This window comes from Paenarthrobacter sp. NPDC090520, assembly GCF_044769205.1.
Classification (GTDB): Bacteria; Actinomycetota; Actinomycetes; order Actinomycetales; family Micrococcaceae; genus Arthrobacter.
On record NZ_JBIVXM010000013.1, the window covers coordinates 56,386 to 140,698 of the forward strand.

Here is an 84,313-nt window from a genome sequence, read left to right on the forward strand (position 1 = left end):
AGGACGGGACTGACGCCCAGCGCCATGAGCTACCACCTCCGTGCCCTCCAGAAGTGGGGAATCGTGGCTCCCGCGGAGAACGCCGGCGACGCCAGGGAGCGTCGCTGGAAGGCCGCCGGTACGGACTTCACCATCTCGGGTGGCAGCGTGGCAAGCCCCGAGATCGCCGTCGTCGACCTGGAGCTGGATGCCTTCCGGCGCAGGGCTTCCGCGTTCGCCAAAGCACGGGGTGAACGGAGGCAGCGGGGAGACACCGCGGAGGAACCGGCGGCGGTGGTCCTGGCAAGCAACCTTCTGTACCTGACCAATCCGCAGCGCAAGGAGCTCTCCGACAGGATCCGGGAGGTCATCAGGGAGTACGAACTGGACGATCCCACCCGGATTCCGGACGGCGCGGAGCGCGTGGCCACGCTCTGGTCGATGATCCCGGACGACCGTCTGGCGCCCGGCCAGTAACCGTCCCAAACCGGCCGGGGTTCCCGGCCAAAAACGCAGAATTCTGCAATTTATGGTGAACTAGGCCAATATGGGCACCAGCCCAATGACACATTTTTTCTGTAGGAGCACCGTGCCCAGCAAGGCAAAAACCGGCAAGAAACTCGTGATCGTGGAGTCTCCGGCCAAGAGTAAGACCATCGCCAAATACCTGGGCGAGGGCTTCATCGTCGAGGCTTCGATCGGCCATATCCGGGACCTCCCGCAACCGTCGGACCTCCCTGCAGAACTGAAGAAGACGTCCCTCGGCAAGTTCGCCGTCGATGTCGAGAACGACTTCAAGCCTTACTACGTTGTCTCGCCGGACAAGAAGAAAAAGGTTGCCGAGCTCAAGGCCCAGCTGAAAGACGCTGACGCGCTGTACCTCGCAACCGATGGGGACCGCGAAGGCGAAGCCATCGCGTGGCACCTCCTTGAAGTCCTGAAGCCCAAAGTCCCCGTGTACCGCATGACCTTCGGTGAAATCACCAAGGAAGCCATCCACCGTGCCATGGACAACCTCCGCGACGTGGACACAGCCCTGGTGGATGCCCAGGAAACGCGCCGTATCCTGGACCGCCTGTACGGCTACGAAATTTCTCCGGTCCTGTGGCGGAAGGTGGCCCGCGGGCTTTCCGCAGGCCGCGTGCAGTCCGTGGTCACCCGCATGGTGGTTGATCGTGAACGGGAGCGCATGGCTTTCCGTGCAGCCTCCTACTGGGATCTGACGGGCCAGTTCGGCGCGGACTCGGGTTCCTTCAAAGCCAAGCTCGCCGCCGTGGACGGTTCCAAGGTGGCCACGGGGCGCGACTTCAACGACAACGGTGAGCTCACGTCGTCCAGCGTGGTGCACCTCAATGAGGAACTTGCCACGTCCTTGGCTGAAGGGCTGGAGAACGCCGATTTCCGCGTCCGCTCGGTGGACACCAAGCCGTACACCCGGCGTCCGGCCGCGCCGTTCACCACGTCCACGCTGCAGCAGGAAGCCGGCCGTAAGCTCCGGTTCTCCTCCAAGAGCACCATGCAGGTGGCACAGCGCTTGTACGAGAACGGTTACATCACCTATATGCGTACCGACTCGTCCGCATTGAGCGATGAGGCTGTTACGGCTGCCCGCCGCCAGGCCGCCGAACTTTACGGCCCCGAGTATGTTCCGCAGGGTCCGCGCGTCTACGCCAACAAGGCCGCCAACGCCCAGGAAGCCCACGAGGCCATTCGTCCCGCAGGAGACTCTTTCCGCACTCCTGCCCAGGTAGCGCAGCAGCTGAGCGGCGACGAGTTCCGCTTGTACGAGCTCATTTGGAAGCGCACGGTCGCCTCGCAGATGGCCGACGCCAAGGGTTCCACTGCCACCATCCGATTGGGCGCCGTGGCAGCCGATGGCCGGGACGCTGAGTTCTCGGCATCCGGTACGGTCATCACCTTCCCCGGCTTCCTGGCTGCGTACGAGGAAGGCAAAGACGCCAGCCGCGAAGATGACGACTCGGACGAGGCCCGCCGCCTCCCCAACGTCGCCAAGGACGACTCCCTGACGGCTTCGGACATTGTTGCTGTTGGCCACGAAACCTCTCCGCCGCCGCGCTACACGGAAGCCTCGCTCACGGCTGAACTGGAAAAGAAGGGCATCGGCCGCCCGTCCACGTACGCGTCCACGATTTCCACCATCCAGGACCGTGGCTATGTGCGGAAGCAAGGCTCGGCCTTGGTCCCCAGCTGGATCGCATTTTCCGTGATCCGGCTGTTGGAGCAGCACTTCACGGACTATGTCGACTACGAGTTCACTGCTGACATGGAAGGCGACCTGGACAAGATCGCCAACGGCCAAGCCATTGGCGCCGCGTGGCTCAAGCACTTCTATTACGGTGAAGACGCTGATCCCGGGTTGTTGAGCATCGTGAACAACCTGGGTGAGATCGACGCCCGCGAGATCAACTCCGTGCCGATCGCCGACGGCATCATGCTGCGCGTGGGCAAGTTCGGTCCGTACCTGGAGAGCACCATTCCAACGGTGGACCAGAAAACCGGTGAGGTTGTTGAGTCTGCCCGCGCCAACGTCCCGGAGGAACTTGCTCCCGACGAGCTGACGGCCGCCAAGGCCATCGAGCTCATGGAAACTGCCGCGCCGGAGGAACGCGTCCTTGGCGCCGACCCGCACACCGGCCACACGGTGGTGGCCAAGAACGGCCGCTACGGAGCATACGTCACCGAGATCATCCCTGAGCTGACCGAGGAACAACTGGCCAACCTGCCGGTGGAGTATTACAAGAACGGCAAGACCAAGCCACCGAAGAAGCCCGTAAAGGCAAAACCGCGCACGGGTTCGCTTTTCAAGTCCATGACCGTTGACACTGTCACCCTCGACGAGGCCCTGCAGCTCATGAGCCTTCCCCGTGTCCTGGGCGAGGACGCCGAGGGGAACCCCATCACGGTGCAGAACGGCCGCTTCGGTCCGTACTTGAAGAAGGGCACGGATTCGCGTTCCATCGGCTCCGAAGAGGAAATCTTCACCATCACGCTGGAACAGGCCTTGGAAATCTACTCCCAGCCCAAGCAGCGGGGCGCGCGTGCTGCCGTGCCGCCGCTGGCTGAGTTCGGTCCGGACCCGGTCTCCGAGAAGAACATCGTGGTGAAGGAAGGCCGCTTTGGCCCCTACATCACCGATGGCGTCACCAACATTACGGTGCCGCGGTCCACGTCCCTCGAAGAGCTCACCAGGGAACGGGCCATTGAGCTCCTGGCTGAAAAGCGCGCCAAGGGACCGGTTAAGCGGACCGCCACCCGGAAAGCTCCCGCGCGAAAGGCTGCGGCAAAGAAGTAACCCAGGTACATCTGCCTGCCGTGACGTACCGCGAATTGCGTCCCGGCAGGCATCATGGTCGAGTAGAAGCATGACTGAACAGACAGTTTCACCCGACAACGCCCCCTTGAACGACCTGGAAGCCAAGCTTGCCCTGGCCGAAAAGCCGGACGCGAACCCGGTGGACGTCATCCTGGCTTTCCTGAACAACGAGGTGTACCTCGTCAGCTCGGAATCCGTGGACGGCCCTGACTCGTCGGTGGAGCCGCTGGTCCTCTCCAACGCGGACGGACAGCCCGTCCTGGCGGTCTTCAGCCACCCCAGCCGCGTCGACGCACGCTTCCTGGAAGCGGCACCGCATGTCCTGGGCACCTTGGGTTCGGCCATCCTTGGCAACATCGGCGATGAGCTCGGCCTGGTCATCAACCCGGGAAGCGAGCACGGCTTCGAAATCGATCCCGAGGGAATCGCCAACATCCGCAGGGACTTCAAGCGCGCTGACGAAGTGGACGGTTCCGCTGACCAGCAGGCAACGGCACCATAGGACACCGCCGCGTCAGCGAAACGTCGCCGCGAAGTTGCTTCACGGGGTTCGAATCGGTGAATAATGGCAGAATGCGTCTTGGCGTTCTCGACATCGGTTCCAACACCGTCCACCTGTTGCTCGTGGATGCCCACCCTGGCGCGCGTCCGGTAGCTTTCGCGTCCCACAAACGCCCGTTGAGCCTGGTCCAGTACCTCGACGAAGACGGCAACATCAATGACGCCGGACAGCATGAACTGGTGGAGTTCGTCCTTGAAGCGTGGGAGTTCGCCGCGCGCCACAAAGCGGAAGACCTGCTGGCGTTCTGTACGTCGGCCATCCGTGAGGCCACCAACGGGGCCGAGGTCCTGGCCAGGGTGAAGCACGAAACCACCGTTACCCTGCAGGAACTGACCGGCAGCGAAGAAGCATCAATGACGTTCTTCGCGGTCCGCCGTTGGTATGGGTGGGGCGCAGGTCCCATCCTGGACTTGGACATCGGTGGTGGCTCCTTCGAAATGGCCTACGGAACCGATGAATTGCCGGAATTCGCCACCTCGGTTCCTTTGGGAGCCAGCCGCCTCACCCGGGACTGGCTCCACGAGGATCCGCCGACGGCCAAGAGCGTCAAGGAACTGCGCCGCTACATCCGATCCACGCTCAAGCCGGTGGTCCGCGAATTCCATCAACTGGGCCGGGCCAACCTTGTGGCGGGCACGTCCAAGACCTTCAGGTCGCTGGCCCGCATTGCCGGCGCCGCTCCGAGCGCTGCGGGGCCCTACGTGAAGCGCGAGTTCCATGCCGCGGATCTTGGTTTGTGGGCCCAGCGGATTTCCGCGATGACCGTTGCCGACCGCCTCTACCTGCCCGGCGTTTCGGACGCGAGGGCACGCCAGCTTCTGGCCGGCGCCTTGGTGGCGGAGGCGGCCCTGGAACTGTTTGAGTTCCCAAAGATGGAGATTTGTCCTTGGGCCCTCCGTGAAGGCCTGATCCTGCGCCGCCTCGACCAACTGGTCTTTGAGGAAGCCCTGGACCCGGCACCGCACGTTGGCAAGCGCAAGAAGGACAAGTCCAAGAAAAAGGCCAAGGAAGACGGGAAAGACCAACAGGACCACCCCATCAAGGAATTTCCGGTCCCGGTGAACGATCCCGCCCCAGCACCCATCCCAGCCCCCGCAGCAGGCGGGCTGGCCTCCTGAGATGAGTACCGACGTCGAACCTGTTGCCAACAATCGCCAGATACCGGTGGCGCTGTCCAGCGCATCGGTCTATCCACTGAGCGTCCATGACGCGTTCGCCGTCGCGCAGGACCTGGGCTACGAAGGCGTGGAGGTCATGGTGACCAATAACGCCGTCAGCCAGAACCCGGATGCCCTTGTCCAGTTGAGCCACCGGTACAAGCAGCCGATTGTCTCGATCCACGCGCCTACCTTGCTCCTGACGCAGCAGGTGTGGGGATCCGCATGGAACAAGATCGAGCGGTCCTGCCAGATGGCCAAGGAAGTGGGCTGCGACACTGTGGTGGTCCACCCGCCGTTCCGTTGGCAGTCGAATTATGCAGAGAATTTCGCCGAGGGTGTCCGCGAGATCGCGGCCATGTACCAAGTACACATTGCCGTGGAGAACATGTATCCGTGGCGCGTGCGTGGACGTGAGGCCGTTGCTTACCTGCCGCATTGGGACCCGTTGGGGCAGGATTACGACGACGTCACGTGGGATTTCTCGCATGCGGCAACTGCCGGGGCCAACAGTCTGGAAGCGGTCCAGGCCTTGGGCAGCAAGCTCCGGCACGTGCACCTGACGGATGGTTCGGGTTCGGGGAAGGACGAGCACCTGGTGCCCGGAACCGGTACCCAGCAGTGCGCCGACGTCCTCCAGCACTTGGCATCCAACGGATTCGACGGCGTGGTGGTGGCCGAGATCTCCACCCGCAAGGCAAAAGTTGCCGGGGAGCGTGAAGAAATGCTTGCCGAAACATTGCGCTTCGCGCGGCAGCATCTGAGTGTTCCCCTGGTCCGGAGCCTGGACAGCTAGCTGAGCAAGAGCACGGAAAGCCCGGGCCCCGTTGGCCTGGGCTTTCCCACGCGCGTGCCGTGGCCTCCTGCCCCGGCCCCAAGGCCCGGCCCACCTGCCTTAAACTCGGCCCACCTGCCTTAAAAGCGAAAGCACCGGCGGCCGAATCGGGAAATGGGGGAAAACCCGCCCCGGCCACCGGTGCTGCTGGCGGACATCCCCATGCCCGCCTCATCACTCGCACCCTCAATGAGGTAACTACTAAGTTACGGACCAACCATGGGCGCCGCCTGCAATAACCTTGTGAACTAGCTGGGAATCCTGGACTGGTGCGGCCCGGACCCGCGCCGGCGTTCGACCCGCCCAAGGGCCAACTGCCATGATGGAGCCATGAGCAACCGAATCGCATTCCTTGGCTGTGGATCCATGAACGAGGCAATTCTTGGCGGTCTTCTCGCCGCGGGTGCCAACCCGTCCGATGTTGTCGCCACGGTGCGTCGCGCCGAGCGGGCGGAGGAGCTGGCCCAGCGCCACGGCGTCATGGCGATCGCCGGCGAAGAGGACCCGGACAACAACAAGCTGGCGACCAAGGGCGCCGGAATGGTCATCCTGGGCGTCAAGCCGGTTGGCATTGCGGACCTGGCCCGGGAGATCAGTCCCGCACTGGGCAAGGACACCATCGTGGTCAGTGTGGCTGCCGCCGTTTCCCTTGCCCAACTCGAAGCAGCGCTGCCGGAGGGGCAGCCGGTGATCCGCACCATGCCCAACACGCCCGCCAAGCTGGGCCGCGGCGTGGTTTCCGTATCGCCCGGAACGCACTGCAGCCCTGAGCAGCTCCAGCGTGCCAAGACGGCGCTGGCAGGTGCCGGCACCGTCGTGGAGGTGCCCGAGGACCAAGTGGACGCCTTGTCCGCGATCAGCGGCTCCGGACCCGCCTATGCGTTCTACCTTGCGGAGGCCATGGCCGCTGCCGGCGTCGAACTCGGGTTGGATGAGGAGCTGTCGCTCATGCTGGCGCGCGAAACGGTGGCAGGTGCGGGCTTCATGCTCGCCGAGCCCGGCGCGAACCCCACAGACCTGCGCGTGGCGGTGACCAGCCCCAACGGCACCACCGAGCGCGCCATCGCGGCGTTCAACGACGGCGGGATCCCCAGGATCATCGCGGACGGCGCCCGCGCAGCGGCTGCGAGGGCGGCGGAGATCACCAAGCAACTCGGCTAGGCGCCAAGCAAGCCAAGCTACGGGCGGGCCGCGAAGCGTTCCAGCAGGTCCACGTGTCCGGACACGATCAGCATGTCGTGTCCGGACACTTTGGTTTCCGGACGCGCGTAGGTGAAGTCCTCACCCGGCGTCTTCACGCCCACAATGGTGACGCCGTACTTCGAACGGACCTTGGATTCCTCCAAGGTGAAGCCCACGGTTTCCTTGGGCGGGTACATCTTGACGATCGCGTAGTCGTCGTCGAATTCGATGAAGTCAAGCATGCGCCCGGACACGAGGTGCGCGGCACGGACACCGGCGTCGGCTTCGGGGTAGATGACGTGGTTGGCGCCGATCCTGCTGAGGATCTTGCCGTGGGACGGCGTGATCGCCTTTACCCAGAGGTGCTGGATGCCCAGGTCAACCAGGTTCACGGTAATCAGCACTGACGATTCGATCGAGGTGCCCACGCCCACGACGGCGGAGCTGAACTCCTGCGCACCGAGCTGGCGCAGGGCGTCGATGTTGGTGGCATCCGCTTCCACGACGTGGGTGAGCACCGGAGCCCATTTCTGGACCAGGCTGCGGTCGCGCTCGATCGCCAGGACCTCTCGGCCCTGCTTCACCAATTGCTCAGCCGTGGCCGAACCAAAGCGGCCAAGGCCGATCACCAGGACCGGTGCGTTGTGGGCGGGACGGTTGGCCGCCCCCTGGGTGCTAGCCAATGATTGGCCTCTCTTCCGGGTAGTGGAACAGCTGGCTGCGTTGGCGCAGGGCCAGGCCCGCAGCGAGGGTAACGGTGCCGACGCGGCCGGCGAACATGAGGGCCGTCAGGACATAAACGCCCGACGGCGGCAGCTCGGCACTGAGGTTGGTGCTCAGCCCTACAGTGGCGAAGGCGGAAATGGTTTCGAAGAGCACCCGGTCCAGCGAGGCTCCGCTGATGGACAGCAGCAGGAAGGCCGCGACGGACACCAGGGTTGCACCGGCTACGATCACGGAAATGGCAACGCGCATGGTGCCTTGCGGGATGGTGCGGCCGTACACCTTGACGTCAGCGTCGCCGCGGGCTTCGGCGATGATTGCCAGGAACATGACCGCGATGGTGGTCACCTTGATGCCGCCGGCCGTTGATGCCGAGCCGCCACCGGCGAACATGAGCGCGTCGGTGAGCAGCATGGTGGTGGATTCCATGTGGTTCTGGTCCACCAGGTTAAAGCCGCCGGACCGGGTCATGACAGAGGCGAAGAGCGAATGGATGATCTTGTCGCCCAGGTCCATGTGCGCGATGGTGCGCACATTGTCCCACTCCATCAGTGCCCACAGCACGGTTCCGGCCAGCAGGAGGATGAAGGAGACCTGGATGGTGAGCTTGGTGTGGAGGTTCCACTTCTTCCAGTTCAGGCCATTCTGTTGGAGCACCATCACCACGGGGAAGCCGAGGCTGCCCAGGAACACCCCGAGCATCAGGGGGATGAGGATCCACAGGTCGGTTTCGTACGGGACGATCCCGTCCGAGTGGGGCGTGAAGCCGGCGTTGTTGAAGGACGAGATCGAGTAGAAGACGCCATGCCACACGGATTGCCAGAACGGCTCACCCAGAAGCATGAAGCGCGGAATCAAGGCCAGGGCCAAGGCGGCTTCGATCACCACGGAGGTGGTGATGACGATCCGGAGCAGCGTGCCCACTTCGCCGAGCCGGCCTGCGTTGTTCATGGCTTCCTGGGCAATGAGCTTTCCACGGACGCCAAGCCTCTTACTGACCATGAGCGCCAGCAAGGATGCCAGTGTCAACGTGCCCAAGCCACCGACGAAGATGCCCACCAGGATCACCAATTGTCCGAAGAAGGACCAGTGGGTTGCCGTGGAGACCACCGTCAGCCCGGTGACGCAGACGCTGGACACTGCTGTGAACATCGCTTGGTGAAGAGGAGTGGCTTCGCCCGAAGCCGAGGAGGCAGGCAGGGACAGGAGCCCGGTAAAGAGCAGGATGACCAGGCCGAACGCCACGAGTGCCAGACGGGCCGGGGAAGTATTGGCTATGTTGTCGATGAAGTCGCGGGCACGTGTGAAGATCCACAAGCCTTCACGTTCCGGCTGGCCTGGTTGCCAGTTGGCCGAGGCGGTGGACCGCGACTGGCTTTGAGACATGGCGCTCTTCCTCAAGTGAACATACTTTCCTGAGTAGTAAACCACTATTCGGCTGCCGTAACCGGGCGGGGAGGCGCTACGGCCTCAGGTAGCCTGTTCTGGATGAACTCCACGCTTGGAACGGCGGCTTCCAGCATCACGCGTTCCGCACTGCCAACGACGGTGGTGTGGGATCCTGCCATGACCGCCTACAACTTCGGGCCCGGCCATCCCATGGCACCCCAGCGCCTGGAACTGACGGCAAAACTGGCCGAATCCCTGGGTCTTTTCAACCACAACCATGTGGCCGTCGAGGCACCCACGGTGGCTACCGACGTCGAACTTTGCTCGGTCCACAGCCCCGACTACGTGGCGGCGGTCCGCCGGGTCAGTGCGGACCCCTTCTGGCCTGACGAAGAGCGGGGGCTGGGCACCGAGGACGATCCCGCGTTTGCGGGCATGCACGAAGCCAGTGCCCGGCTGGCCGGGGGGTCACTACTGGCGGCGGATTCGATCCTGGACGGTAAGGCCATCCGGGCGGTCAACTTCAGCGGTGGCATGCACCATGCTTCGCGGGAGCGCGCGAGCGGTTTTTGCGTGTACAACGATGTTGCCATGGCTATCCAGCGGTTGCTCGACGGCGGTGTGCAGCGGATCGTCTGCATCGACGTTGACGCCCATCATGGCGATGGGACGCAAGGCATCTTCTGGAACGATCCCCGGGTGATGACCATTTCCCTGCACGAATCCGGGCTGACGTTGTTTCCCGGTACGGGTTTCGCCAATGAAACGGGCGGTCCGGACGCTCCCGGCACGGCGGTGAACGTTGCGCTGCCGGCGTTCACGGGCGACGCCGCGTGGCTGCGGGCGTTCCATGCTGTTGTGCCGCAACTCGTCGGGGCTTTCCTGCCCGAGGTGATCCTCAGCCAGCACGGCTGTGATTCCCATCGCCTGGATCCGCTCACGCACCTCAACCTGAGCGTCGATGCCCAGCGTGAGGCCGCCAGCGCCGTCGGGAGCCTCGCAGCCCGGTACTGCGGTAACCGGTGGATTGCCACGGGCGGTGGCGGCTATGACGTCACGGGTGTGGTCCCGCGGGCCTGGAGCCACCTGATCGGGATGGTGACGCAGCGCGCGGTCCCCCTCGCAACCCCCGTGCCCGAAGAGTGGCGCACGTACGTCAAGGAGAAGTACGGAGTGTGGGCTCCTGAGTCCATGGGTGACGATGTGGACATCTGGTGGCGTTCCTGGGAGGTGGGTTACGACCCCGCGGACCAAGTGGACCGGACGGTCATCGCCACGCGCAAGGAGATCTTCCCCTTGTACGGCTTGGATCCCTGGTTCGACTGAGCGCTTGCCAGCAAACTAAGCGTCAGTCTTCTCCGTTTGGAACACCACCCCCGCCGCTCCGACAAGCCAGCCCAGCAGCGACAACGCGAACGCGCCAATAAGGTCGGTGGATGCCTGTCCCTTGAACAACCACAGCACCAGGACCAGCATCCCCATGGTCATGTAGACCATGATGGCGAAGATCACCCGGCCCGAGAGTCGGGTGGCCACCTGGGCGGGGTTGATCAGCGGGCCCTGCTCTCCGGCCGCGGCGTTGTCCCGCTTGACCTCGGAAATGGTGAAACCCAAGGCCGAGGCCGTGAGGGAACTCAGCGAAGTGGCCAGGACGCCGGCCGCGGTGACCAGGGCTCCGTTCAACTCGGGTGCTTGGGCTTCGCCGGTGGGAACCCACGTGCCAACGCGGAACAGGACGGCGGCCCACACCAGGACGAACAGGGCCAGGAACACTGCGGCGATGATGTTGAACATGTGCCGCCGGAAGAAGTCAGTCATTGCCCTGCACCCCGTGGTGTTGGCGGCCGGGGCCTGGGAGCCCGGACGGACCGTGACAAAAGTTGTAGCACCGGCCCACCCGGCGGTCAACGATCCGCCGCTGCGGCGGACGGAAACGAGGGATGCCATTTGGCGTATATGTCGCTAGGGTGGGTGTCATGGTGACTGACGACGTATTTGCCGTCATTGCTGAGGCAACCAGGCGCGACATCCTGGTTTCCCTCCGCTCTGGGGATAAAGCAGTAGGGGAACTGGTAGAAGAGTTGGCCGCAAGCCAGCCCACCATCTCCAAGCATTTGAAGGTTTTACGCGAAGCTGACCTCGTCAGCATGCGTGCTCAGGGTCAGAAGCGCTTCTATACCCTGAATCCCAAACCGCTCGCGGGCGTCGCCTCGTGGCTGGAAACGTTCGACGTCGGACCGGCGGCGGCCGCCGTCGTCGTACCTTCCGCGGGGGAGCCCGCCGCTGAAGCCGCCACGGCTACCGTTGCGGAGGATGTTGCGCCGCGCACGGAGACCCTCAGCCAGGCCGTCACAGCGCACGCAACGGATGCGCCCGTGTCTGTAGACCTGCAGACGGACGATACTGTGCCGCAGCAGATCGGACGCACCGTGGGCCGGGCGGCCACCAAGGCCGCTGACCTCCTGGCGAACCTTCCCAACCTGCCGAAGTTCGGGCGCAAGCGCTAGACCTAACGTGATACTCCTCACATTGTGAGGTTTTGTTAACCTTCGGTTTCCCGTCTTTCCGAGGCTTTTCTGCCCTTGTGTTAAGTCGCGCCCCGGCGGTCACATCCGGCTCGGATGGAGATCCTACCTTCTGTGATGCAACCATGAGCGGGACTTTGATTGTCTCGCCGCGGGCTCGTGGCAACTGAGGGATAGGAAGACGCATGGACTCAAGGCTCGAAGCCGTCCGGGACACCGTGTTGGCGCGGAACCCTGGAGAGAAGGAATTCCACCAGGCCGTAACCGAGGTTTTCGAAAGCCTGGGCCCGGTCCACGACCGTCATCCGGAGTTCCTCGAAGGCGCTGTCCTGGAACGCCTCTGCGAGCCGGAGCGCCAGATCATCTTCCGCGTCCCGTGGACCGACGACGCCGGACGCGTGCATGTGAACCGCGGCTTCCGCGTGGAGTTCAACTCGGCGCTGGGCCCCTACAAGGGTGGACTGCGTTTCCATCCCTCGGTTTACCTGGGCATCGTGAAGTTCCTCGGCTTCGAGCAGATCTTCAAGAACGCGCTGACGGGCATGCCCATTGGCGGCGGCAAGGGTGGCTCGGACTTCGATCCGCGCGGCCGTTCCGATGCCGAGATCATGCGCTTCTGCCAGTCCTTCATGACCGAGCTCTACCGCCACATTGGTGAATACACGGACGTTCCGGCCGGCGACATTGGAGTGGGCGGACGGGAGATCGGCTACCTGTTCGGCCAGTACAAGCGCATCACCAACCGCTACGAATCCGGCGTGCTGACCGGCAAGGGGATCTCCTGGGGTGGCTCGCTGGTGCGGCCCGAGGCAACCGGCTATGGAACGGTCATCTTCGCCCAGGAGATGCTGAAGACACGTGGAACGTCCTTCGACGGCCAGCGCGTCGTCGTGTCGGGTTCCGGCAACGTGGCCATCCACGCGATCGCCAAGGCACAGGCGCTTGGCGCCACCGTGGTGGCGTGTTCCGACTCCGCCGGCTACATCGTGGATGAGGCGGGCATCGATGTTGCCCTGCTCAGCCAGGTCAAGGAAGTAGAACGCGCCCGCCTGACCGAATACGCTGCGCGCCGCCCGGGCGCCAGCCACGTCGAGGGCGGTTCGGTGTGGGACGTCAACGGTACCGTTGCGCTGCCTTGCGCCACCCAGAACGAGCTCGACGGCGATGCTGCGGCCAAGTTGGTCAGCAACGGCTTGATCGCCGTGGCCGAGGGGGCCAACATGCCCTCCACCCGGAAAGCCGTGTCCGTGTTCCAGGAGGCAGGCATCCTCTTCGGGCCGGGCAAGGCCGCCAACGCAGGTGGCGTTGCTACCTCTGCCTTGGAAATGCAGCAGAACGCCAGCCGCGACTCGTGGACGTTCGAGCACACTGAGGCCCGGCTTACGGAAATCATGGTGGGTATCCACGATCGCTGCGCCGAGACCGCCGAAGAGTATGGCGCGCCGGGCAACTACGTGGTGGGTGCCAACATCGGTGGCTTCGTGAAGGTAGCCGACGCCATGCTGGCCCAGGGCCTCATCTAGCCTCCTCGCCCAACTGGGTAGCAGTAGAGCGCGTTTTGAAGCTTCAAAACGCGCTCTACTGCTACCTACATGGGTTAGTGCTGCAGCAGGTGGACGTGGTCCGGGTTGAGGTCCGCCACCTTGCTGACTCCGAGCAGTGCCATGGTCCGGATCATGTCCTTTTCCAGGATCTGGATGGTCCGGTCCACGCCTTCGCGTCCGCCGGCCATCAGTCCGTAGAGGTAGGCGCGGCCGATCAGGGCGAAGTCTGCGCCGAGGGCGAGGGCGGCAACGATGTCGGCGCCGCTCATGATGCCGGTATCCAGCATCACCGCCGCCTTGCTGTTGTCACCCTTCAGCGCAGCTGAGACCTCAGGCAGCAGGTGGAACGGGATGGGTGCACGGTCCAGCTGGCGTCCGCCATGGTTGGACAGGACAATGCCGTCAGCCCCATGGTCGACAACGCGCCGGGCGTCCTCGACAGTCTGGATGCCCTTGACCACGAGCTTGCCCTTCCACGTCTCGCGCAGCCAGTCCAGGTCCTCGTAGGTCAAGGTGGGATCGAACATTGAGTTGATCAGGTCTGCCACCGTGCCCGTATACCGGGACAGCGAAGCGAAGGTCAGGGGCTCGTGGGTCAGGAAGTTGAACCACCAAGCGGGCCGGTACGACGCATCAAGGACGGTCTTCAGTGTCAACGCCGGGGGAATGGTCATGCCGTTCCGGACGTCGCGCAACCGGGCGCCGGCCACTGCCGTGTCCACGGTGACCATGAGGGTGTCGTTGCCAGCCTTCGCAGCCCGCTCGATCAACTCCAGCGAGCGGTCGCGGTCCGTCCACAGGTAGAGCTGGAACCAATTGCGGCCATTCGGCGCCGCCGTGGCAACGTCCTCAATGGAGGCGGTACCCATGGTGGAGAGCGTGTAGGGGATGCCGGCGGCCTCGGCGGCCTGCGAGCCTGCGTATTCACCCTCGGACTGCATCATGCGGGTGAAGCCGGTGGGTGCGATGCCGAACGGAAGCTTGGATTCCTGGCCGAGGATATCCGTGCGGAGATCGATCTTCGAGACGTCGCGCAGGATGCCGGGACGGAATTCGATGTCCTGGAACGCCTGGCGGGCACGGCGCAGGGTGATTTCGGCTTCCGCGGCGCCGTCGGTGTAGTCGAAGGGTGCTTGCGGGGTGCGCCGCTTGGCGATGTCCCGCAGGTCCCAGATGGTGCTGGCCCGCTTGAGCCGCGCGGTTTTGCTGAACTCGGGCTTCTTGAACTGCATGAGCGGCGCCAGGTCGGAGACCTTGGGCACGCGCCGCTTCAGTGCTGCGGGGAGTACGACGGCGGGCCGCGGCTGAGGCGGGCGGCTCACGTTTTGGTCGCTGCCGGCATCGGCGGGCGCGGCAGTGAGCTTGGGATCGAGGGTGTCGGTCATGCGGTTCTCCCTTGAAGTGTGTGGTCTAACCACACTGTAAGGCATGTGGTTGGACCACATCAACTAGTATTCCGTTATGCGAACGCACGAACTTGTCCTGGGGTGGATCGAACAGCAGTTGTCCAGCGGCGAACTGGTCCTGGGGGGACGCCTGCCCGGTGAACGGACCATGGCCGAACAATTGCAGGTCTCCCGCACTTCGGTGCGCGAGGCCGTCCGGATCCTGGAAGCCATGGGCGTTGTCCGTGCTGGGGTAGGTTCCGGCAAGGATGCGGGGACCATCGTCATCGCCGAGCCGGGATCCGCCTTGGGGTCGACGCTCCGCCTCCATGTGGCAACGCGGCACCTGCCCGTGGCGGACATTGTGGAGACGCGCGTGCTCCTTGAGTCCTGGGCGGCGGCGCGCGCACAGCCAGGCGTGCCCGAGCTCTACGAAGCTGCGGAGCTGCTGGACCAAATGGACGCTGCCCCGGACGTTGACACGTTCCTGGGCCTCGACGCCCGCTTCCATGTCGCCCTGGCGCAAGCTGCGGGCAACGCCGTGGTGAGCGCCATGATGGCCTCGCTCCGTGGGGCGATCGAGAATTACGCCAGCGAACTCACCGGAAACCTGCCCGACTGGAACGCCACGTCGGGGCGGCTTCGGGCCGAACACCGCGCCATCCTTGCCGCCGTCAACGCGAACGACGGCGGCAAGGCGGCAGATCTCGTGGCGGCGCACATCCGCGGCTTCTACACGGAGGCCGGAGTGGGCTCGGCTTCCACCCAGGATTAAGAGCAACGCGGAGCCACTTACGGCCCATGTTGCCCCCCTGAAAGGGCCGTTGGTGACTCCGCGTTGCCTTCCTAGGCGGGCTTGAAGGCTGGGGCAGCGGTGCTCTTGCGGATCTCCATGCGGGGAGCGAACTCGTCCTGCTGATGGACGGGTGCTTCGTCCGCCTGCTGGATCTGTTCCCGCATCCTGCGCCACGCCAGGCTGCCGAGCTCATTGATGGGCACGGCGGCCGTGGTGAGCGGGGGAGTGGTGTATTTGGCGAACGGAATATCGTCGAAACCGGTCACGGAGATGTCTTCCGGAACCTTGATGCCGCGCTCGTGCAGGCCGCTCAAGAGGCCCATGGCAACGAGGTCGTTGAAGGCCAGGATGCCCGTTGCTCCGCTGGCAATGATGGCCTCGGTGGAGTCGTGGCCCGAGTCGAAGTTGGAGCCGCCGTGCAGCATCTGGAGTTCGATGTCCGGGTGCTCCTTGCGGAATTCCGCCAAGCCGACCAGGCGCTGGCGGTTTGAGGCGCTGTGTTCCGGGCCGGAGAGGTAAACGAGCCGCTGGTGGCCCAGGGAAACCAAGTGCCGGGCGAGCTCCTGGATGCCCTGCCCGTAATCGACGCTGAGGCTCGGTGTGTTGGTGGTGATGGTGGTCCGGTTGATCAGGACCAGCGGGTGCAGGGTGGGGGCCAGTTCCTCCAGCTCTGCATCGGGCATGCGGGGTGCACAGAGCACCACGCCGTCGCAGCGTCGCCGCGCTTCACCTGCCAGGATGGCTTCCTCGCTGGTCACTTCGGAGGAATCCGCGATCAATACGCGGTAGCCGTCCTGGGCGGCAGCAATGCTCAGGCCGCGGAGGATGGCCTGGAACGTGGGGTTGGCCAGGTCCGGCACAACGATCCCAATGGTGTCCGTCTTTCCCAAGGCCAAACTCCGGCCCACGGGGTTGGGCTGGTACTTCAGTTCAGCTGCGGCGGCACGTACGCGTGCGGCAATGCCGGGGTCCACTGCCGCGTTGCCGTTCATGACGCGCGACACTGTGGCGTGGGAAACGCCTGCCTTCTCCGCGACGTCGGCAATGCCAACGCGCCTGTTGGTATTCCTGCGTGCCATCTTGCCCCTTCCGATTGGCTTGCCCCGTGCTGCCCCGTCGTTGGGGCGATGGTTGACGCGACCGCCAGAGTCTTGATACAAAGCTTATAACGCTCTGAGAAAACGCTTTCTCATGATTCTTCCCAGAACAAGCCGGGCCGTCAAGCGGTTCACTCCTGCCTTTGGAAAGGGGCATTCTCCATGGTCAACGTCGACACCGCCGAGACCCATCCAGCCACCACCCCGTCCACATCGGGCACCGCCGGCCAACGCACAAGAATCGCCCTCATTGGCACTGGTGGCCGCTCCGAGATGTACATCCGCGCCATCTTCGGCCAGCACGCCGATGTTGCCGAGCTCGTGGCCCTGTCCGACGTCAACCCCGGCCGTGTGGAGTTCTACCAGGAGCTCATCAAGGAACTCGGCGGATCCGGACCGGTCGGGTCCTTCGAACCGGGCGAGCTCACCAGTTTCATCCAGGCACATGGCATCGAACGCGTCATCGTGACCACCCCGGACTACACGCACGCCGACTACATCGTCGAAGCGCTTGAGGCGGGCGCCGACGTCGTGGTTGAAAAGCCGCTGACCATCGATGTGGAGGGTTGCCGCCGCATCACCACTGCCGTGGCAGAAACGGGCCGCAACGTGGTGGTCACGTTCAACTACCGCTACTCGCCGCGCAACTCCGCCCTCAAGGAAGTCATCCAGAACGGCGTCATCGGCAAGGTGACCTCGATCGACTTCAGCTGGGTCCTGGACACCGTCCACGGAGCCGACTACTTCCGCCGCTGGCACCGCGACAAGAAGAACTCCGGCGGCCTGCTGATCCACAAGGCTTCCCACCACTTCGACCTGGTCAACTGGTGGATCAACGACGTTCCCGAGCGCGTCTTCGCTTCCGGCGGATTGCGCTTCTACGGTGACAAGAACGCCAGCGAACGCGGCCTGGGCGCACGTCCGGAGCGCGGTACCGTGGATGGACTTGAGCGCGATCCGTTCCGTCTGGACCTCCGCGACGACGAGCGGCTCAAGGCCCTGTACTACGACAACGAGAAGTTCGATGGCTACCGCCGCGACCAGGATGTGTTCACCGATGGGATCACCATCGAGGACAACCTGGCCCTCGTGGTGGACTACCAGGGGGGACCCACCCTGAGCTACTCCTTGAACGCGCACAGCCCGTGGGAGGGTTACCGCGTCACCGTCAACGGCACGGAAGGCCGCGCCGAACTCGAGGTGGTGGAACGTGCCGCCGTCGAGTTCAGCACGGACAAGAAGACCGTCGTGGACCCGAGTGCCACACCCATTGAGGAAGAGGACGCCGTGCGACGTAACGGTGAGCGCCTGATCGTCCAGCGCCACTGGGAGGCAGCCTACGAGGTGCCGATCATCAATGGCGAAGGTGGTCATGGCGGTGGCGACAACCTGCTGCTTTCGGACCTCTTCAACGGCCCCGGAGTGGACCCGCTGGGACGTCCGTCCGGCTACATCGACGGGCTCCGGTCCGTCTCGGTGGGCATCGCCGGAAACCAGTCCCTCGACACCAACCTGCCTGTCCACATCAGCGAACTTGGCCTCGGCGCCGACCTCAGCCGCGACCAGGCCTGACCCCCAAGAGACGCAAGGAACTTCAGATGAGCAGGATTTTCGTCACCGGCGGCTCGGGCCGGCTCGGCCGCAGCGTGGTGGCCGGACTCGCAGGGGCGGGCCACGACGTGGTTTCCGTGGACCGCGACGCCATCCCCGCCGGGCAGTTGCCGGCAGGCGCCACGCAATTAACCGCAGACCTCCTGGCGCCCGGTGAGGCGGAGCGCCTCATCAGGGAAACAAAGCCCGACGCCGTCATTCACCTCGCTGCTATTGCGGTACCTTTCAGCGCACCCGAGGACGTCATTTTCAGCACGAACACCCGGCTCGCCTACGCGGTGGTGAGTGCCGCCACCGACGCAGGCGTTCCGAAGATCGTCACGGCAAGCAGCCCCACTGCCCTCGGTTACGGTTCGCCGGCAGGCTGGCTGCCGCCGTCGTTCCCTTTGAACGAAGAGACCCCACCCAAGCCGTGGAACGCCTATGCGTTGTCCAAGCTGATCGCCGAGCAGACGGTCCAGATGTTCGCTGCAGCGCAAGGGGAAAAGATCCGGTACGCGGCCTTCCGCCCCTGCTACGTCATCTCACCCGAGGAATGGGAGGGAGCGCTGACGCAGCAGGGCCATACGGTCAGGGAACGGTTGGATGATCCCGCCTTGTCCGCACCGGCTTTGTTCAACTACGTCGATGCCCGTGACGTGGCTGACTTCCTGGATGTCCTCTTGGCGAAGATGGACTCCATTCCCAACGGGCAGGTGTTCTTCGTGGGCGCCAAGGATGCCCTGGCCACCGCGCCCTTGGCTGAATTGTTCCCGCGGTTCCTGCCCGGCAGCGGTCCACTGACGGAGCACCTCACCGGTACCAGTCCCGCATTCTCCGTGGATAAGGCCCGCGAGCTTTTGGGGTGGGAGCCGCGGCGCAGCTGGCGAACCGAACTCACCCCTGCCTACGAAGGCGCAGATACAGCACTACTCAATGACGAGAACCACCGCGGCCTGGTGCCTGCGGGAGCAACCAGCAAGGAGACAGCATGAAATTCGACGGCGTCCTTTTCTTCCCCGTCACGCCCTTCACCGAGGACGGAGCGGTGGATGTGGCCCTCCTGAAGGAACACATCGCCTCGCGCCTTCCGTTCGGTCCCGGCGGCGTGTTCCCGGCATGCGGCACGGGTGAATTCCATGCCCTGTCCCTCGACGAAATCCGCACCGTAGTCGCAGCCGCCGTCGAGGTCGTGGCAGGAGCTGTTCCGGTGGTGGCAGGTGCCGGTGGGCCGCTGGGCCACGCGATTGCCGCCGCCAAGGCAGCCGAAGAAGCCGGCGCCGACGCGCTGCTGGTTCTTCCCCCGTACCTGGTCACGGGTCCCACGGACGGTGTGGTTGCCTACGTCGAGGCCGTGGCGGACGCCAGCAGCCTCCCCGTCATTGTCTACCACCGTGGAACGGCAAAGTTCACCGCCGCGGCGATGACCCGCTTGACGGCGAACCCCAAGGTGGTGGGCTTCAAGGACGGGATTGGCGATGTTGGCCTCGCGCAGGAAATCGTCTCCGCCATCAACGCAAGCGGCCGTGAAGACTTCGCGCTGTTCAATGGCCTCCTGACGGCCGAACTCACGCAGGGCGCCTACCGCGGGCTCGGTATTCCGTTGTACTCCTCGGCGGCCTTCGCCATGGCCCCGGAGATCGCCAAGGCCTACTACGACGCCTACGTCTCCGGCGACGAAGAGCGCCGCAACGCGTTGCTGGAAGGCTTCTACGGACCGCTCGTCCGGCTTCGTGACCAGACACCGGGCTTCGGCGTCTCCCTGATCAAGGCCGGCCTGCGTTTGGCCGGCCTGCCCGTTGGTCCGGTCCGTCCGCCACTGGTGGATCCCACCGAGGAGCAGCTGTTGGAGCTCAAGGCAATCCTCGCCAAGGGCCACGAGCTGGCCGGCAACTGATGCCGGCCCGCATCACCGGGCTCTCCACCCGCCTGATCACCGTTCCGCTGCTGCGCAGCTGGGGCGTGGAGGCACCGGAGAACCACGTGATTGTCACCGAACTGGCAACGGACGACGGCGGAACGGGCCACGGTTTTTCGTGGACGCCTACCATCGGCCCCCAGGCAGTGAAGGCCCTCCTGGACCACGACATCGCACCATTCATCGTTGGGCTCGAAGCCAACGCGGAGATCGTGTGGGACGCGTTGTGGAAGAGGCTGCACGAAGCGGGCGGTGGAGGGCTCACCACCATTGCCATGGCCGGCGTGGACCTTGCGCTCTGGGACCTCGCAGCGCGGAAGGCCGGCCAGTCCGTCACCGGACTCCTGGGGCAGCGGCAGGAATCCGTGGAAGTCTACGGTTCCGGCGTCAACCTGCACTACTCCCTGGATGAGCTCGTGGAACAGGCCAAGCGCTGGGTGGCTGCGGGTCACAACGCCGTCAAGATCAAGGTGGGCAAACCGGAGCTGCGCGAGGACGCCGAACGGGTGGCCGCGGTCCGGGAGGTCCTCGGACCGGACCGCTTGCTGATGATCGACGCCAACCAGCGCTGGGACCTGGCACATACCTTCCGTGCGTTGGATGTCCTGGCCGGCTATGGCCTGGAATGGCTGGAAGAACCGATCCGTGCGGACGATCTGTGGGCCTACCGGAGGTTGCGCAAGCACTCGCCGGTGCCCATTGCATTGGGGGAGAACGTCCACACCATCTACCGGTTCCGCGACTTCATCGAAGCGGAAGCGGTGGACATCATCCAGCCCAACATTGTTCGGGTTGGCGGTATCACCCCGTTCAGGCGGATCGTCGAGTTGGCGCGGGCAAACAGCATCCGGGTTGCCCCGCACTTGCTGCCCGAACTGTCCGGTCAGCTGGCCCTGACCCTGGCCGAGGCTGTCAGTGTGGAAGACGTGGAGGACGCCTCCTTCCAACAGTTGGGGATCCTTGGCGGCCCGTCCCCTATCAGCATCCGTAACAGCAGGCTCAGTTCCGCAGGCAGGCCCGGACTCGGATTCGATTTCTCCACACAGGCCTCCGCTACCGACGCTATCGAGAGCAAAGGAAACCACATTGAGTACAGCAACTCTTGACCTGACAGCAGTGACGGCCGCAGCGGCTGTCGCGGCGAAAGTGACCGCAGCAGCGTCCGACGCCGAGCGCGCGAAGTGGCTGACCGCCGTCGCCGACGCGTTGGACGCCAACGTGACGGAGCTCGTGGCCATCGCCGACTCCGAGACCAGCCTTGGTACGGTCAGGCTCACCGGAGAAGTGGCCAGGACCAGCGGCCAGCTGCGGTTGTTCGCGCAAGTCATCACCGAGGGTTCGTACCTCGAAGCCGTGATCGACCACGCCGACCCCGGAGCAACTCCGCCCAAGCCCGACCTGCGCCGCATCCTCAGGCCGGTTGGCCCGGTAGCCGTGTTCTCGGCGTCGAACTTTCCGTTCGCGTTCTCCGTGGCCGGCGGCGATACTGCGTCTGCGCTTGCTGTTGGCTGCCCGGTGATCGTCAAGGCCCATTCAGGCCACCTGCGGCTGTCCGAGCGCACGGCGGAGATCGTCACGGAAGCCTTGGCCCAGGCCGGCGCCCCCGAGGGCATCTTCGCGTTGGTGAGTGGCCGCGAAGCCGGAACCGCGTTGGTCCAGGATCCTGCCATCAAGGCTGTTGGTTTCACCGGTTCCATTCCGGGTGGCCGCGCCCTGTTCGATCTTGCGGTTTCACGTCCGGAGCCCATTCCGTTCTACGGCGAGCTGGGCAGCCTGAACCCGGTGGTCATCACGGCGGCTGCCCTTGCGGAACGGGGAGAGGAACTCGCCGCTGGCCTGGCAGCCTCGTTCACCATGGGCGCGGGCCAGTTCTGCACCAAGCCCGGCCTCATCTTCATCCCCGCAGGGACGGACTTTGCAGCGCACGTGGCTGAAGCCAGCAAGGACAAGCCAGCAGCGGCCATGCTCACTGAACGCATCGCCGAGGCGTACCCGTACGGCCTGCGCAGCGTCGCAGAGCAGCCTGGGGTGACGTTGGTCAGCGGCACCGCAGACCAGGACGCCTTGGCCGATGGCGCTGCACCGGTGGTCTTCTCCACCACGGCAGCCAACGTCCTGGCACGGCCCGGGGAACTTCTGGAGGAATGCTTCGGGCCCACCACGCTTTTGATCGAGTACGCCAATCAGGATGAGTTGTCCGAGGCCCTGGGCAAGGTTCCCGGCAGCCTCACGGCAACCCTCCACGCCCGGCCTGGCGAGGACATCGATGCGCTCGTGGAACAGCTCAGCGGGCTGGCCGGGCGGGTCCTGTTCGCCGGCTGGCCCACGGGCGTGGCAGTGAACTGGGCCCAGCAACACGGAGGTCCCTACCCGGCCACCACGTCCCTGTTCACGTCCGTGGGGGCAACGGCGGTCCGCAGGTTCCAACGTCCGGTGGCGTACCAGGACGCGCCGGAGAGCATCCTGCACCCGGCCCTGCACGAGTCCAACCCGCTGGGCATCCCGCGCCGCGTGGACGGCGCACTGAACCTCAGCTAGCGCACCCAACTGGGTCGCAGTTAAGCGCGTTTTGAGCGGTCAAAACGCGCTTAATTGCGACCTACTTGGGTAGCCACGCGCGAAAGGGGCGGGTCACCTTGATGGTGACCCGCCCCTTTCGTGTGGGGGACGACGGGTTATGGACGCAGCGTCACCGGACGACGGCGGCCGTCGACTTCCGCTGTGGGCCAGCGTTCGTCGAAGGTCAGGATCTCCAGCCCGCCCTCGGCGAGCAGCACTGTGTCCTCGATCTTCACGGCGGGACCGGAAGGGTTCCACGTGAAGGGCTGGTTGACGACAATCCAGTCAGTGACCTCTGCGGTGACCCGGGGATCCCGTCCGGCATATCCTGCAGGGCCGCCCTGGTGGTGCAGCTTCCACTGGTCAGCGCCGAAGCCGTGCCTCTCGTAGGCCGACTGGATCTCGGTGAAGACATCATTGAGGCGGGCACCCGGCACCGTCGCACGGAAGATGTCCGCTTCCACCGCCGCGATGCGGGCCTCGGCGTCGAGCTCCTGGGGAGTGCCGGCGTCGAACGCCACCCAGCGGGTCACGTTGGCAACCAGGCCGTCACGGCGGGCACACACCACGGCCATGGCGCGGCGGCCAATCGGCGAGTGCGTAGCCAACGGGTGCCGGAAGTCGCTGCGGCCCGTGCCGTTGCAGAGCAGGACCAGCGGTTCGGCCCCGACGGCGACGATCCGGGCAGCAAGATCGGAGACCAGCTCGAACTCGGTGGTACCGGGTGTTGCCTGCGACAGGACGTCGGTCATGGCTGTTGCGGCATCGGCCGAGAGCCTGGCGTAGCGGGCGGCCTCGGCGGGAAGGAGTTGCTGCCGCGCGGCACGGAGTTCGGTTGCCACGGCGGCTTCCAGCAGGGGATCGCCATCGCCGGCGAGCCCAGCGGCCGTAGCGTGCAGCGGGCCGTGCCAGGGAACCGTGTGAAGGCTGACGCCCTGGGGGAGTTCCTCGGCGGCAATCCGTCCGGCCTCGTTGTTGAACGTCACCAGGTGGTCGCCGTCCCGGTCCACCAGCAGGGCAGCGATGGGATCCCCGGCGAGGCTGATGTGCACGCGGCTCCCGTCCAAGTACCAGGTGAGCGCCGTATGCGTTGTCAGGAGCAGTGAATCGCGGCCCGCGGCATCGAGGATATCCAGGACGCGCCGGCGCTTGACGGCGCGATCGGCTGCGTTGCCGGGTGCGGTCCGTGGCGCTGTGACGGTCACGGTTGTGGACTGAGCTGGAGCGGTCATGCCGATTCCCCCAAGGTTGAGATGAGTTGTTTAATGTCGTTGGTGGCCAGGAATCCGTCGGCGATGAGGACCGTGACGGTGCGGTGGACAGGATTGCCGGGTTCTGCCCGGACCGGGGTGTCCCACGCGAGGGAAAGCCCGACGCCCGGGTAGCCCGATTGCCTCACGAACCACGGATCCGGTGCCTGCGGCGAGGCGAGGAACACCAGCGTTGCAGGGTGGCCCAGTCCGCCGGTGCCGTGCCCGCCGGGTGACGTTCCGGCGTCGAACGTTCCAGACCAAGCCAGCCACGGCGCCACGCTCCCATGGACCGCGTCCTCGCCGCGGGCATCCGCGGTCCAGATGGTGGCATCGCCCACTTTCGGCAGACGCCAGAAGAAGCCGCCGTAGCCGCCCTGCGGCCGGCCGTTCGACCCGGGGCTGCCCAGCATCACGGAGCCACCAGTGGCCGGCTCAAGGCTGAAGTCCAGCGTCAACGCCCATGCGGACTGCCCGACGGCGGCCCAACTCCATTCGCGTTGTTCGCGGAGCATCCGTGTTCCGTCGGGACCGACCCAGCCAAGCAGTTCCACCCGCTTCCCCTCCGTGTGTTCAGCGGATTCGGTGACGATGTGCCCGTGGTCTTTGCGCCACACGTACGCTCCCGCGTCCCGGGTGTAGGTACGGCCACCCCAGAAATTGATGCCGTCCACGTCCTGCAAAGCCACGCCGGCCCCCAGATGCCACACATGGTCCTCGGGCACATGGTCCGTCACGACGGTTCCGGCCAAGGTCCGGACGGGGTGCAGGTAGGGCCGGGGCGACGACGTTGGCCTGGTGCCGGTTCCATCCTGGATGGTGGCCACGACTGTCCCGCCGAGTTCCATCACGGGCTTGCTGGAGCCGGAGGCCCAAGGCGCTCCGAGCTCGGCGAACGTGGCCTGCCCCAGGGCGGCCCGCTGGATCCAGGTCCCGATGCCCTCCACCACGGCGTGTGCCGCATTCCCTTCTCCCGCCCAGGTCACGAAGGCCGGATCGATGAGGGCCGGATCCTCGGCAGTGCGGATCGCTTCGAGGACGGCAACGTAGGCTCCAGTGCCGCCGAGGGGGCTCAGGAGGTCCGCTTCGGACCGGGCCGCGAGCAGATTCTCCAAGAGGTCGGTCCGGCCATGGCTTTCCGATCGGGTTCCCCGCGGAGTGGTGATGTCCAGCCGGTCTTCGGTATAGGAGAAGGCCACCTGCCCCAGGGTGCCGTAGACGGTGACCACCGGGGCCGACTGCACGGGGGCGCACAGTGTCAGTGCGCAGGTCAGGACAGTGCCGTGGACGGTAGCGATTCGGACAACGGAGGTATCGTCGCTTTCGGTGTCGTTGGCCCGGTAGAGATCCGTATCCACCTGCCGGACATCGGTGACTTTCGCCGCACCGGCCAGGCGCAGCCCTGTTGCGACGGCATGGGCCAAGGCATTCGTCGCCACCCCGTCCACTACATCGGTTCCGTTGATGCTTCGCTTTCCTGCCCACCGGGAGCGGGTGAAGTAGCCCTTGGTGCGCAGCCACTGCCCGGTGGCGCTGATCCCGCGGAGTTCGCCGAGTTCGCCGGAGGCCAGCAACCCTTGGATGGCGTCAATGGCATGCGATCCCAGGCTTTGGAAGCCCACCTGAACCAGTTTTCCGGCCTCCCGCGCAGCTGCCATCACGTCGGAGTACTGCGCCATGGAGGCCACGGGTGGTTTTTCCAGGTACACGTTGGCGCCTGCCGCGAGTGCTGCGAGGGCCAAAGGTGCGTGGGTCTGGATGGGCGTGGAGATGATGACCACGTCAGGGGTTTGCCCCACGGCCAGGAGTTCGTCGAGGGAGGCGAACACGGCAACGTCGTCAGGCAGTTGACCGTCCGCGGGTGGCTGGGGATCTGCGACAGCCACCAGGCGGAGCCTTCCCTCGGACCCGAGGCGCCGGAGGTTGTCCAGATGCCGTTCGCCGAAGCCGTGGACGCCTACCAGTGCGACGCGGGGCACGGGCACGGGCGGTGTTGGGCTGGTGACGGTTGCGGGCTGGGTCATGGGGTGGTCCTCGCTGAAGCTTGGGTGGGTGGTTCTGCCTGGAGCCGGGCGGCGAGGAAAGCGGCAGCCTCTTCCTGCATCGCCGTCGTGAAGACGTGGGGTTCGTCCCAGAAGCTGCCCGTGTACCGGCCCGGTGCCATGGCGCGCCTGAGGTGGGAATCGGCGTCGCGCATTCCGGCTTCGGGAAAAAGTTCGTCGCGCAGCCCGTATTGCACCAGGACAGATTCCGCACTGGAACGCGCCACGACGTCCGGCCATTCGCCCAAGCCAGAGAGTCCGGGGGAATGGAGGAGCCAAGAGTGCGCGTCGAGGTACGCGGGTAGCAGCGATTCAAAGGTGGTCATCATGCACGTCACCACGCAACTGCGGATCTTCGGGCTCAGGCCGGCGAGGACCATGGCCCGGCCGCCGCCACCGGAAAACCCGACGCAACCAAGCCGTCCGGCATCAACGCCGGGGAGAGAGGCCAGGATGTCCAAGGCCACGAGGTCATCGTGGGCCACCGTCCCGGCCACAGTGGAGCCAAGCAACGTGGCGGCCTTTGCCACGGTTTCTTCGTGGGCAGCTGCCGCGGCGTTGTACCGTTCCGCGTCGGAAGGTACGACGCCGGCCTCCCGCCAGAGTGCCTCCTGCCCGGCCAGCGTGTGGGCGGTCCGGTAGGGCAGTGGGTCCAGGGTGAACCGGCGGCTGCCCCACATGAAAGCGTCGTGGGCCAGGACCGCGAACCCATGGCGGGCCAACCACGTGGCCCAGGGCCTGCCGTCGTAGAGCCGTGACCGTAAGCCGGGTGGCAGGGGGCCGAGGCTGTTGCCGGAGGCGGTGCCGTCGTCGTGCGTGGACTGTTCCGCTACGCCGGGAGGCATTCCCACCAGGCGCTCGGCGCCGTGCGACTTGATGCCGCCATGGCAGTGCAAGGCGAGGATCCCGGGGAGTGGTCCCGTGGCATCGGCGGGCTTGACCAGCCAAGCCGATGTCCGGGGACCGAAGCCGGTTTGCCACGTCAGCTTGGACGTAACCACATTGTTGTCTTCCACTTCCCACTCCACCGAGTACCCGGGATTCGGTGCGAGGGCAGGAACGCCGAGTGTTTCGGCGAGCAGCTTCGCAGCGGGGGAGTCGGGCACGTGGGGATTGTTGGCTGCATGGTCCGGCCAGTCCTCGTAGCCGGCAATCGCACTGGGGCGTGCCTGTATCCCGGCCAGTACAGCGGTGTCCGTGGCTTTTTTCGGGAACAAGTGAGTCCTGCTTTGCTGGGGCGGATGGGTGTGCGGAACCGCACGCCGGGCTGCTTCGGCGAGCGGGAAATCCTGTGGAGCGCATTCATCAGAAAACGCTTTCTCAAAAATTAGCAAAAGGCTGTACATGGGTCAAGAAAACGTTTACTTTGGTACGGAGCCGCTGAACGCCGGGATCGGAATCCTGGAAAACCAGGGGGCTGCGCCGGAGCCCCCGGCGGACCCGGAGGCAGCATTTCCCAGCACGAATTCCGTGGAAGGCCACGATGACCAAAGGAGACCACATGGCCGCACAGCACCACCCCGCAACGCCGCAGGGCGTCCGGGGTCACGCAGGGAGGACGCAATGAGCGCTATTGGCGAACTCTCCACGATGACCCGCCGCAAGGGCCCCATGACCAAGGAGGAGAAGAAGGCGAACGGCCGCGACAACAAGGCCGCCTACGTCTTCCTCCTGCCATGGTTGATCGGCCTGGTGGTCATCACCGTGGGACCCATGTTGATGTCCCTGTACCTGTCCTTCACCGACTACAACCTCCTGCAGCCGCCGGAGTGGGTTGGCCTGGACAACTTTGTCCGGATGTTCAGCGATGCCCGCCTGCACAACTCCTTGCGCGTGACGTTCACGTACGTCCTGGTGGGCGTGCCCCTGCAGCTGGCCGTGGCGCTCCTCATTGCACTGGTCCTGGACAAAGGCCTCCGCGGACTCCCGTTCTACCGTTCCATCTTCTACTTGCCCTCGCTGCTCGGTGGCTCGGTTGCCGTTGCCATCCTGTGGAAGCAGATCTTCGGCACCACGGGCCTGGTCAACCAGGTGCTGGCCATGATCGGCATCGAAGGCCCGGGCTGGATCTCGGATCCGAACACTGCGCTGGGCTCCATCATCCTGCTGCACGTGTGGACCTTCGGCAGCCCCATGATCATCTTCCTGGCCGGTCTGCGCCAGATCCCGAACATGTACTACGAGGCAGCCGAAGTTGACGGCGCCACCACCTTGCAGAAGTTCTGGCGGATCACCATCCCCATGCTGAGCCCCATCATCTTCTTCAACCTGGTGCTGCAGATCATCGGCTCGTTCCAGTCGTTCACGCAGGCGTTCATCGTCTCGGGCGGCAACGGCGGTCCGTCGGACTCCACCATGTTCTTCACGCTGTACCTGTACCAGAAGGGCTTCGGCCAGTTCGACATGGGTTACGCCTCAGCGATGGCCTGGTTCCTGCTGGTCATCATCGGTGCCTTCACGGCCATCAACTTCATCGCTTCAAAGTATTGGGTGTTCTACGATGACTAAAACTCAGACCATGCCCGCCACTTCCGGCTCCACGTCACAGCAGCCGGGCAAGACCCCCCGCCGCCGCGAATCCCGGGGAACCCTGGCCTTCAGCCGCAGCGCCCGCATCAAGGGACTGATCAAGCACGCCATCCTGATCCTGGTAGGCGGGGTCATGATCTACCCGCTCCTGTGGATGGTTGTCTCCTCCCTGCGACCGAACGACCTCATCTTCCGCGAACCCGGCCTGTGGCTGCAGAACCTGGAAATGAGCAACTACACCGACGGCTGGTCCGCGCTGACCCATCCGTTCGGGCATTACATGATCAACTCCGCGATCGTGGTCCTTGGCTCCATCCTGGGTAACCTGATCTCCTGCTCCATGGCCGCCTACGCGTTCGCGAGGCTCCAGTTCACCGGCAAGAAGCTCTTCTTCGGGATCATGCTGCTGACCATCATGTTGCCCTTCCATGTGGTGATCGTGCCGCAGTACATCCTGTTCTCGCAGATCGGCTGGGTGAACACCTTCTGGCCGTTGATCGTGCCCAAGCTCCTGGCCACGGATGCGTTCTTCGTGTTCCTCATGGTCCAGTTCATCCGCGGTATCCCGAAGGAACTCGATGAGGCCGCCCGCATCGACGGCGCAGGCCACACCCGGATCTTCCTGCGCGTCATCCTTCCGTTGATGGTTCCGGCCCTCGCCACCACCACCATCTTCACGTTCATCTGGACCTGGAACGATTTCTTCGGCGCCCTGATCTACCTCACGGACCCGGACATGTTCACCGTCCCGGTCGCGCTGCGGGCCTTTGTCGACTCACAATCGGCCACCAGCTGGGGATCACTCTTCGCCATGTCCATCGTGTCCCTGTTCCCGGTGTTCCTGGTGTTCCTGTTTGGCCAGCGGTTCCTCATCAAGGGCATCGCCACCACCGGCATCAAATAAGCCTGAAGGCGCCCCGCCGAGGGGAAGGGGCCGGTGCAAGCCGGCCCCTTCCCGTCAGTAAACCCAGACAGAAATGGTACTTGTCACACAAGATAGTGACTTGTATCATAATTCCAATGAGAAAACGCTTTCTCACACTTCCACGGATCAAAGAAGATCGGAGACTACAGTGCCGGTATTTCCCAAGGGTGAAGCAGTCGCCCACGCAGCCGCGTCGGAGGCGCGCTCGTCGGAACCCAAGGCCAAGCGGTCCAAGCGCAAGTTTCGCGCTTCGGCCATTATTGCAGCAACCGCGGCAGCCGTCCTGGCCTTGAGTGCCTGTGGGGGAGGCTCAGAGGCCAAGAGTGCCGATGGCAAGGTTGAACTCCGCTTCTCCTGGTGGGGCGGCGACAAGCGGGCACAACTGACGCAGGAAGCCATCAAGGCCTTCGAGGCCGAGAATCCGAACATCACCATCAAGGCCGAATACGGCGACTGGTCCGGTTACTGGGACAAACTGGCCACCCAAGTGGCAGCCAACGATGCTCCGGACATCATCCAGATGGACGAAAAGTACATCACCGAGTACTCCAGCCGCGGCGCCCTCCTGGACCTCTCCAAGTACCAGATCGATACCTCCAAGTTGGACGAGGCTGCACTGAATGCAGGCAAGGGTCCCAAGGGCCTCACCGGCATCGCCGCGGGCATCAACGCAGCCACCATCCTGGCAAACCCCGCAGTCTTCAAGGCTGCCGGCGTTGCCCTCCCGGACGACAAGACCTGGACCTGGGACGACTTCGAGCGGATCTCGGCCGAAGTCACGGCCAAGTCCCCGAAGGGCACGTATGGTGCCGCCGCCTATGGAACGGACGAGGCGTCCCTCGGCGTGTGGCTCCGCCAGAACGGCAAGTCGCTGTACACCGACGATGGCAAGCTCGGGTTCGAGCCCTCGGACATCGCCGGCTACTGGGACTTCCTGAAGGAACTGAGCGAGAAGAAGGCTGTCCCGTCGGCCTCGGAAATCGTTGAAGCAGAAGCCGCGCCCCTTGACCAGAGCGGCCTGGCCACCGGCAAGAACGGCCTGGCCTTCTGGTGGTCCAACCAGCTGCCCGCCCTGGAAAAGGCCGCGGGTGGTGAGCTGCAGATCCTGCGCTTCCCGTCCAAGACCGGCAAGGCGTCGGACACCCAGCTTTGGTACAAGGCCTCCCAGTTCTGGTCCGCCTCTTCGCGGACCAAGCACCCTGAAGAGACCGCCAAGTTCATCAACTTCCTGACCAACAACGTCAAGGCCGGCGAAATCCTGCTTGCTGACCGCGGCGTCTACCCCAACTCGGATGTCCGCGAAGCGATCCAGTCCAAGTTGGCTCCGGCGGACACCAAGGTGGTCAACTTCATCAGCGACATCCAGGGCGAACTGGGCAAGGCTCCGGCAGCTCCGCCGAAGGGTGCTGGTGCCATCCAGGAAATCGTCAAGCGCTACAGCTCCGAAGTCCTGTTCAACAGGCTCTCCACCGAAGAAGCAGGCAAGAAGGCCGTGGACGAAATGAAGTCCGCGATCGGCGCCTAGCCTTTCAGCACCGAACAGCGCCCCGGGTTGGTCAACGCGATCAATCCGGGGCGCTTTTCCGTGCGCGGGCACCCAACTGGGTCGCAGTTGTGCGCGTTTTGAGCGTTCAAAACGCGCACAATTGCGACTTAGTTGGGTGGGTCTTCGGCGATCACGGCCACGGCTCCGGCGGGCACCACTCCACTGAAGCGTTCGCCGCTCAGCAGCTCCTCGCCGTCGGACTTCACCGTTACGTCCTCCCGGCCGTGGTTGATGGCGAACAGGAAACTGCGGCCGTCAGCCGCCCGGCGGCGGGAAAGTTCGACGCCGGCACCCGCCTCGGCCGCGGACGTCACCTTGGCTTCGTCCAGGAGACGCGCGGTCAGTGCGTCGATGCCGTCGGCGTCGGGAAGCGTAGCGAGGTACCACGCTGACCCGGCTCCGGTGGCCCGCCGGGTGAGGGCGGGGACGCCGTCCAGCGGATAGTGGGTGAAGGTGGCCAGGACCTCGGTGGAACCGGTTGCCCGCACGTGTTCGCTCCACACTGAACCCACGGTGCCGTCATTCAGGGTGGTGGACGTGCCGGGGAAGAGCGGGTGGAATTCCTCGGTCCGGATGCCCAGAAGTTCGCGGAAAGCGCCGGGATAGCCGCCAAGCCGCACGTGGTCGCGTTCGTCGACGATGCCGCTGAAGTAGCTGACCAGCACAGTGGCTCCATGGTGTGCCGCGGACGCTATCGAGGCAGCCGCCTCATCCGTTACGGCGTAGAGCGTGCAGACCAGGACCAGGTCGTAGCCGGACAGGTCTCCGGTGGGATGGACAAAGTCCGCCGTTACGCCGCGCAGGTAGAGGGAACGGTGGAAGGCCCGCATGGTGTCGAGATACTTGACGCCCTGGCTCGGATGCGAGTCCAGTTCCGACGCCCACCAGGCCTCGTAATCGAACACAATGGCCACGCGGGATTCGACGCGCGAACCCTTGACGGGTTCCAGCCTGCGGAGGGCTTCACCCAGGTCCACCACGTTGCGCCACACCTGGGTATCCCGGCCGCCGTGCGGAACCATGGCCGAGTGGAATTTCTCGGAGCCCGCCTTGCTCTGGCGCCACTGGAAAAACATGACAGCGTCCGCCCCGCGGGCCACATGGGCCAGGGAATTCCGGAGCATTTCGCCGGGCATCTTGGGCTGGTTGTACGGCTGCCAGTTGACGGCCGACGTCGAGTGCTCCATCAGGATCCACGGATCTCCGCCGGCCACGCCGCGCGTCAGGTCGGCGCTGAACGCGAGTTCGATCTCGCGCTCCGGGTCGGCCGCGACCAGGTAGTGGTCGTTGGCGATGACGTCCATGTCCTTGGCCCAGTCGAAGTAGTCCAGGGTCTTCGTTGCGCTGGAGACCATAAAGTTGGTGGTGGCCGGTACGCCGGGGGTCACCTCGCGGAGCACGGCGAGCAGTTCCCGGTAGTAGTCCATGAAGGCCCAGGAGTTGAAGCGGGCAAAGTCCAACTGCTGGCCAGGGTTCAGGGTGGTGGGAGCTGCTCCCGGCGGGATGATCTCGTCGAAGGATGCGTAGTGCTGGGACCAAAAGGCGGTTCCCCAGGCGTCATTCAGCACCTCGATGGTCCCGTACCGGCGTTCGAGCCACCGGCGGAAGGCGGCTGCATCCTCTTCGCCATGGAACTCGCCCACGTGGCAGCCGAGCTCGTTGTCCACGTGCCACAAGGCCAGGGCAGGGTGGTCCTTATAGCGTTCGGCGATAACGCGCGTCATGGCGGTGGCGTACCTGCGGTACACCGATGACGACGGCGAGTAGTGCCGTCGGGAGCCACGCTCCAGTCGGACGCCTTCCGCCGTGACGGGCAGGATTTCCGGGTGCTTGCGGGCCAGCCACGCCGGTGGGGAAGCGGTGGCCGTGGCCAAGGCCACCTTGATGCCGGCGCCGTGGAGGTTGTCCAACACGTCATCGAGCCAGCCGAAATCGTAGTTTCCTTCGCTGGGTTCCAGCAGGCCCCAGGAGAAGATCGCGACGCTCAGGAAACTGACGCCGGCCTCCTTCATGAGCTCGATGTCCTCGAGCCGGATGTCTTCCGGCCATTGTTCGGGGTTGTAGTCGCCGCCGTAGGCGATGCCGGGCACGCTGTTCCAAACCGATGGACCACGGGAGGTTTCAGGGGAGGACAAGGGGACTCCTTCGTCTGGTTGGACGTTCTGGATGACTGGTGGTGCAGGACATGGTATGGCCGGAAGCTGCGAAAGCGCGTTCTTGGAAAACGCTTGCCCAGATTCCCGAATGGGGATATTGTATCGATTCAGAACGAGTGTAAGCGAGATCACTGCCACGTTGTAATGATCAAAAAATGGGGCTTGCACCAACTGAGCAAGGAGGCTCTCATGATCAACAGAAGGAATTTCCTCACCACGGTGGCCCTGGGCACGGCATCTGCGGCGTTCCTGTCCGCTTGTGGGCAGTCTTCGTCCTCCGGGCAGACAGGCTCAGCCCAGAACCCCGTGACCATCACCTACACCTGGTGGGGCAACGATGACCGCGCCGAGCGTACCCGCAAGGCCATTGCCCTCTTCGAGTCCAAGAACCCCGACGTGAAGGTTAACGGCAACTTCACCGACTTCACCGGCTACTGGCAGAAGCGCGCCACGGAAGCTGCCGGTGGAGGTCTTCCGGACGTCATGCAGTGGGACCTTTCCTACCTGCGGGACTACGGCCAGCGCAATCAACTCCTGGACCTCGGCACCGTGAAGATCAATACCGACGCTTTCGACAAGTCCCTCCTGCCTTCCGGGCAGATCAGGGGCAAGCAGTTCGGCATTCCTACCAGCACCAACGCCTTCGCCGTCTACTACGACCCCGCCAAGCTCAAGACCCTGGGCATCGCCGAGCCGGGGGCCGGCTGGAACTACAAGGAATTCAATGCATTCCTCACCGAAGTTGGTTCGAAGGGCAACGGTACGTTGTTCGGTGGCACCGACTACACGGGTGTGTGGTGGATGTTCAACATCTGGCTGCGCCAGAACAACATCAAGGCCTTCACCGACGAGGGCAAGCTTGGCTTCTCCAAGGACGACCTGAAGAAGTGGTGGAACCAGGCAGGCAGCCTCCGCGGCACCGGGGCGATCGTGGGCGAGGACAAGGTAACGCAGTTGCTGCCCAAGTCCCCCTTCGGTTCCAACGTCACTGCCACCGAGGCCACGTGGGACAATTTCATGGCCGGCTACCTCGCGGACAGCGGCGCCAAGGAGCTCAAGCTCGTTCCCGTTCCCTCTGACGACCCGGACAACCTGGGCCTGTTCCTCAAGCCCTCCATGCTCATGGTGGCCAGCGCCAAGACCAAGTACAAGGAAGCAGCGGCCCGCTTCATCGACTTCATGGTCAACGATCCCGAGGTTGGCCAGATCTTCAAGACCTCCCGCGGTGTTCCCGCCTCCAAGACCCAGCGCGACGGCACCACCTTCGAGGGCACGGACAAGCTGGTGGTGGACTACGAGAAGTCGATCGAGAAGTACCTTAAGGACGCTCCCGAGCCGCCCATCGTTGGCTTCGGCACCCTGGAAGCATCCTTTAAGCGCATCAGCTCGGAACTTAACTACGGCAAGCAGACCGTTGACAGCGCAGCGGATGCGTGGTTCAAGGAAGCCGAAGACCTCATCAAGCAGAACGCCTGATCCAGGCCTGAACTGACGGAAGAAACCCGTGACTCAAAGCCCAACCCTGAGCCGGCGTTCCCAGTCGTCCGCTTCCCCGCAGCCGCGCAAGCCGCGGCGGCGGGGTGCGGATGCCCGCGCCGGCTACACGTTCCTGCTGCCATGGCTGCTGGGATTCATCGCCCTGACGGTCGGTCCGATGATTTCCTCGCTGTACCTCTCCTTCACCAACTACAACCTCTTTGAAGCTCCCAAGTGGATCGGCCTGGACAACTACGCCACCTTGTTCCAGGACGAACGGTTCCTGCAGTCGGTGGGCGTGACCCTGAGCTACGTCGTGTTCGGTACGCCCTTGAAGCTCGCCGCCGCGTTGGCAGTGGCCATGTTGCTGAACAGCAAGCGGAAGGGACAGGGATTTTACCGTTCCGCGTTCTACGCTCCTTCCCTCATCGGAGCGAGTGTTTCGATCGCCATCGTGTGGAAGGCCATGTTCGGTGACTCCGGTCCCGTGGACCAGGGCCTGTCCTTCTTCGGCATCAACCTCGGCGGCTGGGTGGGCAATCCGTCCATGACCATGCCCATGATGATCCTGCTGACAGTGTGGCAGTTCGGTGCCCCGATGGTGATCTTCCTGGCCGGCCTGAAGCAGATCCCCGCCGATCTCTACGAGGCCGCCTCCATGGACGGTGCGGGTCCCGTGCGGAAGTTCTTCAACATCACCTGGCCCATGCTTTCCCCGGTGATCTTCTTCAACCTGCTCATGGAAACCATCCACGCGTTCCAGATCTTCGCTTCGGCCTACATCATCTCCAACGGTGAAGGCGGCCCTGCAGGATCCACCCTCTTCTACACCCTCTACCTCTACCTGCGCGGTTTCAGCGACTTCCGGATGGGCTACGCCTCGGCGATGGCCTGGCTCCTGGTGATCGTGGTCGGCGTCATCACGCTGATCTTCTTCAAGACCTCCAAGTCCTGGGTCCACTACAGCGGTGATTCGAAATGACAACCATGGCAACTCCCACGCAGTCCGCACCAACGCCGGCAGAGACTCCGGCCTACAACCCGAAGGCAGAGTCCGGCGCGGCCAGGAAAGCCAAGAGCGTCATCTTCCACATCGTCGCCTTGGTCCTGGTGGGGATTGTCCTCTACCCGGCTTTGTGGATGATTGCCTCGTCCTTCAAGCCGAACTCGGAGATCGGCGGCGGCAATACCTCGCTGTGGTCGGCGAACTTCAGCTTCGACAACTTTGTCACTGCCATGGACGGCATTGGCGGGGTCAGCACGCTGACGTTTTTCACCAACTCCCTGATCCTCGCCATTGGTGCCGTGGTAGGCACCATTCTCTCGGCCAGCGTTTCCGCGTATGCCTTTGCGCGGATCAACTTCCCGGGCCGCGGCTTGTTCTTCGGCATGATGATCGCCACCCTGCTGCTCCCGTTCCACGTGGTGATCATTCCGCAGTACATCATTTTCCAGCAGCTGGGCCTGGTGGACACGTACGTGCCGTTGCTGATCGGCAAGTTCCTTGCGGCCGATGCGTTCTTCGTTTTCCTCATGGTCCAGTTCATGCGCGGACTGCCGGCAGAGCTGGACGAGGCGGCCCGCATTGACGGCGCCGGACACGTCCGCATCTTCGGTTCCATCATGCTCCCGCTTATGAAACCGGCCCTGATCTCCACGTCCATCTTCTCCTTCATCTGGAGCTGGAACGACTTCCTGGGCCCGCTGCTGTACCTGAATACACCGGAAAAGTACCCGCTTCCACTGGCCCTGCGGCTCTTCGTGGACCAGACCCAGAGCTCGGACTACGGCGCCATGATCGCCATGTCTGTGCTGGCCCTCCTTCCCGTGCTGGTGTTCTTCCTGATCTTCCAGCGCTACATCGTGGAGGGCGTTTCCACCCAGGGCCTCAAGGGCTAGGAGGACAGGCAATGAGCGTCATGGACACTTCGGGAAAGCCCTCGGACAAGCCTGGAATTCCGGTCAACCGCTTTGCCCTCTTCTCCGAGACGATGCTGGCAGGCGTCATCGTGCTTCTGTTGTCCCTGCCGCTGGTGACGGCGCCGGCGGCCTATGCTGCCGGCGTCGTCCATCTCGAAAGGCACCTCAGCGGCAGGGATGATTCCCTCAGGACCCTGTGGGACACTTTCCGCCGGGCGCTGCCCGGCAGTTGGAAGTACGGCATCACGACGGCGGCGGCCGGCCTGGTGGTTGTCCTCAACCTGTTGCTCGCGCTGGTGGAGCAATTGCCGGGGCGGACGGTCATCCTGCCTGCCACCCTGGTGCTGGCGGCCGCGGGCGCGGTCCTGCTGTTGCGTACCGCGGGTAATTGGAGCGGCCCCGTGGCGTGGGACGCAGCGACCCAGCCTGCCGACGCGGGTGGTGGGGAGGGGTGGGCCGCAGCCTACTCCACCGCCAAGGAAGACTCCGTCCGCGACTGGAGCGGCTCGCTCCTTTTGCTGGCTGCCCTGGGCATGTCGGTGGTCTTCGTGTGGATGCTCCAGGCGTTGTTCGTCATTGTTCCCGGCGCACTCATCCTTGCCACCGCCGCCATCAAAATCCGTTCCCACCGAAACCGTTAGCCCGCACCACCCGCACAGATGAGAGCTGACCGCCCCCGTGCCTTCGCGCCCGTTTTCCCAGCGTCCGCAAACCCAACAGCCTACGCAACGCCCGCCACTCAACCCCGAAACCTGGCATTACCCCCTGAGGCACCATAACTACCGGATCTTCGTTGCCCTGACTTTGGCAAGCAGCGGGGGAGTATGGATGCAGCGCCTGGCCCAGGACTGGTTGGTGCTGCAACTGACAGGGAGCCCGGCCGCTGTCGGCCTGGCCGTCGCCCTCCAATTCCTGCCGATGCTGGTGGTGGGTCCCCTCAGCGGAGTCCTGGTGGATCTCTTTCCCAAACGCCGGATCCTCCTGGTGTGCCAGTCCGTCGCTGCGGTGCTTGCTGCGGGCTTGGCGGTGTGGAATGCCACCGGTGGACGTGATGTGTGGGTTGTCTATGCCAGTTGCATTGCCCTGGGTGTCACCAGTGCGATCGACGGCCCTGCCCGGCAGGTGTTCGTCAACGAGGTGGTGGGTGACCGGGGATTGCCGGCGGCCATCGGCCTGAACAGTGCCATTGGCCAGCTTGGGGCGATGGTGGGTCCGGCACTCGCCGGTGTTGTCATCGCCAAGGCTGGACCGGCGGCTGCGTTTGCCGGCAACGCCGTGGTGGGGATCGCTGTGCTGCTGATGATCGTGGCCATCCGCCCCAATGAACTGCACCATGCCCCGGGCCACGCCAAACCTGGTGACCGGCACGGCGGGATCCTCGCCGGATTCCGCTTTGTCCGCGCGCGTCCGCCGCTCCTGCTCATCATGCTTTTGGCCGGCCTGCTGGGTGCCTTCGGCATGAACGGTCCGGTGGTCCTCGCAGCGTTCGCTGACAGGGTCTGGCACAGCGGACCGGCGGGCTTCGGCCTGTTCAATACCGTCAGCGCCCTGGGTGCACTGGCTGGCGCGCTGCTTGCTACGAGGATCAAGCGCTTCGGCAGGAAGGGCATCGTAGCCAGTGCAGGGCTCTTCGGCTTGAGCCAATTGGTGGCCGCGCTGATGCCCACGGAGGAATGGTTCGTGCTGTTGCTGGTGGTGGTGGGTTTCATGACCCTGATGTTCCTCACCAGCGCTGCGACGGCAGTGCAGTTGGAAGCCGGCGCGCATGTCCGCGGGCGCGTGTTGGCCCTGTATCTTCCACTCCTCCTTGGCGGGCATGCACTGGGTGGCTTGCTTGCCGGTTGGCTGACCGGGGAGTTCGGCGTGCGGACGGGCTTGGTGGTCACGGGCGCCTTGGGGATGGTCTCGGCTGCCGTGATTGGCTTGCTGCTCTACGTGTTTGCACGACGGCGGGCCGCGGACGCTTGATCGCTTTCTGAACACCCTGGCGGTCGAAACTCACAAAAAATACCTTGACTTGTGATGTAACGCACATCTACGCTGAGAAAGCGTTTTCTCTAACGCGCATCTGCAAGACTCACCTGCGTTCAAGACAAGGACTCCAGATGTCGATTCGTGCACGAAAATCTTTCTCCGGCCTTTCCGTCAAGGTCGCAGCTGCCGCGGCAGCGCTCGCCATAACAATGACCGGTTGTGGCGGCTCTCCCCAGGCAGCATCCGACGGGACCGTAACCCTCCGCTTCAGTTGGTGGGGCTCCGACGTCCGCCACAAAATGACCCAAAAGCTCATCGACGCGTTCCAGGCCGAGAATCCCAACATCAAGATCAAGGGGGAATATGGAGACTGGTCCGGCTACTGGGACAAGCTTGCTACCCAGGTCGCGTCGCAGGATGCCCCGGACATCATCCAGATGGACGCTGCGTACCTCGGAGAGTATGCGGGCCGCGGGGCCTTGCTGGAGTTGAAGGACGTTGACCAGTCCAAGTTCGATCAAGCAGTGGCTGACGCTGGAAAGGTGGACGGCAAGCAGTACGCCATCACCGCCGGCGTCAACGCCCAGGTGGTCCTGGCCAATCCGTCCCTGGTCTCCGCCAGTGGTGTCACGCTCCCCGATGACAAGACCTGGACCTGGGACGAATACAGCAAGACCGCTGCGGACATCACCTCGAAGAGCAAGGACGGGGTTTATGGATCCGGTGCCGTTACCGGTGACGCACCCATGAACCTGTGGTTCCGCCAGCACGGAAAGAAACTCTTCGCCGAAGACGGCCACTTCGGCTTCGACGAGAACGATTTGAAGGGCTGGTATGAGTACCAAGCCCGGCTCCGGGATTCAAAAGCCGTTCCGCCAGCTTCGGTGATGACCGAGGATGTTACGGCGTCCGTGGACCAGCAGGGCCTGGCCACCAACCGCTTCGCCTTGGCATGGTACTGGTCCAACCAGCTTTCTGCCCTGAGCAAGGCATCCGGCCAGGCACTGGAGATCCACCGTCCGCCGAGCGCGGACGGCTCGGCTGCCGACGCCCAGCAGTACTACAAGTCGTCCCAGTTCTGGTCCGCGAGTTCGCGCACCAAGCACCCGGCCGAGGTCCAGAAGTTCATCGACTTCCTGTCCAACAGCGTCGAAGCCGGCCAGATTGCGCTGGCCGATCGCGGTATTCCCGGTAACTCCGAGGTCCGTACCGCCGTCACTCCGAACCTCACGCCCGAAGACGCGGCCACCGCCAAGTTCATCGACGAAATCTCCTCCGAACTGGGCGACGCCGTTCCCGTGCCGCCCGCCGGTTCAAGCTCGGTGATGGAAGTGCTGGGCCGCTACGGCATGGAGGTCCACTTCAACCGCCTCTCGCCTGAAGAAGCAGCCAAGAAAGCCTATCCGGAGGCGAAGAGCCAGCTGCGCAGCTAGCCCCTCCGCGGGATGGCATGTGATGGCAGTCCCGAGGACATTGTCATTGTTTGCCATCTCGCGGAAGGATCACGTCAACCTTCACTCCAGCAGGGGCCGAGTAGTCCAGCTCCGTGCCGTCGGGGGTGCGGCGCCAAGACACCCGGACCGGTCCGCGCTCCGTGGGGATGGTGCCTTCCGCCCGTTCCAGCCGGCACACCGGCGTTTGGATCACGACGGCGGCAGCCCCCGGAGCAGTGATGCGGACACCGAGGAGGTACTCGAAGATCTCCCGCACCACGGAAGCGGACCAAGCGTGGGACTGGCTGTAGTCGGTGCCCTCCACGAGATCCCAGGCTTCCCAGGTAAAAGAAGCTCCGGCCTCCAGTTGCCTGGCCCACCCCGGTTGCGTGGCGTCCGTGAGGAGGTCCAGGACAGCGTCCACCCGGCCCTCTGCCAGCAAGGCGCGGAACAGGCGGTGCACCGTCATGGGGCCTTGGCGCATCCCCATTCCGGCCAGGCGTTCCGCGTCTTTGGCGGCATGCTCTGGGGGAGTGATGCCCAAGGACAACGGGAACGACGTCGCGTGTTGGGAAGCGTTCAGGCTTGGCCTGCCGTCGGCGTGCAGGCCGTCCACCATGACCCCGTCCACCCGAAGGGCGTCATTGAACCGAGCCCCGAGCGCGGCTGCCGCGGCAGCGAACCTCGCCGAGTCCCGCTCACGTTCGGCGGTGGCGCACAACCGGCTGACGACGTCGAGCACTGACCAGGCCTGCGCATTCACCGTGGTCCGTGCGGCGCAGTCCATGTCGTAGCCGAACCGGCCAGGAGCGGGCCAGTCCACGATGCCGTGCAGGTACGGGCCGGACCCTCCGCCCAAGTTCGTGACCAGGCCGGCGGTCGGACCGTCGACCGGGATGTGCCGGAGCACGTAGTCGGCTGAATCGACAAGGCAGGGGAGCAGTTCTTCGACCAGCGCATCATCGCCGCTGTGGCGGTGGTACTCCTCCACCCACTCGGGCATCATGAGCGAGAAATCCGGGATATCGCGCTTGCCATCGCCGTTTGGGTAAACCGCGTTGTAGCGTCCGCGCTCCTCCGGGGAGGCCCAGTAGCGGCCCGCCGACGCCGCGAACTCACGCAGGGCCTTGGCAGTGAAGTGGCGCTCGCCGAACAGGGCCATGGTGGCGTAGGAAATGTTCGCAGCGTCAGCCAGGAACTGTCCCTTCTCGCGGGTAGGGGTGTCCACGAACTGCTCCTGGACGCCGTACAGGGCAGAGTCTTTCAGCAAAGCGAAGACGTGGTCCAGGACCGGATCCGAACTGCTGAAGGTTGCCTCGTCCGGATGCTCCGCGTGGACCACCACGGCCGCTACGTCGCCGAGTTCTGCCACGGACAGGCCGGGGAACTCAAGGTAGCGGAACCCCAGATGGACGGCAGCCCCGTAGCACTGGGCGCCTCCGGTTTGGGTGTAGGGAAAAGTCATGTCCGTGTTTTGGCTGGCCGTCTTGCCGTGGTCCACCCGGCCGTCCTCAAGCAGCGCGTAACCGGCCCGCATCATGATGGTCCGGCCGTCTACACCGCTACCGAATTCCACCACTGGACGCCCCGGCAGGACCCTGCCGAAGTCCGCCACGGGTGTGCCGTCCTCTGCCGAGCGGATCACGACGGCGGACACCTGGTTCCGGGCGACCATCGCGTAGTTGGGGTGCAGCACCGGGAAGTCCGGGACAGGGTGCTGCCCGAGCGACTGCGCAGGGGACCAGCCTTCCGGTGCAGGCCAGGACGCCGCGTCGTGATGCTCGATCGGATCGCCTTCGTCGTTGCGGTATCCCGCTTGCCTGTAGGGGCCTTCGGCGAGCAACCACCCGGGCCCGGTTCCGAACAGGTCCCGGGTGCCGTCGTCGTACTCAACGCTCAGCTGGGCCAGCAACCCCGGGCGGCCGGCAGCCCGACCCTGACCGGGTCCGTACCAGTGGGCCAGGGCCTCGATGGTGGCTGAGTCTGTGTCCTGCAGCGCGTCGGTCACGTCCGCAGCGTCGTAGAACTGCTCACCGGGATAACCGAAACTGGTGGTTTCCAGGCAGGGCATGCCGTTGATCGAGAAGCGCGCATGATGGCCGGCCGCAGCATAGAGGCGGGCCCGGACCACCCTGCCAAGTAGTTCCACGGTGGTCTTGGCGAGCGTCCATTCGTCCGGTTGGCGGTGGGGCGTGCTTGTTTGCCAGGCGTCCAGTGCGTCCGGCGATGAAAAATCTGCTTCCAGCACGGTGGAGCCCGCAGCATGCACCGTCAGTGCGCGGTACTCCGCCTGGCTGCGGGGTCCCTGGTGGAAGGCCACGCCGGTTCCATGCCCGTTATGACGGGGCACAAGCGCCTCCAGGACCTGCTTTCCGTCAATCACGACGACGATCCCGTCGCCGTCGTCAGTCACGGTCAGGTCCTGCCAACCGTCGGCGGGAACCGTGCCCGCCCGCGACGCTGCTGCCGCTTCAAAACCCTGCGTCTCGGCCACCGGCACCGTGCAGGGTGCGGCGGCGGCTCCGATCTCCCAAGCGGGGGCCGGCCTGAGCAGCGCAGCACCATGGGGCTTGAGCTCAAGGAGCAAGCCGTTCCCCGCGCCATCGCTGCGCAGGAGGATCCCGGCCGTGCCCAGTCGGAGGCGGAACCGCGCCTTGACGGTGACCGGTCCCTCGGCTTGGACGGGCCAGGGAGCGTGCGGAGTGCCGCCTATGCGCAGGAAGCCGTCCATGAGTTGCATCGGGGCGCGGCCACCGGGAGCGCGGTGGATCCAGTGGGCGGCCCAGCCTTCTCCGGCGGCGCCGAGGCCCGTGCTGAAGGAGGCCGGGGGAGAGGCAGCGCCCGTGGCCCCCTTGGCATCCGTCAATTGCACGGTCCAGGTGTAGTCGGAGTCCGGAGCCAGGTCCTGCCCTGTGTAGGGGATGTGGTGTTGTTGCCCGGATGGCACTTGGCCTGAGTCCCAGACCGTGCTGCCCCGGCTGTCCATGACGTTGATGCGGTAGCCGTTTTGGGCCGCGTCCGTGGCCTCTGCCGCCAGCCGCCAAGCAAACGTCGGCTTGGCTGGGGCGGTGAGGCAGCGGGACAGGCCCTGGACCGTGGGGTGGGAGGCCATGAGGGCTTGGGACGAAGCCGCGTTCACCGTGCCGCCACCAGGGCCTCGATTTCCGCAGCTCCCAAGGATCCGTCGCTGATCCACACGGGGATGCTCCGGCTCAGCATGTGGCCTGCTTTGAGTTCCACGGGTGAATCCCAAGCAAGGGCCGAGCCTACGGCCGGGTACCCGTCCAGCCGCACGAACCACGGATCAGCCGACTCTTGCGGCGCCCCGAACACCAAGGTGGCAGGCCCGCCGTCGAACTCTCCAGCCCACGCCAGCCACGGCGAAACCGAGCCGTGAACGGCAGGTTCGCCGTCGGCTGTGGAGGAGAAGACGCGTGGCTGGCCATTGACGGGAAGCCGCCAGAAGAATCCACCGTAGCCACTGCCGGCTGCGCCGTGGGAGCCCGGGCTGCCCAGCGCCAAATCCACGACGGCGGTCAGCTCGGTCCGTATGTCCAGGCGCCACGTGCGGTGGTCAACCACGGAACGCCCGTAAGTGCGCTTCTCGGTGAGGAGGGTGGTGCCGTCCGTGCCAATCCACTCAAGGTCAAGAACTGCGCTGTCCTGGTGGCGAACGCTGCGTCGGAGCTCGATCCGACCGTGATCCTCAAGGTCGAGATATCGTCCCGCAGTCCGCCGGTAGCTGCGGCCGCCCCAGAAGTTGGTGCCGTTGACGTCCTGCAGGGCGAAGCCCGCTCCCAAATGCCAGGCATGGTCGATCGGCAGGTGGTCGGTCACCACGATACCGGACTGCGTGGTGACGGGGTGCAGGTAAGGGCGCGGAGACAGGCCGCTGTCCAGGGCGGTCCCGGTCCGCAGCGTAATGACTGCATTCTTTGCTGTCTGGAACAGGGGTTCGGCGCCGGCTCGGTGGCGTGTGGCCCAGGGGAGCCCCAGTTCCGAGAACGTGGCATTTGCCGTAGTGGCGCGATCCAGGATCTCCTCGATGCCAGGGATCACTGCATGCGCTTGCTCGCCCGTTCCCACCCACTCGATACTCGATGCGGGAATGGCCGTGGGCGCTTCAGCCGTGCGGATGGCCTCGAGGACCCGCATGAAGGCGCCGCTGTGGTCCAGAGGGCTCAGCAAAGGCGTTCCGTTGGACAGATGCTGGAGCAGGTTTTCTGTGAGGTCGTCGCGGCCGAAGGTGTGGGTGGTCTCACCGGCGCCCGTTGTCACGGTGACACGATCCTCGGTGTAGTGGAACACGGCCGTCCCTTCACTGCCGTGCAGCGTGATGTACGGTTCCACGGACTCGGTGGCACAGAGCGTGAGGGCGCACGTGATGGTCAGGCCGTCCGCGGTGCGGAGCCGGATCACGGATGTATCGTCGGACTCGATCTCATTGGCGCGGTAGAGGTCCGTGTCCACCGAAGCCAGCTGTTCGGCCTCCCGGGCATTGGCGATCCGGAGCGCGGTGGCGATCGCGTGGGCCAGCGGGTTGGTGGCCACGCCGTCCACTACATCAACACCGTCAATGCTGCGCTTCCCGGCCCAGCGCGAGCGCTTGTAATAGGCGCGGTCCCTGACCCAGCGGCCTGTGGCGGAAATGCTCTTGAGCCTGCCAATAGCAGGAAGCTCGGGTGAAGCTACGCCCCGTGCGAGGCAAGCCAGCCCGGCGAGGGCATGCGATCCCAGGCTTTGGAAGCCGATCTGGACGCTGCGGCCGGAGTCACGGGCGGCCTGTTGCAAGTGGACGAAGTCCTTCATGGACGCGACGGGCGGCTTCTCCAGGTAGAGATCCGCCGAGGACGCCATGACGGACAATGCCAGCGGAGCGTGGGTCTGGATAGGCGTAGCCACGATGATGACGTCCGGGCTGTGGTTTCCGGCGAGGAGCGAATCGAGGTCCGCGTACACGGCGGTGGTCTCCGGGAGCGCCCCGGGAGCCGGTGGGTTCGGATCTGCCACGGCCACGAGTTCCACCAGTCCCTGCGCCGAGAGCCTGTTGAGGTTGCCCAGATGGTGGAGGCCGAAGCCATGGACGCCAACCAAGGCAATCCTGGCAGGGGCCGTCTTCAGCGTCGGTGGGGCCTGCAACCCTGGTGCGGCGGCGCTCAGTTCGGCGGATGGCGTGTCCATGTGGGCTCCTCGGTGCATGCTGCGATCTGGGGCGGCAACGAGGGCGCTGACGCCTTCGTCACAGTATTTCCGGTAGCGGGATGTTCGGCCAAGGGGTGGGCACGTACTTGGTGGCAAGCGCTTTCCCGCATCCGCTCCTGCCAGTGTAGCGCGGACTCCACCCGAATGTAACGATTCAAGTTTGCCCTTGACTCCCACGTGGGGCTCGGTCTAGATTTCGTGAAACCGTTTACTTCAAACTCGGCCCATCCCGGGGCTACCCCAACAGACTGGCATTTGTGGTTGCTCTGAGCCTTCAAAACAACAACAACTGCGAGTTACCTGGGCCTGTTCTGCAACGATGGAGAAAGGGGGAGTCCCATGGCGTCAGGTGCGTTTGGCTTCCGGGCCTACACGTTCTTCGACACACTCCTGTGGATTGCCTGCCTCAATGTCCTTTGGATCGCCTTCACGCTCATGGGTGGAGTGGTCCTTGGGGTCGGGCCAAGCACGGTGGCGGCCCACATCCTGGTCCGCGACAAGGTCCGCGGCAATTCTGTGCCCTTGTTCCGTCGCTTCGCCCGGGAGTATTTCAAGAACTTCGCCAAGGGCAACGTGCTCGGCCTGCCGGTGTTGCTGGTGGCGGCAGCACTCGTCCTGAACTGGGGCTACTTCTCCGGCGGCCGGGATCTCGGTTCGCAACTTGCCTCCATTGCCGTCCTCCTGGCCATGCTGTTTGCTGCGGGTGCGGTCTGCCACCTCTTTCCGATGTATGCCCGCTACGAGTTGCCTTTGCCGCAGTACTTCCTCATGGCTTCCCGATTCACCATGCGCCACCTTGCCGGGACTGCCATCCTCCTGTTCGTGACGGCCGCAGCAGTCTTCGCCTGCCGCGCGGTACCCGGATTGCTGCCCTTCTTCGGGATCGGCGCCTGGCTGTACGTCACGGGATGGCTCTGTGACCGGTTCTTCACGGCCAACGACGATTCCGTGGCGGCTGCCGGCAGTCAAGCGCCCAGTGTGCCGGCGGACCACCCTGCGAAGGAGGCCAGCCTTGCGTGACTCCAACTCCAGGAAGAACCATGTCCTGCACCGTTCCCTCGATGTCCAGGGGCACTCCGGGATCTCGAAGGAGCCCCTCGGCGTGGGTATGAATGAAACGTATCAAAATGAGCAGGGGGACCACCTGTGGACCATCAAGAGGTTCCACGGCGGGGTCCCGACAGACCCGACGGACACCAACCCCGAAGAAGTGGAAAAGGAACATCATGAACCGTAGAAAACCAACGCTCGCAGCCGCCGTCGTTGTTTCCGCAGCGCTTGCCCTGACAGCGTGTGGCGGAGGCGAAGCGCCCGCGGCCGATCTGAAAAGTGTCAGCATCATGGCGCCGTTCCTCGAAGCCCAGCCACCGTCGGCAGATGGCGCGGTGCAGAAGAAGCTTGAGGAATTGACCGGCAAGGACGTCAACATCACGTGGACGCCCAACTCCTCCTATGAAGACAAGATGAACATCACCCTGGCGTCGTCGGAGATTCCGCAGGTGCTGGTGGTACAAAGCAAGTCGCCGGGCTTCGTGAAGAACGCCGAAGCCGGAGCGTTCTGGGACCTCACGGACAAACTCAAGGACTACCCGAACCTTAAGACCACCTTCCCGGAAGTCGAGCAGAACGCCAGCGTCAACGGCAAGGTGTACGGCGTCTTCCGGGCCCGGAACCCGATCCGTGCGGCCGTGATGTTCCGCCAGGACTGGCTGGACAAACTCGGCCTCAAGGCACCCGAAACGGTTGAAGACCTCTACAAAGTAGCCAAAGCCTTTACCGAGCAGGATCCTGACGGCAACGGCCAGAACGACACCTACGGCATCACCATCCCCAAGTGGGGCGCCTTGGGCACCAACAGCCCCTACGACATGATCGAAACGTGGTTCGGAGCGGGCAACCGTTGGACCGAACGCGACGGCAAGCTGGTCCCGAGCTTCGAAACGGACGAGTTCCTGGAAGCTGACCGCTTCATCAAGAAGATGGTGGACGAGAAGCTCATCAACCCGGACTTCGCCACCTTTGACGGCACCAAATGGAACGAGCCCTTCTTCAACGGCAAGGGCGGCATCATTGTGGATGTCGACTCCCGGGTCAGCGTGCTGATCAACCTCTTCAAGCAAGCCAACCCCAATGACTTCCAGAACAAGGTGGGCTTTGTGGGCAGCCTGAAGGGGCCCGATGGCGAACTCCATGCCCACCCGACTGACGGCTACTCCGGCTTCCTGGCCATCCCCAAGTCCAGCGTCCGCACCGAAGGCGAACTGAAGAACGTCCTGCAGTTCCTGGACAAGATGAACAGCAAGGAAGTCGCCGTGTTGCTGAACAACGGCATCGAAGGCGTCAACTTCGCCGTCGAGGGCAATCTGGCCGCGACCATCAAGCCTGAAACGCCCGAAGGCAAGGTGGTCAACACTGACATCAAGAGCTACGCGCAACTGGGTACCAACGTCACGGGCAACAACTTTTACGCCGTCAAGCAGCCTTCCGAGTACGAGCAGAAGGTGTTCGACGACCGCGTGGAGGTCATGGCCGAGGACGTCAAGAGCGCCGTTTACAACCCGGCCGCTGCGTTCGTTTCGCCCACCTACGTGGCCAAGGGTGCGCAGCTGGACAACATCGTGGCCGATGCCCGCATCAAGTTCCTCGCCGGCCAGATCGACGAGCAGGGCCTGAAGGATGCCATCAAGCTGTGGAACACCAGCGGCGGTGACAAGGTCAAGGAAGAAATCAACAAGCTCTGGCAGGACAACAAGAAGTGACAGCGCCGGTAGTTGATGCCAAAGCTCCGGAGCGGGCGGCCACGCAGCCGCCCGCCCCGGCGCGGCGGCGCGGTTTTGCTGTCCACTTTGCCCATTACAAGTGGCTCTATCTTCTCCTGCTGCCGGGGGTTCTGTACTTCGCGATCTTCCGGTACGGACCCATGTACGGGGTCTCGATCGCGTTCAAGGATTACGTTCCGTTCCTGGGCGTCAACGGCAGCCCGTGGGTGGGGTTCACCAACTTCACGGATTTCTTTGCCAATCCTGACTTCCCCAGGCTTCTGGCCAACACCCTGATCCTGGCCTTCTTGAACCTGGGCATCGCCTTCCCCCTGACCATCGTGTTGGCCCTGCTGCTCAACGAGGTCCGGCTCTCGATCCTCAAGCGCACCGTCCAGACCCTCGTGTACATTCCGCACTTCCTGTCCTGGACCATCGTGGCCTCGTTGAGCTTCCTGCTTTTCGCCTTGGACATTGGCCCGCTGTTCCAGTTCGTCAACGGCCTGTTCGGCACCAACATCGACATCCTGTCCGACCCCAACTGGTTCCGGCCGTTGATCGTGCTCCAGGAGATCTGGAAAAACACGGGCTGGGGGACCATCATCTTCCTTGCGGCGTTGGCCACCGTTGACCAGGACCAGTACGAGGCTGCGATCATCGACGGTGCCGGAAGGTTCCGCCGGGTCTGGCACATCACGCTGCCCGGAATCCGGTCCACCATCATCGTGATGCTCATCCTGGCGATCGGGCAGATGCTGAACACCGGCTTCGAGCAGATCTACCTCATGACCAACGCACTCAACCGCAGCGTGGCCGACGTCTTCGATACCTATGTGTATTTTGTGGGTATCACCCAGGGCGCGTACAGCTACAGCACCGCCGTCGGGCTTTTCAAATCCTTGGTGGGCATCGTGCTGATCTTCGGCACCAACTGGCTGTCCAAGCGGTTCAACCAGAGCGGACTGTTCTAATGAAGATTCACAACACCCGCGGCGGCCGGGTCTTCGACGCTGCCAACTATGTGTTCCTGTCACTGATCGGGATCATCACCCTGCTGCCGTTCGTGTATGTCATGGCAGGCTCGTTTGCCACGGAAGCGGAGATCACGCGACGGGCCTTCTTCGTCTGGCCTGAGCAATTCACCTTGGGCTCCTACGAGTACATCTTTTCCACGCCCGCGTTCACCAAGGCCCTGCTCACTACCGTGCTGGTGACACTGGTGGGCACGCTGATCCAATTGCTGCTCACGGTGACCATGGCATACCCCTTGGCCAAGCGCGGGCTGCGGGGCCGGAAGCTCATTCTTTCCCTGGTGGTTTTCGCCATGGTGTTCTCCGGCGGCATGATCCCCACCTTCCTGCTGGTGAAGGACCTGGGCCTGCTGAACACGTACTGGGCGTTGATCCTTCCGGCCGCGATCAACCCCTTCAGCCTGATCATCATCAAGAACTTCTTCCAGGAGCTCCCGGCGGAGCTGGAGGAATCGGCCAAGATGGACGGCGCAACGGAGATCGGCATTCTCTGGCGCATCCTCCTGCCGCTGTCGAAGCCCGTGCTGGCAACCTTCGCGCTGTTCTACGCCGTGGGCATCTGGAACGACTTCATGTCACCGCTGCTCTACCTCAGCGACAACAACATGTGGACGCTGCAGATGTACCTCCGCCAAGTCACCGCGGCCTCGGACCTGCTGGGTACGGGCAACGTGGATCCCACGTACATCCCGCCCGAACAAGGCGTGAAGTTCGCGGTGATCGTCGTGGCTACCTTGCCCATTCTGATCTTCTATCCCTTCCTCCAGAAGCACTTCGCCAAGGGCATGCTGATCGGCTCGGTCAAGGGCTAAGACTCAACCAAAGGACACCATGAAGATCCTCCTCGCAGGCGACTCCACTGTTGCCGCGTGCCCCAGCTTCGAGTATCCGATGAGCGGCTGGGGTGCCCACCTCGCGCCCGAAACGTACTGGTGGGCGGCCGTTCACAATTACGCCAAGGGCGGCGCCACCACCGAATCGTTCCGGGAAGAAGGCCTGTGGCACCAACTGCTGCACCAGGCCGTCCAAGGCGACCTGGTACTGATCCAGTTTGGGCACAACGACCAGAAGCGTGACCACCTTGCGGCCCGTACCGGCTACGCGGAGAATCCCCGGCGCATGGTTGCCGAAGTGCGCTCGAAGGGTGGGATCCCGATTCTGTGTACATCGGTGGAACGCCGGCACTTTGAGTTGGGCGTCTTGCAAGAGACGCTCGGTGAGTTTCCCGCCGTCGTGCGTGAACTCGGCGGCGAGTTCGGGCTTGAGGTGATCGACCTCAACACCTGGACCCGCGCCCTGTACCAGGAACTCGGGGAGGAGGGCTCCAAGGAGCTGTTCTTCCATTTCGCGCCGGGTGAGCACGCCCACTGGGCCGGCGGGCTGGAGGACAACACCCACTTCCATGAGAAGGGCGCCCGCATGATCGCGGCCCACGTGGCCGGGCAGTTGGAGTCGCTTGGCTATGGTTTGGCTTCTTCGGTCCGGGCGGGGGCTTCGGCTTGAACGTGGTGTACCGGAACCCTTTGCGGGGGCCCGACGATGTGTCGGACTGGGTGGCCGAAGGTCCGGTGACGGCGGGAACGTACGACGCCGGCGGGCTGGGGGCGGCTTCGGCGGTGGCCGGCGGTGCCGCTGAAGCAGAGGGCGGCGGCGTTGCAGCAGGGGGCAGCGCCTTGCTGCTCTCCGGTTCGGTGGATGCGGACGAATTCGGCGACCACGCCCATTGGACGCTGTGGTGCCCGGAGGAACTGCCGGACCACGTTCGAATCAGTTGGGAGTTCCGACCCGTCGAGGAGCCAGGCCTGGCCATGGTGTTTTTCTCTGCCCGGGGCCATGGTGGCGAGGACCTGTTCTCTCCGCGGTTGTCGCCGCGAACCGGGTACTACCCGCAGTACCACTCCGGCGACATGGATGCGCTCCACGTCTCCTACTTCCGCCATAAGTACGCCTCTGAACGGGCCTTCCGGACCTGTAACCTGCGCAAGAGTGCCGGTTTCGACCTTGTGGCACAGGGGGCCGACCCTCTCCCGCCGGCCGAGGACGCCAGTGGCTTCTACCGCATGGAGGTCATCAAAGATGGAGCCCGCGTGGCCTTCTCCATCAACGGACTTCCATTGTTCGATTGGGTGGATCCCGCTGAGGCACCGCTTGGCGGCGGATACTTTGGCATCAGGCAGATGGCGCCGCTCGTGGCGGCCTACCGAAACCTGGTTGTTGAAGCACTGTGACAGGCACCACCCTGCCATGACGTAGGATGTCCTCACCTCCGTAATTCCCACTCCTCACCCTGGAACGGACCATGCCACTCTTCGACCTTCCCCTTGAACAGCTCCGCGACTACACGTCAGGCGCCGTGCCGCCAGCCGACCTGGACACCTTCTGGGACCGGACCATCGCTGAGGCCCGGCTGTTTCCGTTGGACGCCGTCTTCGAGCCCGTGGACAACTACCTCAGCGTCATCGACACCTTCGACGTCACGTTCTCCGGCTTCGGCGGAAACCGGATCAAGGGCTGGTTGCACGTCCCGGCGCACCGCGATGCCGGGGAACGCCTTCCCGTGGTGGTCGAATACATCGGCTACTCCGGCGGCCGCGGGCTGGTCAACCAGAACACCCGCTGGGCCCAGGCCGGGTATGCGCACTTCATCATGGACACCCGGGGCCAGGGTTACGGTGGCGTTTCCGGGGACACTCCGGACCCGCACCCCTCTGCCGGTGGGGTGAACTACGCCGGCCTCATGACCCGCGGCTCCGGCCATCAGGACGAGTACTATTTCCGGCGCGTCTACACCGACGCCTTCCGGGCGGTCGAAGCGGCTCAGCAGCATCCCGCCGTCGACCCTTCCAAGGTTGTCCTGGCGGGCGTCAGCCAGGGCGGCGGCATCACGGTCGCCACTGCGGGACTCACGGCGGGAAGGCTCGACGGCGTCATCGCCGCGCTGCCGGATGTCCCCTTCCTGCAGGACTTTCCACGGGCGATCGATATTGCGCCGCGGGGCCCGTACCCGGAGATTGCCTCGTTCCTTGGGCGGCACCGCGACCGCTACGAGTCCACCTTGGCGGTGCTGAACTACTTCGATGGGGTCCACTTGGGCCGTGCTGCCTCGGTACCGGCGCTGTTCTCCGCCGCCCAGATGGACGACATCTGCCCGCCGTCCACGGTGTTCGCGAGCTACAACGCCTACGGTGTGGCAGGCGGGTCGCCTGAGAAGGACGTAGAGGTATACCGCTTCAACAACCACGAGGGCGGGCAGGAACACCACTGGATCAAGCAATTGCAGTTCCTGCGCAAACTCTTGTCATCATGACGGACGCGATTTGCCGGGTGTGATCCCGCGCGGTTATGGTGTGGCTATGACTAAGCGTTGGTATGCGTATTTTTCGTTGGCTCTGGAGGGGCCCGCGTCTAACTGACACGCATCCAACTTTCCTTCAGAGCCAACAGGGCAGAGATCATTCTCTGCCCTTCGCCATATCCGGCGGGTTCTGAAAAGGGGCCCGCTCCGCATCCCGGACAGGACCCAGAAAATGACCAGCATCGCCCCGGAATCTTTGACCTCGAACAGTTCGCAGCCTGCGACGTCCAACCTTCGCGTCGCCCGTTTCGAGCCGCTTCCGGCACCCCAGGACCTCATCGCCGAGTTGCCGCTGGACGCCCGCTCAGCTGCCGTCGTCGACCGTGGCCGTGACGAAGTCCGGGCCATTATGGACGGCGTGGATGACCGGCTCCTGGTCATTGTTGGCCCATGCTCCATCCACGATCCCAAGGCGGGCCTCGAATACGCCCGCCGCTTGGTGAGCCAGGCCGAGAAGCACAAGGAAGACCTGCTGATCGTCATGCGGACGTACTTCGAGAAGCCGCGCACCACGGTTGGCTGGAAGGGCCTCATCAACGATCCACACCTGGACGGCAGCCACGATATTGCCGCCGGCCTGCGTGCGGCCCGGGGCTTCCTGAAGCAGGTCACGTCCTTGGGCTTGCCCACTGCCACCGAATTCCTTGAGCCGATCAGCCCGCAGTACATGGCCGACCTCGTCTCGTGGGGTGCCATCGGCGCCCGCACCACCGAGAGCCAGATCCACCGTCAGCTCGCCTCTGGCCTGTCCATGCCCATCGGTTTCAAGAACGGCACCGACGGCGACCTCCAGGTGGCCATCGACGCGTGTGGGGCCTCCGCTGCCGAGCAAGCCTTCCTGGGAATCGACGACGACGGCCGGGCAGCTTTGGTGGCGACGGCCGGAAATCCTGATACCCACGTGATCCTGCGGGGCGGGCGCAAGGGGCCGAACTACTCCGAGGCCGACGTCGCAGCAGCTTCGTCCAAGCTGGCGGGCAAGGGACTCAACCCGCGGTTGATCGTCGATGCCAGCCACGCCAACAGCGGCAAGAGCCATCACCGGCAGGCCGAGGTCGCCCTGGAAATCGGCGCGCAGCTTGAGGCCGGTGCCTCTTCCCCCATTGCCGGGGTGATGCTGGAGAGCTTCCTCGTGGGTGGCGCGCAGAACCTTGACGTCGCCAAGCAGTTGGCGGGGGAGCAGGAACTTGTCTACGGCCAAAGCGTCACGGATGCCTGCATGGAATGGGACGTTACGGCTTCCGTGCTGGAGCAGCTCGCAGCCTCGGCCAGGAAGCGTCGCCTGGCAACCGCGGAGTAGGTTCCCACTTAGGCACAAGCTCTTTCACATTGGCCCCATCAGCCTCTAGAGTATCTAGCACATGGTTGTTTGATGGCTCAGCATCGGCACACCGTTCTACTGGGGGTGTCCTACTGTCTGAGAGCAAAGGAATATGGGAAATGTCCGCAGAGACTAACTTCTCGAACGCGCGTTTCATGACGGTGGCTGAAGTAGCCGACGTCTTGCGTGTTTCCAAAATGACTGTGTATCGACTGGTTCACTCAGGGGAAATGCCCGCCGTCAGGTTCGGCCGATCCTTCCGGGTTCCGGAAGAGGCCGTTGCCCAGTACCTCAAAGGTGCTGTTGTGGACGGGCAATCGGAGACGGCCTGAGCCCTTGCCAAAGTCCGTGTGACGGTCAGTGGTCATTGGGTGCCCCTGTGAAGCGGTACCCTGTTAAGGAACGTTTTACGTCATTGTAAGAATCTGTCAGTTGTACTGTCTGCTGCTTTGTCCGCGGATCCGTTCCAACAGACAGGACCTTCATCTAGTTTGTAAGGAACTTTCGTGGGTTCAGTTATCAAGAAGCGCCGCAAGCGTATGGCCAAGAAGAAGCACCGCAAGCTGCTTCGCAAGACCCGCCACCAGCGCCGCAATAAGAAGTAGAGATACTTCATCAAGCGTGAATGCCCGTTGCCTGCCAAGGCGGCGGGCATTTTTGCACCCCCGGACCCTCTCTCACCGAATCCCCCCAAATTCCAAACCGTCTCTCACCGTTGGTGCCTTTTTCGGCAGCCCTCTCTCACCGAATGCCCGTTTGGTGCGGACGCTCTCTCACCGAACCGCCCGTTTGCGGGGACGCTCTCTCACGGGACCGCCGGTTTGGGGGGACGCTCTCTCACGGGACCGCCGGTTTGGGGGGACGCTCTCTCACGGGACCGCCGGTTTGTGGGGACGCTCTCTCACCGTCCCGACGCGAAACCGGATTCGACCGACGGATCCGTCCATCCGGTTCGGAGTGCCTTCTTGATTTCGACTATTGCCTTGTTGAAGCCGTCCGACAGACAGTCCTTCCCGAAGACAAGGACTGTCCACCCCGCCGCTTCGAAGGCCCTATCCCGACGTCGATCACTAAAGATCTGCTCCTCCGAAAGGTGATGTCCGCCGTCATATTGAATGGCCACGCGCCGCTCCCGAAATCCAAGGTCCGCAGACGGCGAGAATGGATCGTTCGGGCGAAGTCGCACCTGCAAGTCCGGCTCCGCGACGCCCGCGTCGAGCATTGCCAGTCGTAGCAGGGACTCGGGAACGGAGTCGGCTCCGACGCGCATCAGATCCAGGGCTTCACGGGCGCGCACCACTCCTTGAAGATTCCTGTGCCGTGCTATCAGCGCGCGAAGGTCACTGATTGATGCATATGGGGTGTCCCGGCCTTCAAACTCAGGCCGGGGAACGCGAATGAGCTGATCTCCGACGCAAACGAGTTCCCTCAAGGGCAATTGGCGTGCCAAGTCCAGCCAGGTTCGGGGCCGCGTGCTCATCCACATGCCGTGTGCGAACTCGATTTCAGAGTCGACGATAACCACCGTATGTCCGATGACACCCCGTCGACGAACAGAAGGCAGTTTCCGGGGCTTGCTGAGGTGTAACTCGTTCGAATCGGCCAGCCACGGCGGCAAGTAAAGGCCTTGGAGCCGCGCCGCTGTTACATGCGAAATCCAGGCGCCCGGACTTGCGGCCGAAAGGGACCGGGCCGCGGAGGCTAAATCGAATTCCCAGTCCGAAGGCCTGAAGATTCCCTGACTGACCCCCTCGATCGAACTCCGCTTCCAAAGCTGCCGCTTCCCTACGCCGAACGCCTCGGCTTGGTTGAGGGTAAATGGCGCAGAAGCCAGTGCTTGCGGAAACGTCGAGGGTTTTTGCATACGGGCATTCTTGCCCAGAAGGCCCCCCTGTCTACAGAAGTTATCCACAGGCCGTCGGGCGTTGGCCTCCCGTGGTGAGAGAGGGTCGGGTGGGAAGGGTGGTTTGGTGAGAGAGGGTCGGGCGGGAAGGGTGGTTTGGTGAGAGAGGGTCAGGCGGGAAAGGTGGTTTGGTGAGAGAGGGTTGGGTGGGGAGGGGGTGTTTGGTGAGAGAGGGTTGGGTGGGGAGGGGTGGTTTGGTGAGAGAGGGTCGAGTGGGGTGGGGGTGTTTGGTGAGAGAGGGTTGGCTAGCGGGGGCTGCGGAAGCGGCTGAATCCGCGCCACAGGCCGTAGATGGCGCCGCCCACGGTTGCCGCCTTCAGCCCGAGGGTGGCTGCGCGGCGGCCCGAACGGAAGTCGTACACCGGCCAGTTGTGCTCGCGGGCGTGCCGGCGCAGCCGGGCATCCGGGTTGATGACCACGGGGTGGCCAACCAACGTGAGCAAAGGAATGTCGTTGGCGGAGTCGCTGTAAGCCCAGCAATGGTCCAGGTCCAGGCCCTCGCGGTCCGCAACGAGCTGGACAGCCACAGCCTTCGCCGGACCGTGCAGGATGTCGCCCACGAGCCTGCCCGTGTAGGTGCCGTTCTCAATCTCGCCGACGGTTCCCAGCGCGCCAGTTAAACCAAGCCGCGTGGAAATGACGGTAGCCACCTCGATGGGAGTGGCTGTGACGAGCCAGACTTTGCGGCCAACCCGCAGGTGCTGTTCGGCCAATGCCTTGGTACCCGGCCAGATCCGCGACTCGATCATCTCGTCATAGACCTCTTCGCCCAGGGCCTTGATGTCGTCGACCGAAATGCCTGCAGCCAAGGTCAGCGCGGAGTCACGGACGGCATGGACGTCTTCCATGTTCTCGCCACGCATCACGAACTTGAACTGCTTCCACGCGAAGCCGGCAGCCTGGGACAGCGTGAAGGCCTTGCGCTCGTACATTTTGCGGGCCACATGGAAGAGGCTGGCGCCCTTCATCAGGGTGTTGTCGACGTCGAAGAAAGCAGCCTCGCCGGTGTGCTGCGGCACCTTGGCATCTGCGAGCACAGCGGCGTCCTTCTCGTCGGGCATGCCTTGAGTCTAGTCAATTGCAGCTGCCTCGCGCTTCGCGCCATGGTCGGACGCCGCATGGGCGCTGCCGCCGCAGCCGGTAACGTTGAGTCATGCCTATTCCCGACGTCGTCCTCCTCACCAAAGCTGACTGCCACCTGTGCACCGCGGCGCGTGCCGCCGTCGAACGCGTCACCTCAGGCTTGGGCGTGCAGTGGAGCGAAACATCGATCGACGGTGACGCGACCCTCCGTGACCGGTACGCCGAGGAGATTCCGGTGCTGTTGGTGGACGGCGTACAGCGCGACTTCTGGACCATCGATGAGCAGCGACTCACCCGTCTTTTGAAGAAAGCGCTGGAGGGCTAAGGGGCGCCGCTCACGGAAGGAAATGGCTTTTTGTTGAGCCCGGTCAGGGGCCATAGAGTGGAACAACAAGCGACGCAATGGAGAATACCGTGACTGCGCTGGAACCGTCACCGGAGGCAACAACCGGGGACAACGAACCTGCCGCCAAGCAGATCCCGCCCGCGGCTGTGGCCCGGATGACCCTCTATTTGCGTGCGCTCAACTCCCTCCTTGCCGAAGGCGTGGAACGCGTTTCTTCGGATGCACTGGCGGAGGCCTCCGGCGTCAGTTCATCGACGCTGCGGAAGGACCTTTCCTACGTCGGTTCGTACGGAACCCGCGGAGTAGGGTACGAGGTCCAGTACTTGAGCCGGCACATCGCCGCTGCCCTCGGACTGACACACGACTGGAAAGTGGCAATCGTCGGTGCCGGTAACCTGGGCAAGGCGCTGGCCCGGTACGGTGGCTTCGAATCCCGGGGCTTCGACGTGGTGGCCATTTTCGATGCCGACCCCATGGTGATCGGCAACGAGGTTGGCTGGCTCAGGGTCAGCGACTCGGCAGAACTGGAGCGGGTCCTGGAGCGCACGCACACCAACATGGTGGTTCTTGCCCTCCCGGCAACGGTGGCACAGGAAGTATGTGATCGCGTGATCGGGGCCGGAATCCGCAGCATCCTCAGCTTCGCCCCGGTGCTCCTCCAGGTACCCCCGCACGTCAACCTTCGCAAGGTGGACATGGCCACGGAACTCCAGATTCTTGCCTACCACGCACAACGGGCGCAGACACCGGGTCAGGCCGTTTAGCCTTCGCCGGGTCCGCGCCCGCTGGTCAGTTCTGCTTGGGCTCAGCGGCCGTACGGGTTGCCGAACGCCTGCTGCTTGCGGAAGTAAGGCGCCGACGCCGGCAGGTACAGCATGACGATTGCCGCGACTCCCAACAGGATCACCAGCAGCTGCAGGATGCCGTACGTTGCGCCGAACTGGAACAGGCCGGTCAGGCCAAGGACCGAGATGGCGGCGAAGACAGTACCGAGGATGCGGGCCCAGTTCTTGCCCTTGCGGACAGGGAATGCCACCAACGCATAGAGTCCGAGGGACACGATGGCACCGATCACCGCGCCAACGGTGATGGCGCCCTTCATTCCTTCAAGGGAACCTTCAGGGAACTCGGTGCCCTGGGCTGCTGCCTGCTGGACCATGGAATTGATGAACGCATCAGAACCTGTGGTTGCCAGGAGCAGCGAGCTGATGGCCGAGAGGATACCGGCGGCCACGATCATCCAGAAGGCGATGTTGACCATCTGGGGGACCGTGCTGGGACCCGGTTGCTGGCTGGGCCAGTTGGTGTCCTGGCCGTACTGCGGGACGGCCTGGCCATAGGGCGATCCGGGCTGCTGGCCGTAAGGAGAGGGCTGTTGGCCGTACTGGGGAGCCTGCTGGCCGTACTGCGGCGCGGACTGCTGCCCGTACTGGGGAGCGTTCGGAGCCTGCTGGCCGTATTGCGGCGCGGCCGGCTGGCCGTATTGCGGAGCGTTGGGTTCGGACTGTTGGCCGTACTGCGGCGCCGAAGGCTGGGACCCCTGCTGTTCCGGAGTGGAATCGCCCGGGTTTGACGGCGGGTAGGGAGGGTTGCTCATGGCATTCCTTTGCTTGGTCGACGGCTGATACTGCTGGGGTCAACAAGAACAAAGTGCCCCCACCATGGTTCTGAATCCACCGTACCCCCAGCCTCCCGGTGGTACGGAGGATCACACGCAGGAATTTCCCGCGCGTGGAGAAATCATCACGCAGGCGTACATAGCCGTACTCCTGCATGATGAAGGCCGCGGGCCTCCATTGGGAGGCCCGCGGCCTTCATCATCGCTGCTGTTAATGCACGACGGCGGTACCCGGGTTTCGCGTCAGGCGGTGCCCTTGACTGCCTTGAACCAGAGCTGCGAGTTCGGGAGCCACATGAGGACGACGGCAACGGCGCTGACCAGGAACCCGAACCAGTTGCTGCCCAGGCCAGCGCTGGGACCGCCCATGTTGATGGAACCAAAAATGGCCAGAAGCAAAGAGACTGCTGCAAGAACCGTCAGGGCCAGCCGTGCCCACTCTTTGCCTTCCTTCATCTTCATGGCCAGGACAACCTGCGCTGCTGCGACGGCAAGGCTGATGATCAGCAGGATCAGCGCGACAGCTGCCAGCCCCGGTATGAAGGCGAAGGCCGCGATGATGGCGAAGAGTCCGATCAGCCCGAACAGCAGGCCGAGCAGTCCCGAAATCACCCAGATGAAGTAGGACACCTTCAGCTCCGTGGGCAGCCCCTGGACTTTGAAGATGCCTGAGAAGCCGCCTTGGGGGAGGACGTCGTTGAAATTGCGCGGTCCGTCGGTGGGCATTTCGAAGTGGAAACCACCCTGCTGGCCCTGTCCTGGCTGGCCGGGACCCGGCTGCTGGTACTGGGGCGGCTGGTTTTGGGCGGGCTGCTGGTACTGGCCGGGCTGCTGGTACTGGCCCGGCTGCGACGGCGGCTGGTAGCCCTGGGGTGGTTGGTAGCCCTGCGGAGGCTGGTAACCCGCAGGAGGAACATTGCCGGGCTGCTGTGGCTCGGAGCCGGGCTGCTGAGGCTGTGGTGCTTCGTCTGGGTTACTCATGGCATCACTGTAGACCGCGGGTTGAGGGTTGCATAGGAAATTTGGGGCCAACTCGCAGCCAAATACCGGGTGTGTGCCGAACAATGGACGGGTGATTTCCGAGTATGCGAAACGGCGCCCCCGCACACCAAAGATGGGCGGGGGCGCCGTGGGGCCGCTTCCAGCGAAAAGGCTAGGCGGCAGCCGGTGCAATGAAGGCGAGTTCGAGGTTGATGACAACCTTGTCGCTGACCAGGACACCGCCGGCTTCCAGGACGGCGTTCCAGGTAAGGCCGAATTCCTTGCGGCTGATGGTGGTTTCACCGGAGACGCCTGCACGGGTGTTGCCGAACGGGTCCACGGCCACGCCGTTGAACTCGGTCTCGATGGCAACTTCCTTGGTGACGCCCTTGATGGTGAGATCGCCCACGAGGTCGAAGCCGTCACCGTTGGCCTTCACGTGGCGGGAGACGAACGTGATCTCCGGGAACTTCTCCACGTCGAAGAAGTCCTCGCCCTTGACGTGGCCGTCGCGGTTGACGTCGCCCGAGTCGAAGCTGGCGGTCTGGATGGAAGCGGTCACCTTGGAATCGGTCAGGGCCTCGCCAACTTCCAGCGTGGCTTCGGCTTCCTTGAACTGGCCGCGGACCTTGCTGATGCCCGCGTGGCGCACGGTAAAGGCGATCTCGCTGTGGGAGTTGTCCAGGGTCCAGGTGCCGGTGGAGACGTTGGCGGGAAGAGTCATCATGGTGTTGCTCCTAGGTATAGGGATGGATCGTTGGGCTTACCCGGCTGATCTGATCGAGCTGTTTACTTGAAGCGTCAACCGAGCTTCGTGTCTAGTATAAACATGCATATGCATCCTTTATTCCAACTTCCCGGAACATTTTGGGAAAACTTTGAGTTCTACTAGCGGTAGAAGATTTCAGATCGCCCCGCATCTTTGAGAAACTGGTAAACATGCCCCAAGCAACTGTCCATCTGCTTCGCCATGGCGAGGTCCATAACCCCGATGGCGTCCTGTATGGTCGGCTGCCTGAATTCCACCTCTCCGAGCGCGGCCGGGAGATGGCCCGCATGCTGGCCGAGCACTTTGTGGTGCGCGCAGACCAGGGCGCCAGAATTGTCCATTTAGTGGCGTCGCCGCTGACGCGTGCCCAGGAAACCGCCATGCCCACGTCCGAGGCTCTGGGGCTGCCCATCACCACGGATCCGCGGATCATCGAGGCGGAAAACCACTTTGAGGGCCTCCACCCAACGCGGAGCGAATTCCTGAAGCCCAAGCACTGGTACTACTTCCGCAACCCCCTGCGGCCCTCCTGGGGCGAGCCCTACAAGGAGCAGGCAGCGCGCGTCATCGCCGCTGTGCAGGACGCCCGGCTCAAGGCCATCGAACTCGGCGGCGACGGAGCCGAAGCCATCATGGTCAGCCACCAATTGCCTATCTGGGCCACCCGGCTCTCAGCCGAAGGCCGCCGGCTGGCCCACGATCCGCGAAAGCGTGAGTGCACTTTGGCCTCGCTGACCTCCCTGGTTTTCGACGACGACGGCAAGGTGGCCCGCGTTGACTACAGCGAGCCCGCCGCTGTCCTCCTGCCCGGTGCCGCCAGCACCCCGGGAGCGTGAAAGGGAACCGTGGATAAGAAGAACGTCTCGCGCCGCGGCGCGCTCACTGCCGGTGGGGTCCTCCTTGCAGGGCTCACCATGGGACTCTCGGCCTGCGCCCAGCCGGACTCCCTGGCGGACCAGGCCCGCAAGGGAGACAACAAGAACTATGTTGCAGGCGACGGATCCGTCACCGAGTTCGCAAAGGCGGACCGCAGCGCTCCCGTGGCCCTCAAAGGCACCCTTTTCAACGGAACAACCGTGACCCCGGATGTCCTCAAGGGCAAAGTCACCGTCTTGAACTTCTGGTTCGCTGCATGCGCCCCCTGCCGTGTGGAAGCTCCGCAGTTGGAAGCCCTCCACCAGGAATTCAAGGACCAGGGCGTGCAGTTCTTCGGCGTCAACCTTCGAGACGAGAAGGCAACCGCCGAAGCTTTCGACAAGACCTTCAACCTGACGTACCCGAGCTTCAATGACAAGGATGGCGCGGTCCTCCTGTCGGTGTCCGGCATTGTTCCTCCGAACGCCGTTCCCACCACGCTTGTCCTCGACAAGGAAGGCAAAGTTGCCTCCCGCGTGCTCGGCGAGATTGAAAAGAGCACCCTCAAGGCCCTCATCACGTCCGCAGTGGCCGAGTAGTACCCATGAACAGTCCCTTTGCCGAGACCATCCTCAACGGATCATTGCTCCTGGCCGTGCCAGTGGCCTTGTTGGCGGGGCTCGTTTCCTTCCTCTCTCCGTGCGTCCTCCCGCTGGTGCCCGGTTATCTTGGCTACGTCACCGGGTTGAGCGGGGTTGACCTCCAGAAGCAGCGGCGGGGCCGCATGCTGGTGGGCATTGGACTGTTCGTGTTGGGTTTCTCGGTGATTTTCGTTTTGCTGGGCGGCGCCTTCGGCCAACTGGGCACGCTGCTTACGGGACCGCAGAACGCCTGGATCACGCAGTTGCTGGGCGTCCTGGTGATCATCATGGGCATCGTCTTCATGGGCGGGTTCGCGTGGTTCCAACGCGACGCCAAGATCCACGCCAAACCGCCCGCCGGCCTGTGGGGCGCTCCTCTGCTGGGGCTGACGTTCGGGCTGGGTTGGGCGCCGTGCATTGGGCCGACGTACTCCGCAGTGCAGTTGCTGAGCATGTCCGGGGGATCCTCGGCTGCGAAGGGCGCGCTGTTGGCGTTCGTGTACAGCCTGGGACTGGGGGTGCCCTTCCTGCTGATTGCCCTGGCCGTCCGCCGCGGCATGGGCGTGATGTCCTTCTTCCGTACACACCGCCTGGCGATCCAGCGGGTAGGCGGCGGCATTTTGATTCTGCTCGGCATCCTGATGGCCACCGGCGTGTGGGGCCACTGGGTGACCGAGTTGCAGTACTGGTTCCAAACCGATGTGAAGTTGCCGATCTGATGAGCGAGTCCGTGAAATCCAAGAAGAACGCCGCCAAAGGCAGTGACACAGGCCTGACCACAGGCAACCCCGGCGAGGACAAGCTGAAAAAGGCCAAGTCCGATGCCGCACTGCCCACCCTGGGCATCCTGGGCATGCTCCGGTGGGCCTGGACCCAGCTCACCAGCATGCGGACCGCGCTGTTCCTCCTGCTCCTACTGGCCATTGCGGCAGTGCCGGGTTCGCTGTTTCCGCAGCGTCCGGCCAACCCGGTCACCGTCACGGACTGGATCAAGAACAACCCCACCTTCGGGCCTTTCCTTGATGCCCTCCAGATGTTCGACGTGTACTCGTCGGCGTGGTTCTCGGCCATCTACCTCCTGCTTTTCATCTCGCTGATCGGCTGCGTCACTCCGCGTGCCATTGCGCATTACAAGGCGATGAAGTCACAGCCGCCGCGCACGCCCAAGCGTTTGTCCCGGCTGCCGGAGTACGGCACCCTGGCGCTGCCCGCCGACGCCGGGATCCCGGCGTCGAAGGCCATCACCGATGCCGCCGGGCTGCTCAAGAAGCGCGGCTACCGCGTTGAGGTGCGGGACGCCGACGGCGCGCTGCCGAGCGTCGGTGCCGAACGCGGCTTCATGAAGGAAGTCGGCAATCTGGTGTTCCACACCTCGTTGATCGGCGTGCTGGTCTCCGTGGCCATCGGCGGACTGTTCGGCTACAGCGGCCAGCGGATCCTGGTGGAGGGTGAAACGTTCGTCAACACCTTGGTGGGCTACGACCAGTTCTCGCCGGGAACCAACTTCCAAAGCGCCTGGCTGCAGCCGTACTCGGTCCGGTTGGACAAGTTCCAGGCGACCTTCGACAGGGAATCGCCCAACAAGACCGGCCAGCCGATCGACTACACGGCCGAGGTGACCACCAAGGAAAACCCTGATGCCCCGGAGCAAAAGGAAGTGCTGAAGGTCAACGACCCCATTTCCTTGGGCGGGACAAGCCTGTACCTCACCGGCAACGGCTATGCGCCGGTGGTCACTGTCCGCGACGGTGACGGCAATATCGCCTTCCAGGGCCCGGTCACTGCGAAGGTCCAGGGCGCCAACTACTACTCATCGGTGGTCATCAAGGTCCCGGACGGCAAGCCGGACCAGCTCGGCTTCAACGGGTTCTTCCTGCCCACAGAATTCAAGTCCGAAGACGGAATCTCCTACAGCGGCGATCCCCAACTCATCAATCCGACGCTGACCCTGGACTCCTACTACGGCGACCTGGGCTTGGACAAGGGCGTACCTCAGAACGTCTTTGAGCTGGACGTGAAGGACCTGACCCAGCTAAACGGCCGGAAACTCGATACCGGTGGTATCTCGCTGGCCTTGGGTGATACCGCCACTCTCCCGGAGGGCAAAGGCAGCATAACCTTTGACACCGTCAAGAAGTACGTGGGCGTGGACATCCACCACAACCCCGGTCAGTTGTACGCCCTGATCTTCGGCCTGCTTGCGGTGGGCGGCCTTGTCTTGTCCCTGTACGTGGGACGCCGCCGCGTCTGGGTCCGCACCGGAACCCACCAGGACGGCCGGACCATGGTGGAATACGGCCTGCTGGCACGCGGTGAGGACCACCGCCTTGCCGGGGAGGCCGCCGCGTTGCGCGAACTCTTCGCCCGGGAATGGCGGGTGGCCGACACCACCAAATCTTCCCACTCCGTCTCTTCCCCAACCCCGAAGGACCAGTAATGCCCGCTATCAACGAAACCCTGGGCCAGTACAGCGAGCTGTTCATGCTGCTGGCCGCCGGCACGTACACCGTGGCGTTCATCGCGTTTGCGTGGGACCTGGCGAAGAGCAGCAAGACGCTCCGGGCCGTCGACCTGAAGGCGGCCGCCAGCGCCACCGCCGGTAAAGTGGCCGTCGCCGCCGGGCGGGTGGGCCTGGGTGCTTCGGACACCGCCGGACCGGCAGACCGCGGCGAGCGTCCGACGTCGGGCACTACCGTTACGGAAGCCACTGCGGCAGGCGACATGAAGTATGGCGGCGAACGACGCGCACCTGCGCGCGTCGCCGTCGCCCTGTCCATCCTTGGCGTGCTGATCCATGCCGCCGGCGTGGTGACGCGGGCCCTCGGCGCGGGCCGCGTGCCGTGGGGCAACATGTACGAGTTCCTCACCACCGGTGCGTTCGTGGCCGTGGCCGTGTTCCTGATCGCCTTGATCCGGCGCGACCTGCGCTTCCTTGGCACGTTCGTGATCGGCCTGGCCATCATCATGCTGGTTGCCGCTTCGGTGGCTTTCTGGACCCCCGTTGGCCACCTGGTGCCGGCCTTGCAGAGCTACTGGCTGATCATCCACGTCTCCATCGCGGTGTTGTCGTCAGCACTCTTCACCCTGACGTTCGCCATGTCGGCGCTGCAGTTGCTGCAGTCGTACCGCCAGAAGAACCTTGCCGCGGGCCGTCGGGACAACCTCGCCTTCATGAGGGTGGTCCCCAACGCGCTGAGCCTTGAGAACCTTTCCTACCGCATCAACACGGTGGCTTTCGTGGGCTGGACATTCACGCTCATGTTTGGCGCGATCTGGGCCGAAAAGGCATGGGGACGCTTCTGGGGCTGGGATCCCAAGGAGGTCTGGACGTTCGTGATCTGGGTTGTCTACGCCGGTTACCTGCACGCCCGCGCCACCCGGGGATGGACCGGAACCCGTGCGGCCTGGTTGTCGATTGTGGGCTACGCCTGCGTGATCATCAACTTCACGCTGGTGAACACGGTCTTCAACGGATTGCACTCCTACTCCGGGCTGTAGGCCTTCCAGTGGCCTGAACTGGGCTTTCTCCATCGAGTCGACTATCACTTGGAGAGAGCCCGGCAGGAACCCGAAATTAAGCTGTCGCCTGTCAAAGGCAAGTGTTACCTTATGTGGACCCCGCTTGTGATGAAGACCGCATGCGCCATGCCATGTTCTTTTTCGAGGTAACCATGAGCTATGTTCTCGCCATTGACGTCGGGACAAGTTTTACCGCGGCAGCCGTGCTCAGGCCCGGCCAGGGCTCCACCAGCGCGCCGGAAGTACTCCCCCTGGGACTCCACGGAAGCGCCGTGCCCTCCGTCCTCTACTACGCGGAGGACGGCCGGGTCCTTGTGGGCGAAGCGGCCGAGCGGCGCGGCCTGGACGATCCCCGGCGCATGGTCAGGGAGTTCAAACGACGCATCGGTGACTCCGTTCCCCTGTCAGTGGGGGACGGCTGGCTGGCACCGGAGGACGTTTTCGCCGCCCTGGCTCACTGGGTGGTGGCCAAGGCCGAAGAGCGCGAGGGTGGTCCAGCCTCCTCGATCGTCATGACGCACCCGGCCTCCTGGGGCCACCACCGGACATCCGTGGTTCTGGCGGCGCTCAACCTGGCGGGCCTGGGGGACATCCGCCTCATCAGCGAGCCGGAGGCCGCAGCCCTCCACTACGCCTCGCAAACCAGGGTGGAGGACGGCAGCACCATCGCGGTGTACGACCTCGGCGGGGGCACTTTCGATACCGCGATCCTCCGCAAGGCCGGAGCCAATCGGTTCGAACTGATCGGCCATCCGGACGGCATTGAAACCTTGGGCGGCGCCGATTTCGACGCCGCTGTTTTGCGTCACGTGGTGGCGCATCTGGGAGACGCCGTCCAGGCCCTGGACGCGGACGATCCTGCAACCCTTTCGGCCTTGTCCCGGCTCAAGAGGGAATGCCGTGAAGCCAAGGAAGCGCTCTCCCTGGACAGCGAAACCAGCATTTCCGTTGCGCTTCCGGGCACGCAGCAGGCCATCCGGCTGGTCCGGTCCGAGTTCGAGGCGATGATCGAGCCGCAGGTCCAGGACACCCTGGATGCCCTGGGGCGGAGCCTGCAGGCCGTCCACGTGGAACCTGCGGATTTGACGGCTGTTCTCTTGATCGGTGGATCGTCGCGTATTCCGTTGGTGGCCGAGTTGGTTTCGGCGGAACTTGAACGGCCCGTCGCGGTTGATGCCGATCCGAAGTCGTCCATTTGCCTCGGCGCGGCGCTTTCGGCGAGCCCGGCGCTTTCGGCGAGCCCCGCCCTTTCCGGCGGCTCTGCGGCGCCGGCGGTGGATGGCCGGCCGGCGGACGGTGGGGCAGCCGCCGTTGCGGCCGGTTTGCCCGCGCTGGCAGGCCACCACACCCGGGGCTTGGGCCCGGTGGCGCGTCCCGGCGTCGGGCATGGACGGACGGCACTGTCCGCGCTCAAGCAGGCGGCAGCGGGCACGTCGAAAGCAGGGCGGCACGCGCCGCGCTCCCGGATGAGGATGACGGCTGCCGCTGCTGCCGCCGCCACTGTGCTGACGATCCTCACCGCCACGGCGGCCCAAACTCCCGAGGGAGCGGGCTTGTTGTCTGTCTTCGCGGCCCAAGGATCCGACGTGATGCGCGACGGCGGCACGAAGGCCGGCGGGGGACAGGCTGCTGGCGCCCCGGGCACGAAAGCCGGGGAAGCCCCCGCCGCAGGCCAGGCCGGCAGGGGTTTGGACGCTTCCGTCAGGACGGGCACGGCCCGGACCGCCAGCGGAACCGGGCAGAAGGGGGCTGCGCCGAACGGTGGTCCGGCGGCCGGCAGCGGAGGGACCCCAGCTGCCGGAAACGGGCCGACCGCTCCGGCACCGGGTACGCCGGGCGCCTCCACACCCGGGACGCCTACGTCCGCGCCTGCTCCAGGCACCGTCACACCGGTGCCGACCCCCACCGGGGGCGCTGCGAGTGGGCCGGCTCCAGAGCCCACCACCACCCCAACCCAACCACCTGTGACTACTCCGGCCGACCCGCCACCCACCACCGTGCCGGACCCCACCACTCCCGCACCCGAGCCGACAACCCAAGCACCGCCGCCTCCGCCGCCCGCGACCCAGGACCCCGTACCTTCGGAACCCGTCACGGAACAGGCACCCCCGCCAACTCCAACTGCGACGAGCCCGGGCGAAACTCCTGCTCCGACCGCGGTGGCTTAGGCGATGACGGAACAGGACCATACTGAGGCAACCCCGGGGCGCGGGCATGGCCTTGAAGGCACGACGGCGGCCGTCCGGGAGTTGCTCCTGGCATTGGCTGTCGGGTTCACCTTGCCATCGCCATTGCCTGCTTCCCTGAAACGACGCCAGGACCTGGAGCACCTCAGGGAAACTGCCACGGAAGCGGGGCTTTTGCTTCCGGACGGTTCCTTGGTTGGGACGGCACACCATGCGCTCCTGCACGGCACCCCGGATGCCATCATCCATGCGCTGCAGCGGGAGCTGGTGGACACTTACCGTGCAGATGGCCGGCCGTTGGGCGGGCTGGCCCGGGAACTTGCCCGGGGTGGCCTGCGGCACCCCCAGGTGGCAGCGGAACTCGAAGAAGCGGCCGAGGAAGCGCTCGAATCCGATCCCGGGTTGGCCTCCGCGCTGTTTGCGGAATCCTTGCTGTCCGGAGCCAAGGAACTGCCCAAGGCAGCGCGGCGTGCACAGGCAGCCGCGGCCACCGGAGACCTTGACGCCGCGGGCCGCCTGGTGGACCGCTTGCTGGCCCTGCCCGAACCGCCGGAGCTTGCTTTGGGCGTCGACGTGGCTGCCGCCGTATGGGCCGAGCGGGGAATGCTGTCCCGCAGTGCCGATACATACCGTTGGCTGGGTCCTGAACGGATGGGCACCTCGGCCCCGCTGGCCGCCTTGGCAATGATCGGCTCCGGCGACGTGGCGGGCGGGCACGGCGTCCTGGCAGATGGCGGGTCCATGGGGTCGCCCACGCTTTTGGCTGTGGCGTTATCCCTCATGGGGGACGGCCTGCGCCGAACATTGGAATCCTCGCCGGAGCTGGGGCTCTCGGAGCTGATCCGGGCCTCGGACATGATGAACGCGGCGGGCGTGGCTGCTCCGATGCCCGAGATACCGGCCGTCCTGGCCGCACTGTGCGCCCTGCACAGCGGCGAGCCGGCGGTGGCGGACACCGTGGTGAGGGCCGCCCTGGCCGCCTCCCAGGGTGGCGATACCGCCAGGCCGCGGTTGTTCCTGCTGCAGGCGTGGTGCGCCATGCAACAGGACAACCCGGACGACGCCAGGCTTGCCATCAACGAGGCCGTCAAAGCCAACCCTTGGGATCTCGCGCCGAGGGACCGGTTCCTTCGAGCCGCCCTTGAGCTTGGCCTCGCGCGGCGAAGCGGCGAAGTCCATCAACTGGTCCTGGCCTGGGACCACGCCCGTGAAGCCATGATGCACGTCTCTGTGGACCTCTACAGCCTGCTGCCGTGGGGCGAAGTGCTCATTACCGCTGCCCGCCTGCGCGAAACGGGTCGTGTGGCCCACTACCTGCAGGGCGCTTGGGAGCTGCTGGACCGCCTGGAGAACCCGGTGCTGTGGTCTGTCCCGTTGCACTGGGCTGCCGTCCAGGCGGCGCTGTTGGGCGAGAACCCGGCAGAGTTGGCCCCGCACGCCACGGCGCTGGTGCGCGCCTCCGGGCACAGCCACTACGCGGCCATGTTGGCCGCCGGCGGCAAAGCCTGGGTCTCGGTCCTCGCCGGGCGCTTTATGGCGTCCGACGTCGAAACGGCGGCCCGCGGGTTGGCCGCCGTCGGGATGCCATGGGAAGGGGCCCGGCTGGCAGGTCACGCGGCCGCACGGGCCGATGAACGCCGGGACATGGTGAAGCTGCTGGCGTGCGCCCGGGACATCCATCCCCAAGGAAGCGCCGCGCAACCGGAAGCCCACCAGGATCCACCTGCGGGCATAGGGGCCCCCGAAACGGCCGAGGCTTCCGGACTGAGTGCGCGCGAGAAGGAAGTTGCCAGGCTTGTGCTGGAGGGCAAGACCTACCGGGAAATCGGCGATGCGATCTACATTTCGCCCAGGACTGCCGAGCACCATGTGGCCCGCATGCGGCGCCGTTTGGGGGCGGAGAACCGCTCGGAACTCCTGGTCCGGCTGCGCTTGGCGTTGGGCGACGCGCACCCACCCCACGCATGACCCCCCTCCACCCCCTAACGGGCCGGCGCCGGATCCCCTAACGCGGGCGCCGCCGGTAGGGGGACAGCCCCCGATGCCCCCGCCGTCCCCCTGGCCATAGCTTGAAGGCAAGCCCGGCAAAGGCGCCGGGCGTTCTCCACCCAACACAGAATGTGAGGGAGCGTTCCCATGCCAACACTTGCACAACAGCTCGTACAGTTCCTGATGAGCCTGTTCAACAATCCGGAAGCCGCAGAGGACTTTGTCCGAGACCCGGAAGCCGCCCTTTCCGCCGCCGGACTTGGGCACGTTTCCTCCGCCGATGTGGATGCCGTCCGGCCCGTGGTCCTGGACTACGCTCCGATCAACGCGCGTTCGTCGTTCGACCGTGAGTACAACACCGGCGGCAACCACGCCACCACGGGCGGGGGCGGGGCAGCGGGACATCCCGCTCCGCAGCACAACGGCGGCAACGGCAACACCGGTGGTTGGGATGATCACGACGACGATCATGGCCACGGTGGTGGCGGTGGCGGTTGGGATGGCCACGACGACGATCACGGCCACGGTGGTGGCGGTGGCGGTTGGGATGGCCACGACGACGATCATGGCCACGGTGGTGGCGGCGGCGGTGGAGACTGGGACGACCACGCCCACGCCGTGCAGCAGCTCGTCCACGTGGTGAACAACTACTCCTACACCACCAACATCGATGACCGCGACACGATCAACGACCAGTCCGTCAACCAGAACATCTGGGCCAACGGCGATGTCAACCAGATGTTCAACCAGGAGGCCGTCATCGCCTCGGGCGACGGCGCCATTGCGGCCGGCGACGACGTGAAGGACTCGGGCAACACCACCACGACAACCACTACCACCACCACGACGAACACCGACAACTCCGATGACCACTCGCTGAACATCACCAACGGCGACGGTGAAGTCAACGTGGGCAACACGGACATCGACGTCAGGGACTCGTTCAACGACAACTCGGACCACTCGGTGACCAAGGACTCGTACAACACGGACGATTCCTACAACACCGATGTTGACCTGGACGTGGATATCAGGGACTCCTTCAACGAGGACAACTCCACAACGACGGACAACTCCGACCACTCGATCAACGATTCGTACAACGACAACTCGGATAACTCGGACAACTCCGTGGACAACTCGGACAACTCGACGAACGTTGCCATTGCGGACTCGTTCAACGACAACTCGGATAATTCCGACAACTCGGACAACTCGATCAACGATTCGTACAACGACAACTCGGTCACCGACAACAGCGACAACTCGGACAATTCGACGAATGTCGCCGATTCCTTCAACGGCAACGGATCGGGTAACACGGACAACTCGGTGAATGACTCGTTCAACGGGAATACGGATAACTCGGTCAACGACTCGATCGTCGTGGCGGACAACGAACTCGATGTGGACTACACCAACATCGAGGACAACACCGTCATTGCGGACAACGAGCTCGACGTCGAGTACAACGACATTGACGATTCGCTGGTGGTGGCCAAGAACGACGTGGACATCGACTGACAAAGGAGTTGATTGCGGCGTAAGTACAGACCGGAAGCAATCCCCAGCAGTGCCCGGCAGGCGGGAAACCACCTGCCGGGCATTTCGCCGGTTCTGAAGATGAAGGTTCGGGAGCAGAGGAGCAACTGTGGCGGGAACGGAACGCATGGCCGCCCTGGTGGAACAGGGCATGGAACTGGCGGGGGAGAGGAACGACCTTCGCCGACGCCTGGAGCAAACCCGCGGGCGGTTGCGTGATCCGAGCGTCCGGGTGATCGTTGTTGGTGAGTTCAAGCAAGGCAAGAGCAAGCTCATCAACGCCCTGGTCAATGCTCCGGTATGCCCGGTGGATGACGACATCGCCACCTCGGTTCCCACGGTGGTCAAGCACGGCGATCCCGCGTCCGCTGCAGTCCTGGTCCCCAAGGACACTCCGGGCCAGGGGGACACGCCGTCACTGGAAAATCCTCCCGGTGATCCGCAGCTGGAGCGCCGACCGGTGGACATCAACCAGCTCGCAGCCTACGTCTCGGAAGCCGGGAACCCCGGGAATACCAAGAACCTGGTTGCGGCTGAGGTGGCGTTGCCCCGGCAACTCCTTGCAGGTGGACTGACGATTGTGGACTCCCCGGGCGTGGGCGGATTGGGATCCTCGCATACCCTGACCACGTTGACGGCCCTTCCCTCGGCCCACGCGGTGGTGTTCGTTTCCGATGCCTCCCAGGAATACACCGAGCCGGAAATCAGGTTCCTTCGCCAAGCCATGCGGGTCAGCCCGAACGTTTTGTGCGTCCTCTCGAAGACCGACCTCTACCCGGCCTGGCGGCAGATCGCAGAGCTCGACCGCCAGCACCTCTTCGACGTCGCACCGGAGATGACGCTGCTGCCCGTCTCCTCCGAACTGCGACTCCAGGCCGCACGCCTGCAGGACAGGGAGCTGAACGAGGAGTCCGGGTTTCCCGCGTTGATCGCCTACCTGCGGGACACCATCGAAGGGCGGGCGGCAGCAATCCGGCAGAAATCCGTGCAGCACGACCTCGTGTCCGTTACCGAGCACCTGAGGCTCTCCCTGCAGTCCGAGCTCGCGGCCTTGGAAAACCCGGACGGCACGCCCCAAATGATCGCTGACCTGGAAACCGCGAAGCAGGAAGCAGACGCCCTGCGTAAGCGTTCGGCCCGCTGGCAGACCACCCTGAACGATGGGATCGGGGATCTCATCGCGGACATGGAATACGACCTCCGGGACCGGTTGAGGCGTATCCAACGCGAGGCGGAGAACGCCATCGACCAGGGGGACCCGGGACCTGCCTGGGAACAGTTCTCGCTCTGGCTGGAACAAAGCGCCGCGGCCGCCATCTCCGACACCTTCGTCTGGACCAGCGAACGGGCCCAATGGCTTGCCAACCAGGTCGCTGAACACTTCTCCGAGGAAGAAGTGGCCCTCCCGCTGACCCAGGTGGCCGATACTGGCGGAGTCCTGGATCCCGTGAGCGAGATGCCCACCATGGAGGACGGAAGGATGGCCCCGCTCCAGAAGGTGCTGATCGGAATGCGGGGTTCTTACGGTGGCGTGCTGATGTTCGGCCTCCTGACAGGCATCTTCGGCATGGCCCTGATCAACCCCCTGTCCGTGGGTGCCGGACTCCTGCTGGGCCGCAAGGCGTACCGGGAAGAGAAGGAAGCGCGCCTCAAACGCCGCCAGGCAGAGGCCAAAGCGCTGGTCCGCAAACAGGTTGACGACGTCGTGTTCCAAGTGGGGAAGCAGCTCAAGGACAGGCTGCGCCTGGTTCAGCGGGCCACCAGGGACCATTTCACCGAGATCGCGGACGAACACCACCGTTCCCTGACGGATTCGGTGGCGGCAGCCCAGAAAGCCGCTGCGACGTTCGCCGTCGAGCGGGACCTGCGCATCAAGGACATCCGGTTCCAGCTCAAGAAGGTGGACGCGCTGGCCCAGGCCGCGGCTGCGCTCCAGGACGGGGTCTCACCCAGTGCCCAACCGTCCGCTGTCAGGGCGGGATGAAGGCCATGGAGGACTCCGGCATCGCCGAAGCTGCCGGGCTCCTCGCCAAAGCCCGGGAGGTCTTCCATGGAGATCCCGGCGCCATGACCGTGCTGGACGAGCTCGACGAAAGGCTCTCCGGGCCACTGCGCATTGCCGTGGCAGGGATGGTCAAAGCCGGAAAGTCCACCCTCCTCAATGCGATCATCGGAGAGGAAATCGCGCCAACCGATGCAGGAGAGTGCACCAGGATCGTCACGTGGTACCGGCACGGACCCACACCGCGTGTCACCCTCTTCCCAGTGCACGGTGAACCGCGTCCGTTGCCGGTGACCCGGGAGGACGGACGCCTTGTGTTCCCCCTGGGCGGCATCAAGGCCGAAGACGTGGAGCGCCTGGTGGTGGATTGGCCGGCTGCGGGCCTGAAGGACCTGACCCTGATCGACACCCCCGGAATCGCGTCACTCTCCCAGGATGTTTCAGGCCGGTCAACGGCTTTCCTGCTGCCCGAAGACGCGCCCTCAGCCGCCGACGCCGTCATCTACCTCATGCGCCACATGCATGCCTCGGATGTGCGGTTCCTGGAATCGTTCAGGGACAAAGCGGCGGGGCAATCGGGGACCGTCAACGCGCTTGCCGTGTTGTCCAGGGCGGATGAGATCGGCGCCGGGAGGATCGACTCCCTGATTTCCGCCGCAGTGATCGCCGACCGCTACAGCCGCGACGGGAACCTGAAACCACTGGCCCTCGGCGTCGTACCGGTTGCGGGGCTGCTGGCGCAGAGTTCCCGGACCATGCGGCAAAGCGACTATGAGGCATTGGTGTCCCTCGCGAGCCTTGGGAAGCCCGCATGGGAACGGATCATGCTGTCCGCGGACCGCTTTGTCCGGGCCACTGAGCCCACCGGAATCGCAGCGGAAACCAGGGTTTCGCTCATTGAACGCTTCGGTCTCTTCGGCATCAGGCTGGGCGTTGCCCTGGTTCGGGGCGGGCTCGACGATCCAACCGCACTGGCCCACGAGCTGGCCCGGCGGAGCGGTCTGGGCCAACTGCTCCAAAGCATCGCCTCGTTGTTTCAAACCCGTGCCGAAGCCCTCAAGGCGCGCGCCGCCGTCGTGGGTTTGGAAGCATTGCTGCGAAACCCGGCCCCGGAAGACGCAACCTCACTGGTGACGGCGTTGGAGCGGCTCCAGGCGGGAGCGCACGAGTTCAGGGAACTCAGGCTGTTGGCAGCCCTCCGGACCAGCGGCGTGGGGCTCGCCCCGGATGCAGCGGCCGAGGCCGAACGCCTGGTGGGTGGATCCGGGACGGGAGCTGCGCTGAGACTGGGCCTCCCTGACGATTCAGGCGAAGACAGTGTCAGCGACGCTGCCCGGGCGTGCCTGGACCGCTGGCGTGCGATCGCGGAGAACCCACTGACGGAACCGGCTGCCGTGGGCGCATGCCGCGTGGTGATCCGCAGTTGCGAAGGGATGCTCGCGGCGATTCCGGCCAGACGATGAACGCCCTCGCCTAGCCGCGTCCTCCTCGATTCGGGGTCACCGGCGGGGCCGTCCGTCCACGCCGGAGCCACGCCGACACCGACGGCAGGAACAACAGGATGAGGCCGGCCGCGGCGAGGATGTACTGCGCTGCAAGCAGGAAGGTTGCCAGCACTCCGTCGGCGCCGGGAGCGATGACGAAGTCGGCGATCACCACCGTCACTACAGCGTGCAACAGGACCACGGGAGCAAGCGCCCACCGCGCCCACCCGCGGTGCCGGAAGACGACGGCCAGCAGGACGGCTTCCATGGCTGTCACCAGCGCGAGCATGCCCAGGCTGCCGAGGAACACGACGGCGGTGGCACCGTCGAGTGCCCTGGCGTCCCCGTCCGGGACCATCCCACCGATGACGCCCTTGAGGCGTTCGAAATGAGCGTTGCGGCCCAGGAAATCCGTCAGGATGACGCCGAAGCCCGCCAGGAAGCTGGCCAGCCACAAGGTCCGGGCCCAACGGGCAGGGCCGGGCGGGCGCACGGCGACCGCAATCGGTGGGGGTGCCGAAACGGACACGCCTGGGCGTGGCGGTGGTGCTGGGGTGTTCAGAGGTGGCCCGCTGAGAGGCGTCCCGGTTTGTGCTTGGAGAGACCGCGATTCATCAGCTTGTTGGGCCATGTTCCCTACTTCAGTTCGTCTGTGTCAGGGCTTTGTGAATCCTTGAGCTTGCGCTCCTTGGCCTCGAGGTCGGCTTTGAGCTTCTTGAGCCGCTCTTCTTCAGCCTGGTTCCGGCGTCGGGCTTCCAGGTTACGGAGGAATTCGGGGTCGTCGTCCGGAGCCGTGGGGTAGCTGCGGACCGGCTTGGCTGAGGGCCTCCCGTAGGGGCGGCCGAAAATGAACCAAAGAATGGCACCCAGCACCGGGAGAACGATCATCACCACGATCCAGGCCGGCTTGGAAATGCCGCGCGTGCTTCGGCTGTCAGTGCGAATGACATCGATAAGGGCGTACACGAACACAACCAGGACGACGACGATGCCAACAACGCGGAGCATGCACCAAGTCTAGTCGCCGAAAGCCGTTCGCTGGATCCCTCATGGAGGCCGTGATCAGAGTGCAACCATCCGGGCGGCTAAACTTGGATGGTGGCTTTCCTGAAGTATTCCCTGATCCGTTTGGCGCTCTTCGTGCCGTTGTTCGTGCTTTTCTACTTTTTGGGGACGGGTGCGATCCTGGCTGTGGTCTGTGCCGGCGTGATCGCCTTCGCCATCAGCTACCTGTTTTTCCAGAAGCAGCGGGATGCCGCAACAGGGGCCATGCGTGAGCGTTTCTCCGGCCGGGCCAAGCCGCTGCGCTCCGCCGGCGAAGTGGACGACGCCGCTGCCGAGGACTCCCTGGTGGAACAAAACCCGGACGTTGCCATCAACAATGACAAGCGCCCGGGTTCCGTCTAGGGACCTTCCGGCTGGATTCAGATCCGCGTCAGGATCAGCCCCAGCGAGAACAGCAGACTGTAGCCGAGGTTGATCAGGCCCGTCTGCTTCAGTACCGGGATAAGGCTCTTGCGCTTCTTCCCGTTGACCATGAGCCAGGCCGGCATGAGGCAGGCCGGGATCAGCAGCAGCACGATCAGCATCCACGGCTTGGTGGGTGCCAGCACCACCACCAACAGGATGGCGACGCCGAGCATCAGCACATAGCTTTCACGCGCGTGCCTGTCGCCCAAACGCACCGCCAGAGTCCGCTTCCCGGCGGCGGTGTCCGTGGGGATGTCCCGGACATTGTTGGCCATGAGCAGCGCGCAGGCGATGAGTCCGGTGCCGATCGCTCCGATCACCGCCGCCAGGCTGACCTGCCCTGCCTGCGTGTACGTGGTTCCCAGTGTTGCCACGAGCCCGAAGAACACGAAGACGAAGACGTCGCCCAGTCCGAGGTAGCCGTATGGGTTCTTGCCACCGGTGTAGCCCCACGCCGCCAGGACGCAGCCGATACCTACCAGGATGAGCCACCACGTCTGGGTGATGATCACCAGGATGAGGCCGCACACCATGGCCAAGCCGAAGAGGCCGAACGCAGCCCACTTCACGTGTTCCGGCTTGGCCACGCCGGAGCCCACCAGGCGCAGCGGCCCCACGCGGTCCTCGTCGGTGCCGCGGATGCCGTCGGAGTAGTCGTTGGCGTAGTTGACGCCGATCTGGAGCAACAGGGCCACGAGTGCCGCCAGGATCGCGTTGGGCAGCCGGAAAGCATGGAGTTCGAAGGCCGCAGCCGAGCCGATCAGGACCGGCGCAATCGCTGCGGGCAGTGTGCGGAGCCGGGCTCCTTGAATCCATTGTGCAGCTGTCGCCACGTGCAGTACCTCGTGTGTTGGGGGTTGATCTTCAGTCAGGTTCGTTAAGGCAGAACCTGTCTATTGTCCCTGATGCAGGGCTTCGAGCTGTTCGATCATGGCCAGCCTGTCCGGCTTTCCGTTGGGGAGCATGGGCAGTTCGCTGACCGCAAGCACGGTTTTCGGGGCCAAAACACCCAGTGCGGCCTCGCGCTTCGCAGTGAATCCGCGGATGCCCTCGCGTGTTGGATCCGCCACGGCCACCACCGCAGCTACGGCCTGTCCCCACTCGCGCGACGGGACGCCTGCCACGAAAGCCGCCGTCACGCCGTCGAGCCCTTCCAGCTTTTCCTGGATGTACGCGGCGGAAGCCTTGACCCCGCCGGTGATGATGACGTCGTCGGCGCGGCCCAGGACGGTGAGCTTGCCCTCCGGCGACATCTCGCCCAGGTCGCCGGTGACGTACCAGCGGGTGTCGTTGTCCTCGAAGAAGGCCTCGGGGCCGTTCTCCAGGTAGCCGGCTGCGACAGTCGCACCGCCCAGCAGGATGCGTCCCTCCAGTTCGCCCTCGCCAAGGCGGATTTCGACGCCGTCCAGCGGCTCGCCGTCGTACACGCAGCCGCCGCACGTCTCGGCCGAGCCGTATGTGGTGACGACGTTGAGCCCTTCCGCGTGTGCCACGGCGAGGAGCTCGGCCGATGCCGGTGCGCCACCCAACAGGATCGCGTTGAACCGGCGAAGGACCGCGAGGGTTTCCGGGGCGGGGGAGTCCAGGAGACGCTGCAACTGGGTGGGTACCAAGGACGTGAAACGGATCTTGTCCGTGAGCTCTTCCGCGGCCGTCGTGAAGGCTTCAGGGGTGAAACCGTTCGACTGGTCCATCACCCACGGACGGGTTCCGGCGTAGAGGGACCGGACCAGTACCTGGACACCCGCAACGTATTGCAGCGGCAGCGCCAAGAGCCACTGCCCCTCACCGCGCAGCGCCACGGCCGTACCCACCGACGACGCCGCGAGGGCATCGATGGTGAGGACGGTTGCCTTGGGAGTCCCGGTGGAACCGGAGGTGCGGACCACCACTGCGGCGTCCTCGACGCCGGTTTCCACGGGAACCGCGCTCGGCCGGCCCGCTTCATCCGTGACGATCTCGACGGCGGGACCCTCGCCTTGGAGGGCAGCGGCCAGTGCTTTGAGGATCGGATCAATGTCCAAGGGAGGTCCTAGAAGTAGTAGGGGAAGTTGGACCAGTCGGGATCGCGCTTCTGGAGGAACGCTTCCTTGCCCTCCACGGCTTCGTCCGTCATGTAGGCCAGGCGCGTTGCCTCGCCGGCGAAGACCTGTTGGCCGGCCAGTCCATCGTCCGCGAGGTTGAACGCGAACTTGAGCATGCGGATGGCCTGGGGTGACTGCCGGGCGATGTCCGCGGCGTACTCCAACGCGACTTCTTCAAGGCGCTCGTGGTCCACGGCCTCGTTGACGGCGCCCATGCGGACCATGTCCTCGGCGGAGTATTCGCGGGCCAGGAAGAAGATCTCGCGCGCGGCCTTCTGCCCGATCTGGCGGGCCAGCAGCGCGGAGCCGTAACCGGCGTCGAAACTTCCCACGGTGGCGTCGGTCTGCTTGAACTTGCCGTGCTCGCGGGAGGCGATGGTGAGGTCGCTGACCACGTGCAGCGAGTGACCGCCACCCGCCGCCCAACCGTTGACGACGGCGATGACCACCTTGGGCATGGTCCGCATCAGGCGCTGTACTTCCAGGATGTGGAGGCGGCCCGCGCGGGCTGGATCGATGGATTCCTGCGTCTCGCCGTCTGCGTAGCGGTAGCCGTCCCGCCCGCGGATCCGCTGGTCGCCGCCGGAACAGAACGAATGGCCGCCGTCTTTTTCGGAAGGCCCGTTGCCCGTGAGCAGTACGGTGGCGACGTCCGGGGTCATGCGGGCATGGTCCATGGCGCGGTAGAGCTCGTCCACCGTGCCGGGACGGAAGGCGTTGCGGACCTCGGGCCTGTTGAAGGCGATGCGGACCGTGGGGAGGTCTTTGACTCCGTCAGCCGTCCGCTCAACCTGCCGGTGGTACGTCATGTCCTTGAAGTCATCGAAGCCGGAAACGGTGCGCCAGCGCGTGGGGTCAAAGACGTCGGAAACCTTGGCAGGGAGTTGGTTGTTCACAGACCGAGTCTAGTCAGTTGGGAAGGAGCTCCGCGGGGACCGCGTAGATCAGGACCACGGCGAGCAGGTTCTTGGCGGCGTGGACCAGGTAGGAGAACATCAGGTTCTTGCCTGTCCACACGTACACGCCCACCAGGACCACGGCCATGCCCAGGTAGGGTGCCAACGCGGACAGCTCAAGGCCCTCCCTGCCAATGGTGTGGATCGAAGCGAACACCACAGTCGACACAATGCAGCAGATCCAGATGTTGACGTACTGGGACAACTTCCCGATCAGCAGGTGCCGGAACAGGTACTCCTCAACGAACGGGCCAAGGAGCACCAACAGGGGAACCATGAGCCAGGCGGGCACGTGCTGCAGCAGGCCCTGGATGCCCATTTGGTTCTCTGAACTCTGCGCGCCACCCAGTGCTGCAACCAGGATCGCCGTCATGATCAGCATGACCACCACGGCCAGGGGGACCATGCCCAGCGTGAACCACGGCCGGGTGCCCAGGATCCGGAAGTCCCGCCCCACCACGCGCCAGGCCGAAGCCAGCGCGAAGATTCCGACGGCGGCATAGAAGATCGCGTTCACGGCATAGGACGCCGTGGCCGGCTCCGGGAAAAACTGCAGCATGAGCCGTTCCACCGATGCGCCGGCAAAGGTGAAGTAGGCAGTGAAGCCCACATAGGCCACGACGGCGGCAGCATCAAGGATGTTGAACCGGTACAGCCTGGTTTGCGTCGAAAGGGAGCCCATGTGACCAGCCTATCTTTGCCGTTCCCGACTTGACTGGACAGCGTCCGCCCGGGCAGGCTGGAGCGATGGAGTCCTAACAGCAGCCCCTTCTTCCGGCTGCCTTCCCAGTGCCCACATGGCGTTCTGCCATTAACTGCGGACCTGCAAGGACATCTCTTGACCCATCATCTTCACCTTTCCGGCGTTTCCCACGGCTACGGGGACCGCGAACTTTTCACGTCCGTCGATGTGGTGGTCCACCACGGTGAACATCTTGCTGTCGTTGGCGAAAACGGCGCAGGCAAGTCCACGCTGTTGCGCCTGCTGGCCGGTGAGGAAACGCCCGACGGCGGCACGGCCGGCCCGTTGGGCACCGGCGGGTACCGCGTGGGTTACCTCGCACAGACCCACGGACTTCCCTCCCATTTGACGGTGGCGGATGCCATCGACGCCTCCCTTTCCTCGCTGCGGTCCTTGGAAGCCCGGATGGCGGACTTGGAGGAGAACCTGGCCGCGGCGGACCAGGAGTCCATGGACCTCTACGGGCAGCTCAGCACCATGTACCAGCTCCGGGAGGGGTACGCCGCCGAATCCCGCGTGGACGCAGCGCTGGACAAGCTGGGGCTGGGAGGCGTGGACCGCCGTCGGACGCTTTCCTCCCTGTCCGGAGGCGAACAGGAACGGGTGGCACTGGCCTGTTTGCTGGCCGACCCGGCCGATGCCCTGCTCCTCGACGAGCCCACCAACCATCTGGACGCCACCGGAACCGAGTGGCTGGAGTCCCGGCTGACCGCCCACCGGGGGACCGTCGTCGTGATTTCGCATGACCGGGTCCTGTTGCGGAAGCTGGCCACCACCGTGATCGAAGTGGATGCTGACCGTCGCTCAGTGACGCGGTACGGCAACGGCTACGAGGGATACCTGGGCGAGAAGGCGGCTGAGCGTGCCCGATGGGTGCAGCAGTACGACGCGTGGATTGATGCCATGGCCGCCGAGAAACGGCAGGCCGCGACGGTGGCGGACGGCATGGGGTATGGCCGCAGGCGCGACAACGACAAGATGGCGTTCGGTGTGAAAACCGGCACGTGGGAAAGGGCCGCGGCAAGCAAGGTCCGCAATGCCAATGAGCGGCTTCGCCGGCTGGAAGAGAACCCTGTTGAAAGGCCGCCCGTGCCGCTGACGTTGGCGGCCTCGCTTGACGGGCTCGACGGCGCCATTGAGGCATCCGGTGTTGCCGTTCCCGGACGCCTCGAGCCGACGTCCCTCCGGGTATCGGCCGGCGACAAAATGCTCCTGACCGGGCCAAACGGGGCTGGGAAGTCAACCTTGCTGTCCGTGCTCGCGGGGGATTCCGAAGACTACGCGGGCGAGGTGCGACGTGTGGGCACCGTGGGCTATCTGCGGCAGGAACTGGACATCCCGGCCAAACCAGGGCTCCGGCTTCTCCCGGCATTTGCGGCTGGGCTGGGCGGGAACATCGACGAGCATGCCGAGGCTTTGCTTCGACTGGGGCTCTTCCGGCCCGCCGAGTTCCACGTTCCGGTGGGGAGCCTCTCTGCCGGACAGCAACGGCGCCTCGCGTTGGCCCGACTGCTCCTGGGCGGCTTCGACACCCTGGTCCTGGACGAACCCACCAACCACTTGGCGCCGGTGCTCGTGGAACAACTCGAGGAGGCGCTCGCGGGTTTTGGCGGCACCGTGCTGATCGTGAGCCATGACCGTGCGCTGGGCGAGTGGTTCGATGGCTGCGCGTTGGCCGGAGGCGGGAACTGGGTGCGTCGGCGGATGGTGGACGGGACCCTCCTCTAGCAACGCGGGGTCGCTTAGGGCCTATGTTGCGCTGCCGGATGGGCCATGAGTGACCCCGCGTTGCTCGCCGACGGCAAGGGTTTGTTGCCTGCGTCACGAGCTCCGCGTCATATGCCGTAAGATGGACGGGTTGCCCGAACGTTCGGCGTTCTGCGGTCTGCGTCACACAGAGGATTCCTCAACGAGGAAAAATCCGAATTTTGTGTGCCGGATCGGCCCCTGCTCCGGCACCGGCGCAACCACAACAGCAATACCCCAACCCACAAGGAACAGCTGTGCCGCAAAGTACTCCCACAGATCTCCAGAGCCCCAAGGCGTCATCCGCCGGCGGGAGCTCCACCCTCAGTGCCGAGGGTTACCAGAAGACCCTGAGCCGCCGTCACGTGACCATGATCGCGATGGGCGGCGCGATCGGCGTCGGTCTCTTCATGGGTGCCGGTGGCCGCCTGGCCTCCACGGGTCCGGCCCTGATTTTCTCCTACGCGATTGCGGGCGTCATCGCCTACCTGCTGATGCGCGCGCTCGGCGAACTGATCATGTACCGGCAGACGTCCGGTTCGTTCGTGAGCTACGCCGGTGAAATGTTCGGCAAGAAGGGTGCCTACCTGTCCGGGTGGATGTACTTCATCAACTGGGCCATGACCGGCATCGCCGAACTCATCGCGATCGGCCTGTACTTCCAGTTCTTCTTCCCGAACGTGCCCGTGGAACTGTCCGCCATCGCAGCGCTGGTGCTGTTGGTGGCCGTGAACCTGTTCAGCGTCAAGGCATTCGGTGAATTCGAGTTCTGGGCTTCCTGCTTGAAGGTCGCCGCTATCGTGATCTTCCTGGCCGTGGGCACTTTCATGGTGGTCACCAACGCCCAGGTCGGTGCGGGCCATGCTTCCGTGGGCAACCTCTTCCACGATGAAGGCGGCATGTTCCCCAAGGGCGGCCTGGTGATGATCCTGGTCCTGAACGCCGTGATCTTCGCCTACAACGCCATCGAGCTCGTCGGTATTACCGCTGGCGAGATGGAGAATCCGGAACGTGAAGTGCCCAAGGCGATCCGCGCCGTCGTGATCCGCATTGTTGTCTTCTACGTCGGTTCAGTGACCCTGCTCGCCATGCTGCTGCCGTCCGACCAGTACAAGGCCGGCACCTCGCCGTTCGTCACCGTGTTCGGGCAGATGGGCCTGGGCTGGATGGGCGATGTGATGAACATGATCGTTATCACCGCCGCGCTGTCTTCCTGCAACTCGGGCCTGTACTCGATCGGCCGGATCTTCCGCACCATGGCCAACAACGGGCACGCCCCGCAGTGGCTGACCAAGATGTCCACCCGCCACGTGCCGTATGCGGCCATCCTCGCGATCGGCGGCGTTTACCTGGTGGGTATCCTCCTCAACATCTGGCTGGGCGGTTCCCACGCCTTCGACCTCGCCCTCAACACGGCCTCCATCGGCGTGATCTTCACGTGGGGTTCGATCTTCGCGAGCCAGATCGCGCTGCGCAAGAAACGCGGCAAGGTCTCCTCCCTGCCGATGCCCGGTTCGCCGGGGACCAGCTGGTTGGGCCTCATTGCCCTGCTGGCCATCACGGTGCTGATCGGCTTCGACACCGTCACGGACAAGGCCACCGGCGATGTGTTCCTGTTGGGCCTGTGGACCCTGGCGACCATCCCGTTCTTCGCCCTGGTCCTCTGGCTCGGCTGGCAGAAGGTCAAGAACAACCAGCCCAAGAGCGAGCTGTTCTCGTAACCAACTGACTGGCACTTGTTGTTGTTTTGAGCCCTTCAGAACAACAACAAGTGCCAGCTACTTTTCTGCCCAGCCGTGGTCGATGAGGGCCGCCCTGACTTTGGCGACGGCGGCTCCGGCATCGTTCCTCATGTGGCGCTTTGAAATCCGGACCAGCGTCCATCCGGCGCGACTGTAATCCTCCTCACGCTCGATATCCCTGACGATCTGCGCAGGATCCGAATGTCCTTCGCCTTCGTACTCGACACCTACGCGCTCCGACCGATAGCCCAGGTCGGGTTGACGCACGACGCCGAAACCAAGTTCCGTAGGCTGGTTGACTTCCGGTTCGGGCAGCCCAGCCCGCTCGAGTGCCAGCCGTAGCTTGGTTTCAGGCGCTGAATCTGCTCCCACCCGCGCCTGCTCCAAGGCCAGCCGGGCTTTACGGATTCCCGGTGTTCCCTTGTGCCGGTCCAACATCTCTTCCAAATCATCACGTGAGCAGAATGGCTCGCTTCGCCCTTCCAGATGGGGCCGTGGCCGACGCAGCAGGTGATCCGCCACCACGGTGATTTCGTCGATTGCCATCTTGCGGGCACAGTCGAGCCAAGTGCGTGCCCTCGTCGTGATCAGCAGACCGTTGTGGTTGGTAATCTCGTCCTCGAAAAACTGTCCAACGTGTCCTTGGACCCCTTTGCGCCGGGGAATCGCCATGGTGTCAGGACGGGAAATGTGAATGGTGGGCTCGTTGCTGCCCGGCAGGAAGCCCGGAAATCCCCATATGACAAAAGCTGTGGCATGAGAGGCAGCCGAGAACGGCGTCACAACGGTATAAGGCCGTATGGCCTGCGGCAGTTCTGCTTCGCCGGGATGTGGGGAGCGGATTCCCCTGCTGGGTGCATCAAGCCCGCGGTGCCTTAACCGCTGCCGCGAGATGCCGGCGTCGAGCGCTTCCTGCCAGGTGAAAGGCGCCCTGCTCAGGTGACGTGGCAACTCCTTGGGGATACGCATTTCCCCATGCTGGCAAAACCTCTGCGGGCATGTGCGGTTATCCACAGGCCAAACGCAGCCGACCCCATCTGACTGGCACTTGTTGTTGTTCCCAGCCGGCGGTTTCTAGCGGTTATCGCAACAGGAAGGTTCTGATCATCTCATTTGGGGTGCAGAAGTCGAATCGTTGGCGGGGTCTGTCGTTGAGTTCGT

General features: G+C 64.3%; 74 protein-coding genes (1 of these 74 cut by a window edge). 52 read left to right on the forward strand and 22 right to left on the reverse strand.

Annotation, left to right across the window (positions count from 1 at the left end):
- The 6 genes from ACIQTZ_RS16000 to proC form a co-directional block, all read left to right on the forward strand.
- Nucleotides 1–456 carry the 3' portion of an ArsR/SmtB family transcription factor gene (locus ACIQTZ_RS16000; protein ID WP_400337395.1) on the forward strand. It extends 255 nt beyond the left edge of the window, so only the last 456 of its 711 coding nucleotides appear in the window; its start codon lies beyond the left edge, outside the window; its stop codon occupies nucleotides 454–456.
- A 112-nt stretch (nucleotides 457–568) separates the two neighbouring features.
- Nucleotides 569–3,292: a type I DNA topoisomerase gene (gene topA, locus ACIQTZ_RS16005; RefSeq protein WP_402982210.1), complete on the forward strand. Its 2,724-nt coding sequence runs from the start codon at nucleotides 569–571 to the stop codon at nucleotides 3,290–3,292.
- Nucleotides 3,293–3,362: 70 nt separating this feature from the next.
- On the forward strand, nucleotides 3,363–3,815 hold the full coding sequence (locus ACIQTZ_RS16010; protein ID WP_400337399.1) for an SseB family protein: 453 nt from the start codon (nucleotides 3,363–3,365) through the stop codon (nucleotides 3,813–3,815).
- Nucleotides 3,816–3,886: 71 nt separating this feature from the next.
- Entirely contained in the window at nucleotides 3,887–4,993 is a 1,107-nt protein-coding gene (locus ACIQTZ_RS16015) for a Ppx/GppA phosphatase family protein (protein WP_402982211.1), read from the forward strand.
- A 1-nt stretch (nucleotide 4,994) separates the two neighbouring features.
- The gene (locus ACIQTZ_RS16020) at nucleotides 4,995–5,828 is read left to right on the forward strand and encodes a sugar phosphate isomerase/epimerase family protein (protein WP_400337403.1); all 834 of its coding nucleotides are present in this window, start codon (nucleotides 4,995–4,997) and stop codon (nucleotides 5,826–5,828) included.
- 369 nt (nucleotides 5,829–6,197) lie between these two features.
- Complete coding sequence (proC, locus tag ACIQTZ_RS16025) at nucleotides 6,198–7,028, forward strand: pyrroline-5-carboxylate reductase (protein ID WP_402982213.1); 831 nt, start codon at nucleotides 6,198–6,200, stop codon at nucleotides 7,026–7,028.
- A gap of 17 nt (nucleotides 7,029–7,045) precedes the next feature.
- Here proC and ACIQTZ_RS16030 read toward each other — a convergent pair whose 3' ends face one another.
- Entirely contained in the window at nucleotides 7,046–7,732 is a 687-nt protein-coding gene (locus ACIQTZ_RS16030) for a potassium channel family protein (protein ID WP_387439446.1), read from the reverse strand.
- Nucleotides 7,725–9,158: a TrkH family potassium uptake protein gene (locus ACIQTZ_RS16035; protein WP_400337406.1), complete on the reverse strand. Its 1,434-nt coding sequence runs from the start codon at nucleotides 9,156–9,158 to the stop codon at nucleotides 7,725–7,727. The genes ACIQTZ_RS16030 and ACIQTZ_RS16035 overlap by 8 nt, the downstream gene beginning before the upstream one ends.
- A 102-nt stretch (nucleotides 9,159–9,260) precedes the next feature.
- Between ACIQTZ_RS16035 and ACIQTZ_RS16040 the strand changes: the two genes are divergently transcribed.
- Nucleotides 9,261–10,487 (forward strand): acetoin utilization protein AcuC, encoded by a 1,227-nt coding sequence (locus ACIQTZ_RS16040; RefSeq protein WP_402982215.1) that lies wholly within the window; start codon nucleotides 9,261–9,263, stop codon nucleotides 10,485–10,487.
- Nucleotides 10,488–10,502: 15 nt separating this feature from the next.
- Here the strand turns inward: ACIQTZ_RS16040 and ACIQTZ_RS16045 are convergent, their stop codons facing one another.
- Nucleotides 10,503–11,108, reverse strand: coding sequence for a hypothetical protein (locus tag ACIQTZ_RS16045; RefSeq protein ID WP_402982216.1), 606 nt, complete (start codon nucleotides 11,106–11,108; stop codon nucleotides 10,503–10,505).
- A gap of 29 nt (nucleotides 11,109–11,137) precedes the next feature.
- Between ACIQTZ_RS16045 and ACIQTZ_RS16050 the strand changes: the two genes are divergently transcribed.
- A complete protein-coding gene (locus tag ACIQTZ_RS16050; RefSeq protein ID WP_402949579.1) occupies nucleotides 11,138–11,668 on the forward strand; it encodes an ArsR/SmtB family transcription factor in 531 nt (176 codons plus the stop codon).
- A 203-nt stretch (nucleotides 11,669–11,871) separates the two neighbouring features.
- Nucleotides 11,872–13,209, forward strand: coding sequence for an NADP-specific glutamate dehydrogenase (gdhA, locus tag ACIQTZ_RS16055; protein ID WP_400337414.1), 1,338 nt, complete (start codon nucleotides 11,872–11,874; stop codon nucleotides 13,207–13,209).
- Nucleotides 13,210–13,283: 74 nt separating this feature from the next.
- Here gdhA and ACIQTZ_RS16060 read toward each other — a convergent pair whose 3' ends face one another.
- Nucleotides 13,284–14,615 (reverse strand): alpha-hydroxy-acid oxidizing protein, encoded by a 1,332-nt coding sequence (locus tag ACIQTZ_RS16060; RefSeq protein ID WP_402982218.1) that lies wholly within the window; start codon nucleotides 14,613–14,615, stop codon nucleotides 13,284–13,286.
- 76 nt (nucleotides 14,616–14,691) lie between these two features.
- On the opposite strand from ACIQTZ_RS16060, the gene ACIQTZ_RS16065 reads away from it, so the two are divergent.
- Nucleotides 14,692–15,390 carry a FadR/GntR family transcriptional regulator gene (locus tag ACIQTZ_RS16065; RefSeq protein WP_400337418.1) on the forward strand — a complete coding sequence of 233 codons (699 nt, stop codon included), beginning with the start codon at nucleotides 14,692–14,694 and terminating at the stop codon, nucleotides 15,388–15,390.
- Nucleotides 15,391–15,461: 71 nt separating this feature from the next.
- Here ACIQTZ_RS16065 and ACIQTZ_RS16070 read toward each other — a convergent pair whose 3' ends face one another.
- Nucleotides 15,462–16,490 carry a LacI family DNA-binding transcriptional regulator gene (locus ACIQTZ_RS16070; RefSeq protein WP_402949587.1) on the reverse strand — a complete coding sequence of 343 codons (1,029 nt, stop codon included), beginning with the start codon at nucleotides 16,488–16,490 and terminating at the stop codon, nucleotides 15,462–15,464.
- A gap of 180 nt (nucleotides 16,491–16,670) precedes the next feature.
- On the opposite strand from ACIQTZ_RS16070, the gene ACIQTZ_RS16075 reads away from it, so the two are divergent.
- From ACIQTZ_RS16075 to ACIQTZ_RS16095, 5 genes are read left to right on the forward strand one after another with little or no spacing between them, the layout of a single operon-like run.
- Complete coding sequence (locus ACIQTZ_RS16075) at nucleotides 16,671–18,080, forward strand: Gfo/Idh/MocA family protein (protein WP_402982220.1); 1,410 nt, start codon at nucleotides 16,671–16,673, stop codon at nucleotides 18,078–18,080.
- Nucleotides 18,081–18,106: 26 nt separating this feature from the next.
- A complete protein-coding gene (locus tag ACIQTZ_RS16080) occupies nucleotides 18,107–19,093 on the forward strand; it encodes an NAD-dependent epimerase/dehydratase family protein (RefSeq protein ID WP_402982221.1) in 987 nt (328 codons plus the stop codon).
- Nucleotides 19,090–19,995 (forward strand): 5-dehydro-4-deoxyglucarate dehydratase, encoded by a 906-nt coding sequence (locus tag ACIQTZ_RS16085; protein ID WP_402949595.1) that lies wholly within the window; start codon nucleotides 19,090–19,092, stop codon nucleotides 19,993–19,995. Before ACIQTZ_RS16080 ends, ACIQTZ_RS16085 begins: the two co-directional genes overlap by 4 nt.
- Nucleotides 19,995–21,122, forward strand: coding sequence for a mandelate racemase/muconate lactonizing enzyme family protein (locus tag ACIQTZ_RS16090; protein ID WP_402982223.1), 1,128 nt, complete (start codon nucleotides 19,995–19,997; stop codon nucleotides 21,120–21,122). Before ACIQTZ_RS16085 ends, ACIQTZ_RS16090 begins: the two co-directional genes overlap by 1 nt.
- Entirely contained in the window at nucleotides 21,103–22,554 is a 1,452-nt protein-coding gene (locus ACIQTZ_RS16095; protein ID WP_402982225.1) for an aldehyde dehydrogenase (NADP(+)), read from the forward strand. The genes ACIQTZ_RS16090 and ACIQTZ_RS16095 overlap by 20 nt, the downstream gene beginning before the upstream one ends.
- 137 nt (nucleotides 22,555–22,691) lie before the next feature.
- Here the strand turns inward: ACIQTZ_RS16095 and ACIQTZ_RS16100 are convergent, their stop codons facing one another.
- Genes ACIQTZ_RS16100 through ACIQTZ_RS16110 form a run of 3 tightly spaced genes read right to left on the reverse strand, consistent with a single transcriptional unit; the run spans nucleotide 22,692 to nucleotide 27,084 of the window.
- Nucleotides 22,692–23,807 (reverse strand): M24 family metallopeptidase, encoded by a 1,116-nt coding sequence (locus ACIQTZ_RS16100; RefSeq protein ID WP_402949601.1) that lies wholly within the window; start codon nucleotides 23,805–23,807, stop codon nucleotides 22,692–22,694.
- The gene (locus tag ACIQTZ_RS16105; RefSeq protein ID WP_402982227.1) at nucleotides 23,804–25,849 is read right to left on the reverse strand and encodes a DUF6807 family protein; all 2,046 of its coding nucleotides are present in this window, start codon (nucleotides 25,847–25,849) and stop codon (nucleotides 23,804–23,806) included. Before ACIQTZ_RS16105 ends, ACIQTZ_RS16100 begins: the two co-directional genes overlap by 4 nt.
- Complete coding sequence (locus ACIQTZ_RS16110; RefSeq protein WP_402982228.1) at nucleotides 25,846–27,084, reverse strand: acetylxylan esterase; 1,239 nt, start codon at nucleotides 27,082–27,084, stop codon at nucleotides 25,846–25,848. Before ACIQTZ_RS16110 ends, ACIQTZ_RS16105 begins: the two co-directional genes overlap by 4 nt.
- 346 nt (nucleotides 27,085–27,430) lie before the next feature.
- On the opposite strand from ACIQTZ_RS16110, the gene ACIQTZ_RS16115 reads away from it, so the two are divergent.
- The 3 genes from ACIQTZ_RS16115 to ACIQTZ_RS16125 all read left to right on the forward strand — a co-directional run bounded on the left by ACIQTZ_RS16115 (nucleotide 27,431) and on the right by ACIQTZ_RS16125 (nucleotide 30,846).
- Nucleotides 27,431–28,375: a carbohydrate ABC transporter permease gene (locus ACIQTZ_RS16115; protein WP_397325611.1), complete on the forward strand. Its 945-nt coding sequence runs from the start codon at nucleotides 27,431–27,433 to the stop codon at nucleotides 28,373–28,375.
- Nucleotides 28,368–29,300: a carbohydrate ABC transporter permease gene (locus tag ACIQTZ_RS16120; protein WP_402982230.1), complete on the forward strand. Its 933-nt coding sequence runs from the start codon at nucleotides 28,368–28,370 to the stop codon at nucleotides 29,298–29,300. Before ACIQTZ_RS16115 ends, ACIQTZ_RS16120 begins: the two co-directional genes overlap by 8 nt.
- Nucleotides 29,301–29,469: 169 nt before the next feature.
- Nucleotides 29,470–30,846 (forward strand): ABC transporter substrate-binding protein, encoded by a 1,377-nt coding sequence (locus ACIQTZ_RS16125; RefSeq protein WP_402982232.1) that lies wholly within the window; start codon nucleotides 29,470–29,472, stop codon nucleotides 30,844–30,846.
- A gap of 128 nt (nucleotides 30,847–30,974) precedes the next feature.
- On the opposite strand, the gene ACIQTZ_RS16130 is transcribed toward ACIQTZ_RS16125, so the two are convergent.
- Nucleotides 30,975–33,002 (reverse strand): beta-galactosidase, encoded by a 2,028-nt coding sequence (locus ACIQTZ_RS16130; RefSeq protein ID WP_402982233.1) that lies wholly within the window; start codon nucleotides 33,000–33,002, stop codon nucleotides 30,975–30,977.
- Nucleotides 33,003–33,212: 210 nt separating this feature from the next.
- Here ACIQTZ_RS16130 and ACIQTZ_RS16135 point away from each other — a divergent pair, with 210 nt between their 5' ends.
- The 6 genes from ACIQTZ_RS16135 (at nucleotide 33,213) to ACIQTZ_RS16160 (ending at nucleotide 39,826) form a co-directional block, all read left to right on the forward strand.
- Nucleotides 33,213–34,499, forward strand: coding sequence for an ABC transporter substrate-binding protein (locus ACIQTZ_RS16135; RefSeq protein WP_402948199.1), 1,287 nt, complete (start codon nucleotides 33,213–33,215; stop codon nucleotides 34,497–34,499).
- 28 nt (nucleotides 34,500–34,527) lie between these two features.
- The gene (locus ACIQTZ_RS16140; protein ID WP_400337103.1) at nucleotides 34,528–35,481 is read left to right on the forward strand and encodes a carbohydrate ABC transporter permease; all 954 of its coding nucleotides are present in this window, start codon (nucleotides 34,528–34,530) and stop codon (nucleotides 35,479–35,481) included.
- Entirely contained in the window at nucleotides 35,478–36,398 is a 921-nt protein-coding gene (locus tag ACIQTZ_RS16145) for a carbohydrate ABC transporter permease (protein ID WP_402982235.1), read from the forward strand. Before ACIQTZ_RS16140 ends, ACIQTZ_RS16145 begins: the two co-directional genes overlap by 4 nt.
- Before the next feature lie 11 nt (nucleotides 36,399–36,409).
- Nucleotides 36,410–37,060 (forward strand): Poxvirus protein I5, encoded by a 651-nt coding sequence (locus ACIQTZ_RS16150; protein WP_402982237.1) that lies wholly within the window; start codon nucleotides 36,410–36,412, stop codon nucleotides 37,058–37,060.
- Between the two features lie 37 nt (nucleotides 37,061–37,097).
- Nucleotides 37,098–38,387 (forward strand): MFS transporter, encoded by a 1,290-nt coding sequence (locus ACIQTZ_RS16155; protein WP_402982239.1) that lies wholly within the window; start codon nucleotides 37,098–37,100, stop codon nucleotides 38,385–38,387.
- A gap of 137 nt (nucleotides 38,388–38,524) precedes the next feature.
- Nucleotides 38,525–39,826, forward strand: a complete 1,302-nt coding sequence (locus ACIQTZ_RS16160; RefSeq protein WP_402982240.1) for an ABC transporter substrate-binding protein — start codon at nucleotides 38,525–38,527, stop codon at nucleotides 39,824–39,826.
- Nucleotides 39,827–39,869: 43 nt separating this feature from the next.
- Here the strand turns inward: ACIQTZ_RS16160 and ACIQTZ_RS16165 are convergent, their stop codons facing one another.
- A complete protein-coding gene (locus ACIQTZ_RS16165; RefSeq protein WP_402982242.1) occupies nucleotides 39,870–42,965 on the reverse strand; it encodes a family 78 glycoside hydrolase catalytic domain in 3,096 nt (1,031 codons plus the stop codon).
- Nucleotides 42,962–45,007: a DUF6807 family protein gene (locus tag ACIQTZ_RS16170; protein WP_402982244.1), complete on the reverse strand. Its 2,046-nt coding sequence runs from the start codon at nucleotides 45,005–45,007 to the stop codon at nucleotides 42,962–42,964. Before ACIQTZ_RS16170 ends, ACIQTZ_RS16165 begins: the two co-directional genes overlap by 4 nt.
- Before the next feature lie 360 nt (nucleotides 45,008–45,367).
- On the opposite strand from ACIQTZ_RS16170, the gene ACIQTZ_RS16175 reads away from it, so the two are divergent.
- The 11 genes from ACIQTZ_RS16175 to ACIQTZ_RS16225 all read left to right on the forward strand — a co-directional run bounded on the left by ACIQTZ_RS16175 (nucleotide 45,368) and on the right by ACIQTZ_RS16225 (nucleotide 54,099).
- On the forward strand, nucleotides 45,368–46,048 hold the full coding sequence (locus ACIQTZ_RS16175) for a YesL family protein (RefSeq protein ID WP_402982246.1): 681 nt from the start codon (nucleotides 45,368–45,370) through the stop codon (nucleotides 46,046–46,048).
- Entirely contained in the window at nucleotides 46,041–46,265 is a 225-nt protein-coding gene (locus ACIQTZ_RS16180; RefSeq protein ID WP_402982247.1) for a hypothetical protein, read from the forward strand. The genes ACIQTZ_RS16175 and ACIQTZ_RS16180 overlap by 8 nt, the downstream gene beginning before the upstream one ends.
- The gene (locus ACIQTZ_RS16185) at nucleotides 46,255–47,787 is read left to right on the forward strand and encodes an extracellular solute-binding protein (RefSeq protein WP_402982249.1); all 1,533 of its coding nucleotides are present in this window, start codon (nucleotides 46,255–46,257) and stop codon (nucleotides 47,785–47,787) included. The genes ACIQTZ_RS16180 and ACIQTZ_RS16185 overlap by 11 nt, the downstream gene beginning before the upstream one ends.
- Complete coding sequence (locus ACIQTZ_RS16190; RefSeq protein WP_400337114.1) at nucleotides 47,784–48,758, forward strand: ABC transporter permease; 975 nt, start codon at nucleotides 47,784–47,786, stop codon at nucleotides 48,756–48,758. The genes ACIQTZ_RS16185 and ACIQTZ_RS16190 overlap by 4 nt, the downstream gene beginning before the upstream one ends.
- Nucleotides 48,758–49,630: a carbohydrate ABC transporter permease gene (locus tag ACIQTZ_RS16195; RefSeq protein ID WP_397325595.1), complete on the forward strand. Its 873-nt coding sequence runs from the start codon at nucleotides 48,758–48,760 to the stop codon at nucleotides 49,628–49,630. The genes ACIQTZ_RS16190 and ACIQTZ_RS16195 overlap by 1 nt, the downstream gene beginning before the upstream one ends.
- Before the next feature lie 19 nt (nucleotides 49,631–49,649).
- A complete protein-coding gene (locus ACIQTZ_RS16200; RefSeq protein ID WP_402982251.1) occupies nucleotides 49,650–50,321 on the forward strand; it encodes a rhamnogalacturonan acetylesterase in 672 nt (223 codons plus the stop codon).
- 2 nt (nucleotides 50,322–50,323) lie between these two features.
- Nucleotides 50,324–51,046 carry a DUF1961 family protein gene (locus ACIQTZ_RS16205; protein WP_402982283.1) on the forward strand — a complete coding sequence of 241 codons (723 nt, stop codon included), beginning with the start codon at nucleotides 50,324–50,326 and terminating at the stop codon, nucleotides 51,044–51,046.
- A 71-nt stretch (nucleotides 51,047–51,117) separates the two neighbouring features.
- Nucleotides 51,118–52,125 carry an acetylxylan esterase gene (locus tag ACIQTZ_RS16210; RefSeq protein ID WP_400337118.1) on the forward strand — a complete coding sequence of 336 codons (1,008 nt, stop codon included), beginning with the start codon at nucleotides 51,118–51,120 and terminating at the stop codon, nucleotides 52,123–52,125.
- Nucleotides 52,126–52,345: 220 nt separating this feature from the next.
- Nucleotides 52,346–53,473, forward strand: a complete 1,128-nt coding sequence (locus ACIQTZ_RS16215) for a 3-deoxy-7-phosphoheptulonate synthase (RefSeq protein WP_402982253.1) — start codon at nucleotides 52,346–52,348, stop codon at nucleotides 53,471–53,473.
- 140 nt (nucleotides 53,474–53,613) lie between these two features.
- Nucleotides 53,614–53,826, forward strand: coding sequence for a helix-turn-helix domain-containing protein (locus ACIQTZ_RS16220; protein WP_017199160.1), 213 nt, complete (start codon nucleotides 53,614–53,616; stop codon nucleotides 53,824–53,826).
- A gap of 174 nt (nucleotides 53,827–54,000) precedes the next feature.
- Nucleotides 54,001–54,099, forward strand: coding sequence for a 30S ribosomal protein bS22 (locus ACIQTZ_RS16225; protein ID WP_003792170.1), 99 nt, complete (start codon nucleotides 54,001–54,003; stop codon nucleotides 54,097–54,099).
- 296 nt (nucleotides 54,100–54,395) lie between these two features.
- Here the strand turns inward: ACIQTZ_RS16225 and ACIQTZ_RS16230 are convergent, their stop codons facing one another.
- Nucleotides 54,396–55,358: an endonuclease domain-containing protein gene (locus tag ACIQTZ_RS16230; protein WP_402948234.1), complete on the reverse strand. Its 963-nt coding sequence runs from the start codon at nucleotides 55,356–55,358 to the stop codon at nucleotides 54,396–54,398.
- 284 nt (nucleotides 55,359–55,642) lie between these two features.
- Nucleotides 55,643–56,458 (reverse strand): HAD family hydrolase, encoded by an 816-nt coding sequence (locus ACIQTZ_RS16235; protein ID WP_402948236.1) that lies wholly within the window; start codon nucleotides 56,456–56,458, stop codon nucleotides 55,643–55,645.
- Between the two features lie 92 nt (nucleotides 56,459–56,550).
- On the opposite strand from ACIQTZ_RS16235, the gene ACIQTZ_RS16240 reads away from it, so the two are divergent.
- The 4 genes from ACIQTZ_RS16240 (at nucleotide 56,551) to ACIQTZ_RS16255 (ending at nucleotide 58,399) form a co-directional block, all read left to right on the forward strand.
- Complete coding sequence (locus tag ACIQTZ_RS16240) at nucleotides 56,551–56,805, forward strand: glutaredoxin family protein (protein ID WP_400337126.1); 255 nt, start codon at nucleotides 56,551–56,553, stop codon at nucleotides 56,803–56,805.
- A 77-nt stretch (nucleotides 56,806–56,882) separates the two neighbouring features.
- The gene (locus ACIQTZ_RS16245) at nucleotides 56,883–57,590 is read left to right on the forward strand and encodes a redox-sensing transcriptional repressor Rex (RefSeq protein ID WP_397325588.1); all 708 of its coding nucleotides are present in this window, start codon (nucleotides 56,883–56,885) and stop codon (nucleotides 57,588–57,590) included.
- Nucleotides 57,591–57,992: 402 nt separating this feature from the next.
- Nucleotides 57,993–58,166 (forward strand): hypothetical protein, encoded by a 174-nt coding sequence (locus ACIQTZ_RS16250; protein WP_402982254.1) that lies wholly within the window; start codon nucleotides 57,993–57,995, stop codon nucleotides 58,164–58,166.
- Between the two features lie 35 nt (nucleotides 58,167–58,201).
- Nucleotides 58,202–58,399, forward strand: a complete 198-nt coding sequence (locus tag ACIQTZ_RS16255) for a hypothetical protein (RefSeq protein ID WP_402982256.1) — start codon at nucleotides 58,202–58,204, stop codon at nucleotides 58,397–58,399.
- Nucleotides 58,400–58,687: 288 nt separating this feature from the next.
- Here the strand turns inward: ACIQTZ_RS16255 and ACIQTZ_RS16260 are convergent, their stop codons facing one another.
- Nucleotides 58,688–59,425, reverse strand: a complete 738-nt coding sequence (locus ACIQTZ_RS16260) for a hypothetical protein (protein ID WP_400337127.1) — start codon at nucleotides 59,423–59,425, stop codon at nucleotides 58,688–58,690.
- A gap of 172 nt (nucleotides 59,426–59,597) precedes the next feature.
- Nucleotides 59,598–60,149, reverse strand: a complete 552-nt coding sequence (locus ACIQTZ_RS16265) for a YceI family protein (protein ID WP_402948460.1) — start codon at nucleotides 60,147–60,149, stop codon at nucleotides 59,598–59,600.
- A gap of 215 nt (nucleotides 60,150–60,364) precedes the next feature.
- Here ACIQTZ_RS16265 and ACIQTZ_RS16270 point away from each other — a divergent pair, with 215 nt between their 5' ends.
- From ACIQTZ_RS16270 to ACIQTZ_RS16315, 10 genes are all read left to right on the forward strand, one after another.
- Nucleotides 60,365–61,030 carry a histidine phosphatase family protein gene (locus ACIQTZ_RS16270; protein ID WP_397325586.1) on the forward strand — a complete coding sequence of 222 codons (666 nt, stop codon included), beginning with the start codon at nucleotides 60,365–60,367 and terminating at the stop codon, nucleotides 61,028–61,030.
- A gap of 78 nt (nucleotides 61,031–61,108) precedes the next feature.
- On the forward strand, nucleotides 61,109–61,648 hold the full coding sequence (locus ACIQTZ_RS16275) for a TlpA family protein disulfide reductase (RefSeq protein WP_400337184.1): 540 nt from the start codon (nucleotides 61,109–61,111) through the stop codon (nucleotides 61,646–61,648).
- 5 nt (nucleotides 61,649–61,653) lie between these two features.
- Nucleotides 61,654–62,409, forward strand: a complete 756-nt coding sequence (locus ACIQTZ_RS16280; protein ID WP_400337131.1) for a cytochrome c biogenesis CcdA family protein — start codon at nucleotides 61,654–61,656, stop codon at nucleotides 62,407–62,409.
- Entirely contained in the window at nucleotides 62,409–64,127 is a 1,719-nt protein-coding gene (locus tag ACIQTZ_RS16285; RefSeq protein ID WP_402982258.1) for a cytochrome c biogenesis protein ResB, read from the forward strand. The genes ACIQTZ_RS16280 and ACIQTZ_RS16285 overlap by 1 nt, the downstream gene beginning before the upstream one ends.
- A complete protein-coding gene (gene ccsB, locus ACIQTZ_RS16290) occupies nucleotides 64,127–65,188 on the forward strand; it encodes a c-type cytochrome biogenesis protein CcsB (RefSeq protein ID WP_400337135.1) in 1,062 nt (353 codons plus the stop codon). The genes ACIQTZ_RS16285 and ccsB overlap by 1 nt, the downstream gene beginning before the upstream one ends.
- Nucleotides 65,189–65,328: 140 nt before the next feature.
- Nucleotides 65,329–67,377, forward strand: a complete 2,049-nt coding sequence (locus ACIQTZ_RS16295; RefSeq protein WP_402982259.1) for an Hsp70 family protein — start codon at nucleotides 65,329–65,331, stop codon at nucleotides 67,375–67,377.
- A gap of 3 nt (nucleotides 67,378–67,380) precedes the next feature.
- Complete coding sequence (locus ACIQTZ_RS16300) at nucleotides 67,381–69,363, forward strand: LuxR C-terminal-related transcriptional regulator (protein WP_402982261.1); 1,983 nt, start codon at nucleotides 67,381–67,383, stop codon at nucleotides 69,361–69,363.
- Between the two features lie 168 nt (nucleotides 69,364–69,531).
- Nucleotides 69,532–70,908 carry an IniB N-terminal domain-containing protein gene (locus ACIQTZ_RS16305; protein ID WP_402982263.1) on the forward strand — a complete coding sequence of 459 codons (1,377 nt, stop codon included), beginning with the start codon at nucleotides 69,532–69,534 and terminating at the stop codon, nucleotides 70,906–70,908.
- A gap of 145 nt (nucleotides 70,909–71,053) precedes the next feature.
- Nucleotides 71,054–72,910: a dynamin family protein gene (locus ACIQTZ_RS16310; protein WP_402982285.1), complete on the forward strand. Its 1,857-nt coding sequence runs from the start codon at nucleotides 71,054–71,056 to the stop codon at nucleotides 72,908–72,910.
- A gap of 5 nt (nucleotides 72,911–72,915) precedes the next feature.
- Complete coding sequence (locus tag ACIQTZ_RS16315) at nucleotides 72,916–74,391, forward strand: dynamin family protein (RefSeq protein WP_402982287.1); 1,476 nt, start codon at nucleotides 72,916–72,918, stop codon at nucleotides 74,389–74,391.
- A gap of 10 nt (nucleotides 74,392–74,401) precedes the next feature.
- Here the strand turns inward: ACIQTZ_RS16315 and ACIQTZ_RS16320 are convergent, their stop codons facing one another.
- Both ACIQTZ_RS16320 and ACIQTZ_RS16325 read right to left on the reverse strand, forming a co-directional pair.
- Nucleotides 74,402–74,905, reverse strand: a complete 504-nt coding sequence (locus ACIQTZ_RS16320; protein ID WP_402982264.1) for a hypothetical protein — start codon at nucleotides 74,903–74,905, stop codon at nucleotides 74,402–74,404.
- 143 nt (nucleotides 74,906–75,048) lie between these two features.
- Entirely contained in the window at nucleotides 75,049–75,420 is a 372-nt protein-coding gene (locus tag ACIQTZ_RS16325; protein WP_402982266.1) for a PLD nuclease N-terminal domain-containing protein, read from the reverse strand.
- Nucleotides 75,421–75,507: 87 nt separating this feature from the next.
- Between ACIQTZ_RS16325 and ACIQTZ_RS16330 the strand changes: the two genes are divergently transcribed.
- Nucleotides 75,508–75,819 (forward strand): DUF4229 domain-containing protein, encoded by a 312-nt coding sequence (locus tag ACIQTZ_RS16330; protein ID WP_402948259.1) that lies wholly within the window; start codon nucleotides 75,508–75,510, stop codon nucleotides 75,817–75,819.
- A 17-nt stretch (nucleotides 75,820–75,836) separates the two neighbouring features.
- On the opposite strand, the gene ACIQTZ_RS16335 is transcribed toward ACIQTZ_RS16330, so the two are convergent.
- Genes ACIQTZ_RS16335 through ACIQTZ_RS16350 form a run of 4 tightly spaced genes read right to left on the reverse strand, consistent with a single transcriptional unit; the run spans nucleotide 75,837 to nucleotide 79,604 of the window.
- Complete coding sequence (locus ACIQTZ_RS16335) at nucleotides 75,837–76,715, reverse strand: 1,4-dihydroxy-2-naphthoate polyprenyltransferase (protein WP_400272011.1); 879 nt, start codon at nucleotides 76,713–76,715, stop codon at nucleotides 75,837–75,839.
- A gap of 60 nt (nucleotides 76,716–76,775) precedes the next feature.
- Nucleotides 76,776–77,906, reverse strand: coding sequence for an AMP-binding protein (locus ACIQTZ_RS16340; protein ID WP_402982268.1), 1,131 nt, complete (start codon nucleotides 77,904–77,906; stop codon nucleotides 76,776–76,778).
- Between the two features lie 8 nt (nucleotides 77,907–77,914).
- Nucleotides 77,915–78,862, reverse strand: a complete 948-nt coding sequence (locus ACIQTZ_RS16345; RefSeq protein WP_402982270.1) for a 1,4-dihydroxy-2-naphthoyl-CoA synthase — start codon at nucleotides 78,860–78,862, stop codon at nucleotides 77,915–77,917.
- Between the two features lie 13 nt (nucleotides 78,863–78,875).
- Entirely contained in the window at nucleotides 78,876–79,604 is a 729-nt protein-coding gene (locus ACIQTZ_RS16350; protein ID WP_402982272.1) for a lysostaphin resistance A-like protein, read from the reverse strand.
- A 156-nt stretch (nucleotides 79,605–79,760) separates the two neighbouring features.
- Between ACIQTZ_RS16350 and ACIQTZ_RS16355 the strand changes: the two genes are divergently transcribed.
- Together ACIQTZ_RS16355 and ACIQTZ_RS16360 are read left to right on the forward strand one after the other, a co-directional pair.
- Nucleotides 79,761–81,392 (forward strand): ABC-F family ATP-binding cassette domain-containing protein, encoded by a 1,632-nt coding sequence (locus ACIQTZ_RS16355; protein WP_402982274.1) that lies wholly within the window; start codon nucleotides 79,761–79,763, stop codon nucleotides 81,390–81,392.
- Nucleotides 81,393–81,667: 275 nt separating this feature from the next.
- The gene (locus tag ACIQTZ_RS16360) at nucleotides 81,668–83,131 is read left to right on the forward strand and encodes an amino acid permease (protein ID WP_402982275.1); all 1,464 of its coding nucleotides are present in this window, start codon (nucleotides 81,668–81,670) and stop codon (nucleotides 83,129–83,131) included.
- A gap of 57 nt (nucleotides 83,132–83,188) precedes the next feature.
- Here ACIQTZ_RS16360 and ACIQTZ_RS16365 read toward each other — a convergent pair whose 3' ends face one another.
- Nucleotides 83,189–84,121, reverse strand: coding sequence for a hypothetical protein (locus ACIQTZ_RS16365; protein WP_402982277.1), 933 nt, complete (start codon nucleotides 84,119–84,121; stop codon nucleotides 83,189–83,191).
- Nucleotides 84,122–84,313: the final 192 nt, after the last annotated feature.

Bases quoted from the DNA above. Each gene is read 5' to 3' on its own strand.
- ACIQTZ_RS16010 (WP_400337399.1), top strand. From the start codon at position 3,363: ATGACTGAACAGACAGTTTCACCCGACAACGCCCCCTTGAACGACCTG.
- ACIQTZ_RS16170 (WP_402982244.1), bottom strand. From the start codon at position 45,007: ATGGACACGCCATCCGCCGAACTGAGCGCCGCCGCACCAGGGTTGCAG.
- ACIQTZ_RS16080 (WP_402982221.1), top strand. From the start codon at position 18,107: ATGAGCAGGATTTTCGTCACCGGCGGCTCGGGCCGGCTCGGCCGCAGC.
- ACIQTZ_RS16015 (WP_402982211.1), top strand. From the start codon at position 3,887: ATGCGTCTTGGCGTTCTCGACATCGGTTCCAACACCGTCCACCTGTTG.
- ACIQTZ_RS16350 (WP_402982272.1), bottom strand. From the start codon at position 79,604: ATGGGCTCCCTTTCGACGCAAACCAGGCTGTACCGGTTCAACATCCTT.
- ACIQTZ_RS16235 (WP_402948236.1), bottom strand. From the start codon at position 56,458: ATGCCCGACGAGAAGGACGCCGCTGTGCTCGCAGATGCCAAGGTGCCG.
- ACIQTZ_RS16310 (WP_402982285.1), top strand. From the start codon at position 71,054: ATGGCCGCCCTGGTGGAACAGGGCATGGAACTGGCGGGGGAGAGGAAC.
- ACIQTZ_RS16325 (WP_402982266.1), bottom strand. From the start codon at position 75,420: ATGCTCCGCGTTGTTGGCATCGTCGTCGTCCTGGTTGTGTTCGTGTAC.
- ACIQTZ_RS16200 (WP_402982251.1), top strand. From the start codon at position 49,650: ATGAAGATCCTCCTCGCAGGCGACTCCACTGTTGCCGCGTGCCCCAGC.
- ACIQTZ_RS16260 (WP_400337127.1), bottom strand. From the start codon at position 59,425: ATGAGTAACCCAGACGAAGCACCACAGCCTCAGCAGCCCGGCTCCGAG.
- ACIQTZ_RS16050 (WP_402949579.1), top strand. From the start codon at position 11,138: ATGGTGACTGACGACGTATTTGCCGTCATTGCTGAGGCAACCAGGCGC.
- ACIQTZ_RS16270 (WP_397325586.1), top strand. From the start codon at position 60,365: ATGCCCCAAGCAACTGTCCATCTGCTTCGCCATGGCGAGGTCCATAAC.
- gdhA (WP_400337414.1), top strand. From the start codon at position 11,872: ATGGACTCAAGGCTCGAAGCCGTCCGGGACACCGTGTTGGCGCGGAAC.
- ACIQTZ_RS16195 (WP_397325595.1), top strand. From the start codon at position 48,758: ATGAAGATTCACAACACCCGCGGCGGCCGGGTCTTCGACGCTGCCAAC.
- ACIQTZ_RS16040 (WP_402982215.1), top strand. From the start codon at position 9,261: ATGAACTCCACGCTTGGAACGGCGGCTTCCAGCATCACGCGTTCCGCA.
- ACIQTZ_RS16365 (WP_402982277.1), bottom strand. From the start codon at position 84,121: ATGCGTATCCCCAAGGAGTTGCCACGTCACCTGAGCAGGGCGCCTTTC.
- ACIQTZ_RS16285 (WP_402982258.1), top strand. From the start codon at position 62,409: ATGAGCGAGTCCGTGAAATCCAAGAAGAACGCCGCCAAAGGCAGTGAC.
- ACIQTZ_RS16065 (WP_400337418.1), top strand. From the start codon at position 14,692: ATGCGAACGCACGAACTTGTCCTGGGGTGGATCGAACAGCAGTTGTCC.
- ACIQTZ_RS16230 (WP_402948234.1), bottom strand. From the start codon at position 55,358: ATGCAAAAACCCTCGACGTTTCCGCAAGCACTGGCTTCTGCGCCATTT.
- ACIQTZ_RS16020 (WP_400337403.1), top strand. From the start codon at position 4,995: ATGAGTACCGACGTCGAACCTGTTGCCAACAATCGCCAGATACCGGTG.
- ACIQTZ_RS16250 (WP_402982254.1), top strand. From the start codon at position 57,993: ATGAACGCATCAGAACCTGTGGTTGCCAGGAGCAGCGAGCTGATGGCC.
- ACIQTZ_RS16090 (WP_402982223.1), top strand. From the start codon at position 19,995: ATGCCGGCCCGCATCACCGGGCTCTCCACCCGCCTGATCACCGTTCCG.
- ACIQTZ_RS16150 (WP_402982237.1), top strand. From the start codon at position 36,410: ATGAGCGTCATGGACACTTCGGGAAAGCCCTCGGACAAGCCTGGAATT.
- ACIQTZ_RS16220 (WP_017199160.1), top strand. From the start codon at position 53,614: ATGTCCGCAGAGACTAACTTCTCGAACGCGCGTTTCATGACGGTGGCT.
- ACIQTZ_RS16120 (WP_402982230.1), top strand. From the start codon at position 28,368: ATGACTAAAACTCAGACCATGCCCGCCACTTCCGGCTCCACGTCACAG.
- ACIQTZ_RS16265 (WP_402948460.1), bottom strand. From the start codon at position 60,149: ATGACTCTTCCCGCCAACGTCTCCACCGGCACCTGGACCCTGGACAAC.
- ACIQTZ_RS16115 (WP_397325611.1), top strand. From the start codon at position 27,431: ATGAGCGCTATTGGCGAACTCTCCACGATGACCCGCCGCAAGGGCCCC.
- proC (WP_402982213.1), top strand. From the start codon at position 6,198: ATGAGCAACCGAATCGCATTCCTTGGCTGTGGATCCATGAACGAGGCA.
- ACIQTZ_RS16240 (WP_400337126.1), top strand. From the start codon at position 56,551: ATGCCTATTCCCGACGTCGTCCTCCTCACCAAAGCTGACTGCCACCTG.
- ACIQTZ_RS16160 (WP_402982240.1), top strand. From the start codon at position 38,525: ATGTCGATTCGTGCACGAAAATCTTTCTCCGGCCTTTCCGTCAAGGTC.
- ACIQTZ_RS16060 (WP_402982218.1), bottom strand. From the start codon at position 14,615: ATGACCGACACCCTCGATCCCAAGCTCACTGCCGCGCCCGCCGATGCC.
- ACIQTZ_RS16210 (WP_400337118.1), top strand. From the start codon at position 51,118: ATGCCACTCTTCGACCTTCCCCTTGAACAGCTCCGCGACTACACGTCA.
- ACIQTZ_RS16280 (WP_400337131.1), top strand. From the start codon at position 61,654: ATGAACAGTCCCTTTGCCGAGACCATCCTCAACGGATCATTGCTCCTG.
- ACIQTZ_RS16315 (WP_402982287.1), top strand. From the start codon at position 72,916: ATGGAGGACTCCGGCATCGCCGAAGCTGCCGGGCTCCTCGCCAAAGCC.
- ACIQTZ_RS16215 (WP_402982253.1), top strand. From the start codon at position 52,346: ATGACCAGCATCGCCCCGGAATCTTTGACCTCGAACAGTTCGCAGCCT.
- ACIQTZ_RS16145 (WP_402982235.1), top strand. From the start codon at position 35,478: ATGACAACCATGGCAACTCCCACGCAGTCCGCACCAACGCCGGCAGAG.
- ACIQTZ_RS16035 (WP_400337406.1), bottom strand. From the start codon at position 9,158: ATGTCTCAAAGCCAGTCGCGGTCCACCGCCTCGGCCAACTGGCAACCA.
- ACIQTZ_RS16295 (WP_402982259.1), top strand. From the start codon at position 65,329: ATGCGCCATGCCATGTTCTTTTTCGAGGTAACCATGAGCTATGTTCTC.
- ACIQTZ_RS16305 (WP_402982263.1), top strand. From the start codon at position 69,532: ATGCCAACACTTGCACAACAGCTCGTACAGTTCCTGATGAGCCTGTTC.
- ACIQTZ_RS16075 (WP_402982220.1), top strand. From the start codon at position 16,671: ATGGTCAACGTCGACACCGCCGAGACCCATCCAGCCACCACCCCGTCC.
- ccsB (WP_400337135.1), top strand. From the start codon at position 64,127: ATGCCCGCTATCAACGAAACCCTGGGCCAGTACAGCGAGCTGTTCATG.
- ACIQTZ_RS16275 (WP_400337184.1), top strand. From the start codon at position 61,109: ATGGGACTCTCGGCCTGCGCCCAGCCGGACTCCCTGGCGGACCAGGCC.
- ACIQTZ_RS16245 (WP_397325588.1), top strand. From the start codon at position 56,883: ATGGAGAATACCGTGACTGCGCTGGAACCGTCACCGGAGGCAACAACC.
- ACIQTZ_RS16070 (WP_402949587.1), bottom strand. From the start codon at position 16,490: ATGGCACGCAGGAATACCAACAGGCGCGTTGGCATTGCCGACGTCGCG.
- ACIQTZ_RS16100 (WP_402949601.1), bottom strand. From the start codon at position 23,807: ATGACCGCTCCAGCTCAGTCCACAACCGTGACCGTCACAGCGCCACGG.
- ACIQTZ_RS16045 (WP_402982216.1), bottom strand. From the start codon at position 11,108: ATGGCATCCCTCGTTTCCGTCCGCCGCAGCGGCGGATCGTTGACCGCC.
- ACIQTZ_RS16300 (WP_402982261.1), top strand. From the start codon at position 67,381: ATGACGGAACAGGACCATACTGAGGCAACCCCGGGGCGCGGGCATGGC.
- ACIQTZ_RS16185 (WP_402982249.1), top strand. From the start codon at position 46,255: ATGAACCGTAGAAAACCAACGCTCGCAGCCGCCGTCGTTGTTTCCGCA.
- ACIQTZ_RS16330 (WP_402948259.1), top strand. From the start codon at position 75,508: ATGGTGGCTTTCCTGAAGTATTCCCTGATCCGTTTGGCGCTCTTCGTG.
- ACIQTZ_RS16135 (WP_402948199.1), top strand. From the start codon at position 33,213: ATGATCAACAGAAGGAATTTCCTCACCACGGTGGCCCTGGGCACGGCA.
- ACIQTZ_RS16105 (WP_402982227.1), bottom strand. From the start codon at position 25,849: ATGACCCAGCCCGCAACCGTCACCAGCCCAACACCGCCCGTGCCCGTG.
- ACIQTZ_RS16085 (WP_402949595.1), top strand. From the start codon at position 19,090: ATGAAATTCGACGGCGTCCTTTTCTTCCCCGTCACGCCCTTCACCGAG.
- ACIQTZ_RS16175 (WP_402982246.1), top strand. From the start codon at position 45,368: ATGGCGTCAGGTGCGTTTGGCTTCCGGGCCTACACGTTCTTCGACACA.